This is a genomic window from Paenibacillus aceris, from assembly GCF_017874035.1.
Classification (GTDB): domain Bacteria; phylum Bacillota; class Bacilli; order Paenibacillales; family NBRC-103111; genus Paenibacillus_E; species Paenibacillus_E aceris.
In genome coordinates this window covers 115,343-220,202 of record NZ_JAGGKV010000013.1, presented here as the reverse complement: position 1 = coordinate 220,202, position 104,860 = coordinate 115,343, and the positions used below count along the sequence as shown (strand labels likewise).

The following is a 104,860-nucleotide window of genomic DNA, read 5'->3' as shown; positions in this document are numbered from 1 at the left end:
AAGGCTTTTCCTTAGCGATTCAGCCCTAAAACGGCTTAAATTACTCTAAATCAGCGACAAATTAGTAATATGGAACCACTTTTTCGGAGGTCTCCCTTGTGGAGTTCCTAAATCTGAGCGTCTTACTGTTCCTTCTTCCATAACCCCCGCTTGTAACCACTTCCTAATTAACTTCAGGATTCGCCTGTCATTGATGCGCATTTGTATCAATTTCATGAGCTTTTCTTGGTTAATGTTGTCGAAGTAGCCTTGGATATCAACGTCAACTACCCAATTCCCTTTGCGGTTGCAGGCTTTACGGATACGGTCTAGCGCTCCTTTAGCACCACGTTTCGGACGGAATCCGAAGGATGTTTCATGAAAATCCGCTTCAAAGATGGGTTCAATCATTAGTTTTGTTGCCATTTGTACGACTCGATCTCGAACCGTCGGAATTCCGAGCGGCCTTTGCTTACCATCCTTTTTAGGAATGTAGTGACGTCTCACTGGATCGGGGTGGTATGTGCCTTCTTGCAGTTCACGTTGACATTCCCTTATGAAAGAAATCTCTCCTTGTTTCTCGACGTCTGCTAGTGTAATGGCATCAATACCAGCCGCGCCTTTGTTAGCACGCACTCTTTTCCATGCTTCGCATAGAACATCCCATCGGTAAACCTTATCATACAAAGCGTGGAACTTACGCTTACTGTTCTCCTTGGCTGCATGACCTAGCTTTTCTTGGAGTTGTTGAACTTTTTCTTTTGGTGTCGTTAGCCGATCGGCATTCACTCACTCGTACCTCCTTAAAAAGCATAAACAAAGCAGGGCCCCTTCCCTCCCGAAGGTTATGTTGTCCTTCGGCTCTTCGGTACTATGAGCCCCTCGGACTCCCTTCCTGCAGACGGCTCACTTCACTTTTCGAGCTTATAGAGCGTCTCTTTACGGTTTCTAAAAAAAAAAATCCGTGCAGGGGAGGGTCTCCCCAGTTCACTGCATTATCTTTCATACCATGCCGATCCCCTTACACCGGAGGATTCTTCGCTGTTGTTCCAAGTTCTCTACAGCTTCCATGGCCTTCGTCTATTGAAGCGAGACTCGGCTTCCTCTTGTCCCCCTTGCGAGGCCTTTTTGACGATGCGGCAGGATTCACTTCATGTTACGGCCTGGTAGGTTGCTCGCCCTGTCTCTGACAAGTACTTTTGTCGATGCGCTTTTACGCACAGATTTCGCCATACGTAAGCATCCCAGATACAAAGGTGGCTTGGCCCCTCCCTTGGTTGGACTTTCACCAACTAGATAATGCGTGCCTCTGGGCACGCCTTCAATGAAAAAGGCAGCTGAGCGCAATCAGCTGCCTTAATGTCGTGCTTGAACTATGTTTTAGTCTTTAATTCAATCAGTTACACTGTTCGTCATAAAGAGTTTTCAAAACTTCCGGGGTCAGTCCCTCCCCCGCATAAGAAACCAATGGGGATATTTCAATATCCCGTCCTTCCAGCGCGGAGCGATCTACACCTGCATTAATGAGCCACTTCTTATATAGATCCTGCATAAGTGAGCGAGCTGTCGCCGGGCTGTCCTTGCCCTCCTTATTCTTGACAGGGGCGAACTCCTCCTCTCTTCGTATTTTCAAAACCATCATGCTTTCAACGAGTGGGAAGAAATCAAAAATAAATTTTTCAAATTTAAAAGCGTTTGGCGACGCCGGATGGATCAGATGTCCCTGATCATCTATGTATTTGACCGCTTTATTGGCGGCATGATAAGGAATATTCGTATCCGCATACTGTTCAATAAAATCAGTTCGAAACAAATGAATCGAAAGGTTGGCCAGTCCATAGGTCAAGTTGCCCGAACTATCTGTTTCGTACAATAGCTCACTAGGCACGTCCATGTATTCCATGACTGCCGGTCTGCCGTCCTTCATGCAAAGAATGCCTACTTTCTCCTCGGGGTAAGATTTTTCTGCGACTTTGGTGGCAATCGGATAGTTATGATGCACAGCCGCGCCTATAAAAAACGGATCGGCGACTCGTATCAAGGCATTATCGACATTATAGTAGAACAGCCACTCCACTCCCCGACGGTTCAGGTCGTCCAAGGCTCCCGAACGCTTCATGGAGGCAAAACAGTCGCCGTTCCCGCTGGGAGTAAGCGCGATTTCATCCTTGGCGGAAAGCAGGATGTGTCCATCGGAATCGAGTGATGGTAGGACATTTTGCCGGAAGAAGAAAATGTCGTCCATGGCATAGCCGAAATACTCTGATTCCTGGAAGTATCGCACAGTATCCTGATGATTCTCAGGGCTGGTCATAATGTACCAGGGGATGAACCTACCTGCTTTTCGGGACAAGTTGAGCAAGCGCTCTGCCTGTAGCTGGAACAGCGACTTTCCTGACGGCAGTCCGATGTTATAGGTCCCCTTCGGTCCCTCGTGCTCTAGGCGGCTTCCGTGCCCTCCGGCAACGACAAGTGCCGCGACCTTGCCTTGACGAAGCCGTTCCCAGCCATTCTCGGTAATTTTCTTTCGCACCTCCTCGCTGTAATCCTCCGAATCGTAAACTTCCATCGGCGAGATAAAGTCGGTGCTTGCCGATGGAAGTTTCGTACTATGGAATAGCTCGCCAAGCGTGGCAAAATCCAGCTGTTCCATTTTATCCAGCAGCATATTCTTTGAATCTTTGGAAAGCGACGGGTAATGCATAAGTAAATGCTCCTGGCCGTAGGCTTGCGCCTTTTTATAGAGTTCGTCATATCGGTTATCCACTATAAACCTCCTATGTAGATCGTTCGTTATATTACTTGATTTTATCACAGGAAGACTATCATAAATTAACTCGAAGTCATAGGCCATAATAAACTAAAACAAGCGATAGATCGGTTCCAACGCCGTGCTATCATTCTCCCGTTTGCCCTCTTTCTTCATCAGTTAATAATATCCAGCTATCCTCCTTAATACATTTTCCTTTTTTTGGAACTATTTTGCTCTTTAGTTTAACGAAAAAGCAGCCGATCATTTGAACTGCCCCCCATTTGTTAGACAACGACTAACAATGGAGGTGCAGTTTTTTGCTTAATTCAGTTTAGATGTGAAATTGAAGGCCATTCATAGGTATCAGAATGGCACTGAAGGAGTCAAAATACGAATATCACGGGATAACAGCTTTTGAAAAGAGCTATACAGCTTACACATTCGGATCAAGGCTGGCACTACCAGATGAAGCCTTATCAACATGCTTTGAAGGAACAAGGAATTACCCAGAGCATGTCACGTAAAGGAAATTGCTACGATAACGCGGTAATGGAGAACTTCTTTGGCATTATGAAATCGGAATTTCTTTATCTGAATGAGTTTGAAAGTGTAGATCACTTCAAGCAAGAACTGGCACGATACATGGATTACTACAATTCACAAGCGTATCAAGTCAAAATTAAAAGGCATGAGCCCGTACAGTACCGAGCTCATGCCCAACAGGTTGCATAAAATATTTGTCTAACTTTAAGGGGAAATTGTTTAGTAATTCTTGAAAATTGTAAATAAGAGGACCTAGATAATAAAGTTAGTTATCACTAAAACTATGTCGATCAAGTCTGCCCCTGTCCTTCTGAAAATAATTATGCATAAAAAACTCTATGACTCCAAAAACCAATGCAACTATCGCCACATTTGTAAAGTTTATGGACCATTGGAAGAAAAATTTCTCGACCAGCCAAAAGAAAACAAAGGCCATTCCTACATCTGCTAAGGTAGCGACCCCATTGTTCGTGACTCTTAAAAACAATTGATCTATTGCAATATAAGACAAAAGAGAAAGAGTATAAGTGGCAAAGAACGCCTCTATAAGTGTGGCTTGCGTCAAATACATCAATAGAGGAATTATAAAAACTCCATTTAACAGTAACTTCAAAAACAGTTTCCCAAGCATTCGCAGCATTTTCTTTGCCTTCTTTCTCCAAGAATGTACTCCTGTTTCTTACTATTGCCCTTTTGTGTCCGAAATATTAATTGGAAATTAGATGAACAGATACATAAATAAGCCAATGTATTTTTCCATATCAAGGAAAACACATTGGCTTAGAGAAATTAGTTTATAAGAAAGCATGAATTAAAAATAGAACAGCAAATGCTAGACCTGACCGCAAATGCCACTTCCGATCCAGTCTCTGATATCGTAATAATCCCGATACGGGAACAGGTAGAAGAACCAGCAAGGCAAGCAAGCCGCTTATATTATTAAAATCCAATTTAAAGCCATACATAAAGACAGCAACTGCATGCAGAACGATAAATGCAATCGCGATGATCGCCAATGGGGTGTGCCATCTGCGAGCGAAGCGCAGCAATACTGCAAGCCCTTTTTTCACATGACCAAAACCATCCCATATTCGCTGCCTCATAACAAAAAGAAGGGCGTAATAAGCCAGTACAAAAAATAAGGCGATTCTTGCATACGAGCCAAAATCTTTAAACGTATGTTCGAACTGTCTGCTGTGCAGAGTTTCTGAAGAAAGCTGTAATAACCCCTCAAGCTGCCAAATCACGAGCAGAACAGCTATAACAAACGCCACGCTCACCCCGATTCGCTCCTTTTTAGGTATCCATTCTTGTCTTAACCTACCAGCTTCCTTTTCGAGTGTATTCACTATATCTTGCCTCCGTTTTTTGATAAGAATAATTCCTCAGACCTCTGGGCTTTATTTTCTCAAAAATAGATTTTCTAACTACGGATACCGGCTGTTTTTGAAGAAGAAACTGTTAAGCGTTTTAACGTATATTGATACAGATTTCCAACAAGCAATCCTACAAATAAATACATCAAACCGCCAAAAATTCCATAAACAACTGCTCCAATTACCGCGCTTAAGATACCGAAAATGAATTGATCTTTATCTTTGGCGGGTGTTGTTGGCGGATCTGTAAGCATGAAGAATGCAAAGAAAAGCGTAGCATTAATAAAAGGTGATCGTAGGGCATCACTAGAATCACCAATATTAAAAAATCCCATAATCAATAGAAGCATAAAATAGGTTCCAAGATATGAAAAAACTATAGGGAATTTATTCACACGGTTTGTTATCATGTATCCGCCGATCAACAAAATTACGTTTGTCCACGCAGGGAGATCGCCAAACGCCCCCCACCAGCTTTGTCCCGTTCGAAACAAAAGGATCGACGCCAGCAATCCGAAAGCGGCTGGATTAAAAATCGGTTTTTTCTTATAGACAAGCAAATATTTAGATGAGATTGCAATAAGGGCAGTTGCTGCAACGACATACCACGAAGTTCTTGTGCTCAAAATCAAAGCAATGATCAACCCTGAAATTATCGCGCCATCAGGAAAAGCTCTTTTCTTTTTAGCCAAAGAAGCGCATATGAAATCTGCAGTTACGGAAACACCAACCGCAATGAAACTATTTAGGACTCCTCTGAGGTCCAGCGAATAAACGGCGGCTATTAGCAGAAAGGCAATCATGGAGATCATGACATATCCCTTCGGAGTTCGGAGCCATTGGGTCATGGACACTTAGATTCCCCCTATTCGATTTATTTGCAAATCTTGATCAATCAAGATTCCCTTGAGATTCACTTCTTCTAGCAACGCTTTTCCCCGGTCTTTCTCCAATACAAATGCTGCTGTGGAGAAAGCGTCCGCCATTAGGGCGTATGGGGCAATAACGCTGCAGCTGATCCATTCATTAGGGGAATGCTTGCCGCATGGGTTCATGAGGTGATGGATGCCAGTTTTTAACGGACTTTTACGCTCATAGCTTCCAGAGGTACAAACAGCCTCATTCGAAACTTCTATCATTTGTATAACCTGATCTTTGTGTATCGGATGTTGAATTCCGATTTTCCATTTCCTCCCCTGCTTGTCCAATCCGCCGGCAAAAAGGTCCCCACCTGCATTCACGATAAACCCTTCGAAATTTTTTAATTCATGCGCAGCTAAATCAATTGCAAATCCTTTAGCAACGGCTCCTAAGTCAATAACTAACGGTTTATTTACATACAATGTACGATGCTCTTCATCTAACAAAATATCTTGATAAGTAGCTGAATCCGATGCAGAACTTTGGATAGTCTCCCCAGTTAAATAATGTTGATTGAATCCGTAATCCTCCATCGCTTTTCCCACCGTTGGATCAAACATGCCATTCGTCACTTCGGCTACCTCTAAAGCAAATCTTAATGGCTCAAATATAAATGGACTAATCTTGACAGCAGTTTGAAGCTGTCGCGTTGCCTTCATGACTTCGCTGTCCCGGCTAAAGCGGCTGCAGGCTTGCTCGACTTTTCGAAATACTTCAAAAGCTCGATCGACAGCAGCTGCGGCCTTATCTCTTGAATGGTCAGCAACAACGACTTGTATGTCTACAACGGTATCCATAAATAATTTCGTTTTCTTCATCATGATCACCACTAAGTGTTTAGCGCTTGTGCAATCGCATTTTGCACGGCATCTTTAAAAGCTTGTGTACTATATGTTGCCCCTGACACATTCTTTACTTGTGCACTTTGGATTTGTGTTACCTCTTGCGGTAGATCAATAACATCATTTTCTGAATAATGCATAGCAAAATCACTGATTTCCACATCGGTAATCTTATCGTTATTCATAGTTACACCAACCTGAATCGAGCCGCGGCGATTAGATCCTGTTCCATAGAAAGTCCCATTTTTATATTTGCTTTTGATTTGGCTGCTGCCTGTCTCCACGCTAGCTTGATTGTATGAGACCGGTTTCTGCAAAGCCGCATGCGTTTCGGTTGAAAAATATCCGGCAGCGTAGATCGCCCCAATGGCTGTTGAACATAAAACGACCCATTTCTTATCCATTTTTGCCATGTAAAATCCTCCAATGTCAGGCATCATCTATATGTTGATTATAGGAGGCGAACATTTAAATTTTCTTAAAGTGCATGAATTTACATGTGGTTTATTGTCTTTTTGGGAAAAATGATAATAAATTCGGTTCCAATGGACAATTGAGATTGAACACGAATCGTCCCTTTATGGGCCAGCACAATCCATTCAGCAATCGAAAGCCCAAGACCTATTCCGCCGTCTGAACGACTGCGGCTCTTATCTCCTCTATAAAATCGTTCAAAAATTCGTGGCAGATCAGCCTCGTTGATTCCGCATCCGCTATCTTTGACAACAATCCGAATGGAATGCGATAGGTTATGACACCTGACTTCAATGGAACCTTCAGGCGGTGTAAATTTTAGAGCATTATCCAATAAAATGATAAACAATTGTCGGAGACGATTTTCGTCGCCCCATAGCACGGATGGTTCAATTTGAGAATGAATATGGATGAACTTCGTTTCTGCCAATAGCGCAAATTGCTCTGTGATCTCTTGAAGAAGCTGATGCACGGGTACCGTCGCTGTATGAATTTGAAGCTGGTTGGAGTCCGTTCTGGCCAACGTCAGCAGATCGTCGATGAGCCGCCCCATTCGTTTGCTCTCCTTTAGAATAAGGGCGATGTTTTCGCTTTCCTCTTCAACAGAACGTTGCGGATGCCTAAACAAAAGCTCAGACCGGGTTTGAATCACGGCAATTGGCGTACGCAGCTCATGAGAGGCATCCGCAACAAATTGCTGCTGCTTGTCCCATGATCTGCGAATCGGTATTAGCGATCGGCCTGCTAAATAGAACCCAGCCAGTATAGAGAAAAGCACTCCTGCGGAACAGCCGATAATAAGATCCGTACGGAGGGTTTGAAGCATTTTATGGGCATCTTCTAAGCTTCTTACGACGACTACATATGAGACATGTGGGACAGCTTTTGAATCAACCACTTCTTTCATGGGATTGTTAAATCCCAGCAACCTGTATTCGCGCCCCCCCGCCGAGACATACTGTAAGGAACCGTTATGGGTACTGTTTTTAAATTCTCCTGCATCTTCCAAAGAGAACATATGCTTCGGATATTGATTGAGGAGATGACCTTGCTCGTCCCAGAACAAGTATGAAGTTGTTCGGTCCGCATCAGGCTCAGGATGATCGGCCTGGAGCATTTGATCGATGGAACTCAGCTGCATGGATCTCGCCGTATTATTGATTGCCTCATCGGCTTGTCGGAGCAACCGGTAATCCATATGCGCATACAGGATGAATCCGAAAATGAATAAAAAAAAGATCAGCACCGCAGAATTTAATAACACTAATTGCCGACGTGTTTTACTGAACATGGGAATCTCCCTTCAATAAATACCCCACGCCGCGAATGGTCTTTAAGATGAGGTCTCCTCCGTAAGGTGCAAGCTTCTTACGCAAATGGTGAACATAGACATCAACTGCGGATGAAGCAGAATCTGAATCGTACCCCCATATCCGTTCAAAAATCTGATCCCTAGGTAAAATCTGATCCTTATTGCGGAGGAAAAATTCAAATAGTTCATACTCCTTAGGCGTCAGTTTCAAAGGCTGCTCATCAACGAAAGCGTCTCTTTGATTAGTAACGAGCACGATTTGCCCACATGTCAAATTTCCATCCAGATCAACGCTTCCTTTACGTCTTAATGCAGCTCTTGCTCTAGCAAGTAAAATGGAAGTCGTAAATGGCTTGGTTACATAATCATCAGCGCCTGCATCCAAGCCTCTGACGCAATCCTCGACACTGTCTTTTGCAGTTAACATAATCACCGGTGTTAACACTTGTTGCTTCCGTAACTGCTTTACGATATCAAGACCGCTCATACCGGGTAACATAACATCAAGGATAATAAGATCGTAATTTCCTTGTTCCGCTAGGAAGTACGCTTCATCACCCGTGGAAACACCAGTAGTGTCAAAAGTCTCATTTTCGAATATGTCCATGATCGCTTTAAGTAAAGCAAGGTCATCTTCTACGATCAATAATTTCATTACAAATCACCTCATTTAACGTTCAGTTCATAGTATTATTTTAACAGAAAAATAACCGCCTATAAGGCGGCAGTTATTAAATATAGGTATAGTATCCAATTAGAACAACAAGGTTAAATTGGCACCCCAATTTTCAAACGCAAAAAAGACGGTGCCGCGTCTATCCAAAACACGGCAAAAAATTACCATTTCTAAAGTTGATTTTTTGCATCTCACCTATTAAGCTCAGGGTAAGTTTGCAGAAAGAATTAGCTCCATAAGTGTAGGTTAATCTGTGGCATGTACTAGTGCCATTAGTCATCCTCCTTTTGATTAATACACATACCCGTATGGGTATATAAAGAAGGCATTTTCCTTAAATTAAGAAATTAATTTGGCGACAAGAAAAGCAATTCCCGCTGCCACTCCACCGACCAATGTCGTTTGCCAAGCACTTTTAAATGGTTTGGAACCCGTAAATCTCCCCTTGATATAGCCAAAAATGTACAATGCAATTAGTGTAGCTATAACGGATACAAATAACGCAGAATATGCGGTATGGATGAACAAGTAAGGGGACAATGGGACAAGTCCACCAATGATGTATGATAAACCAATGGTTAATGAGCTATTTCTTGCCCTTTTGGGTTCAGGTACTTCTAGTCCAAGTTCATGTTTCATCATGAAATCAACCCACTTATCCGGATCTTTGCTAATCGCCTCGACAGCTGATTGGACTTCTGAGTCTCGTAGTCCCCACTTTTTTAGAGCGTCGGCTACCTCTTCTTTTTCCTTGTCTGGGACCTCGATGATTTCTCTGCGTTCCCTTTCCAGCTCGTTTGCATAGTGTTCTTGATCCGTTCGTGCGGCCAAGTATCCGCCAAGCCCCATCGCAATTGAACCTGCAGCAATTTCAGCAAGACCAGCTATGACAACAACATTCGTTCCCAAGACAGATCCAGACAATCCTGCAGCTAACGCAAAAGGAACGGTTAGCCCATCGGACATGCCAATCACAATATCACGAATGAAATCAGGAGCCGCAAAATGTTGTTCCTTGTGCTGTTTATATGCTGTATTTTCCACAGTTGCAATACTCCTTACATTATTCGGAAATGGATGAATATAAACATATTGATAACATAATTTTCATAGATACGGTTAATCATAAATCAAATACACCGTGTTTGAGTGATTGATTTATATGGTCGTACATTAAGTATTTGCATACAGTTGAATATTATGTGAGAATGTTAAACGATTAGATATTTCTAGAACCCTTCTTACAAATACAGGTATGCGTATTGGAAGTTTCATCACTACGCATCATCCCAATTAATGCCATAGGTTTTGGAAGACCAATTTTTTAGTGTTTCCTTCGTCATCATAATAAACGGCTATCGTACAGGGTAAACAATACCCAACAATGGAGTTTTCTTCGAGTAGGCGCTTTGCTTCAAATGGGTTACAAACTTCTAGGATATGATATCTTTGATTAAAATCAATCCTTTAACTTTTCCTGCATGTTCATCTGCCACAGAATGCCGAAATTTTCTTCTTTTAAGTTAAAAACCATAGATTTATAATCGGATTTCGGTTTAGGCAATGGTATTGAAGAATTAAATTCAGCACCATATTTCACTATGGGCGAAATGCCCAAGGTATCCTTGATACAGGGACGTAAGTTGGAGCCTGTAAGGTGTAATACATGTGTTAACAAGTCACAATCCTTCAGAATCAATACCAACTGATTACTTTATTAAGCATACATATACCCATATTGGTAAATTGGTGTTATTGTCACTGGTCTTCGTTTACGTCAACCCTGAAATTACAAATTCAATTGATTCATTGCTTGACTTGGAAAGGGCAATATATACAATGTGTGCAATAAACGTAACAATACTTTGGAGGGGTTATCATGCAATGTAACGTTGGGAAAACGGAGCAAGTTATAAGAGTTACAATTGGAACGGCAATTGTTCTCGCTGGAGCATACTATAAAAAATGGTGGGGCTTAATTGGAATAGCACCTATTGTTACAGGAACGACTCGTTATTGTCCACTAAATGCTGTTTTGGGGATATCGAATTGCATAGCTAATAGTAAATCCTGAAACAAATTGTATATAGTAGGCAAAAGGAAAACTCAGATTTGAGCTTAACGCCCGCCCGCAGTCTAATACTTTATTTTCTCATGACAGATCAAATAATCAACAAAGGCAACCTGAGAATACTTAAATCTAAATAGTTATTTTGCAGCTCAGGTCGGTTAATGAGTCCACCCGTATCATAATACGGGAAAAATTTAAGTTGTTGGATTGGCTCTAAATCCCACACTCGATTGTTGTTCAAATAGAGGTAACCCAACCTTTGAAAATTCTTCAACGGTTCCAAGTCATAGATCTGGTTAGATGATAAATCCAGAGTAAGTAAGTTAGTTAATTTAGATAACGGAGCAAGATTTTTGCTGTTATTATTCGCAGCATCGAGTCTCCAAAGCTTAACCAATCCTGCTAGCGGCTTTAGATCTGCGATCTTGTTGAAACTAATGGACAACGTACTCAGATTGACTAGTCCCGCTAGTGGTGAAAGATCATTGACCTTCCTCCCGGTATTATTCTAAAACGCGTCTCACCCGCAGCATACCGGGATATTCTCATTGCTTCCGGTCCCGCAGAGGACTGTACCATTGCGGTTAAAACTTTTATCGAGACCGCTCAGAAATTGTTTCCCCATTCAAGCTGAGATGCACACCTGATTAGAATATAAGATAAACCAAAAACAGTCGCAGGACACCAGCATAACTGCCGGTACTCTGCGACTGTTCTTATAAACGAATTGCCTTCTACCATGACCCCTCAATCAATTAATCCAATGTATTTTCGAGTTTAGCAGTTCGGCGGCTGCATTAGTCAGACTATTATCGATATGGAGAATGTATAGATTTTTGCATTTAACAATTTGGTTATTCATGCAATCCACCTGGTTTTAGTTTTCCTCTATTCTTTTATCATGTTCGAGTATGAATTCAACAGACCAACTATTAAAGAAATTACTTTTGAGCAGATTCAGCAAGTCTTAACAGGCTTCTCAAAGGAACCTGTGAAACAAAAAGACTTACTTCACTCTATTATTACCGAAATCACAGTAAACGCTGGAAATAATCCTGACCAAAGAAGCGTCAAGGACATATGCGACTTGATTTCCCGGATAACGGGGCTCCCCAAAAAGTATCAGAAACAGCTTTGAAGCATTACTTCACTTTTGGGAGTCCAAGAATGTTGCCAAACCCCTTATTAGAAACTTTTGGCAACTTCCTTAGCATGCGCAATTGCCTCTTCTTTAATGGCGGCTGGAGCTCGCTCTGATGATGCCGTTCCCTCAACAAAAATGGCCTCCATAGATTGAATCCCATAGAACTGCAAAATCTTTTTCAGATAGCTGTATCCCATTTCAACTTCAGCAAGAGGACCTTCCGAATAAACGGAACCGCTAGCTTGAATGTGCAAGGCTTTCTTGCTGGACAACAGACCTACAGGACCATCCTTGGTATATTTGAATGTCTTGCCCGGAATTGAAGTCGCATCCGTATATGCTTTCAAAACCGGCGGGATCGAGAAATTCCACATGGGGGAAACATACACGTACTTATCAGCTGCCACGTATTGATCGACAATCGCGTCAAGACGAGCTACTTTTGATTGCTCGGCTTCGGACAGTTGATCAAAAGACGAACCCGACCGAAGCTTTTCCCAACCACGCAAAACATCTGCATCGAATTGCGGAATATTCTCTTTGTACAGATCCAAACGAACAACCTCATCTGTTGGATTAGCTTCACGGTACGCCTCAATAAATTCTTTACCTACCGCGAGGCTAAAAGATTCCTCAGGATCAAGGGGATGTGCGGTGATGTACAATACAGTTGCCATAAATCAAAACTTCCTTTCTGTAATCAAATTAAGTACACTTTCTAGATTGATCATATACTATGTACTTACTTATTTAAAGTAGGCACAATAATGTGGTATAGTATTAAAAAAGGTACTGTAATGGAGGTCAACGTATGCAAAAGAACCCTGCCCAATGTCAATTCGTTACGGCGCTGGATTCGATCGTCGGCAAATGGAAGCCGATTATCCTTTATCATTTGCTTCAAGGCAAACCTCTGCGGTTCAATGAGCTAAGAAGATTGCTGCCCGCTATCACGCAAAGGATGCTTACGCTCCATCTGCGCGAATTGGAGGAAGAAGAGCTCGTTAAACGAGTCATTTATCCGCAGATCCCGCCGAAAGTGGAATACTCCATCACGGAATACGGCATGAGCCTGTCTCCGATTCTGGAAGCCTTACATCAATGGGGATCGGCCCATGTCGAGCGAAAGCAGCTCGGCAAGGAGAATAATGAGCAAACAGAAACGGACTAGCGTTTGAAATTACGCTAGTCCGTTTCATACCGCTCTAAATGCCCCTACCTGAATAAATAATATTCCTTAACTGGATGACCTGACTTTTAAGCTCTTTCTCTCTTTCCAAAAAGTAGAGCGAAGCTTGCAGCAACGGGAAATTCGGTTCCGCCTTACGAACCTCGTTCTGGATAAAATGGTAAACCTCTTTCAGCTCCGAACGATGTTCGGCGCCGGATGGAAGAACATTAAGGGCCGAATCCATCTCCCAGAACAGCTCGGTAAGGAACTGCTCTCTCTCCCCTTGGCGGTCCTCGAGCCCCCAGCTTAAATACCTCTCGAACGAAGCTTGTTTCAGCAGAGGCTTCAGGTTGGAGGCCATCATATGCTTAACGAGCACATTGAGCTTGTCCAAAATGAACTTTGCCGTTTCCTCAAGCGATAAAGACTTTTCTTCATAAACGATCCAAAATAAATACTCCTTCAGAATCGCACGATAGATGGAAACCAAATCCCACAGGAACGGATGGATTTCTTCGCCATAAACCTGTATCAAGCACTCTCTATGCCATCGGATGAGCCGCCCCCTAACCTTGTGTCTAAGCGGTTGGAACTTGGGATCCTGTTGGATGGGTAGCTCCGTAAATTCGACCAGAATATGCTTGTACTCCATAAAATAACGGAATCGAAGAATGATCTGCTGCAGAAACTGCTCTTCTGGCGAGAGTCCGGGAAAGCGCGTCAGCTCATCGACTTGATCGAAATAGGCGTTATGGCATTGATCAAACACCTCGCTGAAGAGGTCTTCCTTGGAAGGAAAATATTTATAGACGGATCCTTTGGCAATACCGCAATCCTCGGCAATATCCTGTATCGTCGTCGAAAGAAACCCCTGTTCCTTAAAAAGCTTCGTCGCCGATTTTAAAACCTCTTCCCTTGTCACACTCATAAACAAAATCCCCCATTGACTATTTATGAATGATAGTACAAAATATGAAACATGAAGTCAAATGACCTTGTGTTTATAAAATTGAACGTCAGGTCAAATTAAAAGGACGAGGAGAACATACGGAATGGAAAAATTATGGGATCCACAAAAAACAGCGTTGGTTGTCATTGATTTGCAAAAGTGGATAGGGAATCAATACGCCCCTTATTCCGCCGAGCAGGTGGTATCTAACGCCGCCGCCTTGGCAGATACTTTCCGTGAGCAAGGCTCGATGGTTGCACTGGTCCGGGTATCTAGTAAAGATCTGAAGGATATCCCGCGACCGAAGTTGGATTCGCCTGCACCACCCCTGAATCTGCCTGAAGGATGGGATCAAATCGTCCCGGAAATGCGGGTCGCCGAGACAGATCATATCATCACGAAGAAGCAATGGGGGGCTTTTTACGGAACGGAGCTCGACCTTCAGTTGCGCCGCCGGGGAATTGACACCATCGTCTTATGCGGCATCGCTACTGAGTTAGGCGTGGATACGACTGCGCGGGAAGCGTTTATGCACGGGTATCAGCTGATTTTGGCGATCGATGCGATGACTGGATTTTCCCAAACCGGGCATGATTACGTGAAAAATTTCATTTTTCCACGCATCGGGCGTACCCGGACAACACAGGAAATCCTCTCTGCCCTTACTGAAGCATGAACCTAATAAATGCTGCCCGTTACTTCAATAACTAAAAAAGTGACCCACAGCAACGGGCTGTGGGTCTTAAGTTTATATATTTTAAAGGGGGGCGAATTTTATTATAGTTCTTGTTTCATTAAACATGGCTTTCGTCACAAGATCGGCATAGAACTTTGCCCCTTCCTGTTGAAGGTGAACGCCGTCTTTGGTGAAGAAGTTTTCTTTTCCTTGACTTGCTGAATACCAATCTATAAGTGTAGCATTTCGATATTCCGCCGCCACTTCCTTAAGAGCTGAGTTAACAGTATCCTGCCACTTTCTCGGAACGCGAGTATTTACCAAAAAGATTTGTTGAACTTCGCTTAGCGAGGAAAGTAATGTTCGTAATTCTTCGGAGTTAAACGCCCCGTTCGTACCTAGTTCAATAATGACACAATTGCCAAGTTTCCCATTTGCCTTGAGTTGATTAACTACCTCTTGCGCTTGCACCATTTGCCGGCCAACCTTACCATCGATCACGATACCTGGCAGATTTTTTTCCAGAAAAGGTGCGGCATCAAGGATTACAGAATCGCCGATAGCTGTAAATCCTTTACCGGATTCTTCCTTGGCTGTTTGATCATGATTTGTCTGATTGGCTGAATTAGGTGTTATTGGCACCGCTGCCGGTGGAGTTGTTGGAACTATTGTTTCCTCATTCTTAGATTGTGATGAAGCACTGGATTGGTCCTTCGTATTTTGAACAGTAGTTTCTGAAGTTGGTTTCGCTGAAACTGACGAATCCGCATAGTTGTTACAGGATAAAGTCAAAAAGATGAGCGGGCTTACCGCGATAATAGATAAAAGACGTTGATAAGTTAGCTTCGGATTCATGCTTAGTTTTCTCCATAGTTTTCCTAATAAACCATTGCGTATAGGCTCTTCGATATATTTCCATGATAGTGCAGCAAGAAGAAGACTCACTCCAAATTGAACAATCATGCGAAGGATCGAGGAACTGTTATCCACCGTAGGGCTGGATAGAATGATGATAGGGTAATGCCAAATATAAAGGCTATAGGAGCGCACGCCGATCCAGCGCAAAGGACTGCATCCCATGAGTCGTGCGAGACGACTTAACGGGTGTGCAAGTACTGCGATGACAATTGCAGATATAATCGACAAAAGCACCAGCCCGCCATAGTAGAGATAGTCTCCATATTCATTTGTCCACCCCATCATAAGGATGATGATGACTAGTCCGATCCCTCCAGTCAAATCCAAAATATTACGAGATCTGCGAGAGATGTTTGCTGTAATGCTTTGGCTTGGCCAGATGACCGAGAGCGCTGCTCCAATTAACAAAGCAAAGATTCGGGTATCCGTGCCGTAATATACCCGGCTTGGATCCATCCCCGGTGCGTAAAGGATCGCCATGATTAATGCCGAAGCAGTTGCACCTATAAGTGCGATTAAAAAAATTTTGCCTCTTTGAGGTACAATACGCAAAAGAATAGTCAACACTAAAGGCCATATAAGGTAGAACTGCTCCTCAACTGCCAAAGACCAAAGATGCCCAATCGGAGACGGAGGGCCAAAGCTTTCGAAATACGATACCTTATGGAAAATAAGCCACCAGTTGTTGAAATAAAGAGCTGCTGAAAGAAAGTCCCCTTTTAATGCGATTAAACGGGCTTGGTCGAACAGGCTTAACCAAAGGGCAACAAACGCTAGCATTGTGAACATGGCTGGCAGCAAGCGGCGCGCGCGTCTTATCCAGAAATCTTTTAGGTCAAGCCTCTTGTACTGTTTCCAGTGAGCTATGAGCTGATCCGTAATCAAGTAGCCGGACAGAACGAAAAAGATTCCGACGCCCAAGAGCCCTCCGGGGACCATATTCAAGTTAAAATGGTAAGCGAGGACGGCTAATACGGAAAGAGCCCTTAGTCCATCTAATCCCGGCATGTAGCGTTTATTGACGGATATGCGCTCAACCCAATACTGTCTTTTTGTGTTGAAATCATGATTTCTTCTTAATATGTCTCCCATTTGTTCTCCGTCCCTTGCCTTAATGATTTTTATATCAGCAAGACGGCGAGATAGTTAAAAAAGTTTGTATGTATTTCTTACTAAATTTCACCACAAACTTTTTGTGTAACTTCCCCGTCTTACTGGAGCAGACAAGCGGGGCTATATCGAATTGCAGTGAATACTTCATTGAATTTTTTAAGAAAACAAAAAAAGATTCAGGTTTTACCTGTTATGTATCGGAGCGTTATTGTCCTTAGATATTTTGAGGATTTAAAAATAGAAGAAATTGCAGAATGGAAGTACCAATTCCAAATTGAATTAGATTTTATAGTTACCAAAGCGCTGAAGCAAAAAAAGAAAAATATTATCACTACAAGTGGCTTGCTGCGACGTGTGCAGCTGTGACATTATTTGTAACAGGAATCAATACTTGAACGGGTTAAAAGAAGGAGAGCATCTCGGAGTAAATAGCGGATATGAAGTAAAAACAGATAACGATCGCTTACTTTCCGTCGGAGGATATGTAGTAAATACGGTTGGAAGTTCTTCGCAACACTTAAATACGATACGATCGACAAAAAAAATCAAATCTTAATCACTTTGCCAAGCTTATTTAAAGATGACCGTTATATAACTATTATAAGTGAATATATTAAGGAACAGATGAAACAATAGATGAAAGAAGATCCAGATAAACACTATTGGGTCGCCGGCGTTCCCAATAGTGTTAATACATATTTTGAAATTATTTCGAAGGATCAAAGCTTCTATATCAATAGCGAAAGAAAGCTCGTCATCTCTTTTAACAAGTATGAGGTAGCTCCTGGTTATATGAGTATAATTGAGTTTACTATTCCAACTCCATTGTTATCCGAGATTTGGTCAGCAATGAATATATTAAGTAAAACTGACGGCGATCAATACTATCAAATAACCCTAACCTAGACGGCTGAGAGCCTTTAGATTTATGGTTATTTTTCTTTTTTTGAAACGATGTGCGGTAAACAATTGAAAAAACAAAGCCCCAGAAAACAAGGACTTTGTCGACATACTGAAGAAGACCAGCAATTTGGTCTTTTTCTTTTAATTTTAAGCTGTTTTCGGAAATAGCCTGGGGAACACGGAATCGATAGGTTCCTTGCAAAATATATCTTTCTTTATTGACATTCCCTGTTCCTAGGCATACATCCAACCCAAGTTTTGACCCTCGGCATAAACTGGTTAAAAGTCTAATTTCAATAAGGAGTGAACCTCGAATTATGGGATATATGCAACAAACGTCTCCCTATGCCCAGAGTCCCTGGGGGCTTCAACAATGTATATTTCGTTTCACGTATATGTGGCTTAGAAACGGAGACAATTTCTGGTTTTTCTTGACGACTGTCGGGCATCAAAGAGTTTATGGCTATAGGTTTTTTGGCGGAAGATGGAATCATTATTCGATTGCATTAAGAGATATTGATTCCTTCCATTGTTCTCCTCCGACTCCAACTCTATATTAAAACACTGCGCCGAATGAATCGAATACGAAAGCAGACCCGAATATCGTCCACATTTTAGGATCAACTGCGGCATTGCGGTTTCTCCTAAAAAAGAACGCCTAATCAGAATGGATGAACCTGCCAGCCCCTACGCTAAATAAAAGTTATGCGCGGCAGCCATTACTGGCCGTTGTACCCTATATTCGAATATAATGCCGATACGGCGACAGGATGTGCTATTGCATTTATCTCTCTTTAGCTTAATGACAAAAGGAGCGGCTGCCGCGGCAACCTGCTCCTTGGTTTGTTTGAACTAACGTGTCCCGTTAACCTTGGAACTCTACTTACTCGAACGAATTTACAAGATCGGTGGAAGTTATGGAATACCCCTAGAATTTCTCAATCTGTTCAACAGCTACCTTTGTGCGCCACAATCCTTTTAATGTTTCAGCCGATTCATATGTTGTCATGCAATCTCGAACGATATTTGTCATGTTTCTCATGTGATCAAGGACGCCGTAGCATCACTTTCCGCTGCTCTTTCGCGCTTCGAATCGCGCCGAACACCATTGCGGTGCTATAAATATTATCGGCATAGCTCGTTTCAGCCGGACGCCCCTCCTGAATGGCTTGGAACATTTCGTCCAAGCAGCCGTTATGTCCTTCTCGGCCGTGCCAATTGTAAGGCGCTTCGATCCGGTCATATTCGTACTGGAACTTCGCTTCCTGCGCTGGTGACACTACTTCTGCAAATGGGGGAGCATCTTTCCAACTGGCTGTGCCCTGACTTCCAGCGATGCGCCATTCCGCTTCCCATGTTGTACGCAGCCCTTCGGAGCACCAGGATCCGTTATACGTAAAGACCGCGCCGTTATCGAATTCGAAAATGCACACAGCAGCGGCATTGCCAGCATACCATGAGCCTTCTGGATTGAACTCATGGCAATAGACGGACACGGGATTCGCCCCAATAATTAAACGAGCCTGGTCGAACGTGTGAATCGCCATATCCATAATCAGCGGGCTCTCCATCGCATCGCGGAAACCGCCGAAGTGCGCGCCGATAAAAAAGTCTGCCGTCACAAAGCTCGGTTTGCCAATCGCGCCGCTGCCGATCAACTCGCGAAGCGCGCGGATGTCTTTCAAAAAACGGCGGTTCTGCATGATACTGTAATGTAGCTCAGGCTTCGTCGCCGCAAGCTCGGCGAGCTGTTCCGCCTCTTCCATCGATGCTGCCATTGGCTTCTCGCTCATCAGGTGGCAGCCGCCCTCTAACGCAGCTGTTGCAACTGTCTTATGCGCAGACGGAATCGTAACGTCAAAGACCAGATTCGCGCCAGTTTGCCTAATCGCTTCTTCCACACTCGCGAACCACGGGACAGACAGCCCGTGCTTTTCATTCATTTTGACTGCCGCTGCTTCGTACAAATCAACAAAGGCTACAATTTCCGAGTCTTCACGCTCTAAGGCATATTTAATCCATGCACTGGCCATAGCACCACAGCCTGCTTGGACAATTTTGTAAGTCGTCATCCTTATTCCTCCTGCCTCCTATTCAATGACGGGATTTGGAACAAACGTTCCCCCGCGGCATGTTTTCAAATAATTCAGCGCATGCACCTGACCGGTCATTTCCCATTCATTGCAATAGACAGGATCATGCCAGCCTTCAATATCAATCGTGCTTTTGTAACCGTTCTGACGCAAAATCGTAATGATGTCCGTCCAGTTCGAATCCCCAAAACCTGGCGTCCGATGCCAAATATACGGTTGTGGGCCGCCAATGCCATGCTCCTTGATCACATCCCAAGCGATGGTCGCATCTTTGCCATGGATGTGTAATATTTTATTCGCCCACTTGCGAAGCTGTGGAATCGGATCAATCAGCTGTGTCATTTGGTGCGTCGGCTCCCATTCCAAGCCAATATGGTCAAATGGCAGCGCATCAAACATCAGCTCCCAGGCGGCTGGATTATGTGCGATATTCCAATCCCCTTTGTGCCAATTCCCGCCCATCGTGCAGTTCTCAAAGGCCAGCTTCACGCCATTCGCTTCCGCACGACGCGCCAATTCGCCGAACACCTCTTTGAACCGCGGAATCGAATCTGGAATCGATTGATCTGTCAATCGTCCCGTAAAACCGGTGACCATCTCCGCGCCAAAATCCCTTGCATGGTCAATCAAGCGTTCCCAGCTCACCAATGTGTCCTTGTTTTCGTCATGTCCGGTTAGCGGATTGCCGAAAATTGATACACTCGAAATCACGGTACCGTATTGACCCATCATGTCACGAATTTGTGCTGCATGCTCTTTCAGATCCACCGAACCTGTCGTCTGCCAAAATGACAATTGAAAGCTCTCAAAGCCGTGCTTGACGATTTGCGGGATGACTTGGACCGCCGTTTTCCCTTGCACAAGTGTTCCAATGCGAATATTCTCCATTGTATCTGCTCTCCTTGAACGGATTTGCACCTTTAATAGGGGGATAGCCCACTCGGATGCGTCTGTTATATACTTAGGATAATAGAAAAATTAGCAATTTCGCTACGCAGAATCATGTGATAAATTTGCACGATTTTGCGATGAAGTGGAGGGATGCTCGTGACGGCCTTAAAAGAGTTAAAAGAAAATACCCGAATGCCGGGGAAGCATTTCCCGATCAACGTTTTTCACAACTTAAGCTCTGGCGAACGCGTCCTGTATCCTCACTGGCACGAGCATATAGAAATCATCTATGTCGTCAAAGGCGACGCCGTTTTCGATATCGGGGGCATCTCTAATAGCACTTCACTCGGCGACATCTTGTTTGTCCATTCCGGTGAGCTGCATTCGGGCTATGCTGTCAGCAATATGGACGTGGATTACTATGCCATCGTCTTTAATAAATCATTGCTCGGCTCCGACTCCGGTGATCCGCTGTACGGGCCAATGGTCATGCCTTTTATGGAAGGCCGTAAGCGCTTTCCTTTGCATTTGCGTCCAGAGGACGGGGCCTACTCGGCCTTTGCTTCAATTATTCATCGGCTGATCGATGAGTTTGAGCAAAAACTCCCGGGCTACGAGCTCACCATCCGCTCAAACCTGCAGCTTCTGATCGCAGCAGCCCTGCGCCTGGACCACATCGGCGCTCCGCGCATCGAAGTGCGTGCGAATCTGTCCATGCTGCATGCGAGGCATTTTGAGAAACTGTTCGCCTTCGTTCGGGAGGAGTATAGGCGCCCTATTTCGCTGGAGGAAGCCGCGCAACTAACCAACATGAGTCTCCACCATTTTTGTAAAACCTTCAAAAAATTAACCGGACGCACCTTCGTTGAATACGTCAATTTGTACCGTGTCAACGAGGCTGAAAAGCTGCTGCGCACGGAAGGCGTCTCCGTTACAGAAGCCGCCGAGCTCGTCGGCTTTAACAGCATCAACTACTTCACGCGTACGTTTAAGCTGTTTAAATATTACAGCCCTTCCCAGTGTAAAAAGGAGTAGAACGACAAAAAGTCTTACATAGGTAATCACCTTTCCTCATCCGTCTGTGTGCCGGCTTGTAAGAAAAAAGGCTAGCGATCCCACCGCATGCCCTTACCTTTCTTTGTTTTACTCTGTGTATTCTTTAATACTCTTCCGTTCCAACCGATCCTCTATGCGGTAAGTGTATCCATGTACCTCTTCATAATACTCAGGATACATCTGCCCACCGCATGCCTCACATGTCCGTCCATGGCATCGAAATTTCTGAATATCCTTCAGGGTCAAGTCTGCTTTTTCACTATCAAAATTTGCCTTCCCATTTGGATATTACGATTGCAGCTAAGCCATTACGTTAACAACGGTTCTCCCCATATCTAGAATACGGTCAATTTCAGCAATTAACGTCACCCCCTCAAGAGGATGGCCTACGGACCCAGAGTCGCGAGAAGAACAACCAAAGAAGCACCTGACACCCCAACCATCCCTTTGGATGTCAACATCAGTACCAACACGATGGTGATCTGTGTCAATATCTGCAAATCGGTAATCCTACATTCAACCAATCTCGACTAACCAATGTAAATCCAGTAATTACCACCATGATTTAATCCCAAGGTTGATATGTGCAGACTACCGCAAAAGCACCAGTAAAGGACAGTTTTCAAGCGGATAGGCCCATAATCCCAGCCTATTTAACACAACTTTTGGGTCTGTTCAATCAATCATACTCTTATAACTTATCTCGAAGCCCACCCCACGAAAGTTGCCTAAGCTCCGATGCTGTGTGCCCAGTCGTCTGTTTTACTAATCGTGCAAAGTGATGCGATGTTTTGAATCCGCAACTTTGAGCTACCTCGGTGATGCTGAGCCCCGTATTGGTCAGAAACCCTACGGCTTGTCTCACTCGATAACGCCATACGTACTGAATAGGTGTCGTATGCTCGTGTTGTCTAAACAAGCGAACTAAGTGCTCTGTAGATACGCCTACTGCCTCTGCCAAATCCTTCAGTGTAAACTCATTTGCGAAATTCCCAGATATCCAGGCGATTGCTGCATAAACTGCTGGATGCTTTTCTTCCTTTTGCATCAACTGTTTGGATTCTGTTGGATACAGCTGCAGAGCAGCAAGACCCAAACTGATCAGCAATGGAGCAGTAGCACTTGTATGCTGCTGAATCCGTAGCATCAGATCCAATAGCCGGTTCATATTCTCAGATAAGGGGAGACACTCAGGAAGTGAGGAAAGCTGCTCAATGATTTCTCTCTTCAAATCGGGCACATGAACGCTGATCCATCGATGCCAAGTATCCTCTTTTTTAGAAAACGTAAAATACTCCTCCTGCCCAGGCATTAACATAATGACATTCCCAGGCTCTACATGTATCTTTCGATCACCGATGGTTACATCCATTTCTCCAGAATATAGCATAACAAGTTGAATATCCTGCTGGATGCGAGGACCAAATCGACCTCCGGGCGGATATACAATGGATCCTGCTGTTGCAGACTTTATCGTATCTAATAAAATGTTCTTGCTTTCCGCTTCTATTACACTCTCCCCCTTTACCAAATAGTTTACATACAAATAAAGCATTTATCAATTTCAGACACATATTTGCAAACCACAGCCATTGTCGACAATTCCTGTTCAACGTATGCTAATAGAGAAAGAACAACATTAAGATTATAAGGAGACACTGCCTGATGAATAAGACTATCCCATCACCATTAACACCGCTTACGCAAGATCAAATCGACTTTTTCAAAGAAAATGGATACTTCCTGCTCAAAAAAGGAATGAGTGAAGATTTAGTAGATGCCTTTAACGGACACATCTATGATATCCGCCACCAGGAGTCCGTTCCCCGATGGGCCGCCTGTGAAGAAAGCAAAAAGTTCTCGGTTCGCCTGTTCAATCCGCATAAGCACGACAGCTTTTCTCGTCAATTAATGAAACACACGATTGTCCGCGGCGTATTAGCCCAGCTGATGGGGAAGGAAGCGGTATGTGTTCAAAGCATGTACTTTTATAAAGAGCCAGGATCGCCTGGACAAGCGTCTCATCAGGACTACTATTATATTAAAAATGACCCCATGACCATGATTGCAGCATGGACGGCAATGGAAGAGCAGGTGGACATAGAGAACGGCTGCTTATGGGTGATGCCAGGTACGCATAAACTCGGCCTGTTGCCGCATGGCGCCGTTAAAAATCTCGAAGAACACGAACATTGGACCGAGGAAACCGAGGGAATCGATACGAGCAATCAGATTCCGGTCATCATGGAAAAGGGCGACATTTTATTCTTCAGCGAGCTGCTGATTCACTCTTCCACCAAGAACCGCAGTAAGGACCGATGGCGCCGCTCTTATGTATGTCACTATATTCGAGAGGATTCCAATATCCTATTTCGTGAGGATCTGCGTGTAAAATACCCTTTGTACTAACAAAAGGAGAAGATCAAGATGAATAATTTTCGTTTAGATATGCAGCAGTCCTGGTGGGCTATGGGCGGACTAGGCACAAATGGAAAACAATGGTCAACAGAAGAACGATTCGAAAAAATCGCTGAAGCTGGATATACAAGTATTATCAGTTGGATTCCTGCCAAAGAAGAAATGGACAACTGGCATCGGCTTCTGGATAAATACAAGCTAGGGTTTAGTGCATTAGCTTTTCCGCGTACGGTGAAGGATATCGTAGATTCACTCGAAGCTGCAGCAGTTTTTGGCCGCGTTTCTTATATCAACGCACAAGTAATGGACTCATTTGTCGTTGATCAGGAAGCCGTTCAATTGTTGGATGGGATTTTGGCTGCTTCTGAACAGACCAACATTCCTGTTTATATTGAAACACATCGCGGAACCGTAACACAGGATTTGATTCGAACGGTTAGTTATTGCAATTCGCTCCCTCGTTTGCCACTAACCATTGATCTTTCCCATTATGTCGTTGCAGGAGAAATGAACGGTACCTCCAATAACGCCGAGACCCTGTTCGATCGCCTGCTCAAGCAAACTGCATGTATTCATGCTAGAGTTTCGGATGGAGAGAAAATACAAGTTGATGTAGGCGCTGAAGGCGATCACCCGATGCTCGTCCATTTCAAGAGATGGTGGCGAAAGGCTATGCTGAACTGGCTTGCCAGCGCCAGCTCTGGAACTGCCTTACCATTCGTAACGGAGCTAGGGCCTCCAGGCAACTATGCAATGACATATCGAGATGCTTTTGGGCGAGAAATGGAGACCTCCGATCGTTGGAAGCAAGCACTATTATTCAAAGAAATTGCCGAAAGAATATGGACCGAAGTAACTCATGAAGTCTCCGCTACGAATAAGTAGAAAAATGGCCACAGGCACTGCCTATGGCCGTTTTTTGTTTGTTCCTCCCTATTCCATTCTAAACCAATCAAAATCCGCGAAACCGCCGCTATTGTTAATCCGCAAATGAAACTTTGTATGTTTATTCATCGTGATGCATATCCGAAATTAATCCTGTTTTGGATTAAGGCTCCTCTGTGTGTATTCTTTTCCTAAAATAAAAAAGGAACACGATAGCCCATTGGGTTCGTGTTCCTTTTTTGGAATCTATATTTATATTGATATTAATAGATTTTGTGAGTCATCGATCACTAAAGCTGCATGCATCAAACTTGACGCGGACATAGAAAAAAAAAGAAAGTGTGTGGTGTCATATTTAATGAGAAAATCGACCTTTTAAAGCTTGATTTATCAAGCAACATTTTCATAATTAGTGAGAATGGAACTGGCTCTAGCCGTTAAGAATAAGAACATCTTTCATAATTGATGAGAATATCCACATATAGAATTATGCATGTTTTATGCAAAAAATGTATAGCAACCTATTGAGTTTATTCTTGGGTTTTGACTTGAACTTGTACATCCAACAAATGCAAAAAAAACAGTGTTTAACTTATCCAAAGTTAAACACTGTTTCATACTTTTATATAGAATTAGTAGAGTGTCCTCTAACTGCATCTTACCTACTAGTTCATTCCAATACAAGATGGCCTCGAAAAGACCGATGGTCGCCATGATCGGAACCGACAGCGGGAGAACGATTTTGTAGAACGTTTTAATCTCACCCGCCCCGTCGATTTTGGCCGCTTCGATAAGCGCTGGTGGAATCGACGTCATGAAGAAGGTACAGACTAGCAGGCGTTAAATCCGTTCATGAGCAGTCCAGGAATTAGCAGCGCCCAAATCGTATTTTTCACATGTAAAACCTGCGAATAAATCAAGTAAACCCAACAAATTGTAAATTATGTAAATTAATATAGATTGGAAACAGATATATATTTACTGCAGTATCAAGAACTCTAATCCCCGCTCGCTCATTATTTCCACGATATCTCGATAGCTTAAACTATATTTTAAATACCATCTCACGGTTAGTAAAATGATTGCTGATTCATACTGCTTCCATTTAAATAAATTCAATTTGGTTTCCATAGTAACTCGCTCCACCCCATGACTTCATTCAATTACGTTATCATGAATTAGAGGTTTGCACCTTTACCCCGTAATACGAAACCATCAATGTGTTGTGCAAAATCGTAGCTTCTTCGTGCTTCATACGTAACAAGTTTTACGCCCATTCAGTGATTCTTAGCGTACGATTATTTAATCACAAAAATTATTTAACGGGTCCCATGTATTTAATTTTTGTTTCCACTGTAATACGCACATCTGCCTTTGAAAAAGCTTCTCCCCAATGATCTTCTACTTGTTTCCATTGTTGATACTGATACGCTCTGGCGTACAATCCGAATCCGAACGGATCAACTTTTCGCTCCTGACATTTCTTAAACAAACTTGCAAATTGTTTCTGGAGCTGTTCTTGAATGACTTTTTCCAATTTATCTTTGTTGTTCCTCACATCAAATGGAAAGAATCGCTCCGTTAAGGCAACAGAGAAAGTCAACTTAATATTGAATAGATATTTATTTTCTTTAAAGCTAGTCTCTACGTCCCGAGCTACCTTTAATACGTCGAAACTCACTAAACTTGTATCGATAATGTCATCATTGTTTTTTTCTTTCGGTATTGACACCGTTAATGAGGTCTTTCCTCGCATACGTTTTTGCATGAGGTTGAATAATTCTGGTTCAAAATTTTCCAGGGTCAAAACATATTTTCCTTTTTTGTCAAGTAAAGTCGTACCTTGCAAAATAATATTTTCCCCCTCTTTTTTCATTGACGTAATATAGGGAGTGATCCCTCTATCGAATATCTGCTTATCCAGCTGCATTAATGTAGTCTTTGTAACTTCATTCCTACGTGCAGAGGAATCAATTAAAGTCACCAAATGGTCGGAAAGACGAGCCGAATAAGGCAGCTTTGTATTAAAAATATCTGCTACCTCACCATCAACTTCAACGACTCTCGCATTAACTGTATTTTTGGCATCCCGAAAATGCACATCGAGTGTGGGAAACCAGCCTCCATGTTCAAGCAGCCTTTTTCCAATAAAATAAATCTGGATCTTCCCTCCAACAACGTAGCCTGATGCAATATCGAGATTCTTTCTTGATTCACGTAAAGATCTCGCTTTCACTTCATAGACTTGATATTTCTCCTTTACTTCTTTACTGAACACAGGCTTCATAATATACACGACCATCTCGTCAGCCTTATTCAGATCCAAGCCAGCCATCAGTCCTAAAGAAGTCATCTCAACGTCCATCCGATCACAACCAGGCAGAAATACGAGTAACAGGAAGAAAGCGATGCGGGTGAGTCTCGTATTCAATTGATGTACCTCCTTAGAAACCGATCGAATAAAAGCGAGTAACCGAATAAAAATATTGGAAATAGATAGTCAATGTAAAAACCAATTTGACTCAAATATTTCTGAAGCGCATCGTTTTGGTTAAATTCGTGAGCAAATAGAAATGTATATATAACTATTAGGGTCAAGGAAATGACCAAAAACATTTTTACTGTAATTTTGCGCCAGAGCTCATTTGTGCAGAAACCTGCACCCCATAGGAGAGGCACCCACGTTTTGAAAACAGTGAGTAAGTATAGCGCTAGAAATATGATTTCAAACCTTTCGATCACTTTAAACTCGATTGTTTTCAAAATGCTTATCGTCGGTTCGTTAAATCTGAGAATTTCGTCTGGACTAAAGAAGAGAAAACAAACCCAAGTTGCAACTAAGTACATTACCATTGACAACATATTCGCGGCAATGACACCAACATTAGCATTTTGCTTTTTCGTTAGCATCGGATAAAGAATAAACACGATTTCAAACCCCAGATAAGAATATATACAATCCGGAATACCACTTAATATAGGCTGAAACCCATCTTTAAAAAGCGGCAGCATGTATAGCAAATTTCCTTCCCTTACTGGGATGAGAAAAAACATATTTAAACAAATCGTAATATAAAAGACTAACTCCGCGTATCGGCTCAAACTCCGTATTCCTCCGCTAGCTATCCCGTATCCTGCAATTGCTATTAAGATCATAAGATAATAGTCAGGCGTTGCCGGCAATAGCCAAACTTTTACGAAAAGCATCATTCTTAATATTACTGCTACGAATCCAAACACATAATAGACAGAAAATATTGCGGTTAAAACACTTCCGATCCACCTCCCAAAGTAATGTTTCATTAAAGATGGCAGCGCTTTGTCCGGATTTTTTTTTAGCACTTGTATAATAAATAAACCGGAAATTATCGAAAGGACTCCACTGATTAATATGGGCATCCATCCGTCTGTTCCTGCGCTCTCAGCCAAAGTCCGCGGAAGCTGAAATATACCGATTCCGACCTGTACTCCGCTTACTAAAAATATAAACTGCATCAAAGATATTTCGTAGGGCGCAGATTTATTCATTGGCTGTCGTCCTTACTATGATTGTTCTCCAAACGAGTAGGTTGAAGTGGATTTGTACTTTTGGGCCTCGATGTCAATTTCCAGAGTGGAACTCGAAAAAACGTATCTTTTAAATCTTTGATACGCAGCGGTGCAAGGGGGCTGCCAAAAGGTGTCCCAAGGGATTCTAAGGAAATCAGATGAGCAAGCAAAAACACAATTCCCATAACGATACCGAAAAATCCAAAAAGGGCAGATAAAAGCATCATCGGAAAGCGTATAAGCCTAATGCCCGAAGCCATATCGTAGTTTGGCAGTATGAAAGAGGCTATAGCGGTCAACGCCACTACGATCACCATTATATTACTTACTATTCCGGCCTGAACTGCAGCCTGACCGATGACAATACCTCCGACAATTCCGACTGTTTGTCCAATTGGCTGTGGCAAGCGAATAGCTGCCTCGCGTAACATTTCAATGGCAAATTCCATAATCAATGCTTCAATAAACGGCGGAAAAGGAACTTGCCCTCGTGATTCGCCTATCGATAAAAGCAACTTGATCGGAATGACTTCATAGTTAAAAGAAATTACAGCAATATAAAATGAAGGAAGGAATATTGCGATTAAAAATCCTATAAAACGTTGTAATCGAATAAACGAAGCTACAAGCCAGCGAGTACTATAGTCGTCCGCACTTTGAAAATATGATGTGAAGGTGGTTGGGCCAATTAGTGCACTAGAAGAACGATCGACGATAACGGCTAATCTGCCCTGTAAAATGTGTGAAGCTGTGACATCCGGTCGTTCGGTCAACATAAATTGGGGAAAAGGCGATAAATAGTTATCCTCAATTAATTCGTTTAATTCTCCTGTGTATAAAATCGAATCAATATTAAGTTTTTTGATCCGATGTTCTAATTCATGAAGTTCAGCTACATTAGCGACATCTTCTAAGTACAGAATAGATATTTTTGTTTTCCCTCTTCGTCCAACGATTAATTCCTTAATTTTCAATTCGCGATTGGGTATGTAGCGTCTAATCATGGCAATATTTTGACTACTGGTTTCTACAAATCCTTGATGAGCTCCTCTCAAAGAAGCTTCTGTCTTCGGATCTTCAATAGCTCTTTGCGGCCAACCTTGAGTATCAAAAAGCTGCGCCTCTGCTCGACCATCCACAAATAAAGCACTCATTCCATGTAATATAGCGTCTTCAACATCTGACCATACAATTGCCGTCATTACGTGACCTACAGTTACATGTGCATCTCCATCTATATTAGAATCATTAATAAGTGGACGAATGACGTGATTATTTATTACATTTTTATCTGTCAAACCTTCAAGATAAATTAAGACAGCTTGCTTGCCCGTCTGTTTAATTTCAAGAAACCTCACAGTCAGATCAGGAGTGTTACTAAAAATAGCATCAATGCAGGCTATATTTTTCGTTAAAGAAGCACTTAATATGCCGCTTTGGTGATGCTCTGTGTGCAGTTCGTTTTCTTGAGTATTTGAAAATAGCCGTCTTTTGAATAAAAATTTCAAGAACAATTATTACACCCCTATGGGAATCATGTAAGGAACTTTTTATTAATGTTATTTATTTCCTAACAAGGAGAGGTTCATTCAGCTTACAGTGCTGATGAGTGACGATATCAAGAAGCCGCCTTAACGGTCCTTCAAAGTAATCGTCAAACAGCCCCCACCATACTTTCATGATGAGGGCTATCGTATACTGTAGCTATTGATGTTTGAATACACGGCAAACTAGCGGTAGCGTCGGCGACCATGGAAGCAGCTTATCCAGTGCTGCGGGATCGCTTGGATTTGCCATCTGAGGCAGTTGCTCAAAGAGGTATTGTATATACTGAAACGGGTTCAGGCCGTTTTCTTTGGCGGTTTCCATGACGCTGTAGATATCGTCGCACTCGCCTTTGCTCCGCGAGTTAAAAATAGTTGACCTGCTGTGTCAACAAACAATAAAGAGACTGTCATAAACAGGACAGTCTCTTTCTAATACACACAAATCAACGAGTTATTTCTGAATGGCATTGAGAATTAAGGTAACCGCTTCCGCTCTCGTGGTTTGCTCGAGTGGAGCGAATAGACAACCAAGGCGGTCATTTCGGTACGGTTAATTCGGTTATCGGCGCGGAAGGTATTGTCTGCATACCCGTTCACAATGTCTGCAGTTACAGCTGCCGACATGCTCGCAAATGACTGCGAGGTCGACAATGTCGATAGTGCCATTACCGTCATTGATTTCTCATAGCACAAATTTAGGGTATATTCTGTAAGATCGACAACTACGTTTTTTATACATTTCTAAAAAATCTAGAAACGATACCGTACTTATCCTTCAAGTACGATATCATTTTCTTGGGCTATTTTATTGCAAAATCGCTTTAGCCACGAGCTAAAACTGATTGTGTGTTAGCAATAGGGCTTGTATAACGCGATTATTTAAGCCTCCAAAGTCTATTCCACTATTATGTCACTACATTTGTGCCGTTTAACTACAATGCAGGATCTTTTGTGTCGCGGAATAACAACAACAAAGTTCCTACATATATAAAGAAAAGCCCATTAACATGGGCATTTTTAAGTAGTTTTATGTGGGCACATTTGTGTCGTTAGATTCCCAACGATTTCACTTCTTTAATGTAAAGCTATAGATGTCCTTCGGCAGGAAAGCCGTGTTTTTGTTGTCTTCATACCACTTCGCATAGAACTCCTCCAGCTTCTTGCCTCCCGCTTTATCCCAGGCATCTTTCGCATCCTTGATCGCTTGGTCAACCGAATAGGAGCTTCCCGATACAATGGACTTCACCGCGGCATCGGTAACAGCTTTTTCCGCGTTGGTTGCAACCACTGTCAGATCTTGCGGATAGGAAGGCATATGCTCCGGATGACCGACAATCCACGGTACCGGCGTTTCAGGCTTGACATTGTCCATCGCTTCTTTGTACAAATTCATGTATTCTTTCTGAATTGGGATGTCAGGATTTAACTGACTGAGGACGTTAGCGCACTGCCCCAACTTAATCCCTGAGATCAGCATCTGCAGGTCCCCCGTCCAACTGACTTCCTTCTTGAACTTCTCTGCGTCGAGAATTTGCGGGCAGCCGTTGTCCCCCTTCTTAAAGTGAACGCCTTCCGTGCCGTTTTTCAGTATCGTATAGTTTTGCGGATCGGACATAAAGTCAATATATTTCATGATGGCTTCCGGATCTTTCGCGTTGGCATTGACGACTCCATCCATCTGAATCGGGTTGCTCACCATCAGGCTAAACTGGCCGAAAGGAGATTTGGGGAGCGGAATCGCGGTAAGTTCAGCGTCCGGCACGTTTTTCTTCAGCGCTTCGAAAGTTGCCTGATTCATGTAGTACATTCCCAACTTACCGTTCAGGAAGCTTTGCTTCGCCTTTTCGCCGTTCTTATCCGTAAGGTAATCTTTATCCACGATGCCTTCATCAAACAACTTCTTCTTAAATTCGGTAGCTGCCTTCAACCGATCCCAATCCCGGACTACCTTGCCGTTGTCGAGAACCCAGCCGACATTCTGGAAGATGACGTCTAAGGCGAGAGCGCTGCCGGGACCAACGCTTGTACCGGCACCGACGCCCACCATACTGATCCCGAACGTATTTTTGACCCCGTCGCCGTCCGGATCTTTATCCGCGAAAGCCTTCAACACTTGATACAGCTCATCGACATTGGTCGGAACGCTCAAATTCAATTTTTTGAGCCAGTCTTTCCGGATCACCAGCGCATCTTGCGGCAATGCCGGGGAGACGCGCCCCACCTCATACAGCTTGCCGTCGGATTTGATGCCCGCCTTCTTCAGCTGCGGGTACTCATCGAGAAGTTTCTTATAGTTGGTGCTGTACTTCGCAATCAGGTCATCAAGCGGAATAATGGACTTATTCGCATACAGCTGATTGCGGAAATTCGTATCGTACTCCATGATCAAATCCGGCGCGGAATTGGAGGCGATGAGCACATTGAATTTCTTGACCGAATCGGCGCGGGCAATCGGAACGAACGTCACATTCGCCGGACCTTTCTCATTCACCCATTTGGTCCAGCGGTTATTGACCACCGTCCCTTCTTCGGCCGGAATATTGCCCCGGTCATAAATCGAGACTGCGATGTTCCCGCGCTTCGTCGCTGGGGTGGCGCTAGACATGCCTGCGTCCGTCGAGGAAGGTTTGCTGCTCGCCTGATCCAGCGATTTGCCGCTGCATGCCGTAAACAGGAGAAGCGCTGTGGACATTATCGTGGCTGTAGCGTAAAGCTTTCGGTTCATTTTCATTGCTGGTAACCCCTCCAAATTTAATATGAATCGCGACACAATCGGCCTTTCCCTGAAGTACGGCATCACCCCTTTCAAAAAATTGAAGATTTACCCCTTCACCGCACCGAGCCTGGCGCCCTTCACAAAATATTTTTGCAGAAACGGGTACACGAGGAGCCAGGGAGCGATCAGCAGGATGATCGCTGCGGCTTTAATCCCTTCAGGCGTAATCGCTGATAGCTCCTGAGGCTCAAAATTGTTCAAGGATTGGAGAAGAGTCGAATTCTGAACCATATTCTGAACAACAACCGTCAAATTGAATTTATTGGCGTCCGTTATATACATCAGGACGCTGAAGAACACATTCCAATACCCCACTGCGTAGAACAACGTTAATGTAGCCATCACCGGAACGGAAAGCGGCAATACCACTTGCGCCAAGTATCGCCACTCCCCGCAGCCGTCCATTTTCGCTGCCTCGTCCAGCTCCCGTGGTATTTCCTCCATGAACGATTTCATGATCAGCATATTGAATACGCTGACGAGACCCGGAATCCAGATGGACCAATAGGTGTTTAACAAATGGAGCGATTTGACCAACAGATACGTCGGAATCAAACCTCCATTGAACATCATGGTAAACAGAATCGCCATGGTATAAGCTTTCCTGCCCTTAAAAACGGTTCGCGACAACGGATAAGCGGCAAGAACGGTGAACCCCATGCTGCACAACGTCCCAACGACGGTCATCAGCACGTTATTGCCGAACGCTCGGACAATATTCGTTCCCTCAACCAGCTTCACGAAAGACTGCATGCTCCAACCGACCGGCCATAAGCTGACGTGTCCGGAGGTTACCTCGTGAGGGTCGCTGACGGACAACGCCGCGATATGGATCAGCGGCGCCAGGCAGAGCATGCCGCACAGCAGGAGCAGCGAGTAATTCAAAACATGAAACATCTTCTCTTCTCTGGTGATTTTCATCTAGAACAGCTCCTTATTGAATTTCCGCGCGATCGCATTGGTGAGGATGACCAGGATGAAGGCAACGAGAGATTCGAAGAGTCCGAGCGCAGTCGTCAAACTGATCTGGTTCCCCTGAAGCCCTACACGGTAAATGTACGTACTGATCACCTCTGCGATATCGGATACGGTTTCATTCTGTAGCACGTAGACCTGATCAAACCCCACATCCAGGACATGTCCCATCGCCAGAATGAGCATCAGCACCATGGTGGGTTGGAGCCCCGGCAGCGTAATGTGCCAGATCTGCTTCCATTTGCCGGCGCCGTCGATTTCGGAGGCTTCATATAAGCTCGGATCGATATTCATGAGCGCGGCCAAATAGATGATCGCAGTGAACCCGGCTTCTTTCCAAATCCCCGCCCCGATGAAGATGGCAACCCAGGAAACCGGCTTATACAAGAATGGATACGCGTTATGCGTCATGGCGTTCAAAACGTGATTGACAACCCCCGACTGCTGGGAAAATATCGTGACGAAAATGCCTCCCACGATTACCCACGAGAAAAAATGTGGCAAGTAAATTAACGTTTGTACGATCCGTTTAAACCATGCTTTCCGCACTTCGTTGATCATGACCGCAAGAGCGACGGGGAACGCGAACCCCCCGAAAATGCTTAACAAACTGAGCAGCAAGGTGTTTCGAACAATCTGAAAGGTTTGCGGCGCTTCCCCAAGCATCTGAAAATATTTCATTCCCGCCCAGGGACTCCCGAAAATCCCGTCTCGAAAGTTATAGTCCTTGAAGGCGACGATCAAACCGAGCATGGGGCCGTATTTAAAGATGACAAAATATACGATGACAGGTAGAAACATGATATAAAGAGGGAATTGGGGACTGCCGATTATTCGCGACCACCACCGCCACCGCCACTCGATTCTTTCCGCATGTCTTTCTACACGACTTTCCGTAAGCATGCTGCCCACTCCTCCGCTAGATTACTGGTACAACTTCACTATGCTGCTTTTCTGGTTTGCAGGCAATATAGCGTTTTCGCCGCATATAGAATAAGCGCCGCGGCTTCCGTCTGTGGGAAACCGCGGCGCTATATAGAATTTTCCGCACATATAGAACGGAGTTACTGGCGTATTTGCAACCGGAATTGTCCGGGTGTTACCCCGGTCAGCTTCTTGAATGCTTGAATGAACGAGATGGAATGGTAATAGCCGACGCGATTCGCGATCTCTTGAACCGGTTCATCGGATTGTTCCAGCAATTCCTTCGCCCTCTCCATCCGGGTCAGGGCCACAACATCCACGAACTTCTCGCCGTACTCTTCCTTGAAGATTCGACTCAACTTCTTGGCCGGTATATGAAAATGATCGCTAACCGTAGTCAGAGACAGATCGTAATCCATATAATGCTCCGCAATGTACTCCCGGATCCTGCTTACAAGCTCTCGCTCATGCCTGTGTTCCTTCATTTGGCCAATGTGCGTTTCGGCGGCCTGCAGGAGCTGCACCCATCTTCCCTCGAACTCCCCCAAGAGCTCCGATTGTTCAATAAGTTCCATCATGCGGGGCAACACATGACTTTTCCAGTAGACCTGGATGTCTCCCGGAAGCTCCATCATGTCCCTGGTAAATTGAATTTGCATGTAGGTCATAAAGCTTCGGATATCTTCCCTTTGCGGACATCGCGCGCGAATCGCCGAAAACACCTCCGTCAGCGCCGGTAACCACTCGCCCCTCCCCCCGCGAAAATCGATCACAATTTTCCGAACCTTTCTCACATCTTCATAAAACAGGGTTTCCGTATCGGCGGAAACCGCAAGGATCTCCGTCATATTCAGCAGGCGATTATTGCCCAGCACCATTTTATAACCAAGCCGCTCCTGCGCCGATTTATAGCTGAGATGAACCGCTTCGATTGCCATTTCCGGACCATACGCGCAGCTGATCGTGAATGCCAGTTGGGATTCGACCCATAGTCGCAGCTGCTCACAGAAACCACGTATCGATTCCTCCCAGGCATCATGCTTGCTCTCGATAAAGACGAGGATTCCCAGTTGATGGTCTCCCACCCAAGCGGACAGCGTCGGGAATCCGTTCTGTTCCGCACACTCCTTGGCAACATTCGTAATCACAAATTTCAGAAGAGACTGATCCTTCGGATTGTATTCGGCCTTAAATTCGTGATACCGGTCAATCTCAACCACAACGACGGAAAGCGTTTCTTCCTCGATCGGACATTCCAGCGCCTGCTTCTCCGCTTGCCAAAGCGAACCTTGCAGAACCCGATCCCCGCTCAGCAGGTCGTTTACGGCCGCTTGTCTACGTTGAAACAGAGTCTCCGACTTTTGACTCTGGTAATGGCGGGATTCTTCGGCGTACGTGTGCAGGGCGGATTGGATGAAATCCAATTCATTCCCGGGACGTTGACCATAGCCTTCATGGATCTGATCCAGGATCGACTGAATCGGACGATAATTTCGGCGAATCGAGTGCCTCATCCAGAACATGCCCAGCATCATAGCAAGGACCGCCAAGCTAAACCAGAGGTAAGTAAACAACGATAATTGCTGAAACAGGTGCTTGTTTCTTAACTGAGACAATAGCACCCATCCCGTATAGGAAGATTTGATCGCAACCGAAGGCGATTTCTCCAAGCTGGGCTCCTTCCTGGATGCCAACAAATCGTTATGCAACTTGTCCTTCAACAAGAACTCACTGATATCGGAGTCGATTGTGCTTTTCAACCACGTCGGTATCGCGGAGACCTGAACATTAATCATGATAAGGGCATGATGCCCGGTAAACCCGGGCACCTCCCTGGCCAACGAAACGACGTCCTTCTCCGCGGAGCTGTTGCCCTGAAACTCTTTGAATTTCCGTGCGTCGGACCACCCGATCACCTTTCCGTCGAGCGCATCCTGGATGAAATCTCGATCACCGAAGCTGTCCAGGGTAAACATCCCGTTGGCACCGAAGACCGAACGGTCGTTTTCCCGGTACAGATAGATCGAATCGACCAATGGCGTCGTAAAAATGAGCTGCCGGATCTTCTCCGACATTTCGAACATTTCCAAGGTACCGGGCATTTCGGCGGAGGTTAGAAACTGCTTTAACTTGTCATCCGAGATGACCTCCTGAACGACCAACTGCTCAGACAAACGGAACGTCGTATCGATCGTTTGCTGCACTTGGCGGGCATACAGCTTATTGGCATTTAACGATTCATTCTCCGAAACTTTGAACAAGATCATGAAGAAAATCAGGATTAACGACGCCATGGAGATGAAAAACACCGGCATATAGGAAATCAGCCACTGCATGTAGGTGGTGCGCTTTAATGTAAGTTTCCATTCCATCGTTGCCTATTCCCCATTCGTAAATTGGTGTCAGCCCCAAGCTTTTCATATAGAAAGTGATTCTTGACCGCAATATAGCCTATTCCTGCCATATAGAATTGCGGTACCGTTGCCCAGAAGCCTAAGAAAAGATAGGTAATATTCGCTATTTCTCGTCCTTATATTTCGACAACTGTATAAATCTTCCTCTCGAACAAACGTTCTATTCTCACCTAAAATATTTAAAAGTATGAATTGCACATGTAAACTTGAACATGACTGTATATTTATGAATACTAGACTAATTATGCAAATTTCTGTCCAAATTAATCTGCTTCAAATCCAATTAATTCTGCGAAACAACAGGATCATTGATGTTAAAGACAGCAGTTTCTTATTTACAATCCGATCATAAATTTGTAAATTTGAATCATTATTTTACTGGACAAGCTTCTCAAGTGGATGACGACGCTAACAACAAAAGAAGCTGACGGGACGCAGTTTAAGCGTTCCATCAGCTTCTTTATGCCATTCTTTTCTCGTCAATTGCCCCTCTATAACTTCGAGAAATCAAGCGTCAGCGTCTCGCCGCCCTGCGAGATGCTGTAGACGCCACTGTACCGGTCGGCTGTGCAGTAGCCGTTCTCGAACCGCTTGTAGCCGGAGATGCGCACCGGCTCGCCGTCCTCGAGTAGTTCGCCGTCCCAGCCCCACTCCATCGAGCGACCGTCCGGCGTCACGTAGCGGAGCGCGCCGCCGTCCGTCGTCTCGACGTCGCGGCTCAGCACGGCGCTGACGAACTGCTTGAACGCACCATGCTCGTCGCGGCTGCCTAGCTGGCAAATCCATCCGTTGTGCAGCGCGTCGCAAATGATCTCGATGTCGGCGAGATCGGCACGCCCGCTCCAGCGGTATCCGTGCTGCGAGTACAAGCCGACGTAGCCGCCGCCCTTGCGGCCGAACAGCCAGCCGCCGACTTCGCAAACCTCGTCGAACTGGCTGCGCGGAAAATGCGCGTGCGAATACGGCAGCTTGCTGTCAGCCGGGATGCGGTACAGGCAGAGCACCGTATTGCCGTGCTGGACGGCGCGCGGGTGCGTCGCGTTGCCCGACCACAGATCGGGGCGGCCTGCGCCCTCCTGCGTCGCGCCGGGATGCGTCGTGAAGACGGCGATACCATCGTCCAGCGTCGCCTGCCAGATGTGCTGCTGAAAGCCGCGCTCGCCTTTGCGGAAGTCCTGCGCGCAGCTGAGCATATAGTTCGGCGACTTGTATGTGATTTTGTCAACGCGGCTCAAATAGTGGCAGCACCGGCACGGCTCCGGCGTTACGCCTATCTTCCGGCATTCATTCACGTAACGCGCTTCCTTCATTATCTCGTTGTTGATGTTAATGCCGTACTTGCGCTCCATGGCGAGGTTTTGCTCGAAAATAAGCTTATGCGTGTACGCCATGTTGTGCCAGAACAGCGTCGTTTCTTGAAACGCCCATCAACTTCGAGGAGCAGCGTGTTCACGTCTTTGTTTTTGGCGGCAATCGCCTCCATGTCTCCAACAATGCTCGATACACGCTCGTTTGACCCGGCAACGGATTCGTTGCCGGCTTCCCGGCGAAAAAGATACAGCGGAAGCGCGTACAGCTTACCGTCGAAATATCTTTTCAAATCGTCGATCATCTGCGGCTCGAAGCGGTTGAGGTCGTAGTGGTATGTCTAAATTAAATAGCCACCCCGTTCACAAGGAGATCGCCGTCCCAGCTCGGCTTCGATTCGGCTGGGACTGTAGTTCGTTCTGATTTAAAACGCATAATATTCCGACAGCAGCATGAGCGTGAGCCCTTGCCCGTACAGTGTCGGGTAACACGACAGCTGGTTGTATTCCTCCACTGTGTGCATAATCGGCGTACCGCCGGATACGCCAGTCACTTCACCGTCGTCCTGAATCATCGTAAGCACGCCTTGCAGCGTCTTGTCAGCCGCCGACTTGTACGAGACAGGCAGCAGCCCTTGCTTGATCGCCTTGGCGATGCCGCACGCAATACCGGCGCTGCCGCTCGTCTCCTGGTAATAAGTCGGCTCGTCCATCACCGTATGCCACAGACCGTTATCCGCCTGGTAGCGAAGCAGCCCGTCAATCATGCGGCGGTACCGCTCGTTCAGCTCGCTCGCCACGTCGGTCAGTCCGGCGATTTGCTCCAAAATGAGCGGCGTGCCGACCGTAAGCCAGGCGTTACCGCGCGTCCAGCGCGCCGCGGACATATGGTCCTTGTTCTCGCATTGGTAGCCGTGGAACAGAACGCCGGTCTCCGGGTCCTGCAGCAATTGAAAATGCTGCAGCAGCTGCGTCGCCGCCTCGTCAGCCAGCGCCTTGCTGCCCGTCAGCTTCGCCAGCCGGGACAAGAACAGGACGACCATGAAGATCGTATCGGCCCATACTTCCTGAACCAGATTGCCGCCATGCTGGAACGTGCCGGTCAGCGTACGCGGCGCATGCTTCACGATCCAGTTGGCGTAGTCGAGTGCAACATCCTTGTATTCCGGATCGCCGGTGCGCTCGTACATTTCCGGGTAAATTGCGAACGGCGTCATGACGTTGACGTGCTCGAATTTGCGCGCCTTGCTCTTGTTTCTGTTCAGCCACGACTCGAGGTACGCCAGCACGTCGGGGCGCTTCATATGGTCGTAGTAATGCGAGATCGCAATTATGCCTACGCCGGGATTCCAGTCCCAGTTATGAATGTCGGTGCCCCAGTCGCTGCCGTGGCAGTCGGCTTCGTTCATGTCGGACGACTTGCCGGTGTGCTCGCGAACCATGTATGCGTATACGTTGTCGGCAATTTTCTTGAGCTGTGAAGGATCGATAACTTGCTGCATCGTGATAGCCTCCTTGGTTGTTATAACGTTCATGCGTCAAATTATACCAATTCGGAAGCGCGCACAGTGTTCAGAAGTTGTTCATCTCATATCGCGATCTTGCTGTTTGAAAAAAATAAAGCAAAGGCTGTGCGCCGTAACTCGAAGCCTTTGCTTTATTACTCTATGTCGACTAGCGGCCGCCTTACTTCAGCGCCTGCGCGTATCGGACGAGCAAAGCGGCGTTCCCCGTCTCGATCTTTTTGCCCGACTGCGCGGTCACTTCCTTGATGTATGCGTCCAGCTAAGCTAGTTGCGCGCGCAGTTTCTATCGGAGGTTGAAGTCTCATACGTCTTCTGCAGCTTCTTGACGAGCGAATTGGTCACGCCGTCCGTCGCCTTCCCCGTCAGCCGGACGCCGCCCTGTGTCTGCGGCCGGACCGTCACGTATGAGCTGCCGGTTTCCGTGTTGCTCAGCGTAACGAGCCCGACGTTCTCATTCAAGCCGTTGGCGTTGACGATCGTATCGCACTCGTTCGCGCTGCTACCAATGTCCCTCATTATCCGCGCCTACTCGCGTGAATCCCTTGACGTGCGGCGAAAATGCTCCGGCGTCACCCCTGTCACTTGCTTGAAGCTTTTAATAAAATGCGACGTCGTCTGGTAGCCGACCTGATAACAGACCTCCTTGACCGGCCATTCGGTGAGAACGAGCAGCTTCTTCGCCTCTGTAATTTTTTTCCTGACGACGTACTGCTGCAGCGTCACGCCCATCTCCTCCTTGAAGAAGTGGCACAAATAATATTTGCTCAGAAAAAGCTCCCCGGCGAGATCGTCCAGCCGGCACCCTTCCTTCCACCCTTTGTTCAAGCGGCCGAGGATCGCCTTCAGCAGCCGCTCCTTGTCCGTCTGCGGATGGTACTCCTCCACGCCTTGCTCGCTTCGCACCTCGCGTGCGAGCAGCACGAGCAGCTCCTGCAGCGCAAGCTGAATAGCGGTCTCCCAGCCCCACCGCCCTTCGCTGCCGAACTCGTCGAGTAGCCTGTCGAACAAGCCGCAGCAAGCGCGGGCAAGCTCGTCGTTAAGCCATATGAGGTGTGCCTGCTTGCCCGGCTGGTCGAGAATGCGGCCGAGCTGCAGCTGCTCGTTGTCCCAGAGCGGCACGAAGTCCGGGTGAAAATGAATGATGCGCCGCACGTAACGCACCTTCTCCGGCAGCCGCACCTTGTGCATAATGAACCCTTTGAAGATGAGCATATGCCCTGGCATCAGCGTATAAAATTGATCGTCCAATATAAACTGCGCCTCGCCCTCCAGCAGCCACACAATCTCGTAGCCGACATGCGAATGCGCGGTCAGCGGGTAGTTGTCGTCGCTTTTGTGGGCGATGCCGAAGTATCGTCCGATTCGGGAATGGTGTCCGTCGATCATCTTCATGCCGTTCTTCCTTTCGGTATCGCTTGGTGTACGATTGCGGATACAGCAAATGTAGCTGTAGCTCTGATTAATGCAACGCTAGTGATATTGTCCGAATCCTACATTTATATCGACGAACTGAAAACACAGGGCATCTCCCCCCTCAGTCCGCTCCAAAAACTAAAGAACCGTCAGAGAAAACCTGACGGTCCTTTGCAAGAGGCCTCAAAGGCTCTCGGTTTGAGAGGTTACTGAAGAATTATAGCCGCTACAGCTGCAAGGTCACTGATGTCGATCTTGTTGTCGCCGTTTACGTCCGCTTTCTTCACTTGCTGCCAATCCGGGCTGCTTGCGTCTTTTCCGTAATGGACGGCAACGATAGCCAAATCGCCGATCGTCACTTTCATATCGTTGTTCAAATCACCTGGTATTCCCGGGATCGGAGCTACGATCTGGATACTTAAACTAGAAAGCTCGGCATGCGCTTCCCCGCCCTGTGCATCACCCAGCACCGCGCTCGAAACGGCAACATGGCCAGTCGTACTCTGCAAGACGTCCTTCGCTTTAAAGCTCAACTCCACAATTTGCTTGTTCCCGGTGACCCCATGAGCATTGCCTTGACTGACGATAATTAGTCTGAGTTTACCTGGTGATTGCGTACTCGTCTCTAGAATTGAAACGCCGTCAAGTACCGATTTTGCGGATTCGAATTGCATCGAGTTCGCGTCGTATTCAATGGTTACGTCCTCAGCCAGTGCGGCTTGTATCACGTTCTTCAAGCCGAAGGTGACCTTGAATTGCGCTCCTGCCGCTACCGAGCTCTCGCCTGCAAGCTCTGCTTGGAGCACCTTCGGCGCAGCAGCTAGGTTGATTGTTACACTCGCAACATTGGATTCGGTTCTACCGTCACTTACACGGAACGTGAACGTATCTGTGCCAGTCGATCCCGTTGTAGGCGTATACGTAAACGCTCCTGTTGCCGGATCCGTAACTACAGCGTTACCTTTCGTGCCGTTCGTTACAATACTGTACGTCAATGCGTCCCCATCCGCATCGCTGGCGCTTAATAGGCCGGTTACAATTGCATCCTCAAGCCCGGCAAAATCCGCATCACTTGCTACCGGAGCACGGTTCTCTGGTTCAACGGGAGTTTGTTGCTCAATAATAAGTACGGGACGGTAATTCGCCGTGGCGTTCTCTTTGGATGCATATTCGACATTGCCTTCTTTTCCCTGATTTGTTGGTGACATAATGCGGATCGAGAACGTTTTGTCTGTCGCTAATGCATCGTAGACCGCGCTCGTCACGTCGAATTCAACCGGCGTTCCGACTGTAGGCGCCGTCCAATTCGCCAGCAGCGCTCCGAGGCCCGGCTGGTTGCTCCAAGTCATGCCCGTTTCCGACCAAGTATCGTCCGCTGCTGTATTCGCTTGTTGCGAGATGCCGCTCTGGCCGATATTAGTCGGCACAAGCCGCACCTTCGCCGATTTCATCAAGCCAGCAAAGGAGGAGACGTCAAACTTCAAGAAAGATCGTCTATTACGCTCGGTTACCTCATTTTTGACAGCGAGCACAGAATCCTCACCGTAATTCGTATTCGCAAATGAACCGTCACGCACATACGTATCCGCTGTTGGGGCGAACGAAACATAATCGGGGAGCGTGATCGACATTTCGCCGGACGAAGCGCTTTCCCCCAATGCGTTCACGGCCTTCACTGTGAAATAGTAGGTAGTCTTGTTCGTCAAACCCGTAACCGTGTAACGGTTGGCGCCTGCACCTACTGTAGGCACATCAACTGAATTCGCATAATTTCCTGCAGTTGTTCCGTAATAAATCCGGTAGCCGGTTGCTCCCATGTCCCCGTTCCATTTCAGCTTAACAGAGCCTTCGCCATCATTTGTTAATTCCGTTAACTGGGGTGCAGCAGGGGTAGTCGGTGAACCTATGTTCAACTTAGCCAGAAACGTTTTGCCGATCGAACCTGCCGTTTTTACTTCCAGTTTCGTCGTCGGCGCAAACTGTTTCACGGTTACGCCAGAATCCAGCGCAATGACACCGGATGTCGCCCGGTGAAGCTCGATCTCGATCGTTCCTGTATTCGCTTGTGTTGGATCGGCAATGCCGATTTGCAGCTCGGTTCCGTTTTCCGCTACAGTCACGGATGCTTTTTTGTTGCTGGTGAGGTAATCACTCCCGTCCACTTGGATCGTATCTACGGAATCCGTCCAAAAGTTCGCTCCTACGACATTCGCTCCAATATCCTTTACTGCCTGCGCAGTTCCTGAATTCTTTAGAATGGCAAAACCAGGATTCGCTGCATACGCTGCAGCCTCAGCCGCTGTTTTCCCTGGAAGGACAGCATATGCGTAGGAGGCTTGCGTCGGATCGATGCCATGGTTCAGCGCCAAGCTCGCATAATGAGCGGACATTGGTGTCGAACTTGTTCCTACATAAAGCTCGTTCCATGAACCGGTACGCGTTTCCCGTAGTCCGTTCACGGTTGCGCCTCCCGGGAACACATACGCGATATCGGATCCAGGTACGCTTCCCGCTAAATGCGCCCACTGAACACCTGTCATCGTTTCTGACCAGCCGGTTGTCGAAGGCTTCACCGTTCCGCCTACCGTTAACGTATTCGTGCCGTCTGCGTTCAGCTTGCGATTCTCGACGATCGTTTCCACCGTACGGCCGCCAGTGCTTGTAATTTCGGCTCCCAGCGCAATATACTTGTCGCCGAACAAGAACCAAGACTTTTTGCCGGACAACGGAGTCCCCGTATTCTTCGACATCGAGAACTGCATGCCAACTGACCCGTATAAACCGCCCACCGACGAGCCTCCTACCCAATTCGACGTGTTTAAAGCGCTGGCGGGTATTGGCTGGCTGACCGTGGACCCGTCCGTCGTCGTACCCGGCAAACGAAGCGAGTTCACTGTCGGCCAATATGCACCGTTAAACTGAGTTTGGTCCGAATTGTATAAGTAGGCGGCACCCGTTCCTTGCCACCAAGGCCGAGTATTTTCTGTTCCGAAGCTTTCGAATGAGGAGATGCGCGTCGAGAACATCCCTAACGCCAATCCGAAATTCTGACGCAATTGCAGCGCACGAGTCATCCCGGCAAACACATGCGTTTCTATCAAATCTGCAGCAGGAACAACAGTGGAATCGCCCAGCAATGCCTTGACTTTGACATTATTAAAAATGGACAGGCCATCCGTGTAGCTTGCGAATGTCGTATCCGAAGCAGCCTGGCCTTTGGCGATCCGCCGAATCGTTATGGCGTCCTGCGCATTCATACCTTCCGCCAGCAGCACAAGCGAGGCAATGACATTGCGGCCCGCTTGATGATCCTGCTCGAACTCCCGAGATATCGCCCGACCTCTGACCGTGTCCATCATCGCCCCTTTGTACAGAAACGGCTGATACGCTTCCGTCACCCATCGAGTAACGTTCTTCAGATTCGGGTCGGTGACGTTCCAGCTCGAATTGCCAATCAAATACAGCAGCTTTGCCATATCCATAATCAACACGGCGCCATAGCTTCCCGTATAAGCGTGCCTGCCGTGCTCAATGTACGATCCGTCCTCGTAGAAGCCGTCTCCGTCCTTCACATAGAGCAGAACATTGCTGATCGAGTCTCGGGCTTGAGCAAGTTTGGCGCTCGACTTGGTAGCAAGACCTCGCAGAGCGACGGCTAATGCTTTATCCATGAGGTTAGCACCGGTTTCCGGTGTCCCTAAATTCGTCCGAATGGTCGGATTCGGTACGAATTTGTCTATCGCCTTCACGTAGTTAGCGATTTGTGCATCGGACAATTGGTCGTAAACCAATACCATCAGATCGCCAAGGGCCTGTGGAGAGGCGATTTCCCAATGATACCAGTTATCGAATTCGCTTTTCTTTTCGTTGAATCTATTCGCGTACATCCAATCCATACCGCTTATAATATCAGTCGCCAAGCTCGTATTACCGTGTAAGGACGAACTGGTAGTCGCATACGCCAGCGCCATTGCCCTCAACCGTCCATATGTGTGAGACACTGTGCCGGCTTTGCTCCAATTGGACTCGTCGCTCCATAAAAAAGTTCGTCCCGTGCTTTTGTCCATCGATGACCAAGCGCTGTTCGCGTCCGAATCGATTTGTTTAATTTGTGCTGCAATTTCTGGATCTGACGAATTGATCTCTGAACCTCCTGTCAAGTACGTCTTCCATCTATTTCTTAGCGAGTCAAACTCATCGGCTGCGCTTGCCGTTTGCATCGGCCCCAACACTAGCATGAATGGAACCATCAGTAGACAGGCAATCATCGAATAAACGACAAATTTCTTAGATAGAAAGTTCATAACAATCTCCTTCACCAACGAATTTGAAAACGAGGTAATAAAGACACCTTAAAGAAAAACTCACCGCTGACTTAATCTGCTGCCAATCCGGACTGCTTGCATCTTTGCCGTAATTGGTGGCTACCATAGCCAGATCGCCGATACTTACTTTGCCGTCGCCATTCAGATCTCCCTGCATAGGGATAATTGCGAAGCGTTGAATGCTTGCAGAGCTGCATCCAAATCAGCTGCGGTTTGATCCACTTGCTGCTGGGTAGCATCTGCGGCATTAGCTACACCTTTGGCTTTGTCGATAGCTGCTTGCAATGTTGCTTTCGATCCTGCAGGATATTGACCGACTTGCGTACCCACCAACATTTTTTTGTTTTTCAGCTCACGCCTTGTTGTCTATAACCAACAGCCTGCGAACAATCCTGCATCCTCCTTTCTTGGCAATTGATCCCCAACCAGCCGAAATAAAGACCGATTCTACGGGGAACCCATGGGTTACCAATACTTATAAAAGGCAAGCACTCCAAGTCACTGCGAGGATCCGCAATCTTGAAGTAAGGGATCACAACTTTCATGGCTATGACAGATACAATTCACGCCAACCCAACAAGCGAAAGGTCCTTATGATAATTCTCTTCGATGTAAGCCTTTACAATTTGTGAAATGGAATTCGTTGACGTTTGCAGGTGATGTGCAGTATGCCTGAAAGATGGCGACCCAGGAAACCGGCTTATACAAGAATGGATACTCGTTATGCGTCATGGCGTTCAAAACGTGATTGACAACCCCCGACTGCTAAGAAAATATCGTGGCGAAAATGCCTCCCACGATTACCCACGAGAAAATCTGAAAATATTTCATTCCCGACCAAGGACTCCCGACCATTCACGACTACCTCCGCCCCCGCCACTCGATTCTTTCCGCATATCTTTCTACACGACTTTCCGTAAGCATGCTGCCCACCCCTTCGCTAGAATACTGGTACAACTTCACTATGCTGCTTTTCTGGCTTGCAAGCAATATAGCGTTTTCGCCGCATATAGAATAAGCGCCGTGGCTTCCGTCTGTGGGGAACCACGGCGCTATATAGAATTTTCCGCACATATAGAACGGAGTTACTGGCGTATCTGCAACCGGAATTGTGGAGCAAGATCATCGATTCATAAAAAAATCAAAAAACCGATGAACCAATGAATTCAACCGATGCAGCTCAGCTACGGTTATATAAAGAGGGATTAGCCCGCCTGAAAAAAGCATACAAAACACCAAGAACCACATTTAAATGTTTCACCCAGGAAACCTGTTCGGTTCTTTTGACAATGGATACGCCATCAGGACCGTTAATAAAAAGTTGATCGCTCCGCCGATTGCAATACTATGAAATCGGTATATCTCGCTGTCCCGCCAAATGCTCAAGCTTCGGACTTCAATTCCTCTCTGAAATCGTCAAGACGGATAACACGATTCTCCAATCGGGATCTCTCGGCAGCAAAAGCCATGAGATGACTTTCGACAGAAGTACTCGCTGATGTGAGCCCCGCTTCCTGTCCATTTTGGCGTACCAATCGCACGAAATCTTGCATGATACCTTCATCTCCCCCGCCATGCCCTTCAGGTGGTGCTTCAAGGCGGATGAGCTCCTTCTCTCTTGTCACAAAGCTCGTGACCTCGATTTCGTTCCTTTCCATATCCGCTCTGATTTGACCAAGGGAACCCATTAGCTTGAGCGATCTTCCACCTTCAAATGTAAAAGCACTCATCGTAAAAGCTACCGTCACTTCGTTGTCGAACTCGATATTGACAACCTGATGATCCACGACATCATTATCGCTGTGATACACGCATCTGCCGTATTGTCCTTCCTTTAATGCCTGAAGTACACCTTCATCGCTTGTATCGCTGCTAACAACCGTTCGCATAACTTTATTAACCCAATCATCACGATCAATGTATATTTTTGGCGCATAGTAAGGACATTCATTTTGCACGGGACAACCGTCCAAACATCTTTTAGGAGCGCCTTCTGGTGCGTTCTCCTTCTTGAAATGCGTTAATCCGCCAAAGGAAGAAACCTTTGTACAATTGGCATCAGCAAGCCATAATAAAATATCCATATCGTGACAGCTTTTTGCCAATATCATGGGGCTTGATTCTTTGGAATTTCTCCAATTGCCTCTGACAAAACTATGGGCATAATGGGCGTACTCCACATTTTCCGTATGCTGGATCGAAACCAATCTGCCGATCCGGCCTTGCTGCAGCAGCTTTTTTATTGCTTTAAAGAAATCAGTAAATCTTAACACATGGCAAATCGAAAATACCCGCTGATACTTCTCAGCAAGTTCCCCCATAATGACACATTCCAACGGATCGTGAGACATCGGCTTTTCAAGCAGAACGTGATATCCTTTCTTAAGCGCTCTGCTGGCTGGTTCAAAGTGCATCTGGTCCTGCGTGCAAACAAGCATAGCATCAGCTAACTTCGGCATTGCCAATAACTGTTCCCAACTTTCGTAGCACTGCTCTTCCGGAATGTTGTGATCAATCTGGAATTGCTTTCTTCGAATGGGGTCCGCATCAGCAACAGCGACAAATTGTATTTGTTCCGGATATTTAATCGCATAGGTTGCATAAGCTCCTGCGCCTCTTTGTCCGGCTCCTACCAGGACTGCGGTAATTTTCTGCATGATAATCCTCCTAAAATTGACTGTTATTTCATCAAGTACATCGTATAAGTGCTGTTAGGCTCCAAGATGATGGTTTGATATTCCAACATGCTATTTGCATGCAAGGGTTTCAATAACTCTTCATCGTCTTCAACAAGCACTTTAACCTTTGCCGTAAATTTCGTTGTATTTGATAAGCGAACCCTAAGTTGAACGGCATTGTCCACGACAATCTCTGCATCAATATGATCAATTGCGCAAACAATTCCCTTATTTTTTTGAATATAAATACCTGGCACTTCAAAATAAGTAAGCATATTGGTTACTTCACACCAGCAAGAACCGCCTAGAACTCCGCCAACATTCGCTTTACCTTCCCAATCGCTTGTATTGACACGTTCCCCCATCCAGCCGGGTGGCGAATAATTGCTGCTTGGGTCCGAATCCCAGGAGATTCTTAAAGGACGATCTTCTCTGGATACATATTGCGGAATATTATGTGCGATTTCACGTAACAGTTCCAAATAAAATTCGTTCGATGTTGCCCGATAAAGTTTTAACAAAGAAAGTCCCGATAAGGTACAAATACCAGGCGCGGCATGCTTGTTTTGCACACTTGCCCACACGGATCCTGCTGAACGCAATTCAAGTTTGCTGAACTCAGAGGTAAGCGGGTATTCAAAGTCATAGGAGACACACCAAGTTGCACAAAGCTTGGCAGTATCTTCAGCCATCGTCAGCCATTTCCTCAGACCCGTTTCTTCATACAGAACAACATAAGATTCCAGTAAGGCAAAGGCCGATTCACTGTCCGGACATTGACAAATCTCCCCAGGCCCTCCGGTTGTAACACCATCTTTAACAAAGTCAACATAATATAATTGTGCCAGGTGGCTCGCGACTCCCATATATAATGTTTCATTGAAGTATTTCGCTGACAAGACTAGTCCAGCTGGGGCAATGCCTGCGGAGGCGCTTCCGCCAACGATAATCTTCTCTTTATGAACATCAACAAATTGTCCCAGCTGCCCGTTATTTTCCCATAACCTGACGAAAGCATCGCAGGCCTTTTTTAATCCTTCCTTCCAATGAGCCGGTATAGCCACCTTTAATTGTTCAAGAAGCATGAATTGCTTGACGATGAAGTAAATCGCATCCGCATTTTTCCTCATCAGTACACAACTTATATCTTCTTGGTCTTTGAAATTATCGCCGTACAATTTCCCTTTGCAGTGTATCCCATAGAAAAAACCGGAAGCTGCTTGAACTTTTGAGAATAAGAAGTCCAATGTCTTGAACGACCTTTCTTTCGAAAGCTCGTTACCGATCGCAAACATCGGGTACGTATTGATTGCGCCTCCAACCCACCCTGTCTGCCATTCACCAAAAACCTCATGCGTCGAAGTCGATGACCGATAAAACTCATCTGCTTGCTGCCAGTTATCCCGATTATATTTCTCCTCCAAGATATCCCATGACGCAGAAAAAGGTATCTCATGACGCAATTGTACTTGACCGGTCAAATCCTTGCGGATTTTCGCAAAATAGTCAAACAGCTCCGGAATACTATTACAATCAAAGAAATACAGCCGGAACTTCAAGGTCACCTCATCGTTTTCATTGAAATCAAATCCAACATCATCTGATGTCTCTTTCGCATTGCACATGCTGTACTTATAACGTCTCACAGCAGGAGCGGAGAGTGTGATGACCGCTTGCGTTCGTAATTCATTTTCTCTCACTGTAATTCCAGAATCGCCGAGCGATGTCCCTTGCTTAGTGAGCATGAAGAAACCTTTGTTCTGCTTACGCTTGAAGCATCCAACAGCCGGGGTAGCCAAATCGCCAGTTCTCAATTCAATGACAGATATGCCGTCTTCATGATTTAACCTTGGAACATCCGTAATCGTGATGGGAATATGAGAGCCAATCTCATCCTCTCGAGTCAGCATCGGAGGATACTCTTGTTCGCTGACTTTATAGCGATTCCCATTATATGCAGCTGCTGGCATGAGCACATAGTTCTCTTTAGACCAGTGGCCCAGCACCATACTAACCGATACATTGGCTTGATTGACTGCGCCTTTTACCACCTTGAATGATACTTCGTAATCTACGGCGTCCTCGTTATTGTCAACATTCAAACACGTATACCTGATTTTCCATAAGGAATCTTGAAACTCTATCTTCATCTCATCGCGAGCCTCGTCTAACATGCTTTTGACAGAGTCCCTTGCTTGTGAGCCTTCATAGGTAGTCAGCTTTATTTCTAAACTGCAATCATTATTTTTCATAATTGGAGTACTACTAGTTCTCACCATTTACACCTCGGCTCTATTGGACAAGAATCTCTCATTTTAGCCCGTATTATGTGTAATCGTCCCGTTTTCTCACTAAACGAATAAACTCTGACGATTGCCAGGCACCCGGTTTCACGGGAGACCGAGATTCTATTTGAAAATTAGCCTAACTCAGCAAAGTCTTGAAATGTGACGACCGGGTCGCGTGTACCGTGCAGTTCAAAAATGATTATTTCGTTTTCTCCTTCTCGCAGAAGAGGACCTGGAACGTATAGCGTTTTTTGCGGACCAATGTCCCAATAACGTCCAAGATTATAACCATTGATGTAAGCGACCCCTTTCGTCCAACCTTCCAACTTCAAGAATGTATCGCCAGTCTCGTCAACATTGAACACGCCTTTATAAAACGTAGGTGTGTAGGAATTATCTGCTTGCCGTTCTCCGAAATTGAGTTTGGACAAATCATCGAGAGGAAGCGTATGAATCGTCCAATCGTACAAAAACATCCGTTCGAAACGAACCCCTTCCGTAATCCCTTTCGGATCTTTCAAGCCATACCCATAATTAATCCGGCCCATATTTTCCACTAAAATGCTTAAAGTCGCACCTTCAGGAGGAATTTCAGCCAGAATATCATTCTCTTTAATTTCCACTGTCTGATCATGCGTATTTCTTTCAACAACACCCTGATAAACCCCATCGATGAAAATAAGCGCACGGTCATGCACATGTTGGAGTACAATTTTGTTTTTTGCTCTAGGACCTGATATTTGTGTCGTATACAAAATGAAACCGTAGTCCTGATCCAGTTGCTCCATCGATACCGGATATTTACTTTTGATCGGAGAGGATAGCAGATTAAGTGAATCGAATAACCGCGATTGTTCTGTTAGGCGGATATTGCCGTAATGCTTCTTTCGAATGGGAGAGGGCATCTCTATATCCGGAATATCCACATACTTGGAAATCAATTCGCGAACAGCGATATATTTATCCGTAATGTCTCCGGATTCATTCAACAAAGCGTGATAATCATAACTTGTTGCAGTCGGTTCATATTTCCCCAAAAAATTGGCGCCATTATAGAAGCCAAAGTTTGTCCCTCCATGGAACATATAGAAATTAACGGATGCGTCCAATTTCAGCATTCGGTCCAATACGTCCACCACATCGTCATATTCCCTCTCATGGTGTTCATCTCCCCAATGATCAAACCAACCGTTCCAATATTCCATGCAGAAAAGGGGCTTATCCAACTGATATTCCTGCAATTTGGCAAATGCTTCTTCAGGTCGAGATCCGAAGTTGACAGTCGCCAAAACGTCTGGGATGAGCGTACCTCCTTGAATATTGGAGTCGTCATAACCGTCAGAGGTGAACAGAAGCACATTCATATCGCGCTGTATCATAGCTTCTTTTAGATAGATCAGGTATTCTTTGTCGTTCCCGTAGCTTCCGTATTCATTCTCAATCTGCATAGCAATAACAGGACCGCCATTCGTACATAAATATGGCTTAAGCCTTGGCAATAACTCGTCGAAATAAGCGTCTATTTTAGATAAATATGGCTGATAGTAACAACGCAACTGCATGGAGGGGTCCTTTAGAAGCCAAGCAGGCAGCCCGCCAAATTCCCACTCCGCGCAAATATACGGACTCGGCCTAACAATGACGTGCAGACCCAAGTCTCCAGCTAACTGAATAAAGTGCTCAATATCTGCAATGCCTTGAAAGTTAAACTGCCCTTCTTTCGGTTCGTGCACATTCCAAGCAACATAGGTTTCAACCGCATTAAAGCCGCAAGCTTTTAATTTCAACAGCCTGTCCTTCCAATATTCAGGCACAATACGGAAGTAATGCATGGCTCCCGACAGGATTCGAATCGGTTCGCCGTTATACATAAACTGATTGCCTTTAATCGTGAACGTTGCCATCCTTACATCTCCTAAAATTACATTTCTTCTCCCATGATCACTTCTTACTTTCAACCATGAAATAAACATACTTTAAATAGATCCGATTATTGTAATTATCACTGTGAAAATAAGAACATTACTGTAACCTATCAGACAAGTACAGCATTGTCCTTATCTGCTTTTCGACAATCTCTCCTCCCTAGAACGAAAAAAAACATGATGTTTGAATTCTTTCCTTAAATGCATCTTCACCTTACTAGATAATAAAATCTATGAAAACAGAAAAAAACATATCTTCCTTCGACAATTTGCAATTGTGAGTCTCTAAAAAATAAAGATTTCATCAAAATTGTATGTTCTTGAACAATGACATGCTGATTGACATACATGATTAACATTTCGGCAGAAAAATAAGCACTATGCTGTACTTATTGAAAAATACAGCATAGTGCTTACTATACTTTGAATGAACTAGTTCAGTTCAAGCTGTCCAAGACCGTTTTCAGTTGAGAGTTAAGGTTCAATGCATTCAGAATGATCGCGAGAGCCTCCGAACGAGTGGCATTACCTTGTGGATCAAACATCCCATCATTTTTACCGCTGATGATGCCTGCTTTCGCTGCATCTTTAATTGGGTTAACGGCAAAAGAGCTTGCAGCTTCGATATCCTTAAAGTTGCCTTTCGAATCATCTTTATCCACATTGCTGAAATTAACAATACGGGACAAAATGATAACCATTTCTTCGCGGTTGATCGTTTGATCCGGCTTGAAGGTTCCGTCTTCATAACCGGCAATTACTCCTGCGCTAGCAAGTTTCTCAATAGCCTGTTTAGCCCAGTGACTGTCAATATCATTCAATATAATCGAATGATTCGATCCGCCGCCAATACCGAATACCCGTGATATGATCATTGCAAACTCGGCACGCGTGATCTGGCCATCCGGTTGGAATTTTCCATCCCCATACCCGTCTATAACGCGCAGTTTCACGAACGTACCGATGGTCTTTTCAGCCCAATGTCCTGTAATGTCAGCCATTTCAACCTTCACATTAGAATTCTTGGCTTCCTCTACCTTGGACTCGATAGCTTGAACCAGCTCTACTATATGAACAATGTCACTATTGAATACATCCTCTCTAGACTTCGGAGGTTTAGGTGTACCGTTATTTCCATTTCCATTATTTCCGTTTCCGTTATTTCCAGACTTTTTTATCTGTATCTCGTTAGAAGCTCCATTAACCTGCAGTTCATTCCCCTGTTTATTGGCAATGACAACATGATCGATCGAAACTGTCGTACTAGTCGCCTGATTGACAGATTTGGCTGTGAATTTGAAGGAAAGCATATCACTTTGTATAGCTGCGTAAGCACCCACGCTTGCAGCCACGATCCGAATTTGTCCCTGCGTTGTCTCCTTAGTATCGATGACTTGAAATCCATCTTTCAGAGACGTCGCCGATTCGAACTGCAATTTCAGAGGATCATAATTTAGCTTCAAATCTAGCGCATAAACCGACTGGTATTCACTTGGCTTAACGTTGTTAAGTCCTATCTTCAACTCGAATGGCTGACCTGCTGTCACTATGTGCGTACCACTCAGTGTGGCTGCTGAAGGAGTCAAATTATTGCCTGAGGATTTATTGCTATCGGAGATAGAAAGTGAAATGTCAGGACCAGAGCTTGCCTGTGTATCGAGCGGAGGAAGCATTGTCAAAAAAAACAATAGACTGAATATGTGAGATTTTTTAAACATTGAATAAATTCGTCCTTTCATAAAATGTACTCTGAGAAATGGCTATTCCGTTACGTGACGGCAATCATGACAACACAATGAATGATTTAGACCTCCTCTCATCTTCACCTTACTAAATCCAAGAAACCCTGAACACAGAAAAAAACACAACTTACTTTGACAAATTACGTTATGATTCTCTAAAAAATATAGATTTCATCAAAATTGTGTGTTTTTTCGACAATGACTAGCTGATTGGCAATTCGCCAATTATAGTTTCAACAGATAAAAATAAGCACTATACTGTACTTATCTGACAAATACAGCATAGCGCTTACTATTTTTATCATCCTGAAAACGCTACTTTAATTGAAAGTTGGTATTATTGCAAAATCGCTTTGGCTACAATTGCAAGGTCTTCAATGTCAATCTTGCCGTCTTTATTGACATCCGCAATTGCATTCCAGCCAGCCTGACCTGATTGCTTGCCATATGCCCCTGCGACGATGGCCAGGTCACCGATCGTAACGCCGCCTTGTCCATTGACATTAGCGGAAATGCGCTTGGAATCAAACACTTGAACGGCTGTTTCCATTGCCACCTTCGCACTATCCACCTGTTGTTGTGTAGCATTTGAATTGTTTGCAACCGCATTTGCAGCATCGATTGCCAACTGCAATTGCGCTTTGGATCCATTTACATACAGTCCGTCCCCGTTGCCTTCCACAGCTGCATTGTACTTAGCCTGAGCGCTTGCAATCGAGGAGTTCAAGAGCGACTTATCTACGGCTACGCTAATTTGCAGCTCGCTTGAGGATCCGCCTACTTGCAGTTCATTCCCTTCTCCATTTGCAATAATGACATTCCCTACAGAAATTGTTGTAGAGGTTGCCTGAGTTGCAGATTTCGCCGTAAATTTGAAAGTCAACAATTCACCTTGGGCAGAAACTCCTTGGTTTCCGGACACGCTGGCAACCACAATCCGGATATGCCCCGGTACTGCCTCCTTGGTATCGATGATTTGAAATCCGTCTTTAAGTGATGTAACAGAATCGAACTGCAATTTCGACGGATCGTAGTTAAGAACCAAATCTTGTGCATACGCTTGCTGGTATACACTTTGCGTAACACCTGTCAATCCCATCGACAGATTGAAGGTTTGGCCTGCATTCACCTGCTGGGCGCCTGTTAATGTAGACTGAGGCATTGCTTGAGCTGCAACAGTTACACTGACGCTTGTTGTCAACGCTACATTGTTCGGATTAGCCACACCTGCAGGCAGAGTAACCGTTCCATTTACAGTGAAGGTCTGCTCTTTCGATTTGGAAGGATCATAATTAGCAGCATCTACATTCCATGCTACATTGGCATTTACATTCCCTGTGCTGGTAACCAAGGAAACCGTTCCCGGCAATCCAAGCCCCGCCGCTGTCTTGGCTGATCCGTTCGCCACTCCTGTTATCGCAGTCGGTGTGCTAACACTGATTACGGTTGGTGTCTGTTCAATCGTTCCCAACTCAAACCAGTTGAAGTTCCAACCACCTTTACTAACTTGCAGCCTCACGGTCTGTGTGCCAGCAGCCAATGTTACGGTATCGGAGACAGTTGTCCAGATCTGCCAACCTCCAGTTCCAGGGAATGAAGTGGTTCTCTTATTAACTCCATTGACAACAAATTGGACCTGACCTGTATTACTGCCATTTACAGCTACTCTATATTTGACGGAATAAGTTCCGTCAGCAGGTACGTTTACTTTATACTCCATCCAATCCCCGGCATCAATATACCCTACATTTTGGCCGCCCTCAGAGCTTGATTCCGTCTGAATTCCGTTCATAGCTACGTAGTTTTCTGCTTCAAATTTACCCAATGTTTGTGCTGGGGTGTCAGCACTCACAGGAGCACTCCATAACGTTATCCCTGTGGCATCCTTTGCCCGCACCCTGTAGTTATGATTTGATGAACCATTTAATCCCGTATGCGTATACGGACTAGTTACGTTATTGATAATTCCACCATCAACCTCAAGGTCATAGCCCGTTGCGCCAGGCACAGCATTCCAGACCACATTAATCTGGGAACCGCTTGCTGCAGTGGCTGTAAGTCCCGTAGGTACTGTCAAAGAAGCTGCTTCTTTAAATACCTGAAATTCTGATAAACCGTTATTTCCTGTACTGCCTGTCACCTGGAATCTGACCCATGTAACCTGCTTGTCTGCAAACGATACTTCCTTTACCTTACCATCATTCGGTATTCCTGTGACTGTAACCGAGCTGCCGTCACTAAATGTCAGTGTGCCTCCCTGTGACCAGTCGGATGTATTCGGACGGTCATACAGGAGTATTTTGTTGATCGTTTGACTGCTGCTCCAATCAAGCTGTATCCAGGGATTGGCTTCACCGTTCGATGCCCATTCCCCGGAACCCCAAACTCCTATGATGTCATCTGCCACGTTTTGTGGGTCATATCGATGGTCATTTACAGGAGAGGAGGAGGCTGTAATTGTCGCACGTTGTGCCAGATTCTCTGGAGGTATCGGCAGCGTGGATGGCGGCGATGACGCTGTGCCACCATAGATATATAGCTGATCGTAATAGCTTACTCCCAAGCCGTCATCCGCCCCCAACTCAACACGATTGAAATTGGCTGTTGAACTCAAGGTTTGTACGAGTTTGCCATCCATATATAACTTTACGTCTGTGCCGCTGGTATAATCCCATTTCAATTCATGCCAGCCGTACGTGCGAGGAACCGAAGTTACAATCTCTGATGAGCCGTCCAACATAACGTAATAATCATTGCTCAATTTAGTATCCAGGCCCAAACCTACTGCATGAACACCATTATCAACCCTTGCCAGCGACTTGACTGTCGTTGGAATACTCACGCCTGAGCTGTAAGAGGCTTGATTTCCGCTTTGTCTGTCAAATAAATTTACAGTAACTACTTTATTGAGCGTACGATCAAAATCCCTGTACAAGACAGGCTTTAAGCCCGTATCAGCGCTACCGCTATCGATTTTCAAGGCCTTCTTTCCGTTTAAAATCCCCTCCGACATCCATTCGGTTGTAATACGAGGTTTTACTCCTCTATACACCCATTTGGATAAATCCAAACCGTTTTCAAAATCATCTTTGAAATACATATCGCCAGGCTCCTGGAATGTATTTCTTATAGGCTTATAGACACTCGGAAAATCAGTCCCGACACCGATGTTGGCATAATCCATCAAAGAATCGTTAAAACTATCAAGTTGATTTGTATGTGTACCAAAATCAATATTAGTGTTTGTAAATTTGATTTTATCTCCGTTGTGAGATGTCGTTTCTACTTCGGCATTAAAATGCTGTGGGTTAACGATTTTCAGATTGCTTATTTCAAACCCTGAAGCGCCCATATCAAGGTTCATTCCGTTAGGGGCTATATCTCTCATGCTTGGATTGGCCCCTACACGGTCAATGAGCATCTGATTGATGTAGTTAGGCTTGTAATTGGTCGAGCCCCTGTACAGATAGCATGCGAAAAATGCGCCATCATCACCGCCATCCTGCTGACTGTCGTGCAAGTAAATATATTCGAAAGTGTTATGATGCGAATACATATCCTTCATAATATTGAAATTTGCATCACCGTTTGGATATGGCGTGCCACCGTTCCGACTATAACCGGCTGTTATGAAAATGCCTCTTCTTGGTGTGTTATAAATTTCCAAATGTGAGAAAGTATTATAACCGGAGTTGTTGATTGTGACACCAGACGTTTGGCCAACCAATTGGCCTATATCATGGATAATCGTATTGGTTACTTTATTATTGCTGTTATAGCCATCCCCGTTAGCATCTCCACCCACGCCCGGATAGCCGCCTTCGAGGTTAATCCCGCCATGACCGGTATATTCAATAAGGGAATTATTAATATCCGTGTACTGGTTAGCAAGATAGAGTTCGATACCGAACATCCCTGCATTTTTTATATGCGTTTTAGTGATTGTAATATTATTCGTATTCGTTAAGGTGATGACGCCAACCTGAAACTCCACTCTTTCGCTCTGTTCGCTGTAGGAAGGTTGTGTGCTTCCCGCAGCTTCGGGAGGGTAATATCCCAAGCCAACTCCTGCGTCGCCCCAGTTCCATCCATAGCTGTAATAGTCAGGGAAGTTGGTATCTTTAAACTCCAAACCGCTGAATGTAATATGCGATACCATGCTTGTACGGGAAGCACCCTTGATATCAATGATTTTCTCAACAGCAGGTATCACGATATCTTGATCGCTGATGTTCCCTGAACCTGCTAATGGATAGTAATACAGATAGCCCGTCTTTTTGTTGAAATAGTATTCACCCGGCTGATCCAAAAATCCAAGATTCCCCTGCAAAAAGTATCTTGCATCACTGCCGGTTTGATACTTCGGGCGATAAGCCGCTCGATTGTTCGGATCGGTTTTGTAAGTAAGTGTACGTGTGGATGTATTTATGCTTGCGATTGGAATGGTATCCGTCATCCAATCCCAATAACCTCCGTCCCACATATATACCTGAGCGTCCAAATCGCCTCGACTCTGTGCATTTACTAGACCTGTCAGTGATTCGGAATCAATATCGCCTGATTTATAGATCAGCGTACTGATTCCGCCGCCAGCCGATCTCATGTAGGCAGTTGAGGAAGCAGGAAATCTTGGATCAACCTCCAGGTTTTTCGTTCGTGCCATTGTTGCCCTTGTATCGTTAACATATAAGGTATTGAAGTTCATATTTGTACCTACAAAAGTCTTGTAAACGTTCCCAACCGCATTAACAGGGAGATCTGCATCGGTTCCTGAAGGCGTCACAGGACTCCATGTCGAAGTTACTTTATTGCCCCCAATGAACTTCGCGGTTCCCAAACCGTCTTTATTGGTATAGATGATGTTGTGCCCATTCGTGCCTGAATCTCTTTCATCGAAAGAAATCGGTTGGTTGACATAGTAATTACCCGCAGAAATATTTACGACGATATCGCCTGTCATATTACTATTAATCAAGCGTACTGCATCCCGGGCTGCTTGCAGCGTAGCAAACGGGTGGTCAGACGAGCCGTCATTTGTGTCGCTGCCTGACGGTGAAACATAGTACTTCGTTTGTATATTGTTTGATATCGAATTGGATGTGCTTTCCGACGCTTCGGCACCTATGCCTGAATTTAACATTGCGGATAGTGATATACATACCGCCATTACAATGCTTAATCTTTTTTTATACATTTATAATCTCCTCTCAGGAAGCTGTATGTTTCGAGTAGCGGATTGCCATTCGTTTTGGTAAACAATTTCAGACAATTAGGATGAAAGGGGAGAGAATGAATTCTATCCCCTTCCTGCTTCTCAACCGCAAAATGATATTATTGCAAAATTGCTTTAGCCACAATTGCAAGATCTTCAATGCCAACCTTGCCGTCTTTATTGACATCTGCATTCACATTCCAGCCAGCCTGACCTGATTGCTTGCCGTATGCAGCTGCGACGATAGCCAAGTCTCCAATTGTAACACCATCTTGTCCATTGACATTTGCGGAAATTCGTTTGGAATCAAACACTTGGACGGCTGATTCCAATACAGTCTTCGCACTATCCACCTGTGGCTGTGTAGCAATCGAATCGTTTGCGACCGCTTTTGCCGCATCGATTGCCAACTGCAATTGCGCTTTGGAACCAGTCGCGTACTGACCGTCCTCGTTGCCCTCAACTGCTGCATTGTACTTGGCTTGAGCGCTGCTGATCGATGCATTCAGCAGCGACTTATCGACAGGCGTACTAGGTACGCTGATTTGCATCTCGCGGTTTGCTCCACCTATCTGCAGTTCATTCCCTTCTCCATTGGCAATAATGACATTCCCTACAGAAACTGTTGTAGATGTTGCCTGAGTTGCAGATTTTGCCGTAAATTTGAAGGTCAACAATTCACCTTGAGCAGAGGCTCCTTGGTTCCCGGACACGCTGGCAACCACAATCCGGATATGCCCCGGTACTGCCTCCTTGGTATCAATGACTTGAAATCCGTCTTTCAGTGATGTAACAGAATCGAACTGCAATTTCGACGGATCGTAGTTAAGAACCAAATCTTGTGCATACACTTGCTGGTAGACGCTTTCCGTAACGCCCGTAAGACCCATCGTCAGATTGAAGGTTTGACCAGCATTCACCTGCTGGGCGCCTGTTAATGTAGACTGTGGAATTGCTTGCGCCATCAGATTCAGCTCGAATTTATTGAAGTTCCAGCCACCATTAACGACTTGAAGCCTTACCGTATGCGCACCTTGACTCAAGGAAACGGTGTCGGATACTGTCGCCCAATTCTGCCATCCCCCGGTTGACGGCAACGATGTAATTTTTTGCGAAACGCCGTCTACAAGGAAGTTGACACTGCCTGTTTTACCCGAGTTGACGGATACCCTGTAATTTACCTTATAGGTTCCAGTGCTTGGCACAATGATCGAGTAGTCCATCCAGTCTCCCGGATCAATATATCCTACATTCTTTCCACCCTCAGAACTGTTCTCTGTCTGAATGCCAGACATATTCACATAATCTTCCGCTTCAATTGTGGCAGGTATTTCAACGGCGCCTTTAACAGTAACGCTGACGCTTGTTGTCAATGGTACGTTATTCGGGTTTTGGAATCCATAAGGCAGTGTTACTGTTCCTGTTACCGTGAAGGTCTGCTGAGCATTCTTCGACGGATCGTAGGAGGAAGCTTCTACATTCCATGCCACACTGGCATCTGCGTCAGCACTATCGGTAACCAATTTCACCGTATTCGGCAATCCGAGAGCTTCGGCAGTCTTGGCCACTCCAGCCCCTAACGTGATCGCAGCCGGAGCTTTAATGCCGTACATCGTGTAATGATCCTTCGTCCATACCGAAACCTCATTCAAATCGATGCCGGTTCCCTGGGCTCCGTCCTCAAACAACAATCTCAGGTATCTTCCCGCTGTAAACAAAGCATAGGTTTGAGCTCTGGGCTCAGCTCGGCCATACGTATCATTCTTTGGAAGATTTGTCACTTTCGAACCTACCGTCGTCCAGTTCGAACCGTCATCGCTTACCTGAAACGTGATGCTCTTCGGCATATTGATATAACTGCTTTGTAGGAAAGAGGTAAGCTCGGTATACTTCATGGCGCTGTTGAAATTGATATCTACAGTAGAAATATTTTGTTTCGTCTGCAAGTCAACTTGCCACCAGCTCCCTGGCGCGGCACTGTCGGCGCTCCACTTTGAGCTGTTTGAACCGTCATTCGCTTTTTCCGGCGTGTTGCCTGCGCTAGAACCACTTGCAGTTGTTGGTTTGTTTAAGCTTACGATTGGAAATTCTAAATCCTGAACAGCTGGCGCTGCGGATCCTCCATACACATAAAGCTGGTCAAAATATGCCTCTCCGCCCTTCGCTTCCCAGTCACCCATACCAATGTAGTTAAAGGAGGTTTTTGGAAGAGTAGCGACTAAAGTACCGTCAATATACATTTTCACATCAGTTAAAGATGTATAATCAAATTTGAAATTGTGCCATCCGTAGGATCGCTTAACATTTGTTTTTACGACATTCGTTCCATCTTTGTACACGAAGTAATCCTTTGACACGTCTCCATTTGCGCCTAATGCCACGATATCGCTGCCATTGTCAACCCTTACAAAAGCATTTGGCGTGATATCATAGGAGCCCCCGCCTTCGCCTGCATCACTACCAGCATAGTCCTGTCTTTTATCAAAGTATTGTACTTCAACCATTTTATTTAAATCATTATTAAACTTTCTGCTCACTACCACGCCGGTGCTCTTGTTTTTATTTCCATTGGTAGCCAGTGAATATTTTCCATTCAAGGCTCCTTCAGACATATAAACCTGATCGATATTAGGTTGTCCCTTTTCAACACTCCATTTTGTTAAATCCAATTTACCGCTTTCGAAATCGTCTTGGAAATACATATCGTTTGTATTTGGTTTGGATACCACTTTGTGATATCTTTCAAATGGGAAATCTGATGTTAATCCAATCTTGTCATACTCCATCTTTGAATCATCAAATAAATTTAAAATATTATCATTTTTGTAATTATTATTTAAGTTATCCATGTGAAACTTATCCTTGGTCACCGTTTCTTCAATTCTCATGGTTTTACTTTGCGGATTAGTAACTTTAATATTTGAAAGGTGTGTGCCGCTTCCACCCATTGTCAAATCCATTCCGTGTACGGTATTTTTATCATGCATAGACGGGTTAGCACCTACACCATCTACGATTACCTGATCAAGATAGTTATATTTACCCTCCCCAACATCATAATAAGTAGCCCCATTTTCCGTCTTAACATTCGGGTCACTTCCATGCCTTTTTAAGATCTCTTCCCCCCGTAGAAGGTAAACCCAGAATATGGCGCTATCCTCTCCTCCATCTTGCTGCATATCATGTATATTTATATAACTATATCTGTTATTAACCGTATACATATCCCTCAGTTCATCATAGTTTGAATCTAGAGAGTTTCTGCGAATACCAGCGGAGTTCATAATGGCTCTTCTTGGTGAATTATAAATTTCAAGATGCGAAATATTACTGTTTCCAGTATCCATCCATGTAATACCTGATGCATGCCCTACATTTTGACCAATATCGTGAATGGCAACGTTTGTAATCGTATGGAAATTATTATATTTGCCAACGCCTGGATATCCGCCATCTGAGGTAATTCCTCCATATCCGACAAATCCTATATCGCAGTTTTTAATGGTGTTGTGATCATTATCACGATACATGGCAATTCCGAATAATCCAATATTACGGATCTTCGTATTCTCAATTGTGATATTGTTCGTATTGATCATCGTTACAGCGCCGACCTTGTATTCAACTCTGTCGGTCTGCTCACTATACGCCGGTAGTGTACTGCCTGCGGATTCAGGAGGCACTTTCCCAATCCCGCCTCCGGCATCCGTCTCATTCCAGCCGGATGTAAAGTAATTTGTGTATTCCGTGTCTTTCAAAGTCAAACCGTCAATTCTAATATTATGCGTCTGCTTGAGAGGATCAGGTGCAAGCTTGTAATCCGCGTAGGAGCCAGTCCCTTTTTCGTCTCCCTTGAAGTATAAAATCTTTTGCATCGTCGGCGCTACTACAGTCCATTGATCTACACTTCCGTCTTCTGTCTTAGGATAATAGTAGAGATCGCCAGTTTGCTTGTTATAGAAATATTCTCCGGGAACATCCATGAACGCTATATTTCCCTGTAAATAATATCTTGAACCACCACCGATAGGATACTTAGGTCTGTACAATTCAGGTTTCTGGGGGTCTTGCGGGAACGTAAGCTTTCTTGTGCTAGTATCTATTGATTTAATAGGTATGGTATCTGTAAACCAATCCCATGCTGGGCCGTCCCACGTATATACCTGTGCAATCTCGGTGGCCCCAGCCTGCTGCGCCTTCACCATGCCATCGATTGCCCTTTGATCAAGGTCTCCGCTTCTATAGCTAATATCACGCATTCCGCCGCCATCAGCATTCATGTATGTTCCTGCTGAAGCTGGAAATCTCGGGTCATATTCCTTGTTTTGAGTTCGAGCCATGATAGCTTTATTATCGTTAACGTATAAGGCATTAAAATTAAACTTTGTTGGATCCAGTTTCACTTTATACACTTTATCCTTAATTGAATCGAGCAAACCCGCTGCTACATCATCATCCGTACTTTTCTGCCAGCCAGTAATCTTGGAACCCCCGATCAGATTAGCCTTACCAATCCCATCGGCGCTTCTGTATACAACATTATATCCATTGGTACCCGAGTCCCCCGCATTAAATTCAAGAGGTTCATTCAGGTAGTAGTCACCTTGGCCTACGTTTACAACAATGTCACTTGTCATTTTTTGTTCAGGCAATGCTTGTATGATCTCTTTGACCTTGGCTTTTGCTTTCGCAACTGTTGCAAATGGTTTGGCCTGCGTGCCGTCGCCGCTTGCATCGCTTCCTATTGTTGCGACATAAATTTGTAGTTGATCAGATCCTATAGCACTCTGTACTCCGGTTTCCGCACTTGCAAATCCTGTAAAGGATGATGCCAGCATCCCGCTTACTAACATTACACTTAAACACTTCTGTTTTAAATGTACTCTCATCGACTGCCTCCTCTATTTTCTTTAACAATTTGTACTACGTCTCTTTCCTTGGAATTTAGCTTTCTCCCCCCCCTCTCTCAGAGTCAAAAAGTATCCCGAAAATTTTGAAATTTCTCGTTGTAAGTGTTTTCATAAAGTCTTATTGATCGAGCAGCCCCTCTCCAGATCCTGGAGTAGGTCCGCTCGTACAATTAAATTATTTTTTTATCGTTTTCCAAGCATCGATTTGCTTTTGCTCCTCGGCGATAATTTTGTCGCTGCCAGCCTTTTTCAATTTCTCGATAAATTCCGGCAGTACTTTATCAGGATCCGAAGAACCGGTTTCAAGCATTGCTACATATTGAGCAGTCACGGTCCCAATTTGGGCAATTTCAGTTTTAACCGGCGTAGGATCGAAGCTGAAACCTAACAAAGGTGACGGAGTCGAACTCTCATTCATTTTTTTCGTCGCTTCCCAAATTCCCGGGTCGCTGCCTTTTTGTACATAACCGCTTAATACGTTTCCAACTTCCCACTCAAATCCAGGCGCGTAACCGCTGTCTTTAATGGGTTCAATCGTATTTTCACTCACTTTTTTGTAGTGCTTACCCTCAATTCCATAGGCTAACAGGTTATAAATTTGCTTATCTTTAAATAACAAGTCCAATAACATAACCGCACGCTCCGGATGTTTGGACGTTTTGCTAATGCCCGTCATGGTGGCAATAATCGAGCTTGTCAACAAATAAGGTTTTGTAAGTCTAACACTGTAGACTTCTTTTCCACCTTGTGAACTATCAAGCTCTACATCGCCATTAGGTCCTGCAGGTCCAATGTTACCTGCATTCATGCTAGCCGTTTTGCCCGCTTTTCTGTCTGCTTGCACGTCCTTGAGCGTCGCAGCGTCTTTTCTGACATAGCTCTTTTGATACCAATCTCTCATTAAAGAAACGTAATTTTTATATTCCTCCGATTCGAACTGGTTGACTACCTTTAGGGAATTGTCCGATAATTTGATCGTACCTGGAACATTACGACCAGCAATTTCATCAAATCCATAATAAACAAGATTTTTTCCGAAGGTGCCATCATTAGCATTTTCATATGGAACCATGTCAGAGTTATTTTGTTTTACTTGAGCCAGGAATGGTGCAAGATCGTCCAGTTTTTTAATCGTGTTTGGTTTAATACCATACTTATCTGCCAAGTCTTTTTGTATCTTTAGCCCATTTGTCATCGTCCAGCCTTGGTAATTAGGTATCGCATAAATCTTGCCATTCACCTTCGTGGCATCCCACCCCATTTTCGGGAGCGTTTGCATAATTGTTGGTGCATATTTAGCTAATAGATCATCAAGCGGAATAAATACACCCTTATTCACATTCTGATAATAGTTGTTCGCCCAGTTAGCCGTGAATGCAAGATCATAATTTTCTCCTGCTGCGTTCACGACTTGCATCTTTTGATCATAGGATCCCCAATCAATCATCTTAAGGTGCAACGTTACATTGAGCTTGTCTTTCAGAATCTTGTTCAATTCCGTTTCCACCGAACCGATATCGGATTGCGGCGTCCCGTCAAGATACCAGGTTAACTCCACGGGATCTAAACTTGCGCCTGTTTTGGCCGAGTCCTGCGGAGAGGCTGTCGATTGAGTGGTTTCGCTGACCTCTCCTTTACTTCCACACCCGGTTAATCCTAAAGTAAGCACAAGACTTGCCACAAGTACGGAACAAACGGTTTTTGTTACCTTCAACTGTTTCATGATACTCCCCCCTTAAATTTGTAAAAGTTCATTTATCGTAACGGCATAAGCCGGTACAACCATCAGAATAAATCGACTTTTAACCTTTCACAGCGCCTACCGTTAGTCCTTTAACAAAATACTTCTGAATAAACGGGAAAACAATGAGAATAGGTCCTGCAGCCAGGACAGCGATCGCCATCCGCGCCGTTTCATTCGGAAATTTGCTTATATCAACGGTGATGTTACCCGGCTTAATATTGTTCGACAAATACTGAATATTGTTCATGATTCTGTAAAGCATATATTGAATTGGAATCAATTTCTCATTATCAATATAAAGCATGGCGAGCCACCAATCATTCCAATAAATAAATGCAATGAATAAACCTACTGTAGCTAAAGCCGGAGTGGCAATTGGAAGGACAATTTGATAAAAGATTCTCCACTCTTTAGCACCATCCATCTTGGCTGACTCTATGAGTGCCAGAGGGATTTCGGATAAAAACCCCTTCATTAAGAGCACGTGCCAAGGGATTATCACATAAGGCAAAATCAAGGCGAGTAATGTATTATCTATGTGCAAATATTTTTTTATCAAAATATACCAGGGGACGAGCCCTCCATTAAATAATAGAGTGAAAAAAATAATAAATGATAACGCATTTGAGCCAAAAAAATCTTTGCGAGACATTACATAAGCTAACATGGCTGTAAGCAGCAGGCTAAGCGCCGTTCCAACCACAGTTACCGTAATTGACACGGAATAACCGGTGATCAGTTGCTTTGGATTTTGCAGCAAGTAGTTGTATGCAAATGTGGTTATTGTTTTTGGAATGAGCCTATACCCTTTAGTGGCGATATCCGACTCTTTGGATAACGAAATTGAAACAACATACCAAAGAGGAATCATGCAAAAGAGAGAAAAGATAATAAACCAGAGATGAATTACCCCTTTTGCCAAAGCCGTATTTTTCAGTAACCCCATAATTTCACTCCCCTCTTTCTAAAAAATAGCGTTTTCTTTGTTGACCTTCCGGACAATGAAGTTCACCGTAATGACAAGTACAAAACCGACTAACGATTGATACAGTCCAATGGCCGTTGCCATGCCGATATCCCCCGACACCCGCAAAGCTCGATACACATAAGTATCTATAACATCTGTTGTTGCATATAACGCGCCAGAGTCGGCAGTCAGGAAGTAAAACATTCCGAAATCGGAGTAAAATATTTTTCCTACCTGTAGAAGAGTGATAAGAATGATTAATGGCATTGTCAGGGGGAGAGATATGTTACGAACCTGCTGCCATTTTGAGGCTCCATCAATTGCAGCAGCTTCATAGTAGCTTTTGTCGATCCCCATCAGTCCCGTATAAAAGATGAGCGTGGAGTATCCTACATTTTTCCATAAATAAGCGAGACTTAATATAATGGGCCAGTATTTAGCTTCCATATACCAATTGATGTCAGTGAATCCAAACTGCCTAAGAACGTTATTGATCACGCCCAATTGCGGATTAAGCAAGGCATAGGTAACATAACTAACAACAACCCAGGATAGAAAGTAAGGAAAAAACAATGTAGTTTGATACAACTTAACAGCCTTACGGCTTAATTCAAAGAGCATCAGTGCAAACGAGATTGATACTACGTTGGTTATAAAAATGAAGCCCAAATTTAATAGAATGGTGTTGCGTGTCACTTGCAGAGCTGCGTCCGATGTGAAAAAGAATTTGAAATTATTTAATCCCACCCAATCGCTGCCCCAAATGCCTTTGCCGAAATTGAAATCCTTGAAGGCAAGGACTAAGCCAAACATAGGCAAATATTGAAATACAATAACGAATAATAAACCTGGTACCGCCAAACCAATTAATCCTTTGTGACGTTTGATCTCTCTCCATACCGTATTTTTTCCCAATCTATTTTTGTTTACATGGATTTCACTATTGAGAATTCCAACTCGATCACTCATGACTTTAACCTCCTTTATGTTTGTAATTTTCGTGTTGCTTCTCACATTCAATGTCCAAATCATACTTTCAAACGAAAAAAAATCATACTGCAAATCAAGTTGTTGATTGCATTTTTCGCTGTAAAAAAAGCACTCTACTGTACTTATCGATCAAGTAGAGCAGAGTGCCTGACTAAAAACGGCTTTTATTCAAGTTTCCGTATTTCCTTCAGCTGTTTATTTAGAACATATTCCTTTGGTGGAACACCGTATTTCTTTTTAAACAGCTTATAAAAATAACTCTCGTTCTCCAAGCCAATTTTTTGGAGAATATCTTTCATGTTTAGATTGGAATTTTGAAGCCACTCCGTGGCTTTTTCCAGACGAACATCATTGATATAGTCTGCAACCGACCTGGCATACTGACTATTGAAAGTTTTACTTACTTGCTTAGCCGATAAATTCAATTTATCTGCAACGAATTGCAAACACATGGCTGGATTCGAGTAATCGGCATGGATTAATTCAACTATCGTATTCGCTATGATGGCATGTTTATCGGTTTCCGCGCGTTCCGTTTTCAATAAAACATGCCGGCAAATTTGCAATATTGTATCATGCTGTTCTTGCAGCGTTTCCGAGCTGAAAAGCTGCTGAGACAGCAAATTAAAATTGATCTGCAAAGGTTCCAATCTTGCCCTGTTCATTTCCTTCGTCATTTCTTTCAACGTATTGACTAGATGTATCACAGCCAGAAAGACGTTGTTATAGCTCAGCTTGGCGATTTCATCAAAAAATATTTTATTCAACGTTCCCTCCGTTGACAGAGCATTTCCACTTTTCAGCGAATCGACCAGCTTCTTATCCAACGAGGCTGAATAACCAACCTGACCATTGTTCGTATTAGCCCGTGTGATATGGTTTGACAATATGCATGACTTGCCGAAAAGCAGGCGGTAAACCGAATTATTCAACGCCTCATCATATTTCTCGGTCAAATCGCGAAGGCTCTCACTGACATCGCTAATATAAATGGACATGGATACTTTATAATATCGACTTATATACCCTTGGGCCATACTCCAGAGTCTAGTTATATCACAATGCAAATCTTTCTTGTCAGTATCGGCTGTATTCAGTATAAAGGCAATGTGATCATTTTTCATTTCAACTGCTTCCACATTGAAGGTTTCAGCAAATATTTCCAAGGAAATATTCATAATCCCGTAGACAACAAGATCACGGTCAAAATGACTAAACATTTGTTCAAATTGCGTACGGTTATCTACTTTTACAATGCAAACAATCCCGGGCTCGTACTGTGACAAGCTTACGCCCAACTCTGATATCGCTTTTACAAACTCATCATCAGTAACCGAACGACTGTCAATGATAAGCTTTCTTAAAAAATAAGTTTTCAAAATTTCACGGTCCGATTGTTTCTCAAGTTTGTATTGTTTTAATTGTTCGATTGAAAACTGATAAGCATTGTTCAAATACGAAATTTCATCCTTCTCATAAGATGGACCCATTTCTGAAACATTTGATACGACATGCTTAACCAAATTCCCAATCGGTTTATAGATTTTTTGGGAGATGAAAATGGATGCCATTAAAGCCATTATCATAATCGCAACAATAATTACAAGCAATGTATATTTCAATATATTTATTTTTCGGAACACTTCATCGTATATTTGCGCTTTCACTAATGTCCAGTTCATTTCATCAACATATGTATAGGTAATAAGATACTTTTTGCCCTGGATGTCGTCTGTAAAATAGCCTGTTTTTTCTGAAGAAACGGATCCGTTATCGTGTTGTTGATACACTGCTTTTAGCGCTTCCTGCAGTTGGGCGTCATCGAGATCTTTTCCGACAATTTCAGATTGATCATCAAGGATGATGATTTTATCCTGCCGCTTTGCATCCACCATATTAATATCCTTGATATTTTTGAGCAGCCATTCCGTACTGGCGTTTACAACCAGTGCACCCTCAGGTTGATTGAAATCATCCTGGAAGTCATACATCAAATAAGTAATGACATTCTCATACCGTTTCTTGTCACTGCCAATGCTATATTCGATTTTTCTTGGCAGAGGTTTCAGCTTCGGCAATTCTTGTTTGGATTGAAGCATGGTTTCGAAACTTACATCTTTAAATAATAGTTCATCTCGTGTCGTGTAATACGTTTTTGTAGTGCCGTTATACAAGTATATAGAATGAATAAAGGGATTGATGCCGACATGCGAAGTTTTTATTTTGTTAACTTCATTAAGCATTTCTTCAAAATCGACATGATTATTAAAGATCAAATGGCTGATTCCGGGACTATAGTACATGGATAAAATCGAATTAACAATCATCTCATCCAGAAAGGTAATATTATATTTCACCTGATACAATATTTTTTTATTCGCCTGATACTCATTATCCAGAACAGCCTGCTCAACCTTAACAAAGGCAATCAGTGCAAACAAAATAAGCGGCAGCATCATGGCCAACGTGATCCATTGATAAATCTTCCACAAATAGCTTCGTTTCTTGGGGTGGGCTGGCACTGGATCAACCTCCTTTTTCGTCGATATTCATCTATACTATAATGTAGTCCAATTTTAGTTTCTCGTCATTACAAAAGGAACACCAATAAATTAAGTTTTCTCTAATAAATAAAAATACCCTCTGGAAAATCCATGGATGAATGGCATTTTCGATAAAGGGCTGAATAATGCTTACTGCTCACCTCGTAACTGTTCATTGATGTTGCTGGACATTTTAAAATTAGTTGACCTGCTGTATCAACGAAAAAGAGACTGTCATGAACAGGACAGTCTCTTTCTTATGCACACAAATCAACGAGTTATTTCTGAATGGCATTGAGAATTAAGGTAACCGCTTCCGCTCTCGTAGTTTGCTCGAGTGGAGCGAATAGATTGCCGTCTCTTCCTTGAATGAGGCCCGCCTTAACCGAGGTTGCAACGTAAGGAGCAGCCCAATCCGGAATTTGATCTTGATCGGAGAACGTCAATGCAGCAGCCGAGCTTACGTCCAATTTCAAAGCCCGAACAACCAAGGCGGTCATTTCGGCACGGTTAATTTGGTTGTCTGCGCGGAAGGTGTTGTCGTCATACCCGTCCACAATGCCTGCAGCTACAGCTGCCGATATGCCCGCACTTGCCCATTGCGGGATGCTGTCAGCATCTGCGAAGTCCAACGGTGCATTTTCTAGGCCCGTGATTTGGAGCGCTCGAGTCAGCATAGCCGTAAATTCCGCACGGGTAACGAGTCCTTGCGGGCGGAAGGTATGATCTTCATACCCGTTCACAAAACCGAGCTTTACCGCCTTCTCAATCGCTTCTCTCGCCCAGTGGCCGGCAATATCCGTGAATGCTGCAGGCTTGCCTCCTTTGATCTCGGTTGTGACCTGAGCGTTAGCCTTAAGTGTAACTGAAGCCAATTGACTGCTTACCAGCTTCACATCGTTCAGCTCAACCTTGGTACTGCCTTTGCCAATTACATCAAATGCAAGTGTACAGAGGACCGCATCACCGTTCTCTCCTGCTTTATTTCCGATCTTGGTGGTCGCAAATTGAATGCTGCCGTTCTTCACAATTGGCGTTATGGACATGCCGGAAATTTCGCTCTTTGCTTGTTTGAAGCGCAATTGTTCGGGGTCATAGCCCAAATTAACTTCATAAGCGTATAAGTCCTGAAGATCATGCCCTTTGACACTCACTAGCACCTCTTGGCCGGCCTCTGGTTGTTCGTTGGATATCGTTAGGGTAAATGAAGTACTCTTTTCTGCAGAAGCTGCGAAAGGAATCAGCAAACACAGCAGCATTAGGGTCAAAATTACCGAGAGAAGTTTTCGTTTCATAGTGTCATTCCTTTCAGTGGTCGACAATGTCGATAGTGCCATTACCGTCATTGATTTCAAGAACAAAACGATACCGTACTTATTCCAAGTACGGTATCGTTTTTCTAGAGCAATGTTATTTCAAGATCGCTTTGGCTACAATGGCAAGATCTTCGATGTCAACCTTGCCGTCATGATTGACATCCGCTTTCTCATTCCAGCCCGCTTGACCTTGCTGCTTACCGTATGCTCCCGCAACGATAGCCAAGTCGCCAATTGAGACACCGCCTCCATTGACATCTGCTGTTATTCTTCTGCTTTCAAACGCTTGAACCGCTGTTTCCAATGCGGCTTTCGCGCTATCCACCTGCTGCTGGGTAGCATTTGAATCGTTTGCTGTGGCTTTAGCTGTATCGATGGCCGACTGCAATTGCGCTTTGGAACCAATAGCATACAGACCGTCCCCGTTGCCTTCCACTGCTGCATTGTACTTCGTCTGAGCGTTTGTGATGGAAGCGTTCAGCGCAGATTTATCTACAGGAGTACTAGGTATGGTTATTTGTACTTCTCGGGAGGCTCCGCTTACTTGCAGTTCATTCCCCTGCGCGCCCGCAATAACGACATTGCCCACAGAAATTGTCGTATTGGTTGCTTGAGTTGCTGATTTCACCGTAAATTTGAAATTCAACACATCGCCTTGGGCAAGTACTGGTTGAGTTGCACCCACGCTGGCTGCCACAATCCGAATATGCCCAGGCACTGCTTCATTCTGATCGATGACCTGGAAACCTTCTTTCAAGGATGTCACCGAATCGAGCTGCAATTTCATCGGATCATAGTGAAGAGTCAGATCTTGAGCATACACCTGTTGGTATACGCTTTGCGTAACACCCGTCATGCCCATTTTTACATCGAAAGTTTGGCCTGGATTCACCTGCTGTGTGCCTGTTAATGTAGCTAGAGGCGTTGATTCTGCTACACCCGCGACTCGGTAAGTCGCTTTCGCTTTTACTGAGGTTCCTGCTACTGTGCCGTTTACTGTAAATACTCCTGCATGTGAGACCATATCTGCAGTAATAGGGGCCCATGCAACGTCAACTAATCCAGTTGTTCCATCGTTGTATACAGCCTCGATCTGTGCTGGCAGTGATGGTATTACGCCTAAGTTCGTATCCATAGCAACCGACTTGTAATCTACAATCGTCTTTACAAATTCTTTATCCGGTGTATATACCTCAAATTCCGAAAGTCCAAGTTCTCCCTGTTCCGAACCGTTTACATTTGGGAACTTATTGTCGGGGTCAATCGTGAATTTGATCCAGCTGGTCACGATCGGCGTATCAAACGTGACGATATTGTCAGGCTTTCCATTCCACAGAATATTCGTTACCTTCTTGCTGCCGCCTTCCCATTCCAAAAGCCCTTCTCCAATCTGATTGACCTGTTGACCACGGTCTATCAGGTTCACCTTACTGATGGTTAATGGAGCAGCGAAATTCAATTGAATCCATGGAGCCTTGGTATTATCACTCGGAGATGATGCCCAACTTGTATTCTTATCACCATCTACCGCTTTACTACCAACATATCTGGAATCACCATTACCCCTGACTGACTTTACAGATACATTTGCTATATTGGCTATGTTTCCACTTAGAGCTGCAATCGTCTTCTGATTGGTCTCCACGGTTACTCCATCCAGTGTTACATTCGCTTTAACAGTCGCAAGGAATGATTTATTCAAATCTCCTTTGATCACAATTGTGTTACTACCTGGAACGACCTCTAATCTTGAATCACTGAACACATACTGCACAGTAGCTTTTGATAAATCTAGCTGTTCGCCAGTATTTAATGTTCCCACTAAAGTCCCGACTATCGGTTCGTTCTTCTTGATATCTTGCTTATCCAAAGAAAGCTTAACTTCTCTTAGAGTTGGTTTGAAATCAGCTGCTACTCTGCAGATCGCTTTTGCTTGGACCGCGGTTCCTGCTACCGTGCCATTTACTGTAAATACGCCTTCATGTGATACCTTATCTACAGCAACAGGGGCCCATGCAACGTCAACTAATCCAGTTGTTCCATCGTTGTATACAGCCTCGATCTGTGCAGGTAGTGTTGGTAGTCTACCTATACCCGTATCCACAGCAACCGACTTGTAATCTACGATAGTTTTCACGACTTCTTCATTTACTTTTAAGACATCGATCTCTGCAGCCGCTGCGAAGCCGCCATTACCCGCCGTTGCTTCGAGCTTGACATACGATGCATTCGTCGGTGTAAAACTTGCGAATTTCGCTTTAGTGTCGTTTGCCCAAGTTCCGCTTGCAACCTTGGCAAAGTCCACTCCATTCGTACTTACATATACATTATAGCCTGTAATAACTCCATTGCCGCCTGATTCCCTTGGCAAATAGGCGATTGTATCGATATTGTAGGTTCCTCCAAGGTTTAACTTAATCGATTGAGGGAGTGCATCGGAACCATCCCATTTCGTATGCCATGCCGTTTCAGGGTTTCCGTCAATCGCCATTGGGGCTCTGTTGTCTCCCCCAAGGAATTCTTGAAATTCCTCACTTGTCGCCGTTGCCGTCATTTGCGACTGAGGGATACGATCCTTAACTGCAGCAATTGTCATAGGACGACTTTCAACGCTCACCCCGTCTAAAGTCACCTTTACGGCAACGGTCGCATTAAATCCACTACCTATATCGCCTTTAACAATGATTGTATTGCTGCCCTCAACAACGGATAACCTTGGATCACTAAATTTATATTCTACAGCAGCCCTTGATAAATCAGTTGTTTCTCCTGTATTTAATAGGCCTTCAATTGAAGAAATGATTGGTTTATTGGCTTGAATTGTAGTTTTATTTAGAGAAAGCTTTACTTCTTTCAGAAAAGTATCTAGATGTATTTTTCCGTTAGCATCTACAGTAACATAGAAATTATCGCTTACGATGTTGCCGCCCAGCTTAACAGATACATTGATCTTAGCCTTACCCTCATAAACAGCTGTGATCACACTATCTGCGCCAACTGCTGCAACGGACGGGTTTTCGCTTTTGATCGTGATGTTCGCACCGGTTAGGTCCAGAGGATCACCTAAAAAGGAAGAACCTTTTACATCAACCGTTACCGTGTTGTTATCCGATCCGATTTTCGGATCAAGCTTAATGCTGCCAAGTCCTGCTAAATCTGCTGCTGAGAATACTTGAACTTCCAGCACATCAATCGGGCTGCCGCCTTGACCGCCGCCAGGGAAGGATACTCTTACATAACGCGCCTGCACGCCGGATTTGCCCGGATCAACCGGATAGTTGTAATACAAGCCCTCTTGCTCCCAACCATACAAGGTCGTATCGCTTGTTGGAACGGCCAGTGTATCTTTCGATGCCGGCAATCCGCCGCCGGACAATGTGTTTGTTACATTACCTGCTGTCCAATTTGTACCGTCAACGCTATACTCAATCTTTACCTTCTTCGGCACGTTGTAGTAAGTAACGTTGGTGGCATTCGGCATATGGTGGTTGAAGAAAATATTAACGCGAGTAAGATTTTGCATTTTGCCCAAATCATACGTGATGCTCGGATTTGCGTCGCTTGCCGGCGCTACCCACTTTGTGAGATTGCCGCCGGTCGAATCATTGATGATGCCGTCAGATAATTTGGCAGCGTTACTGCTGTCGCTTGTAACTGTCGGCGTAATGCCGGTTGCTACGTTTGCATCCGGGATAAGCGTCATGTAGTTACGGGTTGATGTAAATGTCTTTCCGTCTACCGTGATGTCAGCCCAATAGCTGTACATCGTAGAGGTGGAAATTTTACCTGTAAATTGCATGGTGTTGCCGTTTACAACGAACGGTACTTGATCTGCTGGCACTTCAGTTACAATGATTTTACCTGCAGAGTTGTTACGGTCGCCGTCAACGGTTGCATAGTGGTACTTAATATTTGTGCCGTTCAGAATATCAACCGCGCCACCTTTTTCTGTGAAGCCCTGGAATGTCACAGGAAGGTCTTTGTTCATGGAGAATTGTCCCCATAACACAGCGCCTTTTGTGGACATATTAACACCAACCAGCGGAAGTGCAGCTGAAATCGCACCGCCCGACACCTTTACAGGATATGTGTCGGACTTCACCTGGGGAGCGTTCACACCATCATTATAGGTTGCCGTAACGGTGATTGTAGCTGTACCGTCACCGACAGCCGTTACCAAACCTGTTGCAGCGTCTACAGTTGCTACGTTTGTTTTATCACTTGTGTAGCTAAGTGTAGCAGGAGCGAAAGCATTGGTGAGGTTATTCATATAGCTCTCTGCTCTAAGTTTCAGTTTATTTGGCTCAGTTTGGCTGCTGAACAACTTAACACTTGTCATTTTGTATGTTCTTGCAGGGTTTTGTGTTGTAATTTTAATGATTGTATCAACAGGGTCGGCCACAACACTTGAAGTGTCAATTGTAATATAGAATTTGCCATTGCTTTCTTGGGTTGTGAATGGCAGGGAACCACCCTTATTCAGCCACTCGACTTTGTCAACCGGGTAATCGAAGGGACCAATTCCGCTCATCGAGGCTTGGCCGGTAAATCCTGCCTTGCTCGTATTGGGAATCAAGTTTTGGATCATGTGCATATAGACATTCTGGTCACGGGACATGGCGTAACCCCAGTCTGGACCCTGTCCGTGGGCGATCGCCTGCTGCGGATCGGTTTTCCAGCCCGATTTAATTGTGTAATCCATGGTGTATGGCGTTGTGCCGTACATGGACTCGCGAAGGTCGGGACCGCCTGCATTTACCATCCACTTTGTAATGGAAGTACGCATATCAAGCAGCTGCTGTGTGGTAACAGGTATCATTGAGAAGATATTTGTGTTATCCAAACTACTGCTCAGGTTATCCATGCCGCGGCTTCTACCAAAGGTCTGGTCATAATTCATGACATAACCATGTCCGTATTGGTCAAGGATCTCCTTTGCCAAATAAATCCAATTATCGCGTTCGTTGCCACCTGACCATGCTTTCCAGACATCCAATCCAGTTGTAAATGGATCGTTCCATTCCTCATGGGCAACTTTTTTGGTCTGTGGCAAAACACCGTTTTTCCAGTTACTTTCATTATAAGGTTCACTGTACCAGAAACCACGCTCGTGAATCGTAATATCTTGGTCACCCGTTTGAGCATTGGGGTTGGCATCAATTAAAACACGGTCGTTATAGTTGCGGGCAGAGCTCCATGCCACGTCAATATTGGAATAGCCTTCAGGACCACCATCGGCGAAGATATACCATGGATTGTATCTGGCTACCAAACTTTGGATATCGCTTTCTAAAATTTCTTTTCCTTCGTACAGTGACGACAAGTACACACCGAACTTCATGCCGTAACGCTCAACAGCCTGCTTGGCCTGCATCACTCTGTCTTTTACAGCCCATGCGCCGCCCTGAGTTTGGTACAAAGCGTTGTATTTGTACATTTTGTTAGCGTCGTTCGGGGTCAAGTTCGCATTGGGTGACGGCCAGTAGTAAATGGTGTTTTGCACGCTTTCTGTCGAAAGCATGGTCATTCCCAATCCTTTAGCTGTCTGTGCCCACGTGTCATAGTTGAAGTTCGGGTCATAAAGGTTCGGCAAAGTGCCTGTGGTGTGTGACAGCGCCGACATCTTTCCCTCAATAAACCAATCAACCGGGTTTTTCTTGACAGTGATGGTATATGGATTTGTTGCAGTAGAACCTTGAGCGTCCGTTACCTTCACTGTGAAGGTGTAATCCTTTTGCGATTCGCCGTTGGCGCCGTCTGAAACCTTACCATCAATGTGACCGTCAGATGCCAATGTCAGACCAGGCGGCAACTGACCATCGGCAATTTCCCAAGTGTAGCCGGGATTTCCGCCCGCAGCCTGGAATGTAAAAGAAGATGCCTGCGGGGCAATACCCGATGTATTCAGATTTCCGTTAATTTTCCCAACCATCCATACATATGGATTTTCATCGTAAGCGTATGGAAGTGTGTTTGAAGGATAGTCGTTTGCCGGAACATTTGCATTGCGGGCATCAAATGCCGTTTTATCAATTGCAAGGCCCTGTGTAACAATTTTCAGTTGGTTGTTTGTTACGTTTGGTCCCGTTACAGAATATGTGAGGCCAGGAATTTCATTTCCGTTGGTGTCGGAAAGTCTTGTATAAAAGCCGAAAAAATTCTTATTACTGCCAGGGTTTTTGTGCTGAATTTCAATGAAAAGCTTGTTCCAACCTTGTTTTAAATTGATTGCATATTTGGTACCGGACTTGCTCACACGACTTGAAATCGAAGTTTGCTGCCCGCTAAGCGTATCGTTGACGAACAGTTTATAAACACCCGAACCGCCAACCTGCCACTGAACCGTTTGTGCTGTGGGGCTGTAAACATAGGTCCCAGCCACTACCCACTTATTGAGTGTATTCTGCCCCTGTTTGACATCAAAATAACCCATCAGGTCATTGTAATCATCATAGTTGCGGTTGAAGATACGGTCGTCGAAATATTGCCAAGTGGATGTTTCTGTGCTGTTCGGATTGGCATAAGACTCGCCAATGACAGGAACAATGTTTCCAAGAGATTGCTCATTAGTAAAAGGACCTGAAACCGCCCATTGGTTCGTGTAAGGAGCGGTGCCGTCCGTTCGAGCCGCATAGGCATGCGTTCCAAAGAGAACATCGACGGCTCCAACATTTGCAACTACAACTGCAGTTGCGGTAAAGATAGATAGGATTTTGCGTAATCTTTTCATACATCTACTCCTCCATTAATATTTACATTCTCACCTATTGAGATTCCACCACTGGTTTTATTTCTTTTAAATATTGGAATCAATAGCCTTGCACATCCCATCCAATCCCCCCCGCATACCCAAATTCATAAAACAATTACTGAAAGCACTTTCATCATAATAATTTCAACAAATCTTGCATACTAAAAAAAATATATTTTCCTTTAAAAATTAAGCATTTAGGTTCAATAAAAAAGAAAGTTTCACCGATAATTCAACATATGCCCGCATCGAATCAGAATAAATTCATAATATATCCAAATCAACATGTGTGTTTCACCTTAATGTTAAAAGGTTTCGGGTTATACGATGGTCAACTGGTCGCGATTGACGGCACAAAATTAAGGCGGACCGCTCTAAAAGAAGCAGTATAATGACAGCATTATCAGTAAGAGGCTTGAGTATATCGATGAAAAAATCGATGCCTACTTGGCAACAGGAAGCTTGTCTTGCCTATAATCTCAAGAGAATGATCAAAATAAAGGGAGTGAATGAGCTCAAACGTCTCTTCAGGAACCGAGTTTATTCGATATCTAAGAGCATAACGTTAATTTTCAGAAATCAGTTGTTAGACAGACTGACGTGTGGGACGTCGCATACGGCTCTTCCGCGATTATCCCCGCTGGGGATGCTGTTCATTGTAAATGTCAACCAAGATACACGACCAAGTTCCACAAACCATTGATTTGGCATGGCGTAATGAGCATGTTGGCAGTTGGAGTTTCTCCATTTCCTTCAAGCTTCCTCGCTACAGGGTTATCTGCCCCTTCCTGCACAAAAGACCTAGCCTGTGGCTAGGTCCTTGTCTAAACCCATACGTATGAGCATGGGGAATGGAATTGGGGATACCCAACTATCCTGAATTTCTCTAATGCGTGTACAATTTAATGTTATTTCAAGATCGCTTTGGCTACAATGGCAAGATCTTCGATGTCAACCTTGCCGTCATGATTGACATCCGCTTTCTCATTCCAGCCCGTTTGACCTTGCTGCTTACCGTATGCTCCCGCAACGATAGCCAAGTCGCCAATTGAGACACCGCCTCCATTGACATCTGCTGTTATTCTTCTGCTTTCAAACGCTTGAACCGCTGTTTCCAATGCGGCTTTCGCGCTATCCACTTGCTGCTGGGTAGCATTTGAATCGTTTGCTGTGGCTTTAGCTGTATCGATGGCCGACTGCAATTGCGCTTTGGAACCAATCGCATACAGACCGTCTCCGTTGCCTTCCACTGCTGCATTGTACTTCGTCTGAGCGTTTGTGATGGAAGCGTTCAGCGCAGATTTATCTACAGGAGTACTAGGTATGGTTATTTGTACTTCTCGGGAGGCTCCGCCAACTTGCAGTTCATTCCCCTGCGCGCCCGCAATAACGACATTGCCCACAGAAATTGTCGTATTGGTTGCTTGAGTTGCTGATTTCACCGTAAATTTGAAATTCAACACATCGCCTTGGGCAAGTACTGGTTGAGTTGCACCCACGCTGGCTGCCACAATCCGAACATGCCCAGGTACTGCTTCTTTCTGATCGATAACTTGGAAACCTTCTTTCAAGGATGTCACCGAATCAAGCTGCAATTTCATCGGATCATAGTGAAGAGTCAGATCTTGAGCATACACCTGTTGGTATACGCTTTGCGTAACACCCGTCATGCCCATTTTTACTTCGAAAGTTTGGCCTGGATTCACCTGCTGTGTGCCTGTTAATGTAGCTAGATGCGTTGACTCTGCTACACCCGCGACACGGTAAGTCGCTTTTGCTTGGACTGAGGTTCCTGCTACTGTGCCGTTTACTGTAAATGCTCCTGCATGTGATACCATATCTGCAGTAATAAGAGCCCATGCAACGTCAACTAATCCAGTTGTTCCATCATTGTATACAGCCTCGATCTGTGCTGGCAGTGACGGTATTACGCCTAAGTTCGTATCCATAGCAACCGACTTGTAATCTACAATCGTCTTTACAAATTCTTTATTCGGTGTATATACCTCAAATTCCGAAAGTCCAAGTTCTCCCTGTTCCGAACCGTTTACATTTGGGAACTTATTGTCGGGGTCAATCGTGAATTTGATCCAGCTGGTCACGATTGGCGTATCAAACGTGACGATATTGTCAGGCTGTCCATTCCACAGAATATTCGTTACCTTCTTGCTGCCGCCTTCCCATTCCAAAATTCCTTCCCCGATCTGATTAACTTGATGACCACGGTCTATCAGGTTCACTTTACTGATGGTTAATGGAGTAGCGAAATCCAATTGAATCCATGGAGCCTTGGTATTATCACTCGGAGATGATGCCCAACTTGTATTCTTATCACCATCTACCGCTTTACTACCAACATATCTGGCATCACCATTACCCCTGACTGACTTTACAGATACATTTGCTGTATTGGCTATGTTTCCACTTAGAGCTGAAATCGTCATCTGCTTGGTCTCCACGGTTACTCCATCCAGAGTTACATTCGCTTTAACTGTCGCAAGGAATGATTTATTCAAATCTCCTTTGATCACAATTGTATTACTGCCCGGAACAACCTCTAATCTTGAATCACTGAACACATACTGTACAACAGCCCTTGATAAATCAGCGTTTTCTCCTGTACTTAATAAGCCATTGAATGTGGCAACGATTGGATTGTTGAGTTCAATTGTATTTTTATTCAGAGTTAAGTTAATTTTACTTAAATAGGGAGCCGCAACTATTTTTCCTGACTCATCAACAAGAAGATAAGTAATCTTTTCAATAGAACGTCCGCCTATTGTTGCTCTTATGTTAATCTTTGCCACGCCTTTTGAAACAGCGGTCAGCAGGTTTGAATCGCCCACCGTAATCACACCCTGGTTTTCACTTGTTACCGAGATCACCGCATCTTTCATATCAATCGGTACACCCGAACCCGTAAAAGCCTTAATGTCAAATTTACCTGTAACTTCATTAACTGGCTTGTACTCCTGTTCGAAGCGATCAAACAAATTGGACTTGTCCATTCCGTTTATGGCCACTTCAAGCAGATCCATCGTTGGCCCGTTCGAACCGCCGTCAAACGAAAGTTTGACGTATTGCGCTTGCGTGTTGATTGGGTATTGGTTGTAGAATCCAAAGTAAGCAGTGCCTGTTGGACCGTTAACGGTGCTGACGTCTTTCCATTGCACGCCGTCGTCGCTCGTTTGAATATTGATCGTTTTTGGCGTATTGACATACTTCTGATCCAATGAATTAAAGTTAATATTCAAATTGGCAATATCGGTTTTTGCCGGCAGCTTATATTGAATCCATGCCTTTTCACTCGCTGCCACCGACCATTTGGATTGATCGTATTGAATGGCATCAATTGCTTTTCCATCGGCTAGACCAGGGAGCGCATCTTGACCGTGGCTGGCCGTAACTTCGGCAGTTTTGGCAAGATTTTGATTAGGCAGCAAATCCATAAAGACTTTATTTGTCGTAAACTTTTTGCCGTCGAGCGTGATATCCGCCCATACGACACCTTTCGTAAGCTGATCCACATAAGGCGTAATGATCTTATCTTGCTTGAAAGTAAATGTATCGATTTCTTTTATCTTTACTGGGTTATTTTTGTCAACATTCTGCAAATCCACGAGGCCGCCATGCCATTGAATATCTGCGGCAACGAGTCCTATTGGGCCGCCTTTCGACGATCTGCCTTCGATTTGATAGTTGAATCCTTCCAATGTGCTAAACTCGCCGTAAGCTTCTTTTCCATTTAAGGTTAAGGTTGCCCCGATCATGTTATCGCCCACATAAATTTTGCCGTCTCTGACTGTTACTTTAAGGATGTCTTGTTTCGTGACTCCCTCATAAGTGCCGCTTACCGTGACGTTAGTTGTGCCGTTCGATACCGGCGTTACGATTCCGTTCGGACTGACTACCGCTATTCCGGAATTTTCACTCTGGAAAGTTAATCCGGAAAGCTTGACTTGAAGCGCTGGGAAGGTCATGTATCCTTCAGCGTTGATTTGAAGGGACGAGGACGATAACTGCTTGCCCGTCGCTTTCACATTCGTAAGTTTATATTTGCGAGCGGAACTGTCCGTTACAATTTTAATGATCGTATCGACAGGATCCTCCTGAACGTCGTTCAGATTGATAGTCAGGCTGTCCCCGCTTTGCGTAAACGATGGGATTGGACTATTTTCATTTAACCATGTTACCGATGTTACATTATCTTTGATCGGACCAATGGTCAAAGATCTTCCGGCAATTGCATCGAATCCTTTTTTGCTATCGGGACCTTTCAAAATATGAAGGTAAATATTGTTATCCCTATACGTTGCATATCCCCATTGCGGGCCTGTCGTGCTGTTAGGATAAGCAAATTTTTCATAGTTTCCTTTTCCATCGTCTTCGTAGCCGTAACCGCTAAGGAAATAAGGCATTGTACCTGCCGTGGACTCATGCCTCTCCGGCTTGCCCGACGGCGCAAACCATGCGCTCATCATTTCTCTCACATCTATGAATTCCTGCTCGGCTTTCGGATACCTTGTAGCGATATCCAGAACTGAATCCCAATAAGGCCCACGGCTGTCAATAGGCGTCTGATCGTTATTGTCTACATAGCCTCTGCCAGCATTACTCAGCATTTCTTTGGCTACTTGCCGGAAGTCGTCGCGTTTACCGTAATAAGGGGATAGCCCGTCTTTCGTGCGTATCATTTTCCACGGTTCCATCGGCGTACGTTTCACAAGGTGATTTGCCGAGCCATTGGCGTATATGCCACTCGCTTCTGCCGTTCTTAAATCCGGGTCTCCATACTCCTCGCCCCAAGCATTGGAATCCACGATAATTTCATCGCTATAATCACGGATGATACTGTACATCACGTCGTAGTTGGCACTTTTCATAGCTTGTGGACCATCAAAATAAAGGTAGGCCGGATCATATCGCAAAATGAGGTCCTCCACATTCTGCATAAACACATCCGTAGAATTATGTTGAATGCCTCCGCCTTCGGTTGCGTAATAGAGGCCGAACTTCATACCATGACGTTTGACCGCCTGCTCGAACGGCTTGATCGTGTCGAAGAGCTTGCCGTTTTCATCCTTAGGCAAATTCACATGTCGAGGATGTTTCGGATCTGCAAATTTAGACGGCCAAGTATAAAGTTGTTGCAGCGATTCAACGGATACTAATGAATGTCCTTGACGTTTTGCTCTTTCCGCCCATAGATCAGCCGAGAAATTCGGGTCCACAAAGTTGCTGTACGACGGAAAAGCATGAGTTAAAGCGCTCACGCGCCCTTCTTCAAACCATTTATTCGGCCGATCCTTGACCGTAATCGTCATCTGCTTCTGAGCGGTTTGACCATTGCGATCCGTTACTTGTACCGTGAAGGTATAATCCCCCGGTGCAGTGTTGATGCTGATGATGCCTTTGCTGCTATTTAAATCGATATTTCCGTTCACGAGTCCAGTCGCAATCGTGCCATCGGCATTTAATTCCAAGCCGCCAGGCAGTTTGCCCTCCACGATGCTCCATACATAGTCGGGAGCGCCCCCGCTGGCCATAAATTGAAATGCGGATGCCGCAACGCCGTATTGGTTACCGGACTTCGATTTATTCCATACATATGGCCATTCCTTGTAACCAACCGGCATCGAACCGGCTGGAAGCGGCGTTGCAATGGCATCTTCAGTTGAGAGGCCTTGCGTAACAATCTTTAAAGTGTCTGCTTCGCCTCCAACCGATTGGATGAGGCCGTTTATTTTATTGCCGGATTGATCCGCAACTCGGCCGTAAAACCCAAGATAGGCCACGTTCTGATCTTTCCCAATCGGAACATTGTTTGCATTCACATCTTCCGTATACGTATGTTTGATTTGAATCATAAGCTTATTCCAGCCCTGTTTCAATTCAATCGCTTGTTTCGTCAAATCCTTTTGCACTTCAACAGGTGTGGTCGGTGCGGTTACGCGCTTATCGTTGACATAGAGCCGATACGAACCACTGGCGCCTACATTAAAATACGCTTGTTGTTGCACCGGACTGTATACGTAGGTGTTGGCGTACACATATTTGTTTCGAGTGTCGACGCCTTTTTTGACCTTAAAATATCCGTATAAGTCTTGAAAATCGTCGTAGTTTCGGTTATAAATGCGATCATCAAAATATTCCCATTTATGGCTTTCATTATTGAAGCTTAACGGATCGCCGATTTTGGGAGCGATCGTAGCAGCACCAGAACCAGATCCGGCTGCCTCTGCAGTGTCATAAATTTGATCCACTACAGGGGAATCGAATGGACCTGAAACCAACCATGAGTTAATAAACGGGGCGTTACCCGCCACTTGCTGTGCTTCTACTTTATTATTGGGAAAAGCAAACATCGATGTAACGATCATTGCAGTTGTCAACGCCACTGAAGTTATTTTTTTACATTTTTTCAACATTCTTTTCTTCCCTCCTACGTGTAAACTTAAACTACTTTATAAAAAATAATGATTTCTCCCGTCAAGGCAGTCTAATTAGTCCAGATGAACACGCTTCCAATAATCAAGATAAGACTGTTCCGCATCCGACGAGTGCAAGGGGCACAATAAAACCCCCTTGCTAATTGTTCAACCCAATATAATAGCGTTTTCAAAATAGGTGTCTAGTCACTTCACTTCACCTCCTTCAGAATTTGGGTTAACTATTTGTCCTCTTATTGGAACTTGAGTGATTCGTTAAAAACCCCCCTCTAAGTTTGACTTCTCTCACTCAGAAAGGGGGGATTCTGCTTATCCAGGTTGTTAGGAATAACAACTGTTATTTATTTGCTGCCTTCCACGCATCCAATTGTTTTTGCTTCTCGGCAATAATTTTGTCTGATCCCGCTTTTTTCAACTTATCGAGGAATTGCGGCAAGTACTTGTCGAGGTCAACAGTACCCGTTGAAATCGAATAGTAAAGCTCTTCAATAATAGCGTCACAGTTCGCTTTCTCTGCCTTGACCGGGGCAAAATCGAATACAAAGCCCAGAGCGTTAGAGGGTGCTGCGTTCTTATTCAAATCGCTCCACATTTTAACAAACTTGCCGTCGACTTCTCCGCCTTTTGGATCTCCCTCAGATAAGAAGGAGTTCGTCATATTCCCGAATTCCCATGCGGAGAATGTTTGGTACCCACCGTCTTTCATTGTCTCAATTCGGTTGTCTCCAACTTTTTTATAATGTTTATCTGCTACTCCCCAAGAAATTATGTTGTAGACGTCTTTATCCGTGTTGAGAAGATTCAGGAACATCATCGCTCTTTCCTTGTTCGGCGAAGTTGCGGAAATAGCTGTAATCGTAGCAGCTGCTTTATCTGTCGTTAGTAATGGTTTTACAAACTGTAAATCGTAAGATGGCACATCTTTGTTCGCGTTCGACATTCTGCCCGTGGCTTCCATTCCTGCTTTTTCAGTTGCAACGGTGTCGTTATCAATCTGACCCCACGTCATGGCATTCTTACCGGCTTTTTTATCGGATTCCATGTCCTTCAATGTGGCAACATCTTTTCTTAGATATCCTTTTGTATACCAATCTCTCATCAATGCCACATAGCTTTTGAATTCAGGAGTCTCAAACTGATTCACAACCTTGAGACTAGCGTCATTTACATAGATTGTCCCAGGAGTGATGGCGTCGCCCAGCGCTTCCAATCCAAACATGGCCGGAGCTTTGGTGAAAATATCTTCCTTCTTGCTTAGTCCGAATGGAATCAGATCCGGCTCATTCTTTTTAACGATTTCCAGGAAAGGCGTAAGATCTGACAGGTTCTTGACGGATTTCCAGTCGATCTTGTACTTGTCGGCTACAGCTTTTTGGATCAAATATCCGTAACCCGCAGTTGCTTGTTGGAAGTTAGGCACCCCATAAGTCTTTCCATTCACTTTAACGGCCTTCCAGAAAGATTCAGGTACCGAGCTTTTCACGCCTGGAGCGTATTTGGCAACCAATTCGTCGATCGGCGCGTATGCACCTTTGGCTACATTTTGATAGAAATTATTGGTCCAAGTTGACGTAAACGCGAGGTCGTAAGGCTCTCCAGAAGCCATAATGACATTCATTTTCTCGTCATATGTGCCCCAATCGACGAGCTTCAATTTCACGGTTGCATTTATTTTGGCTTTTACAATTTTATTTAATTCTTCTTCTACGCTAGCAAGATCTTTTTGAGGCGTATTTGGAAAATAGTACGTGAGCTCTACCGGCTTCAAATCTTTCGTTGAATCCGTAGTTGCGTTTGACGTCGCATCCTTCGTTGGCTCAGGCGTTGTAGTGTTTGTTTTGTCACCGCAACCTGCCAGTGTGATTGAGAGAACAAGACATGGGATTGCAATTGTGCTAGCCATTTTCTTCATTTTTTTCATGATGCATGACCTCCATTATTTTTTTGCTAATTTATGCTAAACAGGTGAATACCCGGTAAAGCCAACGATTAAGATTTTACAGCGCCCAATGTAAGCCCTTTAACAAAATATTTCTGCAGAAAAGGATACGCAAGCACGATCGGCCCTACAGCCAGGATACAGGTAGCCATCCTTGCCGTCTCATCTGGTAGATTGGCCGCAGATTTCTCGACCAGAGGATTCCCTGAAAGATAGGCAATATTGTTCATGATGGATTGAAGCAAGTATTGGAGTGTGAACAATTTGTTGTTATCGATAAATAGAGCGGATGTAAACCAATCATTCCAATGAAATACAGCTACAAAGAGTCCGATCGTCGCCAATACAGGCGTCGATAAGGGAATCACCAGCTTCAAAAAGGTGTTAAATTCGCCGGAGCCATCGATTCTTGCTGATTCAATAATGGACTCGGGAATTGTTCGGAAAAAATTTCTCATAATCAGAATATTTACAGATGAAACTAAATAAGGAACAAAAAGAGCGAAAATTGTATCTTTCATATGTAAATATTTGGTAATTAAAATGTACCATGGCACCAGGCCCCCATTGAAAAGCAGGCAAAAAACAACCAGGAAAGAAACGATATTTCTGTACTTGACTTCCCCTCTTGAAAGGCTGTAAGCGAACATCGAAGAAATCACAAGATGCAGTAACGTCCCAACGACCGTGACGATAATCGTCACGCCATACGCTCGCAGGATGGGAGAGTTGCCGAGCAAAATAAACTCATAGGCTTTTAAGCTGAAATCCCGTGGGAGGATGTGATATCCGTACTTAAAGATGGATTGCTCGCTGGATAACGATATGGACAAAACAACAAGCATCGGGACGATACATAAAACCGAGTACACGATAAAACTAAAATTGATCACCAAATTCGATAATTTCATGCGATTCATTTCAACTTCCTCCTGATCGTTTCCGTAAGTAATGGCATGGGCTAGAACAATGCGCTGTCACGATCGTATTTTCTTATCACATAATTGGAAACCACAACAAGAATGAATCCAACGCAGGACTGGTATAAACCGATTGCGGAAGACATCCCGAAATCGTTCATCTTTTGCAGTGACCTGAAGACATAGGTGTCGATGACATTCGTTGCACTGAACAAAATGCCGGATTCACGCGGCAAGTTATAAAATAAGCCCCAGTCTCCAAACGCGGCATAAAATATTTTCCCTGCCTGCAAAAGCAGCAGAGTCAGTGTGATCGGAGCAAGCAATGGAACCGTAATCTTGAGCGCTTGCTGGAATCTGTTTGCCCCATCGATCTTGGCGGCTTCGTAATAATCACTGGATATTCCAGTGATACCTGCTGCGAATATGACCGCGAAATAACCGACGTTTTTCCAAACATAAGCAGCGGGAAGAATAAAACGCCAGTACAAAGGTTCTGCATACCATTGCACAGGCTCGAACCCGGCAAATTGAAGGATTTGATTAATGATCCCTTTGTCCATACTCAGAAATGAAAACAACAAGTATTCAGCTACTACCCAAGACAACAAATAGGGAAGCAGGATGATGCTTTTATACACGCCGGAAAGAAAACGATTACTTATTTCATTAATCAAAATGGCGGCTACTAATGCCAGGCCCAAACCAAGAATGATAAAAATCAGGTTATAAAATATCGTATTGAACGTAATTTGATACAGCGCATCCGATTGGAAAAGGAACTTGAAATTTGTGAAGCCGATCCACTTGCTACCTAAGATGCCTTTGATTGGGTTGTACTCTTGGAAAGCGATGACAACCCCAAACATAGGAAGATAATAGATGACGATAATGAACAAGAGGCCGGGTAACATCATGGCGTACAGGATTTTGTTTCTAATAAGTTCACTCAAAATAGGTATAGATCGACGGGTTGGCAATGATCGATGTGAGGCTGCTTTTGTCCTTCGCTTTGATTCTAAGTTTAATTCATTCATGGATATTCTCCCTTGCAGTTGATGTAAGCCGATCATAAAACTACTTCCTGTCGAAAGAAACAACAAAAAAGAAATATACCTACAATTTCTTAATAATTTACTTCACCAAAAACCGATATATCTCCAGAAAATAAAAAAAGTCTTCAAAACCCACCCTGGGCATGAAGACTTTTTGCTTTGCCTACTTTCCACTAACCTTGCGCCATTCATCCAACTGCTTCTGTTTCTCGGCGATCACCTTGTCGACTCCGGACTTCTTCAGCTTGTCAATAAACTCAGGCTGAATTTTGTCAGGATCGGCCGTTCCTGTCGTCAATGCAGATAAATATTGATCGATCACGACCTGACATTGTGCGATTTCCGATTTGACAGCTTCCATATTAAATGTAAAGCCAAGGATCGGAGATAAATCGGAAGATTTATTCAATAAATCCCACTTCTCCGGATTATCAGGTTCATCGTTCTCCGTGTTCCAAAGGATCAAATTATTCCCGAATACCCATGGGAAGTTAGGATCATACCCGCTATCTTTGATCCGCTCAATCCGGGTATCCGATATCTTCTTATAATGTTTGCCTTCGATACCGAAGTTTAATAAATTGGCAACTTGCGGATCGCTGTTCATCAGTTCAAGAAACATCATGGCCCGATCCGGATTTTTGGATGTTCTGGAGATCGCGGTGATTGTCGCTGCGGCACGGTCTGTCGTAATGATTGGCTTCGTAAATCGTTTTCTGTACCATTCTACTCCCGTTATCGCCTTCAGTCCCTTGTCGCTGAAAGAATCTTCAGTCGAATCATTCGTTTGATAGGCTGGCATCGCCATGGCATATCTAGCGGCTTTCCTGTCAACTGCTATCTCTTTCGTTGTAGCGGCGTCTTTACGAAAGTACCCCTTTTCATACCACTTTCTGGATTGCGCAATGAGTTTCTTGAACTCCGGCGTTTCGTATTGGTTTACAACTTTAAAATCTTTATCGTTCAAACGAACCCATCCAGGCATTTTCTGGTCACCGATAATGTCAAAACCATACAAGGGTGCGGCACCTACAAATAGGTCTGAAGTCGTTGAGTATTCCAGCGGAATCTTATTAGGCTCCCCTTTTTTCACCGCATCCAAATAAGGATCCAAATCCTCAAATGTTTTAGCATTTTTCCAATCAAAGTGATACTTATCAGCGAGTTCTTTCTGCACATCGAATCCATAGCTGGTAGCCATAACCTGATAATTGATCACGCCGTACAGCTTGCCGTTCACTTTGGCAGCGTTCCAAATATAATCCGGAACACCTGCTTTCGTTTTGGGGCCATACTTCTCCAGCAAATCATCAATCGCTACATATGCTCCTTTTGCAACATTTTGATAATAATTGTTGACCCATGTTGATGTGAACGCCAAATCGAATGATTCCCCCGAAGCGATCATGAAGTTCATTTTCTGATCGTAATTTCCCAAGTCAATCATGTTCAGCTTCACGGTGGCATGAATTTCGGGTCCAATGATACGGTTCAACTCATCATTAACTTCTTTCAAATCACGCTGGGGAAGCGATGGGAAGTAATAGACCAACTCAACCTGAGGCAGATCATTCAGGCTTGGACGACCGGTTGCCTGGCCCTGATCAGCCGGCTTACCGTTGGCCGGCTCTTTGGCTTCACATCCTGGAAGCAAGGATGCCACAGCAAACAGGATTGCCACAATTAATTTAAAACGCGTTGACTCCCTCTTTATCATCTAGCTGATTCCTCCAATTAACACATAGTAAGGAGCTTTGTGCCAGTATTCTACATTTTTTGGTGCAAGTAAGCAATACATGAAACCCTATTAGGCAATCACTAAAAAAAGCATTTTTCTACAAAATGTATAGTTATTGATGCTTCGGGAAAACTCTGTGCAGGATATCACAGATCCCTTGAAGAAGATAAGTTTTCAGTAGACTATCTTTAAAGGAGAGTGCCCCAGACATGAAATTCTTGCTTAAATCTCCTCGCAAGACCTTATTTGCGAAAATGCTATTAACACTAACGATAACGGTTACTGTATTGATTATAGGATTATCCTCCCTTCTCTACCGTAACTTCTTTACGACATCTTTGGACAATATAAACCGAATGAATACTTCTATCCTATCTCAAACCAGTTACAGTATGAAATACCTGGATACCATGGTCAGTAAATTTACGAATACCGTCATCATGAGTCCTAATACATCCATTCTACTATACAATCAGGAGAACGATATGTATACGCTGGGAGAAGCTTTGCGCAACCTGGATAACCTTACTCTTCCACATGATTATGTGTACTCGGTATATACAATCAATCTGGCCTTGAACCGTATCACATCCACAGAAACAGGCAACTTCTACACAAAAGAAAATTTTTACGATCAAGACATTGTTAATTTGTTGCAAACGATGAATAAAGACACGTTTACAGAAATGCCGATTCCCAGAAAAATCTCAAAAACGCAAGCTTTTACAGCTTCAGAAGCCACTAATGTATATACGTATATCATGCCAGACAATCCCGATACGAATCCATCCTCGCGCACTGCAACTGTCATCAATGTCAAAGCAAGTGTGCTCCGGGATCTGATCGCTTCTTTGAATGCCAAAATGGCCGATTCAAGCAACGAAATTATCGTGATTGATTCCAAAGGGACGATTGTGAACCATACATCAGAAAACTTGTTTCTGCATAGCGTGGGCCAAGAACCGTATATCCAAACTTTACTTGCAGCCAATCAAAATTCGGGAAGTTTTAAAACGAAACTGGGCGGTCAAGATTATCAGGTTACTTACGTTTCTTCGGATAAACCAAAATGGAAATTTATAAGCTTAACTTCATATACATCGTTTATCGGCAAAGTGGATACAATCAAAACCTCTACGATTTGGATATGCCTAATCATCCTGGGACTTGGTTTATTTTTCTCATTCTTCATATCAAGATCGCTTTATATTCCTGTCGGCAAGCTCGTGAAAACCGTGAAAGAGCATGTCGCAACTGCTCATCCAAAGGATCATCAAGCCAATGACATCTATTTTCTGCAAGATGTTTTCAAAGAAATGATTACAAAAAACAATGAATGGGAAACAAAACAAAGAGAACAGATAGCGCCTCTAAAAAACAAGTGGCTGCAAGATTTACTGCTTGGTATCCGATATGTGGATCAAAAAGAGATGAAAGCTCGTCAAAAAGAACTTGACATCCATTTGAATATGAATGGCCAACTCAGATTGCTGCTGCTACGTCTGGACAACTATCGCTTTTTTCTCAATCAATATGATGAAAAAGATCGTTGGCTCTTAAAGTTCGGCATCACTAACATCGTGAATGAAATCGTTTCAGAGATATATAAACTGGAGACGATTTATCTGGAAAACGATCAGCTCATGCTGCTATTGGAAATCAACCCCTCGGAGAAGGCTGAAACGACGGAAGCTACCCTAAAGAAGCTCATTGAAATCACGCAAAATGCTGTAAAACAGTACCTGAAGCTCTCGTTTTCGGCAACGCTAAGCATCCCGGTAGATTCCTACTTGCAGCTTAATGAGTCATATTCCGACACTTCGGCTCTATCTTCGTATCGGATTATAGCAGGTCACGGCAGCATCCTGACCCCTGCTTTCCGAAGCACCATCAACGAAACACTGATTTCCTTTCCCGAGAGCAAGGCCAAAATATTGCTTGACTCCTTGAAATTGGGGCATTTGGATAAAGCCAAGGAAGCTTATGACGAATTTATTAGCCTCCTGACCGGAACGACCTATGAAAACTTACTTTCGTCCATTATGCAGCTCAGCTTCATGCTGCGAACTACTTTTAACACCATTTTGGAAAATCATGAGTTTCAAAAATCCGATCAATTTAAGCTTGCTTCCAGGAATATTGAGCAATTTGAAACCATCGAGGAAATTCATGAAGCTTTCTCGTCTATTTTTACTGAAATCATTCGAGTCATGGAACAAAATAAAAATAGTAAACACAATTCGATTATTACTAGAATCACGCAAATCGTAGAGGAACAATACCGTGATAAGAACTTAAATCTGCGTCTCATTGCCGACGAGTTTCAAATGTCAAACGTTTACTTGGGCAAATTGTTTAAGGAAGCAACCGGCAAATCCGTTTCCGAGTATATTACAGACGTCCGGATGAACCATATCAAACATCTGCTGGATAACAGTAATCTATCTACAAAGCAAATTTTAGAGCAATGCGGATTGGAAGAAACCAACTATTTTTACACAATTTTTAAGAAACGTCACGGTGTATCGTTGTCGCAATATAAACTTGAGAAAAACAAGCCTTGAACCAACCTCTCCCAAGGAAAACAACAAAAAGGTATATTCCCTCGTCATATGAGGGAATATACCTTTGTTGATTCCAATTCATTGATATAATCAGCCATCAAAATAACACGGCTTTCCACTCGGTCTTCTGTCCAAGCGGAACCGCTTGCTGCCGCGAAACATGCAGCGATCGAATGGATCGTTATGATAAGGCTTGCAATAAAGCAAAAAAATCTACCGATAAACGAATTTCTTATTGGAAGCCAAATTATGCCGAGGCTACTCTCAAGGAATGACTTCGGTGATATTCGTAACGATTTGCTGCAGATGCTTAATGAGTTGGAGCATATTTTTGAAAGCAACTTGTCAAAGAAAAGAAATCCAATTATTGAGCAAGCCGAGCGATATGTTAAATCTCGATATGCAGAAGAATTGTCACTGCAAATTCTCGCTTCCCGTTTAAACGTGAATAACATTTACCTGGGACGCTTGTTCAAAGAAGAAACGGGCGTATACTTCAGTGATTATTTAAATTATATCCGACTTGAGCGGGCAAAAGAGCTGCTCGCATCGACTCTCATGAAAGTCTCTGATATTGCGGGACAAATCGGATTCGTCGATTCAAATTACTTTTTCCGTAAATTCAAACAGGATACCGGACTTTCCCCGACGGAGTACCGGAATTTACATACAAAGGAATGAGAAAAGAGGCCGAACCATAAGTAGCTTCAGCTACTCGAGGCTCGGCCTCCTTGTGTCCGCTAAAAATGAGTAATAAGATGCAGACGGATGACTTTCAAGTCCTTTTTACATAATCATATATTCCCATAAAAGTGCTTGTAAGTGTATCTTGGCTTATTAAAACCTGTGTCCTAAGGCCCTGCAAAGCCAATCCCTCTTGAAAAGTGTGAGCGAACAAAAATCCGCTCTTGGAGATTTGACCGCCTAGAATGATCTTGTCAGGGACAAATACACTTAGTGTGGGAGACAAGATGAGGGCCATTCGCTGACCGAATAGCTCAAATAGCTGTCTCGCACCCGGATCTTCGGCAATAGCGGAATTCGCCAACTCGCGTACGTCACGACCTCTCAAATCCAACCCCACTTCCAAAGCCAATTGAATAATACCTCTTTTAGAGATATAGTCGTCCGCAATCCCGTTTCGATAGGGTACTTCATACAACCAACCGTTTTCCGGAACGTCGGCCCGTTGTTTCACCAATCGTCCATGCTCCAGGAAGCAGGAGCCAAGTCCCGTTCCGATTGTTAAGCATACGACCCGGTCTGCGCCTTGGGCTTCCCCGTAGACGGCTTCGCCAAGGCCGAACAATGAGGCGTCATTCTCGAAAGTGATGCGGAACTCCGGGGCAAGCCTCTCCTGCACGGTAGCATCAGAGCGAAGCGCTTCCTCTAGCAGCTTTCCGAATGGGAGCCCATATAAGGAATCAAATTTGCCTAAGCCCCGAATGAGGCTTATCCCGTTCTCATAATCGAAAGGACCGGGAAACGCCATACCAAGTCCACTAATCGGCTGATTATCATGCTCTACTTTGGCGATAACGTCCCTAACAATCCTTGCAAAGTTATGGATGATCTCATCTGCGGCTAATTCGGATTGAGATTCGTAATGCGCGACGCTTGACCCGATAATCGTTCCCCCGCTTACCGCTGCAGCCTTGATCTGTGTTCCTCCGACGTCGAAGGCCAGAATAATAGATGAATTCACTTTAGGCTGCCCCCTAAGCTCTGACATAAGCTTTTATCGTACCGATGGTTTTCCCTTCGCTCTTACCGCTGGGCCGAATCAAGTAGGTCGGGACGGAAGCAGGGACAATGAAAGTCTCCGCATATCGGACCACAAATGGCTCGAACGATCCATCAGGACTTTCAACAGTCGCCTCTTCGCCTTCGATAAGGTTCAGCATATGAACGCTTCCGTTCGACTCGTGAATGACAGGAACCGAGAACCAGTGCCGACGCGTCTCGATGAATTCAAGCTCGTGCAGTCCCGTCCTTTCTTCTATCCATCCTTCACCTTCCGCCACCTTTTCGATCCGGCCCACGCATTCCGACGTCGTCCATTCAGTAGTCCGGTTCCATTGAATGACTTTAGCTCCATGCTCCACATGAACGGGTCTAGGCCGCCCATCGAGACCGAGCCGATCCCAGTCCCATAGTTTAAACGTGAAAATATAAGGCGTAGCGCTAATCTCTAGCACCATACAGCCTGTTCCAGAGCAATGGACCGTTCCTGCTGGGATAAGAAAATGATCGTGCTTGGCTGCGGGATATACATTGACATATTCCTTTGCAGGAAACGTCCACTCCCCATTCTGTGCCTTGTGCAAATCCGTTATCATGGCGTCGGGATCGATGTCTTCCTTAAGCCCTAGGTACACTTCTGCCCCAGGCGCGGCATCAAGAATATAATAGCTTTCATCCTGTGTATAAGGCATACCGAACTGCTCGCGGATATAATCAGTAGTCGGATGCACTTGCAAGCTCAGATTCTGTCCTCCTATCGTATCGAGGAAGTCGAACCGAATTGGGAACTCAGCTCCGAAGCGCGAATATACCCTTTCTCCCAAAAGCTTAATCGATTCGAAGAAGACAAGATTAATAGCTGGTATCTCCAATCGCAAAGAGCCGTATTGAAAATAAAGGCTGTTTTCTTCCGGCACTCCGTCGAAACCCCAAGCGTATGGATGATTTCTTTTGGGGAGATCTATGTTAGTCTCCAACCATGTCCCGCCCCATACTCCAGGGTCGAAGTAGGGTACGAGCCGGAACGGCTGGCTCGCGGTCTGAGAAAGTCCGGCGAACAACGCTTGCCTAGATAACATCTTTGGTTCGTCCTTGGCATTCGAATCTAGATAAAAGTCTATACGATCAAACAGAGATCTCTTGAGCCTGTCCGCCATGCGCCATTCAAAGAAGAAACCGCGCTTGTAGAGACGAAGAGTATCATCTTCTCTGTTATTTGTCCGCCAGTTGCCGATCTCCTTCGATCGGTAGCGTAGTTGAATTTCCCAACGTGCTAAGTCCGCATAGATAAGAACGTCACCCCTGGCGATAAGTGAAGCTCCGAATCCGATGACAACGATAATCCCTTTATCCATCGCTGATATCTTGCTGCGCAGCTCATCAACTTTATCCGGTTCGTAAAATTCATCTATATTGAACGGCGCCATGTACCCGAATACGCGATCATCCGACATATAGCGTTCGACTTTGCAATCAACCTCGGCCGGGTCCAATGCCGCCTCTTCAGATCTGACGATCAAGACAGGTTTTAATGAGACTGTCAATCCTTCGAGAATCTCCTTCTGTCTGACGCCTGGGTAACATTCCACAACGACGATCGCTTTCTCCTTCCTCTTATTCGCAATTGACGCCCCTATCGTATCCCCGATAGCCTCATAACCTGACCAGGCTTCATGCTCCCATTTTCGAATCAAAGTGGATGGTTCCTTGTTGTATGATGATTTCATGTATTCACAACTCCTTTGTATTAGTTTATCATAATATATCATAAACTAACACAAATGAACATTATTTGTTGATAATTTAGATGATGTGCAGTTCCACGTTGCTTTCTTCGATGAGTATCTTGTCCTCATCCCGGATCCCTTGATCCGTGACAAGGACGTCAATATCGGCAAGATGAGCCACTGTCGAGAAAAATCTTTTTCCGATCTTGGACGAATCGAGGACCATAACGACCTTCTTGGCGGAACGTATCATTGCTTTCTTTACTTGCGTGTCAAGCAGATTAGGATCTGTGAAGCCTTCTTCGGATAAATACCCCAAGGCGGATAAAAATAGGGTATCTGCATGATACCGTTCGAAAAATTCTTCCGCAACGGGTCCGACAAAAGTTCCGGATACTTCCCTAAGTATGCCACCACAGCAAATGATGGTATTTCTCTCCGATACCAGCGGGCGAAAGCGGCTCAAAGTTTCCATTCCGTTCGTAAGCAAGGTCAACTGGTCGAACGACCCTAGAAGCTCTGCAATACGGGAAACGGTTGTCCCATTCTCCAGGATCAGTACGTCCCCATCCCTAACGAATCGTTCGGCCACGTAGGCAGCCAAGCGGTCTTTAATATCCTGATTGTGGGCCTGCTTAGAGACCAAATCCGGTTCTTCTTCAGCGGAGGGAGAATCTCGATATACCACTCCTCCATGGGAACGTAGCACGTGTTTTTCCTTCTCAAGCACGTTCAAATCACGTCGGATCGTCATTTCCGATACTCCAAAATGATCGCTTAGCTCTTTCATGGTGGCAGCTCCATGTTCAGATATGTAATTTAACAGCGCTTGTTTCCTTTGCAACGGTAGCATGATACACCCCCTATGTTTTCACTCATTCTAACACAAATGATCGTAAATGTTCAAAACCTAATACTAATTATGAGAACTAAAAACGCAGTCACTTTTGAATAATGTAGCAACTGACTTTGGAATCGAACTGGGATAGGTTAGTGGAGATATTTATACAGGGCCGTTGAAAGCCTAAACAAGATAAGTCAACAAAGAACAACAAAAGTGCCCCCGCTAAAGGAAGCACTTTGTTGTTCCGGTGGATGTAACCTTAGACTGTTCAAAACTACTGCGTTCTTCCCTGAATTAAAGAAACCGGTTTGGACCAAGGAGTTGCGTAAGACGGACTATTCGCATACCGTACTGTGCGCAGCTTGAGCTGCAACCCCAAGCCCGGCTCCAGCTTAATTTGCAGCCATTTATCGCCGACTTCACATGAGCCTATTTCTTCACCATTCTGATCGGACCAAGTGGCATGGGTAAACGTGTGTTCACCGAATGAGCCTGCTTGAATCACAACTTCTCTACTCTCATCGAGCCCCGTATGGATTAACGTGATGACGGTTTCGTGATTGGTAATGCGTTCGACAAGAGCAGCCACATCCGGCGGAAGTCCGGGACGCTGCTTCTGCGCATCATAATAACGAACCCGTGCATGCTGCAAGCCGCCATGTGAAATGTGCATGGGAGCACCGAGTGTCAGTTGCAGCAAGCCCTCGAAGTAGACAGGACACATCTCCTGCCACTTATGAATGCTTGATAAGGAGCCTTCGTTAAAATCATCCGTGATCCAGCCATGCGGATCGCCTTCCTCTGATCTCATTTTTGCCAATTGACGCTGAACCAACGCTATATTGGCTTGAAGAATGCGCTCCGGATAATTTCGACTCTCACTATTATCCTGCATATAGTGGAACCAAGGAACCGTGTTCGCGATATAATGCTTCGTTTCTTTCTTCGTAACAGGGTTGCCGCCCGAATACATGGGAACTTCAATATCGGTATAGAAGCTCGGCATCTGAATGCGCTCAACGCGGGAATAGTCTGCTTGGTCCATCGAAACTGTCCACAGATAGATTGGATAGTTTGGGTTCGGCGAACGATAATCCGTCCAGCCTTGATCGAAATGTTTATGTGGAACCACCCATTTGCCTTCCTGCTCCTTACCAAGTTCCCAAATGCGATCCATCTGTGAGCGAGCCAGGTCCAAATAGGAGGTATCCCCGCTAAGCAATACAGCATTCATGACCCCGTTTACAATCGGTTCAATAATTGTCATGTAGCCGTGAGGCCAACGCCAACCATAATAACCGCCCCACCATTTGCCATCGTTGTACTCCCCAATAGCACCTGTAAGACCTACGTTGTCAGGAATGAGACCGCCATTTTTACGGGCCCGGTCTGACCAGGCTTCTACATAATCCAACACCCATTTCTTATAGGCAGGATTCCCTGTATATAGAAATGCGTTCGTAATCAACCCTGTAGCATTTAAGTTTAGCGGGACATCCCCTTTGGCCATGCGTTCATTGAACTTCTGGATAATATTGGCGTAAACTTGATCATCAGACCAAGGACACTTGCCGCTGGCAAAATCTACACCCGGAATATCCTCAAAGGGTGCCTGATAGTTATCCAGGATGCCGCGATGTGTACACCAATCCTCGCCAGTTGTTTGATGCCTTGGGCCACGACTGCCAGTGATAGGAGAACGGATGAGATGGCGAGCTGCATCATAATTGCTCGCTTCCTTGTCTTCCCCCGTATACATACGGGCAAAATTAACTGCTCTTTGATTATTTTTAAGCGAATCCGGCTCCACGAGTCCAAGGAAATAAAAATATAAATAGCCCTCGCCGTGATGCATCCAATCATAATAGCCGTCAAACTCGCGGTGTAGCTGGCCATATTGGGTAAATTGCCATGTGATTCCTTCCCAAATGTTGCGGGAAATCGATTTCAGCTCATCCCTGCCGCCTAGCACGTACAACAAAGCTAGATTCATAAAGCCTTCATACGGATCGTCAGAGCCGTCCATCCCCGGCCAATCTCTCCGCCAGAGCAAGGTGTCATCCTCATTGACATATCTGTTAACAAATTCGACGGCTGCTTCGTCCAAAATCGTAAACAACTTACGTTCAAGCAGCGCCCACTCCGTAGGTATCCACGACCGATTGGCTGTAATCGTTATCATCTATTCATTCCCTCCAACTGCTTACGATATTCGTTTATGCTTGTGGATGCCCAATCGAAAAGCCACCTTCAATCGGAATCACAGCTCCATTCACCCAAGAGGCCAATCCTCCTGCCAGAAAAAGCACGCCATCGGCAATCTGCTGCGGAGAAGCTACATTTGGTGCATTCATAACAGCTTCAGCTGCTTTTCTCGCTTCTTCCGGGTCAGCATGAAGCTGTTTAAACCAGCCCTCGAGCAAAGGTGTAGCCACCCCTGCCGGCATTAAAGCATTGACGCGTATTCCCTCTTTGCGAAAATCAAGCGCAAGTCCGCTCGTCATATGGTTAAGTCCTGCCTTCATGGTATCATAGACAAGATTGTGGTAATCATTCAGCTTGCCGTTAATGGAGCTAATATTAATGACCGTTCCTTTATGTGCTTTCAAATAAGGCAGCGCCGCTTGCACGAGAAAGAACGGTGCCTTCAGATTCACAGTAAACAGCCTATCCCAATCATCATGCGTAATGTCCTCGACTGGTTTATTGCAAACCATGGCGGCGTTATTGACGATGATGTCTACTCGTCCCCACTCACTGACGGCCAGCTCAACTAATTGATCCGGTGTTCTCGGGTCCAGCAAGTCTGAAATAAAAAGACAAGCTGCTCCTCCCTCTGATTTGATTGCATCAACAATTCGTTCCCCTTGCTCCTGTTCTTTGCCAGTCACAAGCACCTTAACTCCCTGCTTGGCTAATGTCTTAGCGATAGACTCGCCTATTCCGCTTGTAGAGCCTGTAACGATGGCTACTTTGTCTGAAAGCATATGCCTCATCTCTCCTTTAAAGCTTATAGAACCTGCTCGCATTGTCGCCGAACAGCTTTTTCTTGGCCTCATCTGTATAAGGCAATGGCAGCGCTGCTGTGAGTAGTTCAATGACTTGGTTGTATTCGGCAGCTAGCAGGCAAACCGGCCAATCACTACCGAACATAACGCGATCTTCCCCAAAGACGGCCAGACAGTGTTGAACGAAGGGGTCACAGGAAGCCTGTGGAGCTGACGTTCCTTCCATTTCTGTCACCATGCCGGACATTTTGCAGTACATGTTGTCGTATTGCGCCAGCTTGGCGATATCCGTCTGCCATGGCTCCATTTTACCTTGGACAAAAGATGGCTTGCCCAAATGATCAATTACACTGAGCAGGCGAGGGAATTGTTCCATAATCCTACCTACATTCGGTAAGTGCTTGGGATAAACAAGCCAGTCCAGCGGAAACTGCTGTTCCTCCAAAATCGCAAAAGCTTTGATCAACTTAGGACTCAACAAATATTCAGGCTCCCTGTCCTGCAGCATGGGTCTGATCCCTACAAATTTGGGATGACGCCGAAGCTCACTCAGCTGATCTTCGAAGTCCTCCCTCTCCATATCCAGCCAACCGACAACCCCAGCTATCGTTGGTTCCTGCTCACTAAGCTCCAATAAATATTTCGTTTCTGCAACAGTCGGCGCCGCCTGAACAACTATCGTTTTCTGAACTCTGTTATGCTTCAGAGCAGGCTTAAGGTCGGAAGGTAAATAATCACGGTACAGCACACTGTTTTCCGGCGTAAGCCAACCGTAATCTGAACGGCTCGTCGTCCAATAATGCTGATGGGCATCAATTCTCATGTATCAGAACTCCTTTTGGACAACGTATAGACAAGCTCGGCATCTTCCCAAAAACAATCAAAACATTCTCCTGTTTCTTGCTGCCATATGGCTTCAGCTGACTCATCAAAGCTGCCGCTCTGCTGCCGAATCTGCTCATCTATCGTAAAGATCATCCAGATATCGAGACCATGACGATAAATCTTAAGATCCACGATGCCTTGCGTCCTTAAATTAGTTACAATGGTGTCGGCAATTTCGTCATGCAGCTTGATATACTGCTGAAGCATATGTTCTTTTAATCTCGCTTTTTTGACAGAAATCGTCCTACTCATAACCGTTCATCCACCATGCGGTTCGTCAATGCGCCCAGCTTTTCAATCTCAATCGTGACGACATCCCCATCCTTCAGATACACGCGTTGATCTACCGGTTTACCAAGAACGACACCCTCCGGTGTTCCCGTTAATATGATATCACCGGGAGATAGCGTCATATGTTGTGAAATATAGCTGACAATTTCATCACAGTGGAAAATCATATCGGAGGTATGGGAATGTTGTCTAATCTCACCATTTACTGTGCACTTGATATCCAATTGATTCGGATCGCCCACTTCATCGGAAGTGACTAAATATGGACCTAATGGGCTGAACTTGTCACAGGATTTCCCTAACAGCCACTGATGGGTACGCATCTGTAAATCGCGCGCAGACAAATCATTGACGTTACAATAGCCAAACACATGGTCTAATGCCTGCTCCTTCGCCACATATTTAGCCTGTTTCCCGATTACGATGACCAGCTCAGCTTCATAATCGACTTGATTCGTTACCCGAGAAGGAAGAGGAATTTCATCTTGATGGCCAGCAAGCGTATTGCTGAACTTGTTAAACAAAATCGGATACTGCGGAATCGGGGCATTCGTTTCCTCCGCATGTTTGCGATAGTTTAAGCCTACGCAAATGATTTTGCCCGGATGCGTAACACAGGGGCCAAATGTCACTTGAGCTTCATCTAAAAGGAACGTATTTACCCCCTCAGAGCATTCCGTCACTCTTTTGATATAACGCTCAAGCATAGGACTATATCTATCAGCATGACCGATCACTGTCATAATGTCAGTAGGCATGTCCTCTTCAGGAAAAACCTTTAAAGCTTCAACAATATCCACCACAAATGTCGATAGCTTGACACCAAGGTGATACTCACCAGCACGATTAATTGTTACAAGTTTCAAAAGTAAACATCCTCTCTGTGAATTGATAATTTGAACGGTAAATACTCCGGTTATGCATTTTTACCGAAAACTACCCCGCCATCGATATACAGCGGTGAGCCCATCATGAATTTGGAATCATCGGAAGCCAGGAATAACGCCGCTTGAGCCACATCTTCCGGCTTACCGAGAGCATTACTGAGCTGTCTTCCTTTGAGAGAAGCAATAGCTGCCTCAGCGTCATCATAGGACGTTTTCAAATAATTCTCAACAAACGGCGTTAAAATCGTGCCCGGCAGCAGCGCATTTACCCGAATGTGGTAAGGTGCATAGTCTACCTGCATCGACTTGGTCAGCGCTAGAACAGCCCCTTTTGATGCTGCGTAGGAAGCGCGTTTGGCTAACCCAATCTCAGCAATACAGGAGGACATGTTAATGATCGACCCGCCGCCTTGCTCCATCATATAAGGGATGACATATTTGGACGGTAAAAACACACCGCGAATATTCACATGGATAACCCGATCCCACTGCTCAGGCTCCAATTCATGCAGAGCGCCTACCCCGCTAATACCTGCATTATTAAAAAGCACATCTATTCGTCCGCATTGCGAAACAGCGCTATCCACCATGTTCTTTACAGAGACTGGATCCGTCACATCCGCTTGCAGAAAAATGGCTCTCCCACCGTTTGATTGGATTTCCGCAACTGTTTCTTCCCCTTTGGCTGCGTCTAAATCATTCACAATCACGTATGCGCCTTCTCTGCCAAATAGAAGCGCTGTGCTCTTACCAATTCCTGATCCGGAACCCGTAATCAACGTTACTTTATCGGTTAATCTCATCGGTCTTCCACCCTTTTTGTTTATTATAATAAACTTAGTTTATTAATTTAAATATATAAATTAGTTTAGCATCCGCTCCACAAGGAGTCAACGCAAAAAGCATCCGTTAAAAATAACCGAATGCTGGTCTACATAGCAAAACAGAGACCTACAGCGTCTTTTGAAAAGCAAAAAGCCGCGACGAATCAGGAGTGGGTACCTGAATCACGCTCGGCTTAACAGCAAGCTTTAATTTACATTTTCAGACTTTGTGGGACGTAGAAATGATAACTTCAAGAATTTATATAGTAGCCGACAAGGCATGAGCCAGTTGCTCAATCTCTTGCTTCGCCAGCTCTTGCTTCTGCGGCCATTGATGAACAGACATCGAGCAACTGACTGCGGCGATTCTGCTGCCGTTTCGATCAACAACTGGCACAGCTATGCAGCAGAAACCAAGGGCAATCTCTTCAAGATCGATGGCATAGCCGCGCTCTCTCACGACTTGTAGCTGCTTCAACAGCTCATCTCCCGACTGAACCGTATTGGGTGTGAAGGCCTGATAACCGCCTTCCTTATATAAGGCAAGTACTTGATCATTGTCCAGCTCCGACAGGAGCACTTTACCCATAGCCGTTGCGTAAGCAGGCAAACGCATGCCGGGCTCCGAGATCAGTCGGACGTGCGTTGCTGCCTCTTTTTTGGCCAAATAGACAAGCTCCCCCTTTTCCAGCCTGGCTAATTGTATCGCCTCGCCAATCCGCTCTATGGAATGATTCGCTCTCTCTTCAAACTGCTTCACCAGATTCATTCCGGCAAAATAAGCGTTGCCGATTATACCGAAAACAGAGCCAAGTGAATAGGTATCCCCTTTTTCCTTATTCACCCAATTCAGCGTTTCCATCGTTTGTAAAAGGGAGAACATAGTGCTTTTATTAATACCCGTTGCTGCGCTTAAGTCCATAAGCTTTAGCTTGGAGGGCTGTCCCGCAAGCTCCAGAAGCACATTGTTCGCCCGTTCTAGCGCTGGAACCCAATACTTT

General features: G+C 44.7%; 69 protein-coding genes and 6 pseudogenes (1 of these 75 only partly in view). 11 read left to right on the top strand and 64 right to left on the bottom strand.

The window, feature by feature from the left end:
• Window positions 1-45: 45 nt before the first annotated feature.
• Both J2Z65_RS22590 and J2Z65_RS22585 read right to left on the bottom strand, forming a co-directional pair.
• Window positions 46-768, bottom strand: coding sequence for a reverse transcriptase domain-containing protein (locus J2Z65_RS22590; RefSeq protein ID WP_167058614.1), 723 nt, complete (start codon window positions 766-768; stop codon window positions 46-48).
• Window positions 769-1,375: 607 nt separating this feature from the next.
• Window positions 1,376-2,746, bottom strand: coding sequence for a UTP--glucose-1-phosphate uridylyltransferase (locus tag J2Z65_RS22585; protein WP_167058611.1), 1,371 nt, complete (start codon window positions 2,744-2,746; stop codon window positions 1,376-1,378).
• A gap of 423 nt (window positions 2,747-3,169) precedes the next feature.
• Here J2Z65_RS22585 and J2Z65_RS22580 point away from each other — a divergent pair.
• A pseudogene (locus tag J2Z65_RS22580) lies at window positions 3,170-3,463 on the top strand (IS3 family transposase); the annotation flags it as partial.
• Between the two features lie 76 nt (window positions 3,464-3,539).
• Here J2Z65_RS22580 and J2Z65_RS22575 read toward each other — a convergent pair.
• The 9 genes from J2Z65_RS22575 to J2Z65_RS36160 all read right to left on the bottom strand — a co-directional run bounded on the left by J2Z65_RS22575 (window position 3,540) and on the right by J2Z65_RS36160 (window position 10,315).
• Window positions 3,540-3,914, bottom strand: coding sequence for a DUF2512 family protein (locus J2Z65_RS22575; RefSeq protein ID WP_167058608.1), 375 nt, complete (start codon window positions 3,912-3,914; stop codon window positions 3,540-3,542).
• Between the two features lie 154 nt (window positions 3,915-4,068).
• Entirely contained in the window at window positions 4,069-4,623 is a 555-nt protein-coding gene (locus tag J2Z65_RS22570; protein WP_167058604.1) for a hypothetical protein, read from the bottom strand.
• 74 nt (window positions 4,624-4,697) lie between these two features.
• The gene (locus tag J2Z65_RS22565; protein ID WP_193580926.1) at window positions 4,698-5,498 is read right to left on the bottom strand and encodes an RnfABCDGE type electron transport complex subunit D; all 801 of its coding nucleotides are present in this window, start codon (window positions 5,496-5,498) and stop codon (window positions 4,698-4,700) included.
• Between the two features lie 6 nt (window positions 5,499-5,504).
• Entirely contained in the window at window positions 5,505-6,392 is an 888-nt protein-coding gene (locus J2Z65_RS22560; RefSeq protein WP_240159706.1) for an FAD:protein FMN transferase, read from the bottom strand.
• Between the two features lie 8 nt (window positions 6,393-6,400).
• Complete coding sequence (locus J2Z65_RS22555) at window positions 6,401-6,826, bottom strand: FMN-binding protein (protein WP_167058600.1); 426 nt, start codon at window positions 6,824-6,826, stop codon at window positions 6,401-6,403.
• A gap of 80 nt (window positions 6,827-6,906) precedes the next feature.
• On the bottom strand, window positions 6,907-8,178 hold the full coding sequence (locus J2Z65_RS22550) for a sensor histidine kinase (RefSeq protein WP_167058598.1): 1,272 nt from the start codon (window positions 8,176-8,178) through the stop codon (window positions 6,907-6,909).
• Window positions 8,168-8,854, bottom strand: coding sequence for a response regulator transcription factor (locus J2Z65_RS22545; protein ID WP_167058595.1), 687 nt, complete (start codon window positions 8,852-8,854; stop codon window positions 8,168-8,170). The genes J2Z65_RS22550 and J2Z65_RS22545 overlap by 11 nt, the downstream gene beginning before the upstream one ends.
• Window positions 8,855-9,214: 360 nt before the next feature.
• A complete protein-coding gene (locus tag J2Z65_RS22540) occupies window positions 9,215-9,919 on the bottom strand; it encodes a VIT1/CCC1 transporter family protein (protein WP_167058593.1) in 705 nt (234 codons plus the stop codon).
• 249 nt (window positions 9,920-10,168) lie between these two features.
• Window positions 10,169-10,315, bottom strand: a complete 147-nt coding sequence (locus J2Z65_RS36160; RefSeq protein ID WP_420850816.1) for a DUF302 domain-containing protein — start codon at window positions 10,313-10,315, stop codon at window positions 10,169-10,171.
• Window positions 10,316-10,754: 439 nt separating this feature from the next.
• On the opposite strand from J2Z65_RS36160, the gene J2Z65_RS22530 reads away from it, so the two are divergent.
• Entirely contained in the window at window positions 10,755-10,949 is a 195-nt protein-coding gene (locus tag J2Z65_RS22530; RefSeq protein ID WP_167058591.1) for a YgaP family membrane protein, read from the top strand.
• Between the two features lie 88 nt (window positions 10,950-11,037).
• On the opposite strand, the gene J2Z65_RS36155 is transcribed toward J2Z65_RS22530, so the two are convergent.
• Together J2Z65_RS36155 and J2Z65_RS22520 are read right to left on the bottom strand one after the other, a co-directional pair.
• A complete protein-coding gene (locus J2Z65_RS36155) occupies window positions 11,038-11,343 on the bottom strand; it encodes a leucine-rich repeat domain-containing protein (protein ID WP_167058589.1) in 306 nt (101 codons plus the stop codon).
• Between the two features lie 788 nt (window positions 11,344-12,131).
• Window positions 12,132-12,767 carry an FMN-dependent NADH-azoreductase gene (locus tag J2Z65_RS22520; protein ID WP_167058587.1) on the bottom strand — a complete coding sequence of 212 codons (636 nt, stop codon included), beginning with the start codon at window positions 12,765-12,767 and terminating at the stop codon, window positions 12,132-12,134.
• 134 nt (window positions 12,768-12,901) lie between these two features.
• On the opposite strand from J2Z65_RS22520, the gene J2Z65_RS22515 reads away from it, so the two are divergent.
• Window positions 12,902-13,261 (top strand): winged helix-turn-helix transcriptional regulator, encoded by a 360-nt coding sequence (locus J2Z65_RS22515; protein ID WP_167058585.1) that lies wholly within the window; start codon window positions 12,902-12,904, stop codon window positions 13,259-13,261.
• 34 nt (window positions 13,262-13,295) lie between these two features.
• Here J2Z65_RS22515 and J2Z65_RS22510 read toward each other — a convergent pair whose 3' ends face one another.
• Window positions 13,296-14,189: a TetR/AcrR family transcriptional regulator gene (locus J2Z65_RS22510; RefSeq protein ID WP_167058583.1), complete on the bottom strand. Its 894-nt coding sequence runs from the start codon at window positions 14,187-14,189 to the stop codon at window positions 13,296-13,298.
• Window positions 14,190-14,313: 124 nt separating this feature from the next.
• Here J2Z65_RS22510 and J2Z65_RS22505 point away from each other — a divergent pair, with 124 nt between their 5' ends.
• Complete coding sequence (locus tag J2Z65_RS22505) at window positions 14,314-14,886, top strand: hydrolase (protein ID WP_167058581.1); 573 nt, start codon at window positions 14,314-14,316, stop codon at window positions 14,884-14,886.
• Between the two features lie 81 nt (window positions 14,887-14,967).
• Here the strand turns inward: J2Z65_RS22505 and J2Z65_RS22500 are convergent, their stop codons facing one another.
• Entirely contained in the window at window positions 14,968-16,812 is a 1,845-nt protein-coding gene (locus tag J2Z65_RS22500) for an acyltransferase family protein (RefSeq protein ID WP_240159714.1), read from the bottom strand.
• A 228-nt stretch (window positions 16,813-17,040) separates the two neighbouring features.
• On the opposite strand from J2Z65_RS22500, the pseudogene J2Z65_RS36150 reads away from it, so the two are divergent.
• Window positions 17,041-17,283, top strand: a pseudogene (locus tag J2Z65_RS36150) (RNA polymerase sigma factor); the annotation flags it as partial.
• Window positions 17,284-17,326: 43 nt separating this feature from the next.
• Window positions 17,327-17,783, top strand: a pseudogene (locus tag J2Z65_RS22490) (RsiV family protein); the annotation flags it as partial.
• 1,083 nt (window positions 17,784-18,866) lie between these two features.
• Here J2Z65_RS22490 and J2Z65_RS22485 read toward each other — a convergent pair.
• Entirely contained in the window at window positions 18,867-19,892 is a 1,026-nt protein-coding gene (locus tag J2Z65_RS22485; protein ID WP_167058577.1) for a Gfo/Idh/MocA family protein, read from the bottom strand.
• Window positions 19,893-19,910: 18 nt separating this feature from the next.
• Entirely contained in the window at window positions 19,911-20,801 is an 891-nt protein-coding gene (locus J2Z65_RS22480) for a sugar phosphate isomerase/epimerase family protein (RefSeq protein ID WP_167058575.1), read from the bottom strand.
• A gap of 153 nt (window positions 20,802-20,954) precedes the next feature.
• On the opposite strand from J2Z65_RS22480, the gene J2Z65_RS22475 reads away from it, so the two are divergent.
• Window positions 20,955-21,839, top strand: a complete 885-nt coding sequence (locus J2Z65_RS22475; protein WP_205300981.1) for an AraC family transcriptional regulator — start codon at window positions 20,955-20,957, stop codon at window positions 21,837-21,839.
• A gap of 283 nt (window positions 21,840-22,122) precedes the next feature.
• Here J2Z65_RS22475 and J2Z65_RS35400 read toward each other — a convergent pair.
• Together J2Z65_RS35400 and J2Z65_RS22470 are read right to left on the bottom strand one after the other, a co-directional pair.
• Window positions 22,123-22,363 (bottom strand): annotated as a pseudogene (locus J2Z65_RS35400) (cation:dicarboxylate symporter family transporter); the annotation flags it as partial.
• A 188-nt stretch (window positions 22,364-22,551) separates the two neighbouring features.
• Window positions 22,552-23,415 carry a helix-turn-helix domain-containing protein gene (locus J2Z65_RS22470; RefSeq protein ID WP_167058569.1) on the bottom strand — a complete coding sequence of 288 codons (864 nt, stop codon included), beginning with the start codon at window positions 23,413-23,415 and terminating at the stop codon, window positions 22,552-22,554.
• Window positions 23,416-23,525: 110 nt separating this feature from the next.
• Between J2Z65_RS22470 and J2Z65_RS22465 the strand changes: the two genes are divergently transcribed.
• Both J2Z65_RS22465 and J2Z65_RS22460 read left to right on the top strand, forming a co-directional pair.
• A complete protein-coding gene (locus J2Z65_RS22465) occupies window positions 23,526-24,269 on the top strand; it encodes a phytanoyl-CoA dioxygenase family protein (protein WP_167058567.1) in 744 nt (247 codons plus the stop codon).
• Window positions 24,270-24,287: 18 nt separating this feature from the next.
• Entirely contained in the window at window positions 24,288-25,163 is an 876-nt protein-coding gene (locus J2Z65_RS22460; RefSeq protein WP_167058564.1) for a sugar phosphate isomerase/epimerase family protein, read from the top strand.
• 498 nt (window positions 25,164-25,661) lie between these two features.
• Here J2Z65_RS22460 and J2Z65_RS35915 read toward each other — a convergent pair whose 3' ends face one another.
• The 35 genes and pseudogenes from J2Z65_RS35915 to J2Z65_RS22275 form a co-directional block, all read right to left on the bottom strand.
• On the bottom strand, window positions 25,662-25,979 hold the full coding sequence (locus J2Z65_RS35915; RefSeq protein ID WP_342357352.1) for an ABC transporter permease subunit: 318 nt from the start codon (window positions 25,977-25,979) through the stop codon (window positions 25,662-25,664).
• Between the two features lie 183 nt (window positions 25,980-26,162).
• Window positions 26,163-26,294, bottom strand: a pseudogene (locus J2Z65_RS22450) (IS6 family transposase); the annotation flags it as partial.
• A 184-nt stretch (window positions 26,295-26,478) separates the two neighbouring features.
• Entirely contained in the window at window positions 26,479-27,594 is a 1,116-nt protein-coding gene (locus J2Z65_RS22445; protein ID WP_167058561.1) for a Ger(x)C family spore germination protein, read from the bottom strand.
• Window positions 27,591-28,691, bottom strand: coding sequence for a GerAB/ArcD/ProY family transporter (locus J2Z65_RS22440; RefSeq protein WP_167058558.1), 1,101 nt, complete (start codon window positions 28,689-28,691; stop codon window positions 27,591-27,593). Before J2Z65_RS22440 ends, J2Z65_RS22445 begins: the two co-directional genes overlap by 4 nt.
• Window positions 28,688-30,220 (bottom strand): spore germination protein, encoded by a 1,533-nt coding sequence (locus tag J2Z65_RS22435; protein ID WP_167058632.1) that lies wholly within the window; start codon window positions 30,218-30,220, stop codon window positions 28,688-28,690. The genes J2Z65_RS22440 and J2Z65_RS22435 overlap by 4 nt, the downstream gene beginning before the upstream one ends.
• Before the next feature lie 196 nt (window positions 30,221-30,416).
• Window positions 30,417-30,655: pseudogene (locus J2Z65_RS22430) on the bottom strand (transposase domain-containing protein); the annotation flags it as partial.
• A 78-nt stretch (window positions 30,656-30,733) separates the two neighbouring features.
• Entirely contained in the window at window positions 30,734-30,934 is a 201-nt protein-coding gene (locus tag J2Z65_RS22425; protein ID WP_167058555.1) for an S-layer homology domain-containing protein, read from the bottom strand.
• 391 nt (window positions 30,935-31,325) lie between these two features.
• Window positions 31,326-32,990: an extracellular solute-binding protein gene (locus J2Z65_RS22420; protein WP_167058552.1), complete on the bottom strand. Its 1,665-nt coding sequence runs from the start codon at window positions 32,988-32,990 to the stop codon at window positions 31,326-31,328.
• A gap of 90 nt (window positions 32,991-33,080) precedes the next feature.
• Window positions 33,081-33,956: a carbohydrate ABC transporter permease gene (locus J2Z65_RS22415; protein WP_167058549.1), complete on the bottom strand. Its 876-nt coding sequence runs from the start codon at window positions 33,954-33,956 to the stop codon at window positions 33,081-33,083.
• Entirely contained in the window at window positions 33,957-34,913 is a 957-nt protein-coding gene (locus J2Z65_RS22410; RefSeq protein ID WP_167058546.1) for an ABC transporter permease subunit, read from the bottom strand.
• A gap of 161 nt (window positions 34,914-35,074) precedes the next feature.
• A complete protein-coding gene (locus tag J2Z65_RS22405; RefSeq protein ID WP_167058543.1) occupies window positions 35,075-37,306 on the bottom strand; it encodes a helix-turn-helix transcriptional regulator in 2,232 nt (743 codons plus the stop codon).
• A 533-nt stretch (window positions 37,307-37,839) separates the two neighbouring features.
• The gene (locus J2Z65_RS22400) at window positions 37,840-38,697 is read right to left on the bottom strand and encodes a hypothetical protein (RefSeq protein ID WP_167058540.1); all 858 of its coding nucleotides are present in this window, start codon (window positions 38,695-38,697) and stop codon (window positions 37,840-37,842) included.
• Entirely contained in the window at window positions 38,658-38,948 is a 291-nt protein-coding gene (locus J2Z65_RS22395; protein WP_167058537.1) for a hypothetical protein, read from the bottom strand. The genes J2Z65_RS22400 and J2Z65_RS22395 overlap by 40 nt, the downstream gene beginning before the upstream one ends.
• Before the next feature lie 132 nt (window positions 38,949-39,080).
• Window positions 39,081-40,157, bottom strand: a complete 1,077-nt coding sequence (locus tag J2Z65_RS22390; RefSeq protein WP_167058534.1) for a glycoside hydrolase family 88/105 protein — start codon at window positions 40,155-40,157, stop codon at window positions 39,081-39,083.
• Between the two features lie 288 nt (window positions 40,158-40,445).
• On the bottom strand, window positions 40,446-40,697 hold the full coding sequence (locus J2Z65_RS22385; RefSeq protein ID WP_167058531.1) for a hypothetical protein: 252 nt from the start codon (window positions 40,695-40,697) through the stop codon (window positions 40,446-40,448).
• 9 nt (window positions 40,698-40,706) lie between these two features.
• The gene (locus J2Z65_RS22380; protein ID WP_167058528.1) at window positions 40,707-41,573 is read right to left on the bottom strand and encodes a helix-turn-helix transcriptional regulator; all 867 of its coding nucleotides are present in this window, start codon (window positions 41,571-41,573) and stop codon (window positions 40,707-40,709) included.
• 227 nt (window positions 41,574-41,800) lie between these two features.
• Window positions 41,801-45,898, bottom strand: coding sequence for a polysaccharide lyase family 8 super-sandwich domain-containing protein (locus tag J2Z65_RS22375; RefSeq protein WP_167058525.1), 4,098 nt, complete (start codon window positions 45,896-45,898; stop codon window positions 41,801-41,803).
• 162 nt (window positions 45,899-46,060) lie between these two features.
• Entirely contained in the window at window positions 46,061-46,255 is a 195-nt protein-coding gene (locus tag J2Z65_RS22370) for an FIVAR domain-containing protein (protein WP_167058523.1), read from the bottom strand.
• A gap of 1,046 nt (window positions 46,256-47,301) precedes the next feature.
• Window positions 47,302-48,576 (bottom strand): Gfo/Idh/MocA family protein, encoded by a 1,275-nt coding sequence (locus J2Z65_RS22365; RefSeq protein WP_167058520.1) that lies wholly within the window; start codon window positions 48,574-48,576, stop codon window positions 47,302-47,304.
• 23 nt (window positions 48,577-48,599) lie between these two features.
• Complete coding sequence (locus J2Z65_RS22360; RefSeq protein WP_167058517.1) at window positions 48,600-50,849, bottom strand: hypothetical protein; 2,250 nt, start codon at window positions 50,847-50,849, stop codon at window positions 48,600-48,602.
• 167 nt (window positions 50,850-51,016) lie between these two features.
• Window positions 51,017-52,789 (bottom strand): glycoside hydrolase family 35 protein, encoded by a 1,773-nt coding sequence (locus tag J2Z65_RS22355; RefSeq protein ID WP_167058514.1) that lies wholly within the window; start codon window positions 52,787-52,789, stop codon window positions 51,017-51,019.
• A gap of 458 nt (window positions 52,790-53,247) precedes the next feature.
• Window positions 53,248-54,528: an S-layer homology domain-containing protein gene (locus J2Z65_RS22350; RefSeq protein ID WP_240159704.1), complete on the bottom strand. Its 1,281-nt coding sequence runs from the start codon at window positions 54,526-54,528 to the stop codon at window positions 53,248-53,250.
• A gap of 361 nt (window positions 54,529-54,889) precedes the next feature.
• Complete coding sequence (locus J2Z65_RS22345; protein WP_167058508.1) at window positions 54,890-59,746, bottom strand: DUF7402 domain-containing protein; 4,857 nt, start codon at window positions 59,744-59,746, stop codon at window positions 54,890-54,892.
• Window positions 59,747-59,883: 137 nt separating this feature from the next.
• Complete coding sequence (locus J2Z65_RS22340) at window positions 59,884-64,653, bottom strand: carbohydrate-binding protein (protein WP_167058505.1); 4,770 nt, start codon at window positions 64,651-64,653, stop codon at window positions 59,884-59,886.
• A gap of 196 nt (window positions 64,654-64,849) precedes the next feature.
• On the bottom strand, window positions 64,850-66,397 hold the full coding sequence (locus J2Z65_RS22335) for an ABC transporter substrate-binding protein (protein ID WP_167058502.1): 1,548 nt from the start codon (window positions 66,395-66,397) through the stop codon (window positions 64,850-64,852).
• A 79-nt stretch (window positions 66,398-66,476) separates the two neighbouring features.
• A complete protein-coding gene (locus tag J2Z65_RS22330; protein ID WP_167058499.1) occupies window positions 66,477-67,364 on the bottom strand; it encodes a carbohydrate ABC transporter permease in 888 nt (295 codons plus the stop codon).
• An 18-nt stretch (window positions 67,365-67,382) separates the two neighbouring features.
• Window positions 67,383-68,354 carry an ABC transporter permease gene (locus J2Z65_RS22325; RefSeq protein ID WP_167058496.1) on the bottom strand — a complete coding sequence of 324 codons (972 nt, stop codon included), beginning with the start codon at window positions 68,352-68,354 and terminating at the stop codon, window positions 67,383-67,385.
• 185 nt (window positions 68,355-68,539) lie between these two features.
• Window positions 68,540-70,897 carry a helix-turn-helix domain-containing protein gene (locus J2Z65_RS35910; protein WP_167058493.1) on the bottom strand — a complete coding sequence of 786 codons (2,358 nt, stop codon included), beginning with the start codon at window positions 70,895-70,897 and terminating at the stop codon, window positions 68,540-68,542.
• A 299-nt stretch (window positions 70,898-71,196) separates the two neighbouring features.
• Window positions 71,197-72,213, bottom strand: coding sequence for an S-layer homology domain-containing protein (locus tag J2Z65_RS22315; protein WP_167058490.1), 1,017 nt, complete (start codon window positions 72,211-72,213; stop codon window positions 71,197-71,199).
• Window positions 72,214-72,328: 115 nt separating this feature from the next.
• Window positions 72,329-78,964, bottom strand: coding sequence for a discoidin domain-containing protein (locus tag J2Z65_RS22300; protein WP_244999165.1), 6,636 nt, complete (start codon window positions 78,962-78,964; stop codon window positions 72,329-72,331).
• A 929-nt stretch (window positions 78,965-79,893) separates the two neighbouring features.
• A complete protein-coding gene (locus J2Z65_RS22295; protein ID WP_209856076.1) occupies window positions 79,894-85,413 on the bottom strand; it encodes a discoidin domain-containing protein in 5,520 nt (1,839 codons plus the stop codon).
• 358 nt (window positions 85,414-85,771) lie between these two features.
• Complete coding sequence (locus tag J2Z65_RS22290) at window positions 85,772-87,355, bottom strand: ABC transporter substrate-binding protein (RefSeq protein WP_167058470.1); 1,584 nt, start codon at window positions 87,353-87,355, stop codon at window positions 85,772-85,774.
• Between the two features lie 68 nt (window positions 87,356-87,423).
• Window positions 87,424-88,293, bottom strand: a complete 870-nt coding sequence (locus J2Z65_RS22285; RefSeq protein ID WP_167058467.1) for a carbohydrate ABC transporter permease — start codon at window positions 88,291-88,293, stop codon at window positions 87,424-87,426.
• Between the two features lie 41 nt (window positions 88,294-88,334).
• Window positions 88,335-89,330 carry an ABC transporter permease gene (locus J2Z65_RS22280; protein ID WP_167058464.1) on the bottom strand — a complete coding sequence of 332 codons (996 nt, stop codon included), beginning with the start codon at window positions 89,328-89,330 and terminating at the stop codon, window positions 88,335-88,337.
• A gap of 181 nt (window positions 89,331-89,511) precedes the next feature.
• Window positions 89,512-91,065: an ABC transporter substrate-binding protein gene (locus J2Z65_RS22275; protein ID WP_167058461.1), complete on the bottom strand. Its 1,554-nt coding sequence runs from the start codon at window positions 91,063-91,065 to the stop codon at window positions 89,512-89,514.
• A gap of 230 nt (window positions 91,066-91,295) precedes the next feature.
• Here J2Z65_RS22275 and J2Z65_RS22270 point away from each other — a divergent pair, with 230 nt between their 5' ends.
• Together J2Z65_RS22270 and J2Z65_RS22265 are read left to right on the top strand one after the other, a co-directional pair.
• Entirely contained in the window at window positions 91,296-93,650 is a 2,355-nt protein-coding gene (locus tag J2Z65_RS22270) for a helix-turn-helix domain-containing protein (protein WP_167058458.1), read from the top strand.
• Between the two features lie 249 nt (window positions 93,651-93,899).
• The gene (locus J2Z65_RS22265; RefSeq protein ID WP_167058455.1) at window positions 93,900-94,331 is read left to right on the top strand and encodes a helix-turn-helix transcriptional regulator; all 432 of its coding nucleotides are present in this window, start codon (window positions 93,900-93,902) and stop codon (window positions 94,329-94,331) included.
• A gap of 94 nt (window positions 94,332-94,425) precedes the next feature.
• Here J2Z65_RS22265 and J2Z65_RS22260 read toward each other — a convergent pair whose 3' ends face one another.
• From J2Z65_RS22260 to J2Z65_RS22215, 10 genes are all read right to left on the bottom strand, one after another.
• Window positions 94,426-95,355, bottom strand: coding sequence for an ROK family protein (locus J2Z65_RS22260; protein ID WP_167058451.1), 930 nt, complete (start codon window positions 95,353-95,355; stop codon window positions 94,426-94,428).
• Between the two features lie 13 nt (window positions 95,356-95,368).
• Window positions 95,369-97,120: a class I mannose-6-phosphate isomerase gene (locus J2Z65_RS22255; protein WP_167058448.1), complete on the bottom strand. Its 1,752-nt coding sequence runs from the start codon at window positions 97,118-97,120 to the stop codon at window positions 95,369-95,371.
• Between the two features lie 76 nt (window positions 97,121-97,196).
• Window positions 97,197-97,973, bottom strand: a complete 777-nt coding sequence (locus J2Z65_RS22250) for a DeoR/GlpR family DNA-binding transcription regulator (RefSeq protein WP_167058445.1) — start codon at window positions 97,971-97,973, stop codon at window positions 97,197-97,199.
• Between the two features lie 265 nt (window positions 97,974-98,238).
• The gene (locus J2Z65_RS22245; RefSeq protein WP_167058441.1) at window positions 98,239-100,146 is read right to left on the bottom strand and encodes a DUF8034 domain-containing protein; all 1,908 of its coding nucleotides are present in this window, start codon (window positions 100,144-100,146) and stop codon (window positions 98,239-98,241) included.
• Window positions 100,147-100,180: 34 nt separating this feature from the next.
• Entirely contained in the window at window positions 100,181-100,951 is a 771-nt protein-coding gene (locus J2Z65_RS22240) for an SDR family NAD(P)-dependent oxidoreductase (RefSeq protein WP_167058438.1), read from the bottom strand.
• Between the two features lie 16 nt (window positions 100,952-100,967).
• Window positions 100,968-101,795 (bottom strand): amidohydrolase family protein, encoded by an 828-nt coding sequence (locus J2Z65_RS22235; RefSeq protein WP_167058434.1) that lies wholly within the window; start codon window positions 101,793-101,795, stop codon window positions 100,968-100,970.
• Window positions 101,792-102,109: an L-rhamnose mutarotase gene (locus tag J2Z65_RS22230; RefSeq protein WP_167058431.1), complete on the bottom strand. Its 318-nt coding sequence runs from the start codon at window positions 102,107-102,109 to the stop codon at window positions 101,792-101,794. Before J2Z65_RS22230 ends, J2Z65_RS22235 begins: the two co-directional genes overlap by 4 nt.
• Window positions 102,106-103,014 carry a fumarylacetoacetate hydrolase family protein gene (locus J2Z65_RS22225; RefSeq protein WP_167058428.1) on the bottom strand — a complete coding sequence of 303 codons (909 nt, stop codon included), beginning with the start codon at window positions 103,012-103,014 and terminating at the stop codon, window positions 102,106-102,108. The genes J2Z65_RS22230 and J2Z65_RS22225 overlap by 4 nt, the downstream gene beginning before the upstream one ends.
• A gap of 50 nt (window positions 103,015-103,064) precedes the next feature.
• On the bottom strand, window positions 103,065-103,838 hold the full coding sequence (locus J2Z65_RS22220) for an SDR family NAD(P)-dependent oxidoreductase (protein ID WP_167058425.1): 774 nt from the start codon (window positions 103,836-103,838) through the stop codon (window positions 103,065-103,067).
• 280 nt (window positions 103,839-104,118) lie between these two features.
• Window positions 104,119-104,860 carry the 3' portion of an IclR family transcriptional regulator gene (locus J2Z65_RS22215; RefSeq protein ID WP_167058422.1) on the bottom strand. It continues 8 nt past the right edge of the window, so the window shows 742 of its 750 coding nt (coding positions 9-750); its start codon lies off the right edge, out of view; it ends in the stop codon at window positions 104,119-104,121.

Excerpts from the sequence above, each read along its gene's own strand:
- J2Z65_RS22295 (WP_209856076.1), bottom strand. The coding sequence starts at position 85,413 with ATGTTGAAAAAATGTAAAAAAATAACTTCAGTGGCGTTGACAACTGCA.
- J2Z65_RS22545 (WP_167058595.1), bottom strand. The coding sequence starts at position 8,854 with ATGAAATTATTGATCGTAGAAGATGACCTTGCTTTACTTAAAGCGATC.
- J2Z65_RS22415 (WP_167058549.1), bottom strand. The coding sequence starts at position 33,956 with ATGAAAATCACCAGAGAAGAGAAGATGTTTCATGTTTTGAATTACTCG.
- J2Z65_RS22235 (WP_167058434.1), bottom strand. The coding sequence starts at position 101,795 with ATGAGAATTGATGCCCATCAGCATTATTGGACGACGAGCCGTTCAGAT.
- J2Z65_RS22265 (WP_167058455.1), top strand. The coding sequence starts at position 93,900 with ATGCCGAGGCTACTCTCAAGGAATGACTTCGGTGATATTCGTAACGAT.
- J2Z65_RS22440 (WP_167058558.1), bottom strand. The coding sequence starts at position 28,691 with ATGAATAAATCTGCGCCCTACGAAATATCTTTGATGCAGTTTATATTT.
- J2Z65_RS22230 (WP_167058431.1), bottom strand. The coding sequence starts at position 102,109 with ATGAGTAGGACGATTTCTGTCAAAAAAGCGAGATTAAAAGAACATATG.
- J2Z65_RS22290 (WP_167058470.1), bottom strand. The coding sequence starts at position 87,355 with ATGAAAAAAATGAAGAAAATGGCTAGCACAATTGCAATCCCATGTCTT.
- J2Z65_RS35915 (WP_342357352.1), bottom strand. The coding sequence starts at position 25,979 with ATGACGTCGATTCCACCAGCGCTTATCGAAGCGGCCAAAATCGACGGG.
- J2Z65_RS22315 (WP_167058490.1), bottom strand. The coding sequence starts at position 72,213 with ATGAAACGAAAACTTCTCTCGGTAATTTTGACCCTAATGCTGCTGTGT.
- J2Z65_RS22255 (WP_167058448.1), bottom strand. The coding sequence starts at position 97,120 with ATGAAATCATCATACAACAAGGAACCATCCACTTTGATTCGAAAATGG.
- J2Z65_RS22330 (WP_167058499.1), bottom strand. The coding sequence starts at position 67,364 with ATGGGGTTACTGAAAAATACGGCTTTGGCAAAAGGGGTAATTCATCTC.
- J2Z65_RS22390 (WP_167058534.1), bottom strand. The coding sequence starts at position 40,157 with ATGCAGCAAGTTATCGATCCTTCACAGCTCAAGAAAATTGCCGACAAC.
- J2Z65_RS22515 (WP_167058585.1), top strand. The coding sequence starts at position 12,902 with ATGCAAAAGAACCCTGCCCAATGTCAATTCGTTACGGCGCTGGATTCG.
- J2Z65_RS22380 (WP_167058528.1), bottom strand. The coding sequence starts at position 41,573 with ATGAAGATGATCGACGGACACCATTCCCGAATCGGACGATACTTCGGC.
- J2Z65_RS22375 (WP_167058525.1), bottom strand. The coding sequence starts at position 45,898 with ATGAACTTTCTATCTAAGAAATTTGTCGTTTATTCGATGATTGCCTGT.
- J2Z65_RS22355 (WP_167058514.1), bottom strand. The coding sequence starts at position 52,789 with ATGGCAACGTTCACGATTAAAGGCAATCAGTTTATGTATAACGGCGAA.
- J2Z65_RS22485 (WP_167058577.1), bottom strand. The coding sequence starts at position 19,892 with ATGACGACTTACAAAATTGTCCAAGCAGGCTGTGGTGCTATGGCCAGT.
- J2Z65_RS22340 (WP_167058505.1), bottom strand. The coding sequence starts at position 64,653 with ATGAGAGTACATTTAAAACAGAAGTGTTTAAGTGTAATGTTAGTAAGC.
- J2Z65_RS22555 (WP_167058600.1), bottom strand. The coding sequence starts at position 6,826 with ATGGCAAAAATGGATAAGAAATGGGTCGTTTTATGTTCAACAGCCATT.
- J2Z65_RS22465 (WP_167058567.1), top strand. The coding sequence starts at position 23,526 with ATGAATAAGACTATCCCATCACCATTAACACCGCTTACGCAAGATCAA.
- J2Z65_RS22560 (WP_240159706.1), bottom strand. The coding sequence starts at position 6,392 with ATGATGAAGAAAACGAAATTATTTATGGATACCGTTGTAGACATACAA.
- J2Z65_RS22405 (WP_167058543.1), bottom strand. The coding sequence starts at position 37,306 with ATGGAATGGAAACTTACATTAAAGCGCACCACCTACATGCAGTGGCTG.
- J2Z65_RS22350 (WP_240159704.1), bottom strand. The coding sequence starts at position 54,528 with ATGTTTAAAAAATCTCACATATTCAGTCTATTGTTTTTTTTGACAATG.
- J2Z65_RS22475 (WP_205300981.1), top strand. The coding sequence starts at position 20,955 with ATGCTCGTGACGGCCTTAAAAGAGTTAAAAGAAAATACCCGAATGCCG.
- J2Z65_RS22520 (WP_167058587.1), bottom strand. The coding sequence starts at position 12,767 with ATGGCAACTGTATTGTACATCACCGCACATCCCCTTGATCCTGAGGAA.
- J2Z65_RS22240 (WP_167058438.1), bottom strand. The coding sequence starts at position 100,951 with ATGCTTTCAGACAAAGTAGCCATCGTTACAGGCTCTACAAGCGGAATA.
- J2Z65_RS22565 (WP_193580926.1), bottom strand. The coding sequence starts at position 5,498 with ATGACCCAATGGCTCCGAACTCCGAAGGGATATGTCATGATCTCCATG.
- J2Z65_RS22345 (WP_167058508.1), bottom strand. The coding sequence starts at position 59,746 with ATGTATAAAAAAAGATTAAGCATTGTAATGGCGGTATGTATATCACTA.
- J2Z65_RS22270 (WP_167058458.1), top strand. The coding sequence starts at position 91,296 with ATGAAATTCTTGCTTAAATCTCCTCGCAAGACCTTATTTGCGAAAATG.
- J2Z65_RS22420 (WP_167058552.1), bottom strand. The coding sequence starts at position 32,990 with ATGAAAATGAACCGAAAGCTTTACGCTACAGCCACGATAATGTCCACA.
- J2Z65_RS22300 (WP_244999165.1), bottom strand. The coding sequence starts at position 78,964 with ATGAAAAGATTACGCAAAATCCTATCTATCTTTACCGCAACTGCAGTT.
- J2Z65_RS22480 (WP_167058575.1), bottom strand. The coding sequence starts at position 20,801 with ATGGAGAATATTCGCATTGGAACACTTGTGCAAGGGAAAACGGCGGTC.
- J2Z65_RS22460 (WP_167058564.1), top strand. The coding sequence starts at position 24,288 with ATGAATAATTTTCGTTTAGATATGCAGCAGTCCTGGTGGGCTATGGGC.
- J2Z65_RS22360 (WP_167058517.1), bottom strand. The coding sequence starts at position 50,849 with ATGAAAAATAATGATTGCAGTTTAGAAATAAAGCTGACTACCTATGAA.
- J2Z65_RS22365 (WP_167058520.1), bottom strand. The coding sequence starts at position 48,576 with ATGCAGAAAATTACCGCAGTCCTGGTAGGAGCCGGACAAAGAGGCGCA.
- J2Z65_RS22505 (WP_167058581.1), top strand. The coding sequence starts at position 14,314 with ATGGAAAAATTATGGGATCCACAAAAAACAGCGTTGGTTGTCATTGAT.
- J2Z65_RS22275 (WP_167058461.1), bottom strand. The coding sequence starts at position 91,065 with ATGATAAAGAGGGAGTCAACGCGTTTTAAATTAATTGTGGCAATCCTG.
- J2Z65_RS22385 (WP_167058531.1), bottom strand. The coding sequence starts at position 40,697 with ATGAGGGACATTGGTAGCAGCGCGAACGAGTGCGATACGATCGTCAAC.
- J2Z65_RS22470 (WP_167058569.1), bottom strand. The coding sequence starts at position 23,415 with ATGCTTTATTTGTATGTAAACTATTTGGTAAAGGGGGAGAGTGTAATA.
- J2Z65_RS22220 (WP_167058425.1), bottom strand. The coding sequence starts at position 103,838 with ATGAGATTAACCGATAAAGTAACGTTGATTACGGGTTCCGGATCAGGA.
- J2Z65_RS22425 (WP_167058555.1), bottom strand. The coding sequence starts at position 30,934 with ATGACGGTAATGGCACTATCGACATTGTCGACCTCGCAGTCATTTGCG.
- J2Z65_RS22550 (WP_167058598.1), bottom strand. The coding sequence starts at position 8,178 with ATGTTCAGTAAAACACGTCGGCAATTAGTGTTATTAAATTCTGCGGTG.
- J2Z65_RS22245 (WP_167058441.1), bottom strand. The coding sequence starts at position 100,146 with ATGATAACGATTACAGCCAATCGGTCGTGGATACCTACGGAGTGGGCG.
- J2Z65_RS22280 (WP_167058464.1), bottom strand. The coding sequence starts at position 89,330 with ATGAATGAATTAAACTTAGAATCAAAGCGAAGGACAAAAGCAGCCTCA.
- J2Z65_RS22410 (WP_167058546.1), bottom strand. The coding sequence starts at position 34,913 with ATGCTTACGGAAAGTCGTGTAGAAAGACATGCGGAAAGAATCGAGTGG.
- J2Z65_RS22335 (WP_167058502.1), bottom strand. The coding sequence starts at position 66,397 with ATGAAACAGTTGAAGGTAACAAAAACCGTTTGTTCCGTACTTGTGGCA.
- J2Z65_RS22400 (WP_167058540.1), bottom strand. The coding sequence starts at position 38,697 with ATGGAGCGCAAGTACGGCATTAACATCAACAACGAGATAATGAAGGAA.
- J2Z65_RS22370 (WP_167058523.1), bottom strand. The coding sequence starts at position 46,255 with ATGTTGGTGGGTACGCAAGTCGGTCAATATCCTGCAGGATCGAAAGCA.
- J2Z65_RS22575 (WP_167058608.1), bottom strand. The coding sequence starts at position 3,914 with ATGCTGCGAATGCTTGGGAAACTGTTTTTGAAGTTACTGTTAAATGGA.
- J2Z65_RS22510 (WP_167058583.1), bottom strand. The coding sequence starts at position 14,189 with ATGAGTGTGACAAGGGAAGAGGTTTTAAAATCGGCGACGAAGCTTTTT.
- J2Z65_RS22325 (WP_167058496.1), bottom strand. The coding sequence starts at position 68,354 with ATGAGTGATCGAGTTGGAATTCTCAATAGTGAAATCCATGTAAACAAA.
- J2Z65_RS22250 (WP_167058445.1), bottom strand. The coding sequence starts at position 97,973 with ATGCTACCGTTGCAAAGGAAACAAGCGCTGTTAAATTACATATCTGAA.
- J2Z65_RS22500 (WP_240159714.1), bottom strand. The coding sequence starts at position 16,812 with ATGCCGGGATTAGATGGACTAAGGGCTCTTTCCGTATTAGCCGTCCTC.
- J2Z65_RS22285 (WP_167058467.1), bottom strand. The coding sequence starts at position 88,293 with ATGAATCGCATGAAATTATCGAATTTGGTGATCAATTTTAGTTTTATC.
- J2Z65_RS22530 (WP_167058591.1), top strand. The coding sequence starts at position 10,755 with ATGCAATGTAACGTTGGGAAAACGGAGCAAGTTATAAGAGTTACAATT.